The 115,343-nt window shown below is 37.6% G+C and carries 109 protein-coding genes and 1 pseudogene (2 of these 110 only partly in view); 47 read left to right on the forward strand and 63 right to left on the reverse strand.

Annotated elements, in window-relative coordinates; all coding sequences use genetic code 11:
* From pnuC to ABXZ36_RS01265, 3 genes are all read right to left on the reverse strand, one after another.
* Nucleotides 1-467, reverse strand: the 5' portion of a protein-coding gene (gene pnuC, locus ABXZ36_RS01255; protein ID WP_354613636.1) for a nicotinamide riboside transporter PnuC. The gene continues 172 nt to the left of window position 1, outside the view; only the first 467 of its 639 coding nucleotides appear in the window; its start codon is at nt 465-467; its stop codon lies beyond the left edge, outside the window.
* Complete coding sequence (locus ABXZ36_RS01260; RefSeq protein ID WP_354613637.1) at nt 451-711, reverse strand: thiamine-binding protein; 261 nt, start codon at nt 709-711, stop codon at nt 451-453. Before ABXZ36_RS01260 ends, pnuC begins: the two co-directional genes overlap by 17 nt.
* Before the next feature lie 71 nt (nt 712-782).
* On the reverse strand, nt 783-1,421 hold the full coding sequence (locus ABXZ36_RS01265; protein ID WP_354613638.1) for a 4'-phosphopantetheinyl transferase family protein: 639 nt from the start codon (nt 1,419-1,421) through the stop codon (nt 783-785).
* A 171-nt stretch (nt 1,422-1,592) separates the two neighbouring features.
* Here ABXZ36_RS01265 and ahcY point away from each other — a divergent pair, with 171 nt between their 5' ends.
* Together ahcY and ABXZ36_RS01275 are read left to right on the forward strand one after the other, a co-directional pair.
* Complete coding sequence (gene ahcY, locus ABXZ36_RS01270; protein ID WP_354613639.1) at nt 1,593-2,909, forward strand: adenosylhomocysteinase; 1,317 nt, start codon at nt 1,593-1,595, stop codon at nt 2,907-2,909.
* Between the two features lie 117 nt (nt 2,910-3,026).
* Nucleotides 3,027-4,130, forward strand: a complete 1,104-nt coding sequence (locus ABXZ36_RS01275) for an SDR family oxidoreductase (protein WP_354613640.1) — start codon at nt 3,027-3,029, stop codon at nt 4,128-4,130.
* Here ABXZ36_RS01275 and ABXZ36_RS01280 read toward each other — a convergent pair.
* From ABXZ36_RS01280 to ABXZ36_RS01300, 5 genes are all read right to left on the reverse strand, one after another.
* The gene (locus ABXZ36_RS01280; protein ID WP_354613641.1) at nt 4,101-4,340 is read right to left on the reverse strand and encodes a hypothetical protein; all 240 of its coding nucleotides are present in this window, start codon (nt 4,338-4,340) and stop codon (nt 4,101-4,103) included. The genes ABXZ36_RS01275 and ABXZ36_RS01280 overlap by 30 nt on opposite strands.
* Nucleotides 4,330-4,650: a DUF3332 domain-containing protein gene (locus ABXZ36_RS01285; protein ID WP_354613642.1), complete on the reverse strand. Its 321-nt coding sequence runs from the start codon at nt 4,648-4,650 to the stop codon at nt 4,330-4,332. The genes ABXZ36_RS01280 and ABXZ36_RS01285 overlap by 11 nt, the downstream gene beginning before the upstream one ends.
* 220 nt (nt 4,651-4,870) lie before the next feature.
* Nucleotides 4,871-5,131, reverse strand: coding sequence for a 50S ribosomal protein L27 (rpmA, locus tag ABXZ36_RS01290; RefSeq protein ID WP_354613643.1), 261 nt, complete (start codon nt 5,129-5,131; stop codon nt 4,871-4,873).
* Between the two features lie 22 nt (nt 5,132-5,153).
* Nucleotides 5,154-5,681 (reverse strand): 50S ribosomal protein L21, encoded by a 528-nt coding sequence (gene rplU, locus ABXZ36_RS01295; protein WP_354613644.1) that lies wholly within the window; start codon nt 5,679-5,681, stop codon nt 5,154-5,156.
* A gap of 112 nt (nt 5,682-5,793) precedes the next feature.
* Complete coding sequence (locus tag ABXZ36_RS01300; protein ID WP_354613645.1) at nt 5,794-6,234, reverse strand: DUF4199 domain-containing protein; 441 nt, start codon at nt 6,232-6,234, stop codon at nt 5,794-5,796.
* Between the two features lie 179 nt (nt 6,235-6,413).
* Here ABXZ36_RS01300 and ABXZ36_RS01305 point away from each other — a divergent pair, with 179 nt between their 5' ends.
* Together ABXZ36_RS01305 and ABXZ36_RS01310 are read left to right on the forward strand one after the other, a co-directional pair.
* Complete coding sequence (locus ABXZ36_RS01305; RefSeq protein WP_354613646.1) at nt 6,414-7,736, forward strand: M16 family metallopeptidase; 1,323 nt, start codon at nt 6,414-6,416, stop codon at nt 7,734-7,736.
* A gap of 7 nt (nt 7,737-7,743) precedes the next feature.
* On the forward strand, nt 7,744-9,813 hold the full coding sequence (locus ABXZ36_RS01310; RefSeq protein ID WP_354613647.1) for a M16 family metallopeptidase: 2,070 nt from the start codon (nt 7,744-7,746) through the stop codon (nt 9,811-9,813).
* A gap of 37 nt (nt 9,814-9,850) precedes the next feature.
* On the opposite strand, the gene ABXZ36_RS01315 is transcribed toward ABXZ36_RS01310, so the two are convergent.
* Nucleotides 9,851-10,741, reverse strand: a complete 891-nt coding sequence (locus ABXZ36_RS01315) for a DMT family transporter (protein ID WP_354613648.1) — start codon at nt 10,739-10,741, stop codon at nt 9,851-9,853.
* 170 nt (nt 10,742-10,911) lie between these two features.
* On the opposite strand from ABXZ36_RS01315, the gene ABXZ36_RS01320 reads away from it, so the two are divergent.
* Nucleotides 10,912-11,340, forward strand: a complete 429-nt coding sequence (locus ABXZ36_RS01320) for a hypothetical protein (RefSeq protein WP_354613649.1) — start codon at nt 10,912-10,914, stop codon at nt 11,338-11,340.
* Between the two features lie 10 nt (nt 11,341-11,350).
* Here the strand turns inward: ABXZ36_RS01320 and gldD are convergent, their stop codons facing one another.
* Genes gldD through mutY form a run of 4 tightly spaced genes read right to left on the reverse strand, consistent with a single transcriptional unit; the run spans nt 11,351 to nt 14,785 of the window.
* The gene (gene gldD, locus ABXZ36_RS01325) at nt 11,351-11,908 is read right to left on the reverse strand and encodes a gliding motility lipoprotein GldD (RefSeq protein WP_354613650.1); all 558 of its coding nucleotides are present in this window, start codon (nt 11,906-11,908) and stop codon (nt 11,351-11,353) included.
* Nucleotides 11,898-13,226 carry a gliding motility-associated protein GldE gene (locus tag ABXZ36_RS01330; protein WP_354613652.1) on the reverse strand — a complete coding sequence of 443 codons (1,329 nt, stop codon included), beginning with the start codon at nt 13,224-13,226 and terminating at the stop codon, nt 11,898-11,900. Before ABXZ36_RS01330 ends, gldD begins: the two co-directional genes overlap by 11 nt.
* 26 nt (nt 13,227-13,252) lie before the next feature.
* On the reverse strand, nt 13,253-13,723 hold the full coding sequence (locus ABXZ36_RS01335) for a single-stranded DNA-binding protein (RefSeq protein ID WP_354613653.1): 471 nt from the start codon (nt 13,721-13,723) through the stop codon (nt 13,253-13,255).
* Between the two features lie 24 nt (nt 13,724-13,747).
* Nucleotides 13,748-14,785: an A/G-specific adenine glycosylase gene (gene mutY / locus ABXZ36_RS01340; RefSeq protein ID WP_354613654.1), complete on the reverse strand. Its 1,038-nt coding sequence runs from the start codon at nt 14,783-14,785 to the stop codon at nt 13,748-13,750.
* Between the two features lie 127 nt (nt 14,786-14,912).
* Here mutY and ABXZ36_RS01345 point away from each other — a divergent pair, with 127 nt between their 5' ends.
* From ABXZ36_RS01345 to ABXZ36_RS01390, 10 genes are all read left to right on the forward strand, one after another.
* Nucleotides 14,913-15,203 carry an HU family DNA-binding protein gene (locus ABXZ36_RS01345; RefSeq protein ID WP_354613655.1) on the forward strand — a complete coding sequence of 97 codons (291 nt, stop codon included), beginning with the start codon at nt 14,913-14,915 and terminating at the stop codon, nt 15,201-15,203.
* A gap of 269 nt (nt 15,204-15,472) precedes the next feature.
* Nucleotides 15,473-17,020, forward strand: coding sequence for an Rne/Rng family ribonuclease (locus ABXZ36_RS01350; RefSeq protein ID WP_354613656.1), 1,548 nt, complete (start codon nt 15,473-15,475; stop codon nt 17,018-17,020).
* A 161-nt stretch (nt 17,021-17,181) separates the two neighbouring features.
* Nucleotides 17,182-17,571 carry a DUF1697 domain-containing protein gene (locus ABXZ36_RS01355; protein ID WP_354613657.1) on the forward strand — a complete coding sequence of 130 codons (390 nt, stop codon included), beginning with the start codon at nt 17,182-17,184 and terminating at the stop codon, nt 17,569-17,571.
* Nucleotides 17,572-17,673: 102 nt separating this feature from the next.
* Entirely contained in the window at nt 17,674-18,381 is a 708-nt protein-coding gene (locus ABXZ36_RS01360; RefSeq protein WP_354613658.1) for an SIMPL domain-containing protein, read from the forward strand.
* Between the two features lie 32 nt (nt 18,382-18,413).
* Nucleotides 18,414-19,550 carry a ligand-binding sensor domain-containing protein gene (locus tag ABXZ36_RS01365; protein WP_354613659.1) on the forward strand — a complete coding sequence of 379 codons (1,137 nt, stop codon included), beginning with the start codon at nt 18,414-18,416 and terminating at the stop codon, nt 19,548-19,550.
* Between the two features lie 10 nt (nt 19,551-19,560).
* A complete protein-coding gene (locus ABXZ36_RS01370) occupies nt 19,561-20,007 on the forward strand; it encodes a GNAT family N-acetyltransferase (protein WP_354613660.1) in 447 nt (148 codons plus the stop codon).
* A 52-nt stretch (nt 20,008-20,059) separates the two neighbouring features.
* Nucleotides 20,060-20,350 (forward strand): hypothetical protein, encoded by a 291-nt coding sequence (locus ABXZ36_RS01375; protein ID WP_354613661.1) that lies wholly within the window; start codon nt 20,060-20,062, stop codon nt 20,348-20,350.
* Nucleotides 20,351-20,529: 179 nt separating this feature from the next.
* Nucleotides 20,530-20,889 carry a hypothetical protein gene (locus ABXZ36_RS01380; RefSeq protein ID WP_354613662.1) on the forward strand — a complete coding sequence of 120 codons (360 nt, stop codon included), beginning with the start codon at nt 20,530-20,532 and terminating at the stop codon, nt 20,887-20,889.
* A gap of 104 nt (nt 20,890-20,993) precedes the next feature.
* Complete coding sequence (locus tag ABXZ36_RS01385) at nt 20,994-21,404, forward strand: VOC family protein (protein ID WP_354613663.1); 411 nt, start codon at nt 20,994-20,996, stop codon at nt 21,402-21,404.
* A 13-nt stretch (nt 21,405-21,417) separates the two neighbouring features.
* Nucleotides 21,418-21,774: a bleomycin resistance protein gene (locus ABXZ36_RS01390; protein WP_354613664.1), complete on the forward strand. Its 357-nt coding sequence runs from the start codon at nt 21,418-21,420 to the stop codon at nt 21,772-21,774.
* Nucleotides 21,775-21,860: 86 nt separating this feature from the next.
* Here the strand turns inward: ABXZ36_RS01390 and ABXZ36_RS01395 are convergent, their stop codons facing one another.
* Entirely contained in the window at nt 21,861-22,379 is a 519-nt protein-coding gene (locus ABXZ36_RS01395; protein WP_354613665.1) for a DUF4494 domain-containing protein, read from the reverse strand.
* 229 nt (nt 22,380-22,608) lie between these two features.
* On the opposite strand from ABXZ36_RS01395, the gene ABXZ36_RS01400 reads away from it, so the two are divergent.
* A complete protein-coding gene (locus ABXZ36_RS01400) occupies nt 22,609-23,085 on the forward strand; it encodes a regulatory protein RecX (protein ID WP_354613666.1) in 477 nt (158 codons plus the stop codon).
* Nucleotides 23,086-23,141: 56 nt separating this feature from the next.
* On the opposite strand, the gene ABXZ36_RS01405 is transcribed toward ABXZ36_RS01400, so the two are convergent.
* The 7 genes from ABXZ36_RS01405 to bioA all read right to left on the reverse strand — a co-directional run bounded on the left by ABXZ36_RS01405 (nt 23,142) and on the right by bioA (nt 30,591).
* Nucleotides 23,142-23,636 (reverse strand): DUF6646 family protein, encoded by a 495-nt coding sequence (locus ABXZ36_RS01405; protein WP_354613667.1) that lies wholly within the window; start codon nt 23,634-23,636, stop codon nt 23,142-23,144.
* Between the two features lie 68 nt (nt 23,637-23,704).
* A complete protein-coding gene (locus ABXZ36_RS01410) occupies nt 23,705-24,562 on the reverse strand; it encodes a cupin-like domain-containing protein (RefSeq protein ID WP_354613668.1) in 858 nt (285 codons plus the stop codon).
* A 69-nt stretch (nt 24,563-24,631) separates the two neighbouring features.
* Nucleotides 24,632-25,726 carry a biotin synthase BioB gene (bioB, locus tag ABXZ36_RS01415; RefSeq protein WP_354613669.1) on the reverse strand — a complete coding sequence of 365 codons (1,095 nt, stop codon included), beginning with the start codon at nt 25,724-25,726 and terminating at the stop codon, nt 24,632-24,634.
* A gap of 344 nt (nt 25,727-26,070) precedes the next feature.
* Nucleotides 26,071-27,501 carry a flotillin family protein gene (locus ABXZ36_RS01420; protein WP_354613671.1) on the reverse strand — a complete coding sequence of 477 codons (1,431 nt, stop codon included), beginning with the start codon at nt 27,499-27,501 and terminating at the stop codon, nt 26,071-26,073.
* A 3-nt stretch (nt 27,502-27,504) separates the two neighbouring features.
* Complete coding sequence (locus ABXZ36_RS01425) at nt 27,505-28,083, reverse strand: hypothetical protein (protein ID WP_354613672.1); 579 nt, start codon at nt 28,081-28,083, stop codon at nt 27,505-27,507.
* Between the two features lie 70 nt (nt 28,084-28,153).
* Nucleotides 28,154-29,308 carry a beta-ketoacyl synthase N-terminal-like domain-containing protein gene (locus tag ABXZ36_RS01430; protein ID WP_354613673.1) on the reverse strand — a complete coding sequence of 385 codons (1,155 nt, stop codon included), beginning with the start codon at nt 29,306-29,308 and terminating at the stop codon, nt 28,154-28,156.
* A gap of 14 nt (nt 29,309-29,322) precedes the next feature.
* On the reverse strand, nt 29,323-30,591 hold the full coding sequence (gene bioA, locus ABXZ36_RS01435) for an adenosylmethionine--8-amino-7-oxononanoate transaminase (protein WP_354613674.1): 1,269 nt from the start codon (nt 30,589-30,591) through the stop codon (nt 29,323-29,325).
* Between the two features lie 78 nt (nt 30,592-30,669).
* On the opposite strand from bioA, the gene ABXZ36_RS01440 reads away from it, so the two are divergent.
* Nucleotides 30,670-32,148, forward strand: coding sequence for an ArnT family glycosyltransferase (locus ABXZ36_RS01440; RefSeq protein ID WP_354613675.1), 1,479 nt, complete (start codon nt 30,670-30,672; stop codon nt 32,146-32,148).
* Here the strand turns inward: ABXZ36_RS01440 and bioD are convergent.
* Genes bioD through ABXZ36_RS01455 form a run of 3 tightly spaced genes read right to left on the reverse strand, consistent with a single transcriptional unit; the run spans nt 32,140 to nt 34,300 of the window.
* Nucleotides 32,140-32,757 carry a dethiobiotin synthase gene (gene bioD / locus ABXZ36_RS01445; RefSeq protein ID WP_354613676.1) on the reverse strand — a complete coding sequence of 206 codons (618 nt, stop codon included), beginning with the start codon at nt 32,755-32,757 and terminating at the stop codon, nt 32,140-32,142. The genes ABXZ36_RS01440 and bioD overlap by 9 nt on opposite strands.
* A gap of 14 nt (nt 32,758-32,771) precedes the next feature.
* Nucleotides 32,772-33,152, reverse strand: a complete 381-nt coding sequence (locus ABXZ36_RS01450) for a putative signal transducing protein (RefSeq protein WP_354613677.1) — start codon at nt 33,150-33,152, stop codon at nt 32,772-32,774.
* Between the two features lie 8 nt (nt 33,153-33,160).
* Entirely contained in the window at nt 33,161-34,300 is a 1,140-nt protein-coding gene (locus tag ABXZ36_RS01455; protein ID WP_354613678.1) for an aminotransferase class I/II-fold pyridoxal phosphate-dependent enzyme, read from the reverse strand.
* 61 nt (nt 34,301-34,361) lie between these two features.
* Between ABXZ36_RS01455 and ABXZ36_RS01460 the strand changes: the two genes are divergently transcribed.
* Nucleotides 34,362-36,170 carry a M61 family metallopeptidase gene (locus ABXZ36_RS01460; protein ID WP_354613679.1) on the forward strand — a complete coding sequence of 603 codons (1,809 nt, stop codon included), beginning with the start codon at nt 34,362-34,364 and terminating at the stop codon, nt 36,168-36,170.
* Between the two features lie 2 nt (nt 36,171-36,172).
* Nucleotides 36,173-36,706, forward strand: a complete 534-nt coding sequence (locus tag ABXZ36_RS01465) for a GNAT family N-acetyltransferase (protein ID WP_354613680.1) — start codon at nt 36,173-36,175, stop codon at nt 36,704-36,706.
* 60 nt (nt 36,707-36,766) lie between these two features.
* Here the strand turns inward: ABXZ36_RS01465 and ABXZ36_RS01470 are convergent, their stop codons facing one another.
* From ABXZ36_RS01470 to ABXZ36_RS01500, 7 genes are all read right to left on the reverse strand, one after another.
* Nucleotides 36,767-37,048, reverse strand: a complete 282-nt coding sequence (locus ABXZ36_RS01470; protein WP_354613682.1) for a F0F1 ATP synthase subunit delta/epsilon — start codon at nt 37,046-37,048, stop codon at nt 36,767-36,769.
* Nucleotides 37,049-37,128: 80 nt separating this feature from the next.
* On the reverse strand, nt 37,129-38,637 hold the full coding sequence (atpD, locus tag ABXZ36_RS01475) for a F0F1 ATP synthase subunit beta (protein WP_354613683.1): 1,509 nt from the start codon (nt 38,635-38,637) through the stop codon (nt 37,129-37,131).
* A gap of 186 nt (nt 38,638-38,823) precedes the next feature.
* Nucleotides 38,824-40,461, reverse strand: coding sequence for an SGNH/GDSL hydrolase family protein (locus ABXZ36_RS01480; RefSeq protein ID WP_354613684.1), 1,638 nt, complete (start codon nt 40,459-40,461; stop codon nt 38,824-38,826).
* Between the two features lie 10 nt (nt 40,462-40,471).
* Nucleotides 40,472-43,276 carry a TonB-dependent receptor gene (locus tag ABXZ36_RS01485; protein WP_354613685.1) on the reverse strand — a complete coding sequence of 935 codons (2,805 nt, stop codon included), beginning with the start codon at nt 43,274-43,276 and terminating at the stop codon, nt 40,472-40,474.
* A 216-nt stretch (nt 43,277-43,492) separates the two neighbouring features.
* On the reverse strand, nt 43,493-45,340 hold the full coding sequence (gene glmS, locus ABXZ36_RS01490; RefSeq protein WP_354613686.1) for a glutamine--fructose-6-phosphate transaminase (isomerizing): 1,848 nt from the start codon (nt 45,338-45,340) through the stop codon (nt 43,493-43,495).
* A gap of 102 nt (nt 45,341-45,442) precedes the next feature.
* On the reverse strand, nt 45,443-47,308 hold the full coding sequence (locus tag ABXZ36_RS01495; protein WP_354613687.1) for a DUF4270 domain-containing protein: 1,866 nt from the start codon (nt 47,306-47,308) through the stop codon (nt 45,443-45,445).
* Nucleotides 47,309-47,313: 5 nt separating this feature from the next.
* On the reverse strand, nt 47,314-48,123 hold the full coding sequence (locus ABXZ36_RS01500) for a glycogen/starch synthase (RefSeq protein ID WP_354613688.1): 810 nt from the start codon (nt 48,121-48,123) through the stop codon (nt 47,314-47,316).
* Nucleotides 48,124-48,225: 102 nt separating this feature from the next.
* Here ABXZ36_RS01500 and panC point away from each other — a divergent pair, with 102 nt between their 5' ends.
* The 5 genes from panC to radA all read left to right on the forward strand — a co-directional run bounded on the left by panC (nt 48,226) and on the right by radA (nt 53,074).
* On the forward strand, nt 48,226-49,074 hold the full coding sequence (gene panC / locus ABXZ36_RS01505) for a pantoate--beta-alanine ligase (protein WP_354613689.1): 849 nt from the start codon (nt 48,226-48,228) through the stop codon (nt 49,072-49,074).
* A 30-nt stretch (nt 49,075-49,104) separates the two neighbouring features.
* Nucleotides 49,105-49,455 (forward strand): aspartate 1-decarboxylase, encoded by a 351-nt coding sequence (gene panD / locus ABXZ36_RS01510; protein ID WP_354613690.1) that lies wholly within the window; start codon nt 49,105-49,107, stop codon nt 49,453-49,455.
* Nucleotides 49,456-49,458: 3 nt separating this feature from the next.
* A complete protein-coding gene (locus ABXZ36_RS01515) occupies nt 49,459-50,424 on the forward strand; it encodes a lysylphosphatidylglycerol synthase transmembrane domain-containing protein (RefSeq protein ID WP_354613691.1) in 966 nt (321 codons plus the stop codon).
* A 25-nt stretch (nt 50,425-50,449) separates the two neighbouring features.
* Nucleotides 50,450-51,592 (forward strand): alpha/beta hydrolase, encoded by a 1,143-nt coding sequence (locus ABXZ36_RS01520; RefSeq protein ID WP_354613692.1) that lies wholly within the window; start codon nt 50,450-50,452, stop codon nt 51,590-51,592.
* Nucleotides 51,593-51,712: 120 nt separating this feature from the next.
* The gene (radA, locus tag ABXZ36_RS01525) at nt 51,713-53,074 is read left to right on the forward strand and encodes a DNA repair protein RadA (RefSeq protein ID WP_354613693.1); all 1,362 of its coding nucleotides are present in this window, start codon (nt 51,713-51,715) and stop codon (nt 53,072-53,074) included.
* A 113-nt stretch (nt 53,075-53,187) separates the two neighbouring features.
* On the opposite strand, the gene ABXZ36_RS01530 is transcribed toward radA, so the two are convergent.
* Both ABXZ36_RS01530 and ABXZ36_RS01535 read right to left on the reverse strand, forming a co-directional pair.
* Nucleotides 53,188-54,228: an aldo/keto reductase gene (locus ABXZ36_RS01530; RefSeq protein WP_354613694.1), complete on the reverse strand. Its 1,041-nt coding sequence runs from the start codon at nt 54,226-54,228 to the stop codon at nt 53,188-53,190.
* A 37-nt stretch (nt 54,229-54,265) separates the two neighbouring features.
* Nucleotides 54,266-55,042: an exodeoxyribonuclease III gene (locus ABXZ36_RS01535; protein ID WP_354613695.1), complete on the reverse strand. Its 777-nt coding sequence runs from the start codon at nt 55,040-55,042 to the stop codon at nt 54,266-54,268.
* 328 nt (nt 55,043-55,370) lie between these two features.
* Here ABXZ36_RS01535 and ABXZ36_RS01540 point away from each other — a divergent pair, with 328 nt between their 5' ends.
* The gene (locus ABXZ36_RS01540) at nt 55,371-55,883 is read left to right on the forward strand and encodes a DUF3575 domain-containing protein (protein WP_354613696.1); all 513 of its coding nucleotides are present in this window, start codon (nt 55,371-55,373) and stop codon (nt 55,881-55,883) included.
* A complete protein-coding gene (locus ABXZ36_RS01545) occupies nt 55,884-57,959 on the forward strand; it encodes a TonB-dependent receptor family protein (RefSeq protein WP_354613697.1) in 2,076 nt (691 codons plus the stop codon).
* Between the two features lie 6 nt (nt 57,960-57,965).
* Here ABXZ36_RS01545 and ABXZ36_RS01550 read toward each other — a convergent pair whose 3' ends face one another.
* Nucleotides 57,966-59,507: a glycine--tRNA ligase gene (locus ABXZ36_RS01550; RefSeq protein ID WP_354613698.1), complete on the reverse strand. Its 1,542-nt coding sequence runs from the start codon at nt 59,505-59,507 to the stop codon at nt 57,966-57,968.
* A 36-nt stretch (nt 59,508-59,543) separates the two neighbouring features.
* Entirely contained in the window at nt 59,544-60,443 is a 900-nt protein-coding gene (locus tag ABXZ36_RS01555) for a DUF8428 domain-containing protein (protein ID WP_354613699.1), read from the reverse strand.
* A gap of 25 nt (nt 60,444-60,468) precedes the next feature.
* On the opposite strand from ABXZ36_RS01555, the gene ABXZ36_RS01560 reads away from it, so the two are divergent.
* Both ABXZ36_RS01560 and ABXZ36_RS01565 read left to right on the forward strand, forming a co-directional pair.
* Nucleotides 60,469-61,026 carry a ComF family protein gene (locus ABXZ36_RS01560; RefSeq protein WP_354613700.1) on the forward strand — a complete coding sequence of 186 codons (558 nt, stop codon included), beginning with the start codon at nt 60,469-60,471 and terminating at the stop codon, nt 61,024-61,026.
* 239 nt (nt 61,027-61,265) lie between these two features.
* On the forward strand, nt 61,266-62,840 hold the full coding sequence (locus ABXZ36_RS01565; protein WP_354613701.1) for an Ig-like domain-containing domain: 1,575 nt from the start codon (nt 61,266-61,268) through the stop codon (nt 62,838-62,840).
* On the opposite strand, the gene ABXZ36_RS01570 is transcribed toward ABXZ36_RS01565, so the two are convergent.
* Both ABXZ36_RS01570 and ABXZ36_RS01575 read right to left on the reverse strand, forming a co-directional pair.
* Nucleotides 62,824-63,600 (reverse strand): nitrilase family protein, encoded by a 777-nt coding sequence (locus tag ABXZ36_RS01570; RefSeq protein WP_354613702.1) that lies wholly within the window; start codon nt 63,598-63,600, stop codon nt 62,824-62,826. The two genes, ABXZ36_RS01565 and ABXZ36_RS01570, sit on opposite strands and share 17 nt — an antisense overlap.
* 89 nt (nt 63,601-63,689) lie before the next feature.
* Nucleotides 63,690-64,172, reverse strand: coding sequence for an ankyrin repeat domain-containing protein (locus ABXZ36_RS01575; protein WP_354613703.1), 483 nt, complete (start codon nt 64,170-64,172; stop codon nt 63,690-63,692).
* A 329-nt stretch (nt 64,173-64,501) separates the two neighbouring features.
* On the opposite strand from ABXZ36_RS01575, the pseudogene ABXZ36_RS01580 reads away from it, so the two are divergent.
* Nucleotides 64,502-64,894 (forward strand): annotated as a pseudogene (locus tag ABXZ36_RS01580) (endonuclease/exonuclease/phosphatase family protein).
* A gap of 11 nt (nt 64,895-64,905) precedes the next feature.
* A complete protein-coding gene (locus ABXZ36_RS01585) occupies nt 64,906-65,421 on the forward strand; it encodes an endonuclease/exonuclease/phosphatase family protein (RefSeq protein ID WP_354613704.1) in 516 nt (171 codons plus the stop codon).
* Nucleotides 65,422-65,472: 51 nt separating this feature from the next.
* On the opposite strand, the gene ABXZ36_RS01590 is transcribed toward ABXZ36_RS01585, so the two are convergent.
* The 9 genes from ABXZ36_RS01590 to uvrC all read right to left on the reverse strand — a co-directional run bounded on the left by ABXZ36_RS01590 (nt 65,473) and on the right by uvrC (nt 79,787).
* Nucleotides 65,473-65,910 (reverse strand): hypothetical protein, encoded by a 438-nt coding sequence (locus tag ABXZ36_RS01590; RefSeq protein WP_354613705.1) that lies wholly within the window; start codon nt 65,908-65,910, stop codon nt 65,473-65,475.
* 89 nt (nt 65,911-65,999) lie between these two features.
* Nucleotides 66,000-69,254: a TonB-dependent receptor gene (locus ABXZ36_RS01595; protein ID WP_354613706.1), complete on the reverse strand. Its 3,255-nt coding sequence runs from the start codon at nt 69,252-69,254 to the stop codon at nt 66,000-66,002.
* A gap of 167 nt (nt 69,255-69,421) precedes the next feature.
* Nucleotides 69,422-71,068: a glucose-6-phosphate isomerase gene (pgi, locus tag ABXZ36_RS01600; protein WP_354613707.1), complete on the reverse strand. Its 1,647-nt coding sequence runs from the start codon at nt 71,066-71,068 to the stop codon at nt 69,422-69,424.
* 2 nt (nt 71,069-71,070) lie between these two features.
* The gene (locus ABXZ36_RS01605; RefSeq protein ID WP_354613708.1) at nt 71,071-72,342 is read right to left on the reverse strand and encodes a peptidoglycan DD-metalloendopeptidase family protein; all 1,272 of its coding nucleotides are present in this window, start codon (nt 72,340-72,342) and stop codon (nt 71,071-71,073) included.
* Between the two features lie 6 nt (nt 72,343-72,348).
* Nucleotides 72,349-73,311 (reverse strand): tryptophan 2,3-dioxygenase family protein, encoded by a 963-nt coding sequence (locus tag ABXZ36_RS01610; protein ID WP_354613709.1) that lies wholly within the window; start codon nt 73,309-73,311, stop codon nt 72,349-72,351.
* 6 nt (nt 73,312-73,317) lie between these two features.
* Nucleotides 73,318-74,097: a DUF3108 domain-containing protein gene (locus tag ABXZ36_RS01615; RefSeq protein WP_354613710.1), complete on the reverse strand. Its 780-nt coding sequence runs from the start codon at nt 74,095-74,097 to the stop codon at nt 73,318-73,320.
* A gap of 322 nt (nt 74,098-74,419) precedes the next feature.
* Nucleotides 74,420-75,562, reverse strand: coding sequence for a 4-hydroxyphenylpyruvate dioxygenase (gene hppD, locus ABXZ36_RS01620; RefSeq protein ID WP_354613711.1), 1,143 nt, complete (start codon nt 75,560-75,562; stop codon nt 74,420-74,422).
* A 182-nt stretch (nt 75,563-75,744) separates the two neighbouring features.
* Nucleotides 75,745-77,982, reverse strand: coding sequence for a patatin-like phospholipase family protein (locus tag ABXZ36_RS01625; RefSeq protein WP_354613712.1), 2,238 nt, complete (start codon nt 77,980-77,982; stop codon nt 75,745-75,747).
* Nucleotides 77,983-77,999: 17 nt separating this feature from the next.
* Nucleotides 78,000-79,787, reverse strand: coding sequence for an excinuclease ABC subunit UvrC (uvrC, locus tag ABXZ36_RS01630; protein ID WP_354613713.1), 1,788 nt, complete (start codon nt 79,785-79,787; stop codon nt 78,000-78,002).
* 640 nt (nt 79,788-80,427) lie between these two features.
* Between uvrC and ABXZ36_RS01635 the strand changes: the two genes are divergently transcribed.
* Nucleotides 80,428-80,988, forward strand: coding sequence for a 5-formyltetrahydrofolate cyclo-ligase (locus ABXZ36_RS01635; RefSeq protein WP_354613714.1), 561 nt, complete (start codon nt 80,428-80,430; stop codon nt 80,986-80,988).
* Here the strand turns inward: ABXZ36_RS01635 and ABXZ36_RS01640 are convergent.
* From ABXZ36_RS01640 to ABXZ36_RS01680, 9 genes are all read right to left on the reverse strand, one after another.
* Complete coding sequence (locus tag ABXZ36_RS01640; RefSeq protein WP_354613715.1) at nt 80,976-81,611, reverse strand: lipoprotein signal peptidase; 636 nt, start codon at nt 81,609-81,611, stop codon at nt 80,976-80,978. The two genes, ABXZ36_RS01635 and ABXZ36_RS01640, sit on opposite strands and share 13 nt — an antisense overlap.
* Before the next feature lie 35 nt (nt 81,612-81,646).
* Nucleotides 81,647-82,267, reverse strand: coding sequence for a DUF4097 family beta strand repeat-containing protein (locus ABXZ36_RS01645; RefSeq protein WP_354613716.1), 621 nt, complete (start codon nt 82,265-82,267; stop codon nt 81,647-81,649).
* A 36-nt stretch (nt 82,268-82,303) separates the two neighbouring features.
* Nucleotides 82,304-82,687 carry a TraR/DksA family transcriptional regulator gene (locus ABXZ36_RS01650; protein ID WP_354613717.1) on the reverse strand — a complete coding sequence of 128 codons (384 nt, stop codon included), beginning with the start codon at nt 82,685-82,687 and terminating at the stop codon, nt 82,304-82,306.
* 4 nt (nt 82,688-82,691) lie between these two features.
* Complete coding sequence (gene ileS / locus ABXZ36_RS01655; RefSeq protein ID WP_354613718.1) at nt 82,692-86,093, reverse strand: isoleucine--tRNA ligase; 3,402 nt, start codon at nt 86,091-86,093, stop codon at nt 82,692-82,694.
* A 129-nt stretch (nt 86,094-86,222) separates the two neighbouring features.
* Nucleotides 86,223-87,170: a DUF4382 domain-containing protein gene (locus tag ABXZ36_RS01660; protein ID WP_354613719.1), complete on the reverse strand. Its 948-nt coding sequence runs from the start codon at nt 87,168-87,170 to the stop codon at nt 86,223-86,225.
* Nucleotides 87,171-87,681: 511 nt separating this feature from the next.
* Complete coding sequence (locus ABXZ36_RS01665; protein ID WP_354613720.1) at nt 87,682-90,096, reverse strand: TonB-dependent receptor plug domain-containing protein; 2,415 nt, start codon at nt 90,094-90,096, stop codon at nt 87,682-87,684.
* 1 nt (nt 90,097) lies between these two features.
* A complete protein-coding gene (gene recO / locus ABXZ36_RS01670) occupies nt 90,098-90,817 on the reverse strand; it encodes a DNA repair protein RecO (protein WP_354613721.1) in 720 nt (239 codons plus the stop codon).
* Nucleotides 90,818-90,930: 113 nt separating this feature from the next.
* Nucleotides 90,931-92,274, reverse strand: coding sequence for an NADP-specific glutamate dehydrogenase (gene gdhA, locus ABXZ36_RS01675; RefSeq protein WP_354613722.1), 1,344 nt, complete (start codon nt 92,272-92,274; stop codon nt 90,931-90,933).
* Between the two features lie 102 nt (nt 92,275-92,376).
* Nucleotides 92,377-93,531 (reverse strand): cystathionine gamma-synthase, encoded by a 1,155-nt coding sequence (locus ABXZ36_RS01680; RefSeq protein WP_354613723.1) that lies wholly within the window; start codon nt 93,529-93,531, stop codon nt 92,377-92,379.
* Between the two features lie 86 nt (nt 93,532-93,617).
* On the opposite strand from ABXZ36_RS01680, the gene ABXZ36_RS01685 reads away from it, so the two are divergent.
* Nucleotides 93,618-94,373, forward strand: coding sequence for a DUF3298 and DUF4163 domain-containing protein (locus ABXZ36_RS01685; protein ID WP_354613724.1), 756 nt, complete (start codon nt 93,618-93,620; stop codon nt 94,371-94,373).
* A 2-nt stretch (nt 94,374-94,375) separates the two neighbouring features.
* Here ABXZ36_RS01685 and ABXZ36_RS01690 read toward each other — a convergent pair whose 3' ends face one another.
* Nucleotides 94,376-94,831 (reverse strand): DinB family protein, encoded by a 456-nt coding sequence (locus ABXZ36_RS01690; protein WP_354613725.1) that lies wholly within the window; start codon nt 94,829-94,831, stop codon nt 94,376-94,378.
* Nucleotides 94,832-94,916: 85 nt separating this feature from the next.
* Here ABXZ36_RS01690 and ABXZ36_RS01695 point away from each other — a divergent pair, with 85 nt between their 5' ends.
* Nucleotides 94,917-95,273 (forward strand): arsenate reductase family protein, encoded by a 357-nt coding sequence (locus ABXZ36_RS01695; protein ID WP_354613726.1) that lies wholly within the window; start codon nt 94,917-94,919, stop codon nt 95,271-95,273.
* Nucleotides 95,270-96,163, forward strand: coding sequence for a DMT family transporter (locus ABXZ36_RS01700; RefSeq protein ID WP_354613727.1), 894 nt, complete (start codon nt 95,270-95,272; stop codon nt 96,161-96,163). Before ABXZ36_RS01695 ends, ABXZ36_RS01700 begins: the two co-directional genes overlap by 4 nt.
* Here the strand turns inward: ABXZ36_RS01700 and ABXZ36_RS01705 are convergent.
* A complete protein-coding gene (locus ABXZ36_RS01705) occupies nt 96,147-96,623 on the reverse strand; it encodes an acyl-CoA thioesterase (protein ID WP_354613728.1) in 477 nt (158 codons plus the stop codon). The genes ABXZ36_RS01700 and ABXZ36_RS01705 overlap by 17 nt on opposite strands.
* Before the next feature lie 131 nt (nt 96,624-96,754).
* Between ABXZ36_RS01705 and ABXZ36_RS01710 the strand changes: the two genes are divergently transcribed.
* From ABXZ36_RS01710 to ABXZ36_RS01725, 4 genes are all read left to right on the forward strand, one after another.
* Nucleotides 96,755-97,729 (forward strand): NAD(P)H-dependent flavin oxidoreductase, encoded by a 975-nt coding sequence (locus tag ABXZ36_RS01710; protein ID WP_354613729.1) that lies wholly within the window; start codon nt 96,755-96,757, stop codon nt 97,727-97,729.
* A 32-nt stretch (nt 97,730-97,761) separates the two neighbouring features.
* Nucleotides 97,762-98,727: a YheT family hydrolase gene (locus ABXZ36_RS01715; RefSeq protein WP_354613730.1), complete on the forward strand. Its 966-nt coding sequence runs from the start codon at nt 97,762-97,764 to the stop codon at nt 98,725-98,727.
* Nucleotides 98,728-98,770: 43 nt separating this feature from the next.
* Nucleotides 98,771-99,250 (forward strand): c-type cytochrome, encoded by a 480-nt coding sequence (locus ABXZ36_RS01720; protein ID WP_354613731.1) that lies wholly within the window; start codon nt 98,771-98,773, stop codon nt 99,248-99,250.
* An 89-nt stretch (nt 99,251-99,339) separates the two neighbouring features.
* Nucleotides 99,340-99,792, forward strand: a complete 453-nt coding sequence (locus tag ABXZ36_RS01725; protein ID WP_354613732.1) for a tRNA (cytidine(34)-2'-O)-methyltransferase — start codon at nt 99,340-99,342, stop codon at nt 99,790-99,792.
* Nucleotides 99,793-99,828: 36 nt separating this feature from the next.
* Here the strand turns inward: ABXZ36_RS01725 and ABXZ36_RS01730 are convergent, their stop codons facing one another.
* Complete coding sequence (locus ABXZ36_RS01730) at nt 99,829-101,403, reverse strand: SulP family inorganic anion transporter (protein WP_354613733.1); 1,575 nt, start codon at nt 101,401-101,403, stop codon at nt 99,829-99,831.
* 502 nt (nt 101,404-101,905) lie between these two features.
* On the opposite strand from ABXZ36_RS01730, the gene ABXZ36_RS01735 reads away from it, so the two are divergent.
* Entirely contained in the window at nt 101,906-102,907 is a 1,002-nt protein-coding gene (locus ABXZ36_RS01735) for an NAD(P)H-dependent glycerol-3-phosphate dehydrogenase (protein ID WP_354613734.1), read from the forward strand.
* Between the two features lie 48 nt (nt 102,908-102,955).
* On the opposite strand, the gene ABXZ36_RS01740 is transcribed toward ABXZ36_RS01735, so the two are convergent.
* On the reverse strand, nt 102,956-103,270 hold the full coding sequence (locus tag ABXZ36_RS01740) for an antibiotic biosynthesis monooxygenase family protein (protein ID WP_354613735.1): 315 nt from the start codon (nt 103,268-103,270) through the stop codon (nt 102,956-102,958).
* 4 nt (nt 103,271-103,274) lie between these two features.
* The gene (locus ABXZ36_RS01745) at nt 103,275-103,631 is read right to left on the reverse strand and encodes a hypothetical protein (RefSeq protein WP_354613736.1); all 357 of its coding nucleotides are present in this window, start codon (nt 103,629-103,631) and stop codon (nt 103,275-103,277) included.
* A 61-nt stretch (nt 103,632-103,692) separates the two neighbouring features.
* Here ABXZ36_RS01745 and ABXZ36_RS01750 point away from each other — a divergent pair, with 61 nt between their 5' ends.
* Nucleotides 103,693-104,181: a CvpA family protein gene (locus ABXZ36_RS01750; RefSeq protein ID WP_354613737.1), complete on the forward strand. Its 489-nt coding sequence runs from the start codon at nt 103,693-103,695 to the stop codon at nt 104,179-104,181.
* Nucleotides 104,182-104,245: 64 nt separating this feature from the next.
* On the opposite strand, the gene ABXZ36_RS01755 is transcribed toward ABXZ36_RS01750, so the two are convergent.
* Nucleotides 104,246-104,893 carry an SOS response-associated peptidase gene (locus tag ABXZ36_RS01755; RefSeq protein ID WP_354613738.1) on the reverse strand — a complete coding sequence of 216 codons (648 nt, stop codon included), beginning with the start codon at nt 104,891-104,893 and terminating at the stop codon, nt 104,246-104,248.
* A gap of 444 nt (nt 104,894-105,337) precedes the next feature.
* Between ABXZ36_RS01755 and ABXZ36_RS01760 the strand changes: the two genes are divergently transcribed.
* From ABXZ36_RS01760 to ABXZ36_RS01780, 5 genes are all read left to right on the forward strand, one after another.
* Entirely contained in the window at nt 105,338-105,814 is a 477-nt protein-coding gene (locus ABXZ36_RS01760) for a CAP domain-containing protein (protein WP_354613739.1), read from the forward strand.
* 105 nt (nt 105,815-105,919) lie between these two features.
* On the forward strand, nt 105,920-106,459 hold the full coding sequence (locus tag ABXZ36_RS01765) for a 3-hydroxyanthranilate 3,4-dioxygenase (RefSeq protein WP_354613740.1): 540 nt from the start codon (nt 105,920-105,922) through the stop codon (nt 106,457-106,459).
* A gap of 80 nt (nt 106,460-106,539) precedes the next feature.
* A complete protein-coding gene (locus tag ABXZ36_RS01770; protein WP_354613741.1) occupies nt 106,540-108,189 on the forward strand; it encodes a CHASE domain-containing protein in 1,650 nt (549 codons plus the stop codon).
* 93 nt (nt 108,190-108,282) lie between these two features.
* Entirely contained in the window at nt 108,283-109,836 is a 1,554-nt protein-coding gene (gene amaB / locus ABXZ36_RS01775; RefSeq protein WP_354613742.1) for an L-piperidine-6-carboxylate dehydrogenase, read from the forward strand.
* A 431-nt stretch (nt 109,837-110,267) separates the two neighbouring features.
* Complete coding sequence (locus ABXZ36_RS01780; RefSeq protein ID WP_354613743.1) at nt 110,268-110,825, forward strand: hypothetical protein; 558 nt, start codon at nt 110,268-110,270, stop codon at nt 110,823-110,825.
* A 36-nt stretch (nt 110,826-110,861) separates the two neighbouring features.
* On the opposite strand, the gene ABXZ36_RS01785 is transcribed toward ABXZ36_RS01780, so the two are convergent.
* Nucleotides 110,862-111,857, reverse strand: coding sequence for an acyl-ACP desaturase (locus tag ABXZ36_RS01785; RefSeq protein WP_354613744.1), 996 nt, complete (start codon nt 111,855-111,857; stop codon nt 110,862-110,864).
* Between the two features lie 61 nt (nt 111,858-111,918).
* On the reverse strand, nt 111,919-112,644 hold the full coding sequence (locus ABXZ36_RS01790) for a metallophosphoesterase (protein WP_354613745.1): 726 nt from the start codon (nt 112,642-112,644) through the stop codon (nt 111,919-111,921).
* A 199-nt stretch (nt 112,645-112,843) separates the two neighbouring features.
* On the opposite strand from ABXZ36_RS01790, the gene ABXZ36_RS01795 reads away from it, so the two are divergent.
* Complete coding sequence (locus ABXZ36_RS01795; protein WP_354613746.1) at nt 112,844-113,788, forward strand: carbohydrate kinase family protein; 945 nt, start codon at nt 112,844-112,846, stop codon at nt 113,786-113,788.
* Nucleotide 113,789: 1 nt separating this feature from the next.
* Nucleotides 113,790-115,343, forward strand: the 5' portion of a protein-coding gene (locus ABXZ36_RS01800; protein ID WP_354613747.1) for an alpha-amylase family protein. The gene runs 387 nt beyond the window's last position; 1,554 of the gene's 1,941 nt are visible here — the first part of the coding sequence; the start codon lies at nt 113,790-113,792; its stop codon lies beyond the right edge, outside the window.

Below are 115,343 nucleotides of genomic sequence, written 5' to 3' on the forward strand. Positions count from 1 at the left end.
ATCTTTTTCTTGGCCATAAGCCACATCCCTACAAAGAAAACAGCCGTAGTAAAGGAATCTACGTACGAGGTCCAATTATCCAGTTTATCAAAAAACAGATAGACCACAAGTACAAATACAATGGTAGCTACAAATAGGATGGCAGACCATTTCTTTTCCTTAAATGTTGTTGTAGTTATAGGAATAAAATGGGTGGCATCTACCTTTCTGGTCCAAACATACCATCCATAAATACTCATGGCAAAATAATACGCATTAATAAGCATATCCCCCAACAGACCAAAAACCAACAGAATATATACGAAGACCCCTGTACTGACGATTCCTGTTGGGAATACCAAAATATTCTCCCTCATAGAATACCAAACACTGAGAAAACCAAAAAACACCCCAATCATTTCCAAAATGATCAAATGGGTATCGGTTCCTTCATATTGTGCAAAAATCCAATCAAAAATGGGGCTCATACTCGCTTCTATCCGATTTTACGATTTTCATATACAACAAGCCTTTGTCTATCAACTCAAAAGCCTCTTTGATTTCTACTTGCAAAACGTACATCACCTTATCGTAATCCCCATAAATTTGAGTACTCAAAGGATTCTCTAAAATAGTGAGGCCAGAAGCCCTTAATTTTTTTATGAAATTAATAATATGCTCCTCATACGTATCTTGTAAGGGAGATAGGGTAAGCTCAACGGAAATATTCATGAAGTATAATTGTTTTTAAATGTAATGGAAGCGACTAATTTTTTATAAATTTTGGATATGTACATACATTGTCATTCAATTTGCTTTACCGCATACACACAAGTATACTCTTCAAATTCCAAAAAATTGATGTCATAAAATGATTGGTCCCCGTGGTACAATATCTCTGCAGTGGTCTTGGAATCCGCGAAGGAAAAATCCTTTACATCTACATGGTGTAAAAAACTTAACCCATGTTGGGCATAAATTTTATAAAGCGATTCTTTGGCCCCCCAGACAATGGTGAGCTTGCGCACGATGGCATCTGAATTGGCCAAGGTCTTGTACTCCTCCAACGGGGTGAATTTATTGGCAATCCTCAATATTTTGTCCCGTTGCATCTCTATGTCAATACCAACCTCATCAAAATCACCCAAAATAATACCAGTGAACTCGTGGGAATGGGTTATTGAAATATGCCGACCATCCCTTAAATGTGGTTTTCCAGCCTCGTCATAAAACAGGTCGTGATCCGTGTAACCAACAACGGCCAACAAGTGGCGGATGCTCAAAAATCCCCTTCTGTGAAGTTCAGATTTCATCTCATTAAGCCTGTTCTGACAATGTGGGGTCAAGACAATATCTTTGGAAAGCTCATCCTCTGTTTCCTCTAACTTCCAGATATGTACCACAACTCCAGGCCTTACTGTTATAGTTTTGTAAATAGCCATTGGTTTATTTAAGTAATTAGTACCTTTGCGTTCAGAATATAGCGGTAAAAAACGCTACATAACGAAAGTAAAAATAAATTAGTAAAGAAGTAAGCGGTTGGGATATAAATTAACCTTCTACTTTTAGTATCACTGATATTTTATAAAATTATAACAAAAAAAATTGATCACATGAGCACCAAAACAGTTCCTTATGTACCAAATAAGGTAAAAGATATGTCCCTAGCTGATTGGGGTAGGAAAGAAATCATATTGGCCGAAGCAGAAATGCCAGGCCTAATGGCCTTAAGAGAAGAATACCAGGATGAACAACCCTTAAAGGGTGCTCGTATAGCTGGATGTTTGCATATGACCATACAAACGGCAGTACTTATTGAAACCTTGGTTTCCTTAGGAGCAGAAGTAACCTGGAGCTCATGCAACATATTCTCTACCCAAGATCAGGCAGCGGCAGCAATTGCTGAGGCAGGCATCCCTGTTTATGCTTGGAAAGGAATGAATGAAGAAGAATTTGATTGGTGTATTGAACAGACCTTGTTCTTCGGAGAGGACCGTAAGCCATTAAACATGATTTTAGATGACGGTGGTGACCTTACCAATATGGTGTTGGATAAATATCCAGAATTGGCAGCCGGCATCAATGGTCTATCCGAGGAAACAACCACTGGGGTTCACAGACTTTATGAAAGAGTGAAAAATGGCACGTTACCGATGCCTGCGATCAATGTAAACGACTCCGTTACCAAGTCAAAATTTGACAATAAATATGGTTGTAGAGAAAGTGCTGTAGATGCCATCAGAAGGGCTACGGACACTATGCTTGCTGGGAAAAGAGTTGTTGTTGCTGGTTACGGTGATGTTGGTAAAGGAACAGCAGCTTCTTTTAAAGGAGCAGGTTCTATTGTAACAGTAACTGAAATTGATCCTATCTGTGCTCTTCAGGCAGCCATGGATGGATTTGAAGTCAAGAAAATGGAAACTGTTGTTGGTAATGCCGATATTGTAATTACCACTACTGGAAATAAGGACATTATCCAATCACAGCATTTTAAAGCAATGAAGGACAAGGTGATCGTTTGTAATATTGGTCATTTTGATAATGAGATCGATATGGCATGGTTGAACAAAAACTATGGCTATACCAAAGACCAGATCAAACCACAGGTAGATAAATATACTATTGATGGCAAGGACGTGATCCTTTTAGCCGAAGGCCGATTGGTAAATCTTGGATGTGCCACAGGGCACCCAAGTTTTGTGATGAGTAATTCTTTCACGAACCAAACATTGGCACAAATTGAACTTTGGAAACACAAGGACAAGTATGAAAACGATGTGTACATGCTTCCAAAGCATTTGGATGAAAAAGTAGCAAAATTGCATTTAGCACGTTTGGGAGTTGAATTGGAAACATTACGTCCAGAACAAGCAAAATACATTGGGGTTACCGTTGAAGGACCATTTAAACCTGAATATTACAGGTATTAAATTTTATAGTACCTAACAATTAGTATTGTAAGGAATCTAGAACCCTTATCTTATGAAAATTAAGATAAGGGTTCAATTTTTTTTAGTGACCTCCCCAATTAAACTAACCGTGTATTCATGAATATAATTTTAACTGGAGCCACCGGAACCTTAGGTTCTAAAATACTTTTCTCCCTTTTTGAACAGAATTCTAAAAGTATAGAAAAGGTTTATTTGCCTATCCGAAGTAAAAATTCGACCACTCCAGACGAGCGCATCAAAAAAATGCTTCACAGTGAATTTGTTCCCAAGTTTATTCAAAATAATCTATCCAGTATCCTCAAAAAGATAAAAGTGATAGATGCTACATTTCTTTTAGACCCGACAAGCTTCCTAAAAGATCAAAAAATAGATTTTTTCATCCATTCGGCAGGCTTTGTAAATCTATCTACGGACCTAGGTGCAAAAGAGGATATTTTCAGAGAAAATTTTCAATTTACAAAGGATATCTTTAGATCCTATGCGCCCTTCATAGAAAAGTTTGTCTACATAAGTACTGCCTTTGCAGCAGGCGATATTGGAGGGGTTGTTGACAACGACTATTCCAATAAACAAAACGGCAAATACCGCAACCATTATGAAGCATCCAAGCATGCGTCTGAAAAATTTCTATTGGAAGCTGGCAGAGAATACAAGATTCCAGTACAAATCTTAAGACCTAGCGTTTTAGGAGGAAATATTAAAGACCATCCGCACTTTTTTATATCGAAATATATGGTCTTTTATCTATTTGCGAAATTTTTTTACAACAATAGTTCGAAGGATCTTATTAGAATCTCAACTACAGCCACTGCAGGACTTAATATTATCCCAACAGATTATGCTGCACAAGTCATTGTAAAAGCAATGACGAAGGATATAGAGCAGCTTAATATTGTGCATTCTGAAGAAACTAACCTTATGAGGGGTATGTCCAAAATTTTCGATATTGTCGGGTTCAAGAATTTTAGTTTCACCCAAGAAAAAATTAATTCTGTTACTGGTTTTAAATCTGAATCGGAAAAATTCTATTATGAAACCATTGGGGTACATCTAAACCCTTATTTGACCTCTATGCCCAACCAATGGGATACTACCCTATTAGAGAGTATCCTTCCCATCCCAACCTATGATTTAGAAGAATATCTTTCTGAAACAGTAACCTTTGCAAAATCAAAAAAATTTAGAAGTCAACAGTGGTAATAAGCCAATCATTCCGTTCAAATAATAACAATCTGTCTGCTCCTTACTAACGGCCAACCCTTCTTTCTTAGATTGTAAAGGATCTATTTTCACTTCTTCTCCGTTGTGCATGTAGACAATATAAAAACCTTCTTTAAAGGAAGAAAGCTTTATGATTTCCCCACTAGGCTTTAAGGCATTCCAAGATTTTTCGTGTGTGCTATACACCAAATCTGGATTTTTTTCCTTTTTTAGGCCCTTCTAAAACAGTGATCTCCATTCTGTTTTTGGTAGCGATCATTTCAAAAGTATTCCCGTCTCTTTCCACAATCTGAATTTCCGAATCTCCATCTTGCATGGCAATAGGGTTAGAGCCCGACCAAAATTCTATAACGTTGAAAATTATGGCGTCCCCAAAGAAGTAAAGACCATAAACAGGAATGATATTCAAGCCCCAAAAGATAAGATTGTTTACGAATCTACTATCTGAAACACTTTGGTTCCAATCCTTTAAATTATTAAAGGCACTAAAGGAACCCAAAACAACTTGAAAACATCAAGGAAAGGGAAAGGAAACTGCATGCGAGTAATTTTTTCAGCATCTAAAATTTAAAAGTTTAACCTTAAAGCATAAAAGAGACAATAGCCCAAGTTTCTCTTTTCAGGTAAATATTAACCCAAATGAAAAAGATAAATTAAGAGAAACAAAAAAAACCCTCCTTGTTTCCAAAGAGGGTTTTAGATTTTTGAAGAGCTGTTCCTTATGCCTCGAAAGGATCTATAGAAACAAAGGATTTACCTCCTGCTTTCTTTTTAAATTTTACAAGACCATCTACTCTAGCGTGTAGAGTATGATCTTTCCCAGCATAAACATTTTCACCAGGATTATGCTTAGTACCACGTTGTCTTACGATGATATTTCCAGCAATAGCAGCTTGTCCACCAAAAATCTTTACGCCTAAACGTTTTGATTCTGATTCCCTACCGTTTTTGGAACTACCAACACCTTTCTTATGTGCCATGATATTTTGTTTTAATTCTTAACTATTTACTTAAAGCGTCAATCAAATCAGATTTTTTCATAGAAGAAATCCCTTCGATACCTTTTGCTTTGGCCATTTCTTTCAACTCAGCAACTGTATTTTTGCTTAGGTCTTCAGATGGAGCAGCTACTTTTTTCGGAGCTGCAGCAGTTGGTTTAGCTTCTTTTTGAGGAGCTTCTTTCTTTGGAGCTTCTTTCTTGGCTACTTTTGTAGCGCCTGAAGCAACAATACTCTCAATTCTAATCTCTGTCAAATATTGACGGTGACCATTTTTCTTTTTGTAACCTTTACGTCTTTTCTTTTTAAAGACGATTACTTTGTCACCTTTAAGGTGCTTTACGACTTTCGCCTCAACAGCGGCTCCGTCTATAGCTGGGGCGCCAATTGTGATGTCCTTACCATCTTCCAACAAAAGAACGTTATCAAAAGTAACTTTGCTACCTTCTTCGTCTTGCAAGCGGTGAACATACACTTTTTGGTCTTTTGCAACTTTAAATTGCTGCCCTGCTATCTCTACAATTGCGTACATAGCGTGTATATTATTTGTTAATTAAACACTGCCTATTTTATATAGGCGGGTGCAAATATACTGCTAAATTGCTAACTCACAAGTGTTTTTTTTAAATTAACAAGTTTGACTTTTAATTTTTTCTCCTGGTTTTGAACAATTGCATAAAAGTCAATGTCAAAACCAAAGAAGTTGAAAAACCCATAATGGCTACCGTGAAAAATACAATACCGCCTTCTGTCTTATAATCCTTGAACCAAACTTTAGATAATTCCTGTAGGAATCCTGTATCTACTTCTGTGGTATAAAAGGCGAAAAATATCGTAAAAATAAGAGTGGCCATAAATCCCGTAACAATCCCCGCACTAAACCCTTTGACATAATTAAAGGCTTCACCATCCTGCAAACGTAGATATTTAATAGCTTCATAAATCCCAAAGCCTGTGATTACGCCGTTAAAAAGACTATAAAAAACATTGGTGTGTAGACCAAAAAGCGACAATATTAAAAAGTACGCAATCAGGGAACCACTAGTGGCAATTCCAAATCTAATAGGAAGAGCAAATCTCATCATATACTAATAATTTTAATTAAAAGTTTGAAGTTACAGAATATTCGTGATTTCTTCCAAGAAAACTGAATAAAGAATTATTGCTATATTTTATATATTACAGAAAATACTCTTAATGTTTGTAACAAATTCTTAATTTTGCTACTAACACTAAAAAATCGAGAACTTAAACACTGATTACAATGAAAGAAAAGTTTTTATTAGCTGTTTGTGCGTTGCTTACTGCAACACAAATAGGGGCCCAAGAAGTGGCTTATGAAGAATATAACCTGGACAATGGGCTCCATGTTATTTTGCACCAAGATAATACAGCTCCTTTGGTGACCACTTCCGTCATGTACCACGTAGGAGGCAAGGACAGAACAGAGGGAAGAACAGGGTTTGCTCATTTCTTTGAACACCTTTTATTTGAAGGAACGAAAAATATAGAAAGGGGCAAATGGTTCGAAATTGTTTCTTCTAATGGAGGGAGAAACAACGCGAACACCTCACAGGACAGAACCTATTATTATGAGGTATTTCCTTCCAATAATTTAAAACTAGGCCTTTGGTTAGAATCAGAGCGTATGCTACACCCTGTAATTGACCAAAAAGGGATAGATACCCAAAATGAAGTGGTAAAAGAGGAAAAAAGATTACGACAGGACAATGCACCCTACGGCCAAATACTTCCAGTAGTAGGAAAGAGTCTTTTTAAAAATCACCCATATAAAGATCCTAATATTGGCTACATGGAAGATCTTGATGCTGCAACTTTAGAAGATGTTATAGCCTATAATAAAAAATATTACGTGCCCAACAATGCAGTATTGGTTGTTGCGGGTGATATTAACATTGGGGACACCAAAAAAATGATCCAAGATTATTTTGCGCCTATCCCAAAAGGAGCTACCGTTACAAGAAACTACCCATTGGAAGACCCAATTACAAATGAAGTAGAAACTGTGGCCTACGATGCAAACATTCAAATTCCAGCAGCTATTGTGGCTTACAGAACTCCAGGATTTAAAAATCGGGATGCCTATGTGTTGGAAATGATATCTTCTTACTTAAGCGATGGTAAAAGTTCTAAACTATATAAAAAGATGGTAGACGAACAAAAGCAGGCCCTTCAAATCGGCGCTTTCAATATAGGACAGGAAGATTATGGTATGTACCTTATTTTTGGCCTCCCCCTAGGTGATACTAGTTTGGATGTTTTGGTCTCTGAAGCAGAAGAGGAAATCGCAAAAGTAAGAACCGACTTAATTAGCGAAAAAGATTACCAAAAATTACAGAATAAACGTGAAAACAATTTTGTAAATTCTAACTCAAGCGTAGAAGGAATAGCAGGGTCATTGGCTACAAATTACCTTCTTTATGGGGATACTTCTTTAATTAACAAGGAAATTGAGATTTACAGATCTATTACCAGAGAAGAAATGAGGGCTGTTGCAAATAAATATTTAAGCCCTAACCAACGTGTGGTTATAGATTATTTACCTGAAGAAAAACCAGCAAATTAATAAAAAGATGAAAAAAATAATTACAACTCTGGTTTTGGCATTTATGGCCGTAACCACATATGCACAGGTCGATAGAACAAAAATGCCCGAACCGGGACCATCACCTGAAATAAATTTATTAGAACCAACGCGTTTTGAGCTTAAAAATGGTTTAAAAGTACTTGTGGTAGAAAATCACAAACTGCCACGAGTAGCCATTCAATTACGAATAGACAACCCACCTATTGCAGAAGGTGATAAAGCAGGAGTTAGCTCTTTTGTTTCTAGCCTTTTAGGAAACGGGTCCAAAAGCATATCTAAAGATGCCTTTAACGAAGAAGTCGACTTTTTAGGGGCACGCATTAATTTTGGATCCCAAAGTGCCTTTGCTAGTTCTTTATCAAAGTATTTTCCGAGAATATTGGAGTTAATGGCAGATGCCGCTATAAACCCAAATTTCACCCAGGAAGAATTTGACAAGGAAAAAGACAAATTAATCACAGGCTTAAAAACCCAAGAAAAGGATGTTGCTGCTATTGCTGGTAGGGCACAATCCGCCCTTGCATATGGTAAAAAACACCCTTATGGCGAATTTACCTCAGAAGAAACCGTAAACAATGCAACACTTGCTGATGTGAAGCAGTTTTATAGCAGCTACTTTGTTCCTGCTAATGCCTATTTAATCGTAATTGGCGATGTAAATCCTAAGGAAGTTGAAAAATTGGTAAAGAAAAATTTTACCCCTTGGACCAAAGCCACACCTCCTTCTTTTGAATATACAAAACCTCAGGATGCGCTATACACCCAAATTAATTTTGTAGATGTGCCTAATGCAGTTCAATCAGAAATTGCCGTAGAGAGCTTGGTAGACTTAAAAATGAGCAGTCCTGATTATTTGGCCGCATTGGTGACCAACCAGATTTTAGGTGGAGGGGGCGAAGGTCGTCTTTTTCTTAACCTAAGAGAAGATAAAGGCTATACATACGGATCCTATTCTAGATTGGGCAATGACAAATATGCCCCATCCAGATTTATGGCCACTGCAAGTGTTCGTAACGCGGTTACGGACAGTTCAGTCGTAGAACTTCTTAAAGAAATAGACAGAATCATAAAAGAACCCGTAACCGCTGAGGAGCTTGCGAACACCAAAGAAAAATATATTGGTAATTTTATAATGGCCCTAGAAAGACCTGAAACTATAGCAGGTTATGCTTTGAACATTGAAACCGAAGGACTACCCAAAGATTTTTACAAAACCTATTTAGAGCGAATCAACGCTATTACCATTGAAGAGGTACAAGCTGCTGCTAAAAAATATTTTAGCACTGAAAATGCACGAGTAGTAATTGCCGGAAAAGGAAGTGAGGTCCTAGATAATTTAGAGCAGGTAACTTTTAACGGTAAAAAACTTCCTGTTCATTATTTTGATAAGGAAGTCAATAAGGTAGAGAAGCCAAAATATGAGGTAGCCATCCCAGAAGGGACCACAGTGAATACAGTTCTTGAATCCTACATCAAAGCAATTGGTGGTAAATCTAAATTGGAGGGTGTTAATTCATATGCCATGACTGCAGAGGCCGAAATGCAAGGTATGAAACTAGATCTTGAGATGAAAAAAACCTCTAAAGATCAATTTATGCAAGATGTTAAGGTCATGGGAAATTCCATGAGCAAGCAAGTCGTTGATGGTGAAAAAGGATATATGGTAATGCAAGGACAACGTAAAGATTTGAGCGAAGAAGAACTTCAGAAATTGAAAGCCGAATCGTCCCCATTTCCTGAGATGGACTACTTAAACGGTACTGCATCGTTAGAGGGTATTGAAATGGTTGATGGGCAAAAAGCATACAAAATAAAAGTATCCGAAGAAAAAACATCCTTTTACAGCATGGAGACCGGACTTAAAATACAGGATGCGGTAACTGCGGAAGCACAAGGACAAACCATGAGCACCACTTTTGGGTATGGAGATTACAAAGAAGTTTCCGGAATACTGTTCCCATTCCAGTTAATACAAAGTATGGGTCCGCAAAAGATAGATTTTATAGTTAAAGATATCAAAGTGAACGAAGGGGTAACACCTGCTGATTTCCAATAATTGGTGATTAAATTTTGAGAAAGCATCCAAGACTGGTTTACACAGTTTTGGGTGCTTTTCTTTTTTTGTTCACCATCCAAACCCCTAATAAAATAATCAAGGCACCTATTAATTGATACATGTTTAATTTTTCACCATCCCATACACCCCATAAAACCGCCACTAAAGGAAGTACATAGGTCACCGAGGCAGCAAAAACGGGACTTGCTATTCGTATCAATTTATTAAAGAATAGGTTGGCTATTGCAGTACCCACAATACCCAAAATAAAGATATAGGCCATAGGCAAATGCATTGCGTCATTGGACCATACCTCGGTAAAAAATCCGGAATAGATCAAAATAATAAACGCTGGTACAATGACCATGGCAAAACTGCCTGCAGTTACTGCCAACGGACTTAAATGGGAAAGATGCTTCTTAATAATATTGATGTTAAAGGCATATCCCATTGCAGATAACAAAATAAAAATAGCATACCAATAATTCTGATTAGGACTAAACTCCATTCCAGCAGCAATTAAGGCAAACGTTCCCAACAGTCCAATAAAAATTCCTACTACCTGCCTTTTTGTAATAATAGCGCCAAACAAAAGGGTTCCTATTACAGCGGTGTTCAAGGGAACCAGAGAATTAAAAATAGCCGTTACCCCACTATCTATCTCTGTTTGGGCCAAAGCAAACAAAAAAGGAGGAAAAAAAGAACTCAAAAAACCTGCTGCAGCAATCCATTTCCATTCAGATGCCGTAATAACCTTTAAACTTTTAAATCCAATTAGCATTAAAAAGCTCCCAGCGAATACAATCCGCAAACCTCCCACTTGAACAGGACTTAATCCTACCAAGGCCTTTTTTATTAGAATAAAAGAAGATCCCCATATCAGGGACAAGAGTATTAAGTAAAACCATTTTCTGGTCTGTTCGCTCATGCTTTAAAATTTGACTGCAAAATTGAACTATTATCCTAAATAATGAATCACCACCACTACATTATATTTTTTGATGCAACTATGGTGTCATTCCTACTTAAAAAATGATTCTTTTTGGGTAGGCATTAGGGCAGTAAATGTTAATTTTGTTCCATATAAAAACAAAGACAATGAGAGTTTCAGCGATTAGTATAGCATTTATTTTTAGTGTAGTATTCGTTACTTGTAAGGAAGAAAAGAAGGTGCCAACTAAAACTACACAAATGAAAGAGGTCATGGCCGTGCATGACGAGCTTATGCCAAAAATGGGAAAAATTGGGCGTTTGGTTGGTGAATTAAACAAGATAGAAGATTCCACAGAGACTGGACAGGTATACAAAGAGGCAAAAATAGAACTACAAGAAGCGAACAAGGCCATGATGGATTGGATGAAAGAATTGGGTGACCACTTTGACTATGAGGAGATTATGAAGGGCAAAGAGCTCACTGAACAGAAACAAGAATGGCTTAACGAAGAAGAGGAAAAAGTGAAGGTTCTAAAAGAAAAAATAAATGGCAGTATAGAGAGAGCAGAGAAATTGTTGGAAAATAACAAATAATTCTTTTTTTTTAATTCTTCCACCTCATGGTTTCCATTATATGCCGTATGTCCTTTTGCAAATAGACCGCTGCAGGCAAAATAGAATCATAATTGGGTTTGGTATTAAAATAAAGGGAACCCGTTACGAAATGCGATATGCTATCCGTTAAATAAAATTGGGATTGGGATGCGGCGTTTCCCTTAACTTCATAATACATTCCATACACCTTATCCGTATCGTTTGCAAAAGGCTGCTCCAATATATTATCTGCTTTGCCAACATGTTCATAGGAAAACTTTTGCGCATCGGACATCAATTTAGATAAATTGCCCTCTACATTTTTGTAACTGATAAATATGGAGCCTTTCATTTCTGGATAATCTAGAGTGAGGGCACAATCCTCTTTCCTTTCCAATTGAGCTTGTTTACTATGTTCAAATTCATAAACACAGTCCATCTCTAATTTCTTTGAAGCCATTTCGGGATACTCCAATCTTAACATTGCCTTTGGCTTGGGAAGAACATCTTCCTTACAACCAACAAAACATGTCAAAAAAACAATCAAGAAAATAGATTTAAAATTCATGTGGCAACGATATTTTTATTTGTCTTAATCTCTTTTTATCCAAGCTTTCCACTATAAAGGTGTAGCCCTTAAAAAGAATCTTCTCCCCTCTTTTTGGGAAACTCCCTGCAATCTCTAATACAAATCCCGCTATGGTTTCAGATTCCCCTTTGCGTTCCTCAAAATCAATTTCATCTTCAATCTTGGCGACACGGTAGAAATCCTTTAGGGCTGTTTTACCATCAAACAAATAATTAAAATCGTCTAGTTTGGAAAAAACCAAGTCCTCATCATCAAACTCATCAATGATGTCCCCTACAATTTCCTCAATAATATCATCTAAGGTCACAATTCCTGAAGTTCCGCCATATTCATCAACTACAATGGCCAAGTGGTTTTTCATTTCTTGGAACTCCATCAAGAGGTCATCTAGCTTCTTGTTCTCAGGGACAAAATAGGGTTCCCGCACCAAAGTGGACCAATTAAACATTTTACGATCTATGTATGGCAAAAGATCCTTCACATAGAGTACCCCTTTCACATTATCAATATTTTCCTGATATACAGGCACTCTGGAATAACCATTCTTTTTGATCTCTTCCAACACCTCTAAAAACTTCATATCCATATTTAGGGCAAAAATATCTATCCTTGGCAGCATAACCTGCTTTGTATCTGTATTCCCAAAAGAAACTATTCCCTGCAAGATCTTTTGCTCTTCTTTTGTGGTATCGCCTTCAGAAGTTAGTTCCAAAGCCTGGGACAAATGGTCTACACTTAAGTTAGATTTCTGTTTCCCCAATCTACGATGTAGGAATATTGTAGCCGATCTCATGGGCATACTTAATGGGGTTAGAAGAAAATCTAATACCCTTAAGGGATAGGCCATACGGTTAGAAAAGGTTTTCCTATTTCTATTGGCATAAATTTTTGGCAATATTTCCCCGAACATTAAAATGAGGAAGGTTATTACTACCACTTCCAATAAAAAACGAACTGAAATTATACCCAACCATATATAGGTAATATTGGCAAATAAGACATCTCCCATATTACTGAACAACAAAACAATCCCGATATTAATGGTGTTGTTGGCTATAAGTATGGTAGCCAATAATTTTTTGGGGCGTTCCAGCAGTTTAACCACAATATTTCCTTTTGTGGTCTTTTTTTCTATGATCTCGTTGATATCTGTAGGGGAAAGTCCAAATAATGAAACTTCAGCTCCTGAAATTACCGCAGAGCATACTAGTAAGACTATAATAACAATTATTTGAAGCGCAAAAGCACTATCCAAAACTATAAAATTAAGCAGTAAACTAAAGGGGTCTGGATTCAACAGTCAAAATTTAGTGTAAGGTTATTTTAGAATGGCAAATCATCATCCTCTTCTGGCGCACTGGCTTTGGGCATTGCTTTTGGAGCGTTCGAAGTAGGTGTGCTAGTTTGAGAAAGTCCCGAAGAAGGAGCTACAGACGGGGCATTGGATGAACTTTCATTTTTGGTGGTTAAAAAAGTGAATTCCTGAACATGCACTTCTGTGGTATAGCGTGTGGTACCGTCCTCTCCCTGCCACTGGCGGTTTTTTAATCTTCCTTCAACATATATTTTATCACCTTTACTTAAGTATTTCTCACAAATTTCGGCGGCTTTATTTCTCACCACCACATTGTGCCAATCTGTATTGGTCACCTTTTCTCCTGTTTGCTTGTTCGTGTAAGTTTCATTAGTTGCCAAAGGAAAACGTGCAATACTGTTACCCCCTTCAAAATAATGAATTTTAACCTCATCTCCCAGATGCCCAATCAGCATCACCTTGTTTAATGTCCCGCTCATAATTGTAATCTTATATCAAAAATACTAAAATTTAAATGCATTTATAAACTCTGCTATCAAAACAGGCACGGGATATTCCTTTAGCTTGTCAAAACTAACCCCATTTTTGCGCTTCTCCTCACTTTTTACAATCCAAAATTTAGTATGCAAATGCTGGTGAGATAATCTATGGACAATAGTTTTTTCGTTAAATTGATAGATCTCCGAAGCTTCTTTTAGCTCCAATATCGCACCCATAGTTTTTTTTACCTCTTCCAATGAATATTCCTTTTCGGTTTCCAAAAGAGGGAATTCAAATAGATTTTGCCATATCCCTTTACCCCTTCTTTGCCTTATTTCAATATGATTAAATTTATCCAACACCACAAGGTAGTTGAAATAGCGTTCCTTAACCTTCGCCTTTTTCAATTTTACAGGGAATACATTAATTTTTCCTTTTTGCAATGCCACACAACTATCACTCAAGGGACAATGCAGACAGTACGGATTTTTAGGCGCGCACAGCAAGGCTCCAAACTCCATGATACCTTGGTTATAATCCGCAATCTGATTGGCATCCATAACCTTTAATGACAAAGCTTTAAAATACGTAATGCCCTCTGTACTATTAATAGGTAAGTCTATTCCAAAATAACGTGACAGCACCCTATACACATTGCCATCTACTACTGGTTGAGCCTCATTGAAGCAAAAAGAAGCTATGGCACTAGCAGTGTAATCCCCTACTCCCTTTAGCGATAACAACTCCTTGTAGGTATTTGGAAAATTCCCATTGTATTTTTCCGAAACTAATTTAGACGTAGTATGTAAGTTTCTTGCTCGGGAATAATACCCTAGTCCCTGCCATAGTTTTAAGACCTCTTCTTCCGAAGCCTTCGCCAAGTCATGAACGGTAGGAAATTGTTCAACAAACCGCTCATAATAAGGCATGCCTTGGGACACACGTGTCTGTTGCAACATGATTTCTGATAGCCAAATCTTATAGGGATCTTTGGTGTTTCTCCAAGGCAAACTTCGTTTGTTGGCCGAATACCAAAATATAATTTTTTGAGAAAAAGACATTTATAAAAAGCTAAAAAACAAAAGTAAAGGTTTATAGACTTAAAATTAAGTCCTTTAAGATAAAAGATTGAATTTAATTCATATATTTGCAACCCGAAAAAAACACATAGAAAATCTATAATACAAAATGACGAAAGCAGACATTGTAACGAAAATCTCAGAAAAACTGGGCATTGAAAAAGGAGATGTACAGGCTACTGTTGAAACTTTTATGGAAGAGGTAAAGACTTCATTGGAAAATGGAGATAATGTTTACTTAAGAGGTTTTGGTAGTTTCATTATTAAAACAAGAGCAGAAAAGACTGGTAGGAATATTTCTAAAAATACCACCATCAAAATACCTTCGCACAACATTCCTGCATTTAAACCCGCCAAGGTTTTTGTTGAAGGAGTTAAAAGCAACGTAGAAGTTAAATAAAGTACTAACCCTAAAGTAAATTTTTATGCCTAGTGGTAAAAAGAGAAAAAGACATAAGGTAGCGACTCACAAACGCAAAAAGCGTAGGAGAGCTAACCGTCACAAGAAAAAGTAGTTTTAGAACTACTTTTTCTTTTTATTAAGTTCATTGACATAGAAATTCCTTAACGGAATTTCAACGGGTTTTAACAGCCTGTTAGAACTAATGTTTAATCCATTTGTCCCAAACTCGATTTACATCGTAAAGGGATAAGTATAAATTGATTCAGGTGAATAGAGAACTGATCGTAAGATCAAGTCCTGAAGCCGTCGATTTTGCCTTATTAAAGGATGGAAAACTTACAGAACTTCACAAAGAAGAAGAAAGTAACAACTTTACGGTTGGCGATATTTTAATTGCCAAAGTGCGTAAGCCAGTTACTGGATTAAATGCTGCCTTCGTCAACGTTGGATATGAGAAAGATGCCTTTCTACATTACCATGACCTAGGACCACAGCTTTCTACGATGTTGAAATTTGTAAAAAAATTGAGTATGGGAAAATTGAAAGATTTTACCCTGAAAGACTTTCCATTTGATAAAGAGATAGATAAGGATGGTAGCATCAATGATGTTATCAAAGCCAATCAATCTTTATTAGTGCAAATTGTTAAAGAACCCATTTCCACAAAAGGACCTAGAATAAGTTCAGAGCTTTCATTAGCAGGACGTTATTTGGTAATGGTCCCTTTTTCTGACCGAGTCTCCGTTTCACAAAAAATAGAGAGCAAGGAAGAAAAAGAAAGACTTAAAAGGCTCGTTAAAAGCATAAAGCCTAAAGGATTTGGCGTTATTATAAGAACAGTTGCAGAAGGCAAAAAAGTAGCCGAACTGGACAGAGATCTACAGAACTTACTGACCAAATGGACAGTAATGTGCAAAAAGTTGTATAAAGCTCCGCATCCATCCAAAGTACTGGTTGAATTGAACCGTGCATCCTCCATTTTAAGGGATGTATTCAACGATTCCTTTACAGGAATATATGTAGACGATGAAACGCTTTATACCGAAGTAAAAGATTACGTGCAAGAAATTGCACCTGAGAAAGAATCTATTGTAAAGTTGTACGATTCCAATGTTCCAATTTTTGAAAAATTTGGAATAGATCGGCAAATTAAAACATCCTTTGGCCGTACCGCCTCCATGAGTAAGGGTGCGTACTTGATTATAGAACACACCGAAGCACTCCACGTAGTGGATGTAAACAGTGGCAACCGTTCCAACAAAGCAAAAAATCAAGAAGATACAGCCCTGGAAGTAAATTTGTTGGCAGCATCTGAAATTGCAAGACAATTGCGATTGCGGGATATGGGAGGTATTATCGTTGTAGATTTCATCGATATGTCCAAACCTGACCACAGAAGGAAACTTTTTGACCACCTTAGGGATGAGATGAAAGATGACCGCGCCAAACACAAAATCTTGCCCCCGAGCAAGTTTGGACTCATACAAATTACAAGACAACGGGTTAGGCCCGAAATGAACATAAAAACTAGTGAGGAAAATCCAAATGCCCCAGGGCAAGAAGTGGAAGCCCCAATTGTTTTGATCGAAAAAATCAATTCAGACCTAGAAAAATTGTTAAAAGGCCCAGCAAGTGATACCGGGATTACATTAAATATACATCCCTTTATTGCGGCTTACATCACCAAAGGTTTCCCATCTATCCGTTCCAAATGGTTTTTGGAACATAAGAAATGGGTGAAAATACAACCAAGAGATGCGTACACGTATCTCGAATACCGTTTTAAGAATAAAGACGGTAAAACCATATATTAATAAAAAGCGACTCCAGCAACGGGGTCGCTTTTTTTGTTCTTCGCAGCCCCAACCTTTAAATTTAAACACCAAATCCAGGTTACTTCAAATCTTAATTATTTGACCCTTATTATTTATCTTAGGGACTACAGTATCTAAATAAGTAACATCATCGTAAAATTATGAAAACCGAAAAGGAGATTTCAACACATTTAGAAAAAATTTTTTGTTTTCCTATTCCAACCATAATCAGAACACCCGAGGTTATATACAACGTATTAGAACACGAACCCTTTATTTATACAGAACGCACCAAAGAAATCAGATTATATGTTTCCTTTTTGAAGAAAAATAGTGATGCTGATTTGGAGTTTCCATGGATAAGCCCAAATCATTCTTTCAAAATAATTGGCAAAATAGAGCAGACTATTCTAAGTGTATTAGACCTCTCCATATCTAAATCCCCTAAGGCCATGGCATCTTTAGAACTCCATTATGGAAAAGAAATTACCACCCGAAACTGGAATACGATTGAACTCATAGGGCATAAGTTACCAAGACGATCCAACTAAATTAATAATCCATAAAATAAATCCAACATCATTATAGCGATGGTTATATATGTTGTTATCACCTAAAATTCAATATCTTAGAGACACTTAAAAATAGGTTATATGAAAACTGACTGGTTGAAGATAGCTTTAATCTGTATTTCAATAGTAATTGCTGGCTACTTCGTAGGAAACATGCAAAAAACTGGCAAAAAATACGATAGATATGTTCAAGTAAAAGGTCTTTCTGAACAAGAGGTAAACGCCGATCTTGCTGTGTGGCCCATCAATATAACCCTTACTGGAAATGATCTGAAATCCCTTCAAAGTGATATTGAATCTCAAAATAAGGACGTTTATAATTTTTTTATTGCACAAGGATTTAGTCAAAATGAATTGACCAAAGGCAGTACCAATATTAGTGATATACGCGCAGACATTTATAATTCCAATTATCAGAACAACGCTTTTAGATATTTGGCCAAGTCAGAATTCACCGTAAGAACCAAAGATATTGACAAGCTTCAAAAAGCACTTTCCGAGTCATTGGAACTCATGTCTAAAGGGATACTACTTGGATCCAAAAATACCTGGAGGCCCATTGAGTATATTTTTACTGGCCTTAATAAACTAAAACCTTCTATGATAGAGGAAGCAACTAAAAATGCCAGGGAGGTTGCGGAGAAATTTGCACTAGACTCAGATGCCGATGTAGGGGAAATAAGAATGGCCAGCCAAGGTCTTTTTTCCATAACCGACAGGGATGAAAACACCCCTCAGATAAAATTAGTTCGCGTAGTTTCTACTATAGACTTTCATCTGGAAAATTAATGAGGCTGTTAAATAAACATTAACTCCAAAAAATGGATCAAAGAAGGCTCAAAAGAAAGTATCAAGCAGGCACACCAATTTACGTTTTGCTCCTTTTTTTAGTTTTAATCACATCATGTAATGGCCAGTACAAAACCAATGTACCACCAAACATTTCCGAAAGCCATAAGAAAAAATCCAAAACAATCCCCAACAATACATCGGTATCAGAATACCAACTTGCCACACAGAAATATGGAATGCCTTTACTTACCCCTCCAAGGATAAGCGATTTTGTCCGAAGAATATTTCAGGACAACAGTGGAAATCTGTGGTTCGGGACCAATGGCGATGGGGTCATCCGTTATAATGGCGATTCCCTACAATATTTCTCAATTGATGAGGGGTTCGGCGGGGTTGCGGTACGAGGTATTATTGAGGATAAGAAAGGTAATGTTTGGTTTGGGACAGAAAGGGGGATAACCAAATATGACGGAACATCATTTACCAATTTTACAGAGAAAGATGGCCTTATCAATAATGATGTTTGGAGTATGGCAATAGACCGCAAGGGAATCATCTGGATAGGCACCTTGCAAGGTGTAAGTCGGTTTGATGGAGAAGCGTTCACTCCATTTGTCATACCCGAAGCTAAACCGGACTATACCAGAGGGGTTACAAGCTCCAAAATAGTCCATAGTATCATGGAAGACAGCAAGGGAAAAATGTGGTTTGGCACCAATGGAGGTGCCTATAGCTATGATGATAAGTCCTTGACCAATTTTTCGGAGAAGGATGGCTTGTGCAACAATAATGTGAATAGCATTTTAGAGGATAAGGAAGGCAACCTATGGTTTGCTACTACACACAAGGGGATTTGTCGTTTTGATGGAAAATTATTTACCAATATGAGCGACCAGTATGGCCTCAACGGTACAGAGGTATGGCATATTTATCAAGATCATAAAGGTAACATTTGGTTCCCTGTAAAAAGTTTTGGGGTGTATAGATACGATGGTAAATCATTTACCAATTTCCGTGAAAAGGACGGTCTCGCCAGTGATGCCATTCAGAGTATATTTGAAGATAAAGAGGGACGACTTTGGCTAGGAGGTTGGTTGGGACTCAATCGGTACGATGGCACCTCATTTTTCAAAGTTTCCACAATGGATGCTCCTTGGGCTAAATAATTAAGATCATATGAATTATAGAAAAGCAAAAATCAAGGATTTGGATGAATTATCCGTAATGTTCGATGCTTATAGGGTTTTTTATCGCAAGGAGACAGATATTGCAAGTGCTAAAAACTTTCTGACGGAAAGAATTTTAAAAAACGATTCTGAGATTTTTGTTGCGGAAAACTCTGAACACCAATTAGTTGGATTTGTACAGTTATACCCGCTATTCTCCTCTGTTCGCATGAAAAAATTATGGATGTTGAACGATTTATTCGTAAATTATATCTGTCGTAAGAAGGGTATTTCCTTGGGATTGATTGACAAAGCCAAAGAACTTGTTGAAACCTCGCATGCTTGTGGCATGTTTTTAGAAACTGAAAAATCCAATTTAGTGGGCAATAATTTATATCCAAAATCCGGATTTAAATTTAATCAAGACTCCAATTATTATGAATGGTATCGTAAATAACTACGCTACACCCTAAATAATACTTAGGGCTATGGTGCTAAAATAAAGAGTTATGATCATACAACACAAAAGACTTTATATCATCCTGCTTATCGCGGTAAGTATATTGCTTATACCATTACTGGCCATGCAGTTTACGGAGGAGGTCAAATGGACCTTGTCCGATTTTCTAGTGGCAGCGTTCCTCCTTCTGGGTACAGGTTTAATGATTGATCTGGTCCTAAGAAAAGTGACCAAAACAACCTATAGAATTGCACTGTGCACAGCACTTCTGATAAGTCTTTTCCTTATTTGGGCAGAACTCGCCGTTGGTATCTTTGGCACGCCCCTAGCTGGTCAGTAAGCGGGATCAAAACAAATTGAACAATCAGACAAGTACTAGAATGGTATTTTGTTATTAAATTCAAACTAAAAAAACAATAGGGTGTTCTTTTTATTTCTTAATGAACATCCAGTTATTGCACGAAAAGCAATATTGCTAAAAGTAATTTTTCTTGAACGTTTAACTTGTATAGTCAGAATATGAGAAAATACTATATCGGAATAATAGCAAGCCTTGTGACCTTTATCTCTTGTGAACCAAAAGTTATCGCGGATTTTGAAATTACAAATAATTCTGGGTCAAGAATTGATTCACTTAAAATTGGAGGAAAGAAAGCTTACAATACTTCATTTATTTCTATAAGACCAAACGAAAAAGCGCATTACAAAGCTGATATGACCAGCGCTATACAAACTGATAGTTCTTATATTATTTCGTACAAACAAAATAATGAAACCATACTACTGCCATTTCAGTATTTCATAAATAGATACCCAAATAATAAATTGATACTTATAGATATTCAAAAAGATACCTTATCGATGGATATTGAATTCTGAAATTACCGATTCTATCACTTTTTAATATAACGGTTCTTAAAATCAAAAATCCTATCAAAATATTTTTTACCTTTTTGTAGCAAATATTAAAATCATCCAGCATCATGGCCAAGAACAAACATCATATGAAGATTGCAATGGTCAGCGTATTTGTAGCCGATCCCGATAAAGCTTTTAAGTACTACACAGAGGTACTGAGCTTTGAAGAGGTGATGTATTCCCATGAAAGCCATATTGCCATTGTAAAATCCACCTTAGAGCCCAAGGGCATCAATTTACTTTTAGAACCCACAGAGTCTGGAGGTATTGAAGTTGCCAAAACCTATAAGAAAACCCTATACGGTATGGGCATGCCAGTTATCACCTTTAGTACAACTGATATACAAAAAACCGTTGATGAGCTAAAGACCAAAGGCGTTGTCTTTAAAAAAGAACCTGTAAAAACAGGCTATGGCTTTGAAGCTGTTTTTGATGATGCCAATGGAAATTTCATCCAACTAATCCAATTGAATTAAAAAGAAACAAGGTATGCTCACCGATATTCATCCGAAATTACCTATGCGCAATAAAAATGTTACGCGAGAATTCTACGTGATCAAGTTGGGCTTTACCGAATTTGGCAGTTCAGATTATGATGGATATTTAATGCTGCAGAAAGACAATATTCAAATTCATTTCTTTAGGTTTGAGGAGCTCGACCCAAAAGAAAATTATGGTCAGGTTTATATTAGAACGGACCATATCGATCAATTTTACCAATTAATAATAGCTAATAAAACGAGCATACATCCAAATGGACCCTTAGAAACAAAACCTTGGGGACAAAAGGAATTTTCTGTTCTGGACCCCGATAATAATCTTTTAACCTTCGGACAAAACCTATAAAAATAAATAGAAAGGTGCATACATAAATTTAAAATTTATGTATGCACCCTTCTATAATAATAAATCCGACTTTTGTAATCTTGTCGCTATTCTACTTCACTATCCTCTAAAACTTCTTCTTCAGCCGTTTGAGTTTTCTCAATTACCTTAAATTGCTCCAATTGTTCTTCTTCTCCCGTAAAATATGGAAAAACATCCATTATGGGAGATTCCGTGATTGCAGGCACAGTGTAATCCCCTGTAGTACCCTTCATAGCCTCAATGGTATTGTCATAGGCTTCTTTTAGGTCATTAGCCTGTACTAGCATATAGATATTGGTCTTGCGTTCCTTCCCACTGTTTTCATCAAAGGCAATCAAAGCTACCTTAGACTTAAACCAACGGTCGGAGTTTTCCACAGGGTGCACTTCTGAAAAATTGGCGACTTTAATATTGGTAATCAAGAACTCTTCCCTTGTATAGGCAGCCATCTCTTGGTTGATTCTAGTCTCAGCCTCTGTATAGGAAATGGCATCCAACAAGTACGTTTCTGTAGTAACTTTTTGTTCTCCAGTCTCTTGTATTTTTCTGTATTTTACTTTGCACTCATACCAGGTTACGCTCATGTCTTTTTATTTAGGATGCCAAATATAACAGTTAAAAAAGGCTTACTTAGAAATCCTTAAAAGAGATATTCACAAATTGTTCTTTACACTCTTTTTTACATAAGTACAGGATACAGAAACATAAATGAATAAGAAAAATAATTTTTAAAATATTTCTTACTTCCTAAAAATCCTTTGCCATTTCTTCAAATGGACTTAGCTTTGGAACTCTATGCACAATAATGGTTACATGGACTTCTCACGTCCAACCTACACCTTGGAAGAAGCTACCAGAAAATTGGAGGGCTATTGTGCCTATCAAGAGCGCTGCCATAAGGAGTTAGTGCAAAAATTACGCGATATGCGTATGATTCCTGACGCTATAGACCAGATCGTGGTACATCTTATAGATCATAACTTTTTAAACGAAGAGCGCTTCGCTATGAGCTATGCAAGGGGGAAATTTAATATTAAAAAATGGGGCCGTAACAGGATTACCCAAGAACTGAAACAACGGGAGATCTCTAAATACAACATCCAAAAAGCGTTGGCCCAACTGGACACCCACGTCTATGTGGAGACTCTAGATGCCTTAGCCAAAAAAAGATTGGGTACCATTACAGAGAGCAATATCCAGAAAAGAAGAAAAAAACTAGCCGACTACCTCTTGTACCGAGGGTGGGAAAGTCATTTGGTGTACGAAAAAATATCCGAACTCATCAAATAAAAAGCGCTCCCTTTTCTACCAAAAAGAAGCGCTTCACTATTTATAATTTTTATTCCCTATAGGTTAAATGAAGCTCCAATACTGAAGACGAACTGATTGTTCAATTCTTGCGCTGGAGTCAGGTCACTATTGTCATACTTAGCCAAAGGTGCTGCGAATTCCATAAAAATACCAAATCCGTCCGTAAAAAAGTATCGGGTACCCAAGTGACCTCCAAAATTACGAAGGCCCAAGCTCAAACCAGGATAGATATCCATTTGGTTGCCCAATTGGAACACACTCCCCAAATTGGCGTTGAATCTTGCTCGTACATCTACCCTGTCATCAAATTCAGCATTAATGGTTTCCTCTACACCCAAAATATAGGTGGCTGTAAACCCTATTGAAAAATTCTCTCCAAGGCCTGTATCATAAGTGGTAACGATTCCCGCTCCATTATTCTGGAAATTGGCCCCAACTTGAAACTTGGAATCTCCCTTTCCTTCAAAAGCTTGGGCATTGGCGAAAGTTGCTGACAAAACAAACATTACTAAAACTAGTGCTTTTTTCATATAATTCTTTTTAATACTATCAGGTTTTAAAATAAGTTACAAATGTATTTAATTCCTCGAAACTTGCACTATCCCACAAGTTTGTTTGTACGTATTACGGCCCGTTCATTTTTCCAATCGATCCATTCCTGTCCCTTCAACTTACGCATAAACTGGTCATAATACCGCATCACCAAGACGTTGTAAAAAGCGGTTCCCAAATTTTTTGGGTTTCGGGCAATAGCCCGAAGACTCATGGAAAATCCAGGCGTTACATATTTCATATAGTGCCAATATCCTTCTGGCATATACAAAACCTCTCCATGCTGTAATTGTGTCTTATAACCCTTAGCATTTTTTAAGGCTGGCCATTGGTCTAAATCCGGATTAGAGAAATCGATGCTTTCATGGGTGATAAGCGCATGAGGAACCTTGTACAAATACTTGTTCTCAGACTGAGGAAAAAGGATAATTTCTTTCTTTCCCTCAAAATGAAAGTGGAATATATTGGCCAGATCTATGTCGTAATGCATAAAGGTTGAGGAATTCTCTCCTCCAAAAAACAGCATTGGTAAGCCTTTCATCAATCTCAATCCAAAATCGGGGAAAGAAAAGTCGCGCTGCAACTCGGGCACCTCCTTTAATACATTCCATAAAAAGATTCGATACTTGGTGGGTTCAGCTTTGAGAAGGTCAATATAGTCTGCCATTTGCATTTTAGCGTGAGGCTCGTTAAACCCATCCTTATGGTTCACGGGCCTATCGTCGTATAAGGGTACCGTTTTATGACCGGCCACCTGCTTCATATATTCTAGGCTCCATTTAGAATAGGCAGGCCACGCCTCAATGAAGCGCTCTATAACAACAGGCTTTTGGGGTTTAAAATACTTTACTATAAAATCTTCCTTGGTAATAGTCTTTACCCGGGGTATATCCTGTAAATTCAAACGCTACAGATTATCTTAACCTTCTAAATTTAATTACCCAATCCGAATCCTTTAACAGGGATTAGAGGTCTATTCCGAAAGTTTTGCCTTTTGCTTAGCACTTTCGTTACGTTCTATTGTATGTCCTGGTCTGCTCCATTTTGGTTTCTCTCCCAAAGGCTGGAATTTAGAATCTTGTGCCTCAACAGTTTTTGGCTGTGACACTTTTGTAAATGGCTTCTGGGGATTTAAGCCCAAGAGTTTGAACATTTCCATATCCTGGTTAACATCTGGATTAGGGGTGGTCAATAATTTATCTCCTGCAAAAATAGAATTCGCTCCCGCAAAAAAGCACATTGCCTGTCCTTCTCTACTCATCTCCATGCGCCCTGCAGAAAGCCTTACCTGGGTTTCTGGCATTACAATACGCGTGGTTGCCACCATACGAATCATCTCCCAAATAGAAATAGGCTCAATATCTTCCATTGGCGTTCCTTTAACGGCTACCAAAGCATTGATGGGCACCGATTCTGGCTGTGGGTCCAAGGTAGCCAAGGCTACTAGCATTCCCGCCCTATCCTCAATCTTTTCACCCATTCCAATAATTCCGCCACTACAAACGGTCACATTGCTTTTTCTTACATTTCCTATGGTATCCAAACGGTCCTTAAACGCCCGTGTGGAGATTATATCCTTGTAATAATCCTCAGATGTATCCAAATTGTGGTTGTATGCATACAATCCGGCTTCCGCCAAACGCTGTGCCTGGTTTTCAGTTAGCATTCCCAAGGTACAGCACACCTCCATATCCAATTTGTTAATGGTGCGCACCATCTCCAATACATTGTCAAACTCTGGTCCGTCTTTCACGTTACGCCAAGCTGCACCCATACATACCCTAGAACTTCCGGATGATTTGGCACGAAGGGCCTGGGCCTTAACTTGCTGAACAGACATAAGGTCATTACCCTCTAAATTGGTATGGTAACGTGCCGCTTGCGGACAGTACCCACAATCTTCTGGACAACCCCCTGTCTTAATAGACAACAAGGTAGACACCTGTACTGTATTAGGGTCATGTGATTTACGATGCACCGTTGCTGCCTCATACAGCAACTCCATCAATGGCTTATTGTAAATTTCTAGAATGGCCTCTTTGGTCCAGTTGTGCTTTATTTCGCTCATAGATCTATATTGTCTGGGGCTTACCGCTATTTTATCGCTTTCCTGCTAGGTTTCCAATCTTGTCAGATTTTAAAAACGTTGAAGGGTCTAGCAAGGGAAATAGCAGCCGGGCTGTACACTCTATCTTTTCTTTTATCGGTCATCCATCACCTGCAATCCGAAATCCCAAAAGAAAAGGATGTCATTACCATCCCTAAGCCAAAAGTTCAAATTAAAAATCAAAAATAGCCTATTTACAAATCATATCCCAATAAACAAATCTGGAAATATATTGTCCTAAGTTAAAAAAGCCTGTGAAACATCAGGATGCCACAGGCCTTAAAATAGTTAATTACGTATGAAGCTTATTCTTTACCTGTCTTGGTCTCAGACTTTTTAGAGTTCGCTTCTGTGTTTTCTGCCTCTAATTCCTTACCCTTCAAATATTCTGGCAATTGCATCCCCGCCATATTGAACATTTCCTGTAAAGGGGGTACGGATTTGTACATGCCGGAGATAAAATTAGCCGTAGAACCTTTGCCATCCGCAGTTTTAGAACCGGAATCCCAAACGGTCACCTTATCAATTTTAATATTTTTAATGGCTTCGGCCTGTATCCTTACCAATTCGGGCAATTTATCGGCGATCAATAACAATACGGCATCCTTGGGATTGTTGCCTGCTGCCTTTACAATCTCATCCAGTCCCTTTGCCTGCTTGGTTAAAACTTCCAACAACCCTTGTGCTTCCGCTTGGGCTTTGAACAAAATGGCGTCTGCCTCTCCTTTGGCCCTTCTACGGATGCGTTCCGCCTCTGCTTCAGCATCGATCTCCACCTTTTTCTTATCGATCTCTGCAGGAACGATGATATCCGCCATTTGGGAACTGCGCTCCCTATCGGCCCTAGCAAGTTCCGCGTCCTTTTCTGCAGCATAGGATTCCTCCAAGGCTTTTGCTGACTGGACCTTTTCTGCTGCAATGGCCGTGCGTTCTGCCTCCGCCTCTCGTTGACGACGTAGGGAATTCGAATTCGCCTCATTGATTTTTGCAATATTTTCCCCTTCTACGGCTTTAGCATTGGCAGCCGCTACTTGGGTGCGTTCGTCCTGTACTGCGTTAGCCTCTCCAATGGAACCGTCCCTGTTCTTTTCGGCAACAGATTTACGAGCTGCGTTGATGGCATGAGCCGCAGCTTCCTTACCTAAAGCTTCTATATAGCCCGACTCGTCAACAATATCCGTGATGTTTACGTTAATCAGTTTTAGTCCTACTTTCTTCAATTCCGATTCCACACTTTGTGAAATATTGGTGAGGAATTTATCCCTATCGGAGTTTATTTCTTCAATATCCATTGATGCCACTACCAAACGTAGCTGTCCAAAAATAATCTCCTTGGCAAGGTCTTGCACTTCTTGCATCCCTTGTCCCAAAAGTCGTTCTGCAGCATTCTGCATAATCCCTGGCTCTGTAGAAATACCAATGGTAAAACGAGAGGGTACGTTAACCCTGATATTTTGCTTACTCAGTGCATTTACCAAATTCACCTCTATGGAAATAGGCGTAAGGTCTAGAAATTCATAATCTTGAATCACCGGCCAGATAAAAGCCGCCCCACCATGGATACAACGGGCAGAATTACCGGTACCCACCTTACCGTAGACCACTAAAATACGGTCAGACGGACATCTTTTATACCTACGTATAAAGGAAATAATAATAATAAAAAAGAATAGAATGGCAAAGCCGATGGCCAGCAAGGTGGCACTGCCGCCCATTTGTAAGGGTACTGATAGCATTGATTATTTATTTAGGAGTTCAACAATTAATATTCCGTTTTTGGTCACTTCTTTTACTTGCACAACATCTCCCATGACCAGATCCCTGGCCTCTTCGGTAAGGGCATCCAATTCGCGGAGTGTCCCCTGTACTTTTATGCTCACCTTGCCAATAGAAGATCTATTGGAGCCAATGGTGAGGTAGACTTCCCCAACCTGATTTAAGGCATTGCGTAGTTTAAGGGTGCCACTGCTTTGTAATTTGCTCAAATAATAAAACAGGGAAGCCATGGCGAACATCATGATAAGACCGCAAACCAATGAAATAAGTACGGTCATGGTCTTGGACCAGCCCCCTTCAAGGCAGGCAATTCCTGACCATCCAAAAATAGTGAGAAAAGCCACAAAATTTTTTATGGACAAGAATTGGAAACCAATTCCCGTATCACCTTCAATTTCGGCATCCACATCGCCGCCAAATTCATCTGCGTCACTACCGATCATGGTCAGGATCAAAAGGATCATCAAAATAACAGAAGAGATAATTGCTACGGCCCAATAAATTTTTTCGAAGATGGGCAATCCTTCAAACCAAAGTTCCATATGTATTACACGTTTTTGTTAAAGGCTGGTAAGATAGAATATTTTCTTATATTTTTTGAAAAATACTTCCCTACCTTGAAAGAAGAACAGATACAGCATTTCCCCCAAAACCTACGGCATTTACCATGACCTTATTGATTTTTTGGAGAGCAGGCTCTTGATGTAAGTAAGGAACTCCAATATATTTCTGTTTTTGAAACATCAATATGGCCAATTCCATGCTTAACATCCCCGATGCCCCAAACGTATGTCCAATCTTCCATTTATTAGTAGTAAGAAGTGGCTTTTTGTTACGGAAAATTTTCGCAATGGCATTTTTTTCGGATAAATCGCCCTTTATGGTGCCCGGGGCGTGCATCACAATCACATCTACCTCATCAGGATTCGTAGTACCCAAGGCCATATGCATGGAGCGCTGGAAACATTCGGCCTCCGTGGATATGGAAATGTTGTGCTGTAACACTTCCGTGGCGTAGCCTACCCCTTCTATCACTGCCAAGGCATTGTCTTTTCTACCCCTTTCCATACATATCATGGAGGCACCCTCACCCAAGACCATGGTATTCGACTTTTTTTTCAGGTCCAAAGCGCGACAAGGATAGTCCGATTCTTCTCTGGAATAAATTTTTAAAGCCTTCATCTGAGCAATGGTAAAAGGTGTCAAAGGAGCTTCGGATCCCCCTACCATAAACTTATCTGCCATCCCACTCTTAATCCAAGCCATTCCGTTCAATACGGCGTGCAACGCTGTGGAACAGGTAATGGAATGGGATATTTCTGGACCTTTTGTTTGTAGGTCGTGTGCAATCCAAGAAGAAATATTCCCCAATGTAGTCGTTGGCGAGGCCAAAGTGGAGGTCTTATTGGTGCTCAGAAATTCTTTGTGGTATTTTTCAAATAGGGTTGTTGCTCCCCTTGAGGAACCTACATTCACCCCAAAATTATCCCCTGATTTCCACTTGGCCATTTGCATGGCTTTTCGTGAGGCGAACATTGCATAAAGCACACTGTTATCCAGACCTTTATATTTTGAATCAAAGGTTTTAAACTCTTCTATCTCTTCCTTGGCATGGTCAGGAAGTGGAGCAACCCACGCCATGTACTCCCCTATTTTTTTCTCAATCAGATGGTGCTCGTCCTTAAGGTAATTCTCCCAAGACTCTTCCAAGGAAATTCCCAAAGGAGAAATGGAAGCTAAGGCGGTGATCGAAACAAGGTTACTCAAAATAGGTTGAATTTTTAAACGATATCAAAAACACTTTCAATAGCACTGTAAATCTTTTCCAATTGTGCATCGGAGACAATATAAGGAGCCGTGATATAGATAGTACTACCTAAAGGTCTTAAAAAGACACCTCGTTCCATAAAATGTTGCATTAATTTATCGCGAAGATTGCCGTAACGCTCCATCTCTATATTCAGGTCCAAGGCATAAATAATCCCAGTTTGTCGGGTCCTGGCCACTTTGGGATGGTTTTTTATCCGTTTATCAAAAGCTTGGTGCGACTTAATTATTCTCGCTATACTATCCTGTATTTCTTTAGATTGCAACAGTTCCAATCCCGCCAAAGCTGCCGTACATGCCAACGGGTTGGCAGTATAGGTATGACCGTGAAAGAGTCCTTTTGCCATATCATCACTATAAAACGCATTATATACATCTTCTGTACAACTGGTAATGGCCATAGGGATGAGTCCAGCCGTTAAGGCTTTAGACATGCAGATAATATCTGGTTTAGTTTCAATTTGATCCGAAGCAAAATGAGTGCCGGTTTTTCCAAAACCCGTCATAACCTCATCAGCAATAGTTATAACATGATTTTTCTTTAAGATTTTTAAAATTTCCCCAAGCCCTTTTGCGTCGTGCATTTGCATAGCTGCAGCACCTTGAACCAAAGGCTCATAGATAAACCCTGCAATATTTCCTTCCGCGAGGTAGGTTTGCAACAAGAAAAGAATCTCTTGTATATTTTCTTTGCTGGGAGGTGGGATACGTTTTACCTCAATGAAAAAGTCCTCGAAGGGACCGTTATAGACCGATAATCCGGAAACAGACATCGCCCCAAAAGTATCCCCATGAAAGGCATCTTCGAAAGCCAAAAGTACATTCCGCTTCTCACCCTTGTTAAAGTGGTATTGCAACGCCATTTTAATTCCAATCTCCGTAGCTGTGGAGCCATTGTCGGAGAAAAATAACTTTTCTTGATTGTAAGGTAATATTTTTATGAGCTCTTCGGACAACTTCACTGCAGGCTCGTGAGTGAAACCACTAAAAACTACCTGATCCAACTGTTGCATCTGCTGATATACCTTTTCTAAAATATAGTCGTTGCAATGGCCATAGACACTGGTATACCAAGAAGAGATACCATCTATGTATTCCTTTCCATCTTCATCAAACAACAAGGCACCCTTGGCCTTTGTAATCCCCAACATTCTTGGATGCAGCTTATGTTGTGTCAATGGGTGCCACACATGTTTCGCATCTCTTTCCGAAATATTTTTCAATTGTATAAAATTTAAAGAACCAGCTTTTTATCTATCTTGCAAAGATGAGAAATAAACTTAAACCCTTCTGTGTTTACCATGGTATTTGATTTTCGCAAAACGAACTTCTATGGCCTTAAGAGCAGGACTGTTTTTCTCTTCTTATTTCTTTTGGCATTTTTTATTAGAGCCCCTTTTTTCTTTAGGGATTATATAGACAGGGATGAAAGCACATTTATTCTAATGGGGCAGTCATGGGTAGAAGGCCATTTGCCGTATACCGAGCTTTGGGACCTAAAACCGCCTATTACCTTTCTATTCTTTGCTGGTATCATTTATGCCTTTGGTAAAAGTTTTATTGCCATCCGTATATTTGGAACCTTGGTAGTCGCCATTACTTCTTTCTTCACTTTTAAAATTGGCAAGGACGTAGGAGGTAACAAACTTGGAATATGGACCGCTATTGCCTGTACGGTACTTCAAAGCCTATTCGGAAGCCTTCAAGGTGTCATGTCTGAACATCTCAGTGTTGCATTTTTAATGCCCGCTATCTTTATTATCTTAAAATGCAATAAGTACTATTGGTATAGCCTAGCAGGAATTTTAATGGGATTAACGGTTATGACCAAGCTGAACCTTGCTTATGCCATATTGGTCTTAGGCTTATTCCTTCTTTATAGATCATTCGCAGAAAAGAAATTAAAACAGGGCATCCTGAATTTAGTTTTTCTTGCATTGGGGGCTGTTTTTGTGATTCTTCTAACTGTTTTACCCTATTACCAAAATGACCTTACAGCACTTTGGTGGCAATCTGTTATCCTAGCCCCTTTGGAATATGCATCCGCAAATAGAGGCTCTTTATTGGATGTGCTACCCACCTGTTTAATTATTATTGGATTTTTTCTTTGGGCATGGAAAAAGAAATATCTCGATTTTAAAAATCGGAACATTCAGCTTTTGTTCATCATAGTAGTTGGAATCTTGTTCTCTTTTGTGAGAGGAGGAAAAATTAATGGGCACTACTTAATACAAATATATCCAGTGATGTTGCTTTTGGTTGGATTAGTTTTTCGTGCCGTTCCATCCATGAATCGCTTTAAATGGAATCCATATTATGCCCTAATTCTTCTTCTAGTTCCCATAGAGAGCTATCTAGAGTACTACGCTATCATTAAACACAAGGCAGAAAAAGGAACGTTTTTCAATGGAGAAGGCATAGAAGTTCCACAATACATTACAGATAATCATTTGGACACCTCCAACATTTTGTTTTTAGAATATCATATTGGGTATTGGCTACTAGACAAAAAGCCTCTGACCAAGATTTCTACACATCCAAGTAATATCTGTAAAGTGGAAATGTTTCCTTACAGCGGAACAACTAGAAAGACAGCTATGGCAGAAATAAAATTTCTTTTGGAGGAGATACAACCCACTTTGGTAATCACAAGAGATAAGAAAAATTTTTTTGCTAAGGAAAATGTCTCGGAAAATGCGTTTACAAGGAAATACCTAAACCAACATTACCGCATCATTAAGGTCATTGATCATGCTGAGATAAGGCAGCGGTTAAAGTAATTCCAAGTTATCTTTAAAAAGAGTTGCATACTTTTTTATGGTCGCCTTGTCAAAAGATACTTCCTCGTCTATTCTCCCGATTACAGGTACTTGGGTTTTTTTCACTATAATACTTTCTGTGGTGGGGTGCTCCTTACCACTAAAAATAACAGACACATCATACCCTTTCATTTTTAACCAGTTGATGGTCAATAAGGAATGATTGATACTGCCTAAGTAATGTCTACAAACCACTACAACCTGATAGGTTGGCATAATAATATCCAGAATGGTGTCCGATTCATTTAGAGGCACCAATACCCCTCCAGCCCCTTCAATGACCAAATGGTTATTAGTCTTGGGTTCGTAAATTTTATTGAGTTCTATGGTGATCCCATCCAATTCTGCAGCTGCATGTGGGCTCATTGGTGTTTTAAGGGCATAGCTGTTTTTGTGGATCACCGTTTTCTTATTGGAAATCAAAGCAGCAATTTTGTGACTGTCTGTATGATCCAAATCTCCCGCTTGTATGGGTTTCCAATAATCCGCTTCTAAAGCTTCTGTGATTATTGCGGAAGCTATGGTCTTACCCACTTCAGTAGATATTCCTGTTACAAATATTCTTTTCATAAAATAGTGATGTCCTAGGGTTTTGTTATAAAATTACAATGTAAACATTTGTATTTTTTCTTTTCAAAAAATGGAAAAAGTTTATAAAATAAAGTTTTTCTGTTATAATATGTTTCTGATCGTTGAGCCTTACAGTTGGGACAAACTATTAACTCTCCTTGATCATCTGTTGCATAATTCCTGATTTCATTATAAATTTCCAAGGCTTCCTCCTTGTCACTTGAGTAAACCAGAAGTTTTACCCCGCCAATGGCATTACTAATCAATGGATCTGAACTTAACGTATTTTCATCCCTTAAAAAAACCTGAATGCCTTCTGCTTCTAATCGGCCCTTTATAATTTGAACATCCGCAACATATTCAAAGGCCCCAAGCAAATAAAATTCTTGACTCATAGTATTTTTTAAATGAATATAGCCAATAACCGCAATACTTCGGCTATTTCTGTTTTCGTATTATATGCATGCAAACAAAACCTCAATCGCTCCTGCCCTTCCTTAACCGTTGGTGACATAATTGGTTTAACATCGAACCCTTTTTTGTGGAGCTGCAAGGCTATGGCCTTAACCCGATCATTACCAGAAATTACACAACACTGGATGGCCGAATTACTTTCAATAAAATTCAAACCTTGTAATGCCAATTGCTCTCTAAAATAGGTGATATTTTCCTTGAGTCCGTCCAAATTAGTGGTATGGGATAACTCATGATAGGACATTTGTATAGTAGCCAAAGAATGAGGTGGCATCCCCGTGGTATAGATAAAACTACGTGCGAAGTTGACCAAATATTGTTTTAATGTTGTGCTTCCCAAAACCGCTGCCCCATGGCAACCCATCGCCTTTCCAAAGGTGACTATCCTCGCGAATACCTCTTGGTGCAATCCTAATTCTTGTAATAACCCCACGCCAGAACTACCCAATACCCCTACTGCATGAGCTTCATCCACAATTAGTCTACAGCTGTGGTCCTTGCAAAATTCCACAAAAGCTTTTATATCTGGGCTATCCCCATCCATAGAGAAAACGGATTCTGTAATAATATACACTTCACCATAATTTGAGTTGCTTCGGGTGGAATTCAAAAGCCGATAAACATCGGACAGATCATTATGATTAAACTTATAAGCCTTAGCGTTACTCATTGCTAAACCATCCCTTATGGATGCATGGATTAGTTCGTCATATAAAATAACATCCCCTCTTTGTGGTATGGATCCAAACACTCCTAAATTAGCATCATAGCCAGAATTAAAAACGAGTGCAGCAGAACAATCGTGGAAAGAGGCAAGCTTGTTCTCCAAAACCTCGTACAGGAGATTATTACCCGATAACAATCGGGATCCGGTAGCTCCATTAACCTTATAGTTCTTCTCTGCCAATAGAGCAGATGCACCCTCAAAAATATGAGTATCCTTGGCAAATCCCAAATAATCATTAGAGGAAAAATCTATGGGGATATGTGAAATAGTTAATTCCCTCAAGCAATTGTTTTCTGCTCTTTCGGATAGTTTATCACGTAGTTTTTTAGGGAAATGGTCCATAACACAAATGTAGTATATCCTATTTTTAAATGTTATATTCGTGAAGATAAACCATTGAAAAATGAAAAAATTCCTTCCCCTTTTATTCCTTATTTTATTTACTGGCCCCATTGGTGCCCAAACCAACACCTATAGTATTTCATTTGAAAATGCCGTCCACCACGAAGCTGAAATAAAGGCCTCCTTCCCAAACCTAAGCAAGGATACCATTGGGATTCTTATGAGCCGCAGTTCTCCAGGACGATATGCCCTTCATGAATTTGCCAAGAACGTGTACAATTTTAAAGCTAAGGATAGCAAAGGGAATTCCTTAACCATAACCCGTCCCAATCCATATCAATGGAACGTTTCAGGACATGACGGTACGATAAACATAAGCTATACTCTATTTGCGAATCGCGGAGACGGAACCTATTCACAGATCGATGAAACTCATGCACATCTGAATATTCCAGCAACTTTTATGTTTGTCCCGGAATTAATTGATCGGAACATTACGGTAGACTTTAAGGTTAGGGAAGATTTAAATTGGAAGGTAGCCACCCAATTGGCCAAAGTATCTGGAAATATGTATTCCGCTCCCAATTTGCACTATTTTATGGACAGCCCTACCGAAATTAGCAATTATAGTTTACGAGAATTTGAAGTGGGATCAAACAACAAGAAACAAACCGTTCAATTTGTCCTACACCACAACGGAACAGAGACAGAATTTGACATCTATTGGGAAAAGGTCAAAAAGATAGTTTTGGCTGAAAAAGACGTTTTCGGGGAGTTGGCAAATTATGATTTTGGCACCTATACCTTCTTGGCCTGTTATGTCCCGAATGCCTCAGGTGATGGCATGGAGCACAGGAATTCAACCATATTAACCGATAGAGAAGGTTTGGCAGAAGGAGGGATGGAAGGAAATATTGGAACGGTATCCCACGAATATTTCCATTCTTGGAATGTGGAGCGAATACGTCCAAAAACTTTGGAACCTTTCAATTTTAGCGAAGCAAATATGAGCGGAGAATTATGGTTTGCAGAGGGTTTTACCAGTTATTACACCAATCTTATACTTTGTAGGGCGGGTATCATTACACCAAACGAGTATGTAGAAGGATTATCCGGTACTTTTAATTATGTATGGAATTCTCCTGCTCGGCAATTTTTTAGTCCAATAGAAATGAGCTACCAAGCGCCATTTGTGGATGCTGCTACATCAGTTGATCCTGTGAATAGAGATAATACCTTTATATCCTATTATTCCTATGGTAGTGTTTTGGGCCTAGCTTTAGATCTGTCCTTACGCCAAAAAAATCTTAATTTGGATGATTACATGAAATTGGTATGGGAAACCTATGGCAAAAACGAATCCCCTTATACAGTTGAAGATTTACATAAAAGCTTGAATACGTATGCAGGAACTGATTTTGGTGACAAATTCTTCATCAATTACATTTACAAAAGTGAAATGCCCGATTATGCCCCTCTTTTTAAATTTGTGGGAGTAGATCTCAAGCAGGATGCCGCAAAACCTTTTTTTGGCGCTTCAGTTTCCATAAAAAATGATGGTACAGGGCTTATTGAAAGCAATACAACAATTAGTGGACCAGCTTATATGGCCGGTTTGGAAAATGGCGACGTCATTACCTCAATAAATAACACCCCTTTTAAGAAAGAACAAAAATTTACTGATTTTATGAATCAGTTTAAAGTGGGCGATATGCTGCAGATAACTTTCAAAAGATTCGGTATTGAAAAATCCACGAGTTTAATTTTACAGTCAGACCACTCCTACAGCATACACCTATTCGAAAAAGAAGGTATAAAACCATCAAAAGATGTATTGACAAAAAGAATGGGTTGGCTAAAAACTGAATAGCAATGAGCATTAAGTATTGCACGGTTACAAGCAAAGAAGAATTGGAGCAGATTCTTACCTTACAACAGGCCAATCTATGGACCAATGTTAACCTTGAGGAAAAAGAAAAGGATGGGTTCGTAACTGTTGAGCATAACTTTGATATCCTCCAGCAAATGAATAAGGTTTACCCACATATCATTGCCAAAGATGGAGCTAACGTTGTTGGTTATGCCCTTTGCATGCATCCTATGTTTGCAGATAAGATTGATATTTTAAAACCGATGTTCACAGAAATTGATGCTGTGGTTCCCAAAGACGAAAAATACATGGCCATGGGGCAGATCTGTGTGGGCAAAAACTATAGGAACCAAGGGATTTTTAGGGGATTATACAACACCATGAAACAACATGTGCAACCAGATTTTGACAGTATAATAACGGAGGTCGATGCCAAAAACACACGTTCCCTTCTAGCTCATTACGCAGTTGGTTTCAAAGAATTAAAAACCTATTTTTCAGACGGTAGGGATTGGATTTTAATCAGTTTAAAATAGTTGTAATTAAAAAAGCCAAACTATAAAGTTTGGCTTTTTTAATACAGTAAGTATGTCTGGTTAATCAGCCAACACTATAATTTTATTATCTCTCATTTCAATAGTACCGCTGGCAATGGCTAATACAGTTTCGCCGTCCGCACCTTTTGAAAATTTATCTCTATTCAATTTTTCCACCACCACATTAGTGCCCTTAAATTTCACATTGCCTTCCTGTAGTAAGGAAACAACGGCAGCATGGTTTTCCAAAAGTTGGAATTCACCGTTTACCCCAGGAACAGTAACCGAGGTAACTTCTCCCGCAAATAATGTAGCTTCTGGTGATACAATTTCTAAGTACATATTGTTTAGTTGTTGGTTGCTAGTCTAGGTTAAACGCTTTTAGTTTGCCTAAAGCCCATCAACAGTCGACTATCAACTATTTATACTTCAGCCAACATTTTCTCTCCAGCCTCGATAGCCTCTTCAATGGTTCCTTTAAGGTTAAAGGCAGATTCTGGTAAGTGATCTAATTCACCATCCATGATCATGTTAAAACCTTTAATTGTTTCCTTAATATCTACCAATACTCCTGGGATACCTGTAAACTGTTCAGCTACGTGGAAAGGTTGAGACAAGAAACGTTGAACACGTCTAGCTCTACCTACCGCCTGCTTATCCTCTTCTGATAATTCCTCCATACCAAGGATGGCAATAATATCTTGAAGTTCTTTGTAACGCTGTAACAACTCTTTTACGCGTTGTGCACATGCGTAGTGTTCTTTTCCTAAGATTTCAGCTGTAAGAATTCTTGAAGTAGAATCCAAAGGATCTACTGCAGGATAAATACCTAACTCTGCAATCTTACGAGACAATACCGTTGTAGCATCCAAGTGGGCAAACGTTGTTGCTGGTGCAGGATCCGTTAAATCATCTGCAGGTACGTACACCGCTTGTACAGAAGTAATGGAACCTCTTTTAGTTGATGTAATACGCTCTTGCATAGCACCCATCTCAGTTGCCAAAGTTGGTTGGTAACCTACCGCAGAAGGCATACGACCCAGAAGTGCCGATACCTCTGAACCTGCTTGTGTAAATCGGAAAATATTATCAACGAAGAATAAAACGTCCTTTCCTTGACCTTCACCTGCTCCATCACGGAAATATTCAGCAATAGTAAGACCTGAAAGTGCCACACGAGCACGTGCCCCCGGAGGTTCATTCATTTGTCCGAAAACAAATGTAGCTTTGGATTCTTTCATGATTTTTTTATCCACTTTGGATAAATCCCATCCCCCTTCTTCCATAGAATGCAAGAAAGCGTCTCCATATTTTATAATACCTGATTCTAACATCTCACGCAACAAATCGTTTCCTTCACGGGTACGTTCTCCAACGCCCGCAAATACAGAAAGACCACCGTGCCCTTTTGCGATGTTATTAATCAATTCCTGAATCAATACTGTCTTACCAACACCTGCTCCTCCAAACAAACCAATTTTACCACCCTTTGCATAAGGCTCGATCAAATCGATTACTTTGATACCTGTGAACAATACTTCCGAAGAGGTGGACAAGTCTTCAAATTTTGGCGCTTCACGGTGAATTGGCAAACCATGCTTACCTGTTTTAGGCAAATTCCCTAAACCATCAATAGCATCACCTATAACGTTGAATAAACGGCCGTATACATCATCTCCAATTGGCATTTGAATAGCACTACCTGTGGCTTCAACATCAACTCCCCTACTTAATCCATCTGATGAATCCATGGCAATGGTTCTTACAGTATTCTCTCCAATATGAGATTGTACTTCAAGGACCAATTTAGAACCATCTTTCCTGTTGATTTCAAGAGAATCGTAAATTCTTGGAAGGTTTGCTCCGGATTGGAATTCTACATCGACCACTGGTCCTATGATTTGAGAAACTTTACCTGTAACTTTTGACATTGTCTATCTGTTTATAAATACCTGCGAAAAGTTGTCAACTTTCAATAAACTGACAAATCTTCCAACTTGTTTTTCAGGCTGCAAAGATATGTTTTTCCATTTTAAATTGAAATTGTTTTTTTAATTTTTATGCGTACAAAAAAAGCGCCCATTTCTGGGCGCTTTGAATATTTTGAATTTGAAATATTATCGAAGACCTGGAGAGTAGTTGGTTGGATATGCTCCCGGATCAACTAACGAACCTGAGGCTTCAAAATTAGAACCATAGGTAGCATCAATCGCCTTCATAAACTCGTTTACCAATAATGTATACCCCCTAGCTGTAGGATGCACACCGTCTAAAGAAAATGCCCCACCAGTGACCAAGTTTTCGGTAAATGTAAATTTACCACTAGTAATCCCCCTTGTAGCCAAGCGATTTAAAATCTCATTGGCATCTACAAATGCTAAACCTGCTTGGTTTGCAGTGGCAGCTATTGTAGCGTTAAATGTACTAGTTGCGCTTGCTATTGCTGCTTGCTCAATAGGCAATAACACCCATTTATCTGCCAAGGGCAGTGACACCCCTTCAACTGAAAATTGTCCAGCTAAAGCAGCCGACAAACCTTGAGACATTAAAAATTCAACCGAACTTGCATTAACTGTTCCAATAATAGAAGAACTAGGCAGAACGAATAAATCACCAGCGGTTGCTTGTCTTGCCTGTCCGTAGATAACTCCAAATAGATTTGCAACTAAAGGCGCTGCTTGTGCCGGCAAACCAAATGATTGTACGAAAGCAGGAAAAGTTGGACTTCCATTTAAAACATCTCTAATTTGAGTTGATAAATTTACTAGAGATTCGTCTTTAACCACAACTGCACTAGCTGCTGTTTGAGAAAAGACAATGCTACGTTCCGGAACTTGTAAAAAAGCAAACACCTGATTCAACTGCCCAAAAACACCATTTAAAGTGGGAATAAGCGGTCCGAAAGAAGGATTTAAGGGGCTTAAAGGATTGTAAGGAACCGTAGTAAAATGAGGTATGCTAGTAACATTAGGAATATTTGCCACAACACCCTGTGCGCCGCCAGCAGTTAGTGAGGCCACTAATGCTGCATACGTTTGATTAAAGCCAACTCCCGGAGGTCCGTCGACCGGAGTAATTGGATCTGAACCATCTCCTCCAGAAAGAGCGTATCCTAAAACATCATTATTGCCGATCCAAAGAGAAAAGAATGTTGGTGCTTGTGCCATAGCATCTGCGATAACACTGGCATTTGGAGTAGATGCCATCCTTACAAAATAAGGATTGGCTTGCCGTGGGTTCAATGATAAGCCTGCAATATTTCCATATCCCGGTGCCAATAGATGATAACTTTTGGCGCCTGGCACTCCCATATTATTAAAGGGCCCAGTTGGATTATTAATAGCCAAATCTGTGGTAATGGTTACTGGACCAATAAGAGACTCTAACGATACCGGACCAGCACCACCAAAGACCAAGCGAGGTTGCAAAATTCTACTACCTTGAAGAGCAATACCTCCAAAATTATCATTCATCAAGGGTTGGGTAAACGTACCTCCACCTACCAAAGCAAATTTTTGTGATAATAAATTGGGAAGTGAATTTTGTTGGGATGCAATAAACAGCGCATTATCTGTAAAACCCGCTGTTAACGAATTCCCTAACGCAACATAATTTGAGAAATTAGCAGATCCTGCGATAAGAGCGGGTCGTTCAGCTGCAGCTTCTACAGGGTTAATATCAACATCTTCAATATCATTACATGAAACCAAAAAGGTTGCTGCCGATGCTAATAATATGTATTTTATATTTTTCATTGTATGTTTCTTATAAGTTATTTATTGTCCATGATACGTAATACATAGATCCTATAAATCCTGTTCCAACAGCTGTAAAATACTCATCACCTAAAATGTTTGTACCCCCTACTTTAAATATTGATTTTAAACTTGGAACGGTATAATTGATTTGCGCATCAACGTTATGGAATTGAGGCACTACTCCTTGAGCAAATGTTGCCTCCCAAAAATAATCATCACTAAACCTGTAAGAAACATTAAAGCCAAAATTCTTAAACAATTCTGCATTTCCGAAAGAAGCTTTGAATTTATGCTCAGGAGTATTAAAGTTCAGCTGTAAATCAGGATTTGCCTCTCTATCAAAATCTAGTTTTGTATAGGTATAATTACCCTCTAAATCATAATTCCCAAGTACTTTTATGCTCAATCCCAAAGACGCACCATATGAATTTACGTCAGCATCAGAATTTGTATAGGTGCTATAGGGTTGAAAATCACCGTTTGCAATAGCCGCTACAGAAAATGATCCGTCACCAACCGTTCCGTAATAAGGGGCAATTACCACTTCTTGAGAAATGAAGTCCTTATAACTATTATAGTAAGTGCTAAAATCAACTACCAATCTCTTTATTTTTCCTCTGTAACCTACTTCAAATGAAGCTACTTGTTCTGGTTTTACTATATCTGGGTTTGCTATTTCTAAGTCAGCAGGGTTTCCGGTTTCACCCAATCTATTTACTGAACTTAAAGAATAAGAATTTTCGTAAGCTGCTCTACCTGTTTGCGTAATAGTTCCTGGTTGCCCTAAAAGTTGACCTCCAGCACTTGTTTGGAAATCTCTAGTATACCTATCTAAGTTATCTGGAGATGAACCTACCAAAATAGCTCTCCCTGCATCTAACCCAATAAAAAGATCTTGAGTGGTAGGGTTTCTAAACCCTGTTTGAGCGGATGCCCTTATATTATGATTTCTATTTAATGTAAAACCAGCTGATATTCTTGGAGAGAAGAAACCATCAAAAAATTCAGATTTATCATAACGGACAGATCCAGTCAATTTTAAACTTTTCTCACCAGCCAATGGCAGTTCCTTTTGAACCTGTGAATAAATCCCAAATTCTGAATAATTAATAGGTCCGTCAGCATCGGTGTAAATAGTACCTGATGAATTTAATTCGTATTCCCTAAAGGAACCACCAACTTGAATATCTGCAAAATCGATTAAGTGACTAAAATTATAATTAGCGTCTGCGTGGTAATATTTAGAAGCATCTTGAAATTTAGACCCAGTAGTTAAATCCGGATTGTTGATGCTTCTATTAAAGGCTGCTTCAAACTCAGGAGTTCCTGGAAGAAAACGTCCAGATTCTGCTTGTGCCCTCGCCGCCGCATGAGCAGATTCATCAGTAGCTCCAGCTAGAGTCGCTTGAAGGTAAGCACCAGTATATTGGCCAAACCAAGTAGAATCGTCTTTCCATGCTCTGTTGACATTAATTCCCGTAAAAACCATATCATAGGAGTCACCAGATTTATCCCCAACTAAATAGCCACGAACAAAGAAATTATCATTTCTAATCTCTAGTTTGTGCTGCTCTTGAAAGAAACCATTAATATTATATCTGTTAGTACCCTGATAAATAGTATTACCAGTACCCACTTTACCTACATAGGATATTTCTAAACTATTATCTTCAATAGGTCTATAATATAAACCCCAATCTGCTTTAATGCTTTCTGCGTTATAATTGGTAAGGTCACCTTCATTATATCCAGTTCTACTCACCTCTACTGATGGAATTAAAGCATTCGCACCTGCAGGAATAAGACCTAGACTTTCTAGCCTTAGTGCCACATCTTTAATATCTACCGCATAATCATCACCATACACATTGACACCATCATAGTTTAAATCATTAGCTCGGGTTCTCCCGGTAGTTATAAAATTATTTTCATCTTTTCCTTCTGTATTATTTGCTGCCCAATCGGTTCCCTTTAAATACCCAAAGTTCACTTTAGCCGCGAACTTATCTGAAAATTTGTGTGCTGCTCTTATACCGAAATCGGTATACGCGTTATCCCCTGCAGCTTTTTGTGAAGTTATACCTCTTTTTATAGACACACTAATCCCTTCATAATCAAAAGGACTTTTGCTACGCATAAAAAGTATACCGTTAAAGGCATTCGCCCCGTATAGTGCAGAAGACGCTCCAGGAAGTAATTCCACGCTTTGAACGTCTGTTTCCACCATACCAACGAGATTACCAATAGGGAAGTTTAAAGCTGGTGCGGAGTTATCCATACCGTCTACCAATTGCATAAAACGGGTATTGGCAAATGAAGCAAAACCTCTTGTATTCACTGATTTAAAAGTTAAACTGTTGGTGTTTACATCAACTCCTTTTAAGTTTTCCAACCCACCATAGAAATCTGCGGCCGTCGTACTTTTTATGTCTTCAAGCCCAAAACGTTCCACGGTAACAGGGGATTCAAAAATACGTTCCGGGGTTCTAGAGGCCGAAATGACCACCTCATCCAACATGGTCTGCTCTTCATTTAGAGTTACAGCAACAGTTTGATTGTTTTGGGTAATTCTTGATGTTACAGAAACGAATCCAATACTGGTAATGCTCAGTGTAAAGGGTGGATTTTCAGTAGTGCTTAAGGTAAAAAGGCCATCAAAATCACTTACCGTACCAATTGCCTTGCCTTGTATTACAATACTTGCACCAGGTATTGGTTCATTATTTTGATCTACAACTTTACCTTTAACGGTTGTTTGGGCGAACGAAGTCAGTCCCAACAACAAAAAGGACATAAGTACAAATGTTCTCATTCTAAATTTGAGTTTAGTTAATTTAATAGGCAATATATATATATTTTTGATTCGGTGTTAAGAAATCCAGAAAAATTATGCATGCATAGTATTAATTTAACAATACACCACCTCCAAAACTATTGTATTCTCAAAATAAAGTTAAAAAGATCCCTTAATTACTATCTTGTTTAAGATGGTAATTAAGGGATCTTTTTAACTTTATTTTGTTGTGAATTACTCCACCGTAACGGATTTAGCCAAATTACGAGGTTGATCCACATTACATCCTCTCATTACCGCTATATGATATGACAATAGCTGCAAAGGTATTGTTGTCAATAATGGTGTAAGGCTTTCTAAAGTGTCAGGCACTTCAATTATGTAATCTGCCAGATCTCTAACCGTCTCATCGCCTTCTGTTACCACAGCAATGATTTTACCTTTTCTGGATTTAATTTCCTGTATGTTACTCACCACCTTATCGTAATGACCTCTATTGGTAGCAATAACCACTACAGGCATATGCTCGTCAATAAGGGCTATAGGCCCATGCTTCATTTCTGCAGCGGGATACCCCTCTGCGTGTATATAGCTAATTTCTTTAAGTTTTAAGGCTCCTTCAAGCGCAACTGGGAAATTGTAACCACGACCCAAATACAAACAATTGGTTGAGTCTTTATATACCTCAGCAATTTTTTCAACCACTGTATTGGATTGTAAAGCCCTTTCCACTTTTGCTGGAATGTTCTCCAATTCTGCTAAATACTCATGGAATTTAGTTTCAGAGAATACCCCTTTTTCCTTCGCCAATTTTAAGGCTAACAGCGTAAGTACTGTGATTTGGGTTGTGAATGCCTTAGTAGAGGCTACCCCTATTTCAGGACCGGCATGTGTATAAGCACCAGCATTGGTTTCCCTTGCTATGGAAGACCCAACAACATTACAAACCCCAAAAACAAACGCTCCCTTTTCTTTTGCTAATTTAATTGCCGCAAGGGTATCTGCTGTCTCCCCTGATTGGGAAATAGCGATCAACACATCCTTGTCGGTTATAACCGGATTCCTATATCGGAATTCGGAGGCGTATTCTACCTCCACTGGAATTCTTGCCAAATCCTCAAAAATATATTCCGCAACAAGACCTGCATGCCATGAGGTACCACAGGCTACGATGATGATACGATTGGCATTGAGGAATTTTTCTATATTTTGATCAATCCCCGCCATTTTAATAATCCCTTGGCTGGCTAGCAACCTACCGCGATAGGTATCTAGGATTGCCCTAGGTTGTTCGTAAATTTCTTTTAACATAAAATGATCATACCCACCCTTTTCAATCTCCTCAATATTTAATTGAAGCTCTAGAATTTTTGGATAGGCCACAGCATCATTCTTAATTTTTCTTAATTTAATTTCTTTGCCCAACCTAATAATTGCCATTTCTTCATCTTCAAGATAAATAGCATTATTAGTAAACTCAATAAAGGGAGAGGCATCCGAAGCAATAAAAAACTCATTGTCTCCAACTCCAATAGCAAGCGGACTACCTAATTTTGCCACAACGATCTCGTCAGGCTTGTTTTTATCAAATACAGCAATGGCATAAGCACCCACCACCTGATTTAAAGCAATCTGCACTGCCTTTCCAAGCTTAACGTTTTCTTGCTTTTTAACTTCTTCAATAAGGTTGATCAATACTTCCGTATCCGTTTCTGAACTAAAAGTGTATCCCCTTTTTATCAACTCCTTTTTTATAGAATCGTAATTTTCAATAATTCCATTGTGGATGATTACCAAGTTACCAGAGTTAGAATAATGTGGATGAGAATTTACATCATTTGGAACACCATGGGTGGCCCATCTAGTATGGCCTATTCCTAATGATCCTTTCAAGGAAATTTCTGATTCGGCCCTATTTTTTAAATCTTCAACCTTTCCTTTTGTTTTGCATAAGTTTATATCTGTGCCATCATAAAGTGCTACTCCAGCACTATCATATCCTCTATACTCAAGACGCTGTAACCCTTTTATTATGATGGGATAAGCATCCCTATGTCCTATATAACCTACTATTCCACACATGATTTTTCTATTTGGAGTGTAAATTTACGTTTGATACTGTAAACTCTAACAAGATTCAGTTGTAAAACGTATTATTCCTTTAAATGGTCTATAACAACCCTTTTAATTTATTTTGGTATAAAAAATCTCTAGTTTCAGTTTTTTATCTTCATTTCCATTAGCAACCGAACTACCAAACAAAACAGTACCCAACGGATTTACGGTAGCCATCACCGGCTGAATGCCTATATTATTGTCCTTTAACAGGGAATTAAAAACATTTGGCACTCTTATATCGGAGGTCAACGAAACTGCTAAAGTGGCATTATCAGTATCTCTAATGATCAAATTGTTGATATATTCCGTAATACGAATTGTATATTTCACACCTTTGCCATTACTCCCCTTTTCCAAAATACCATCATAATTTAAATACGTGCCCAAGGCGGTAGCAGAAGTTGACGTTTCTATTTGTGCATTATATAAAGGCGCGCCTGTTTCTTGATTAAAGAGATATAATCTAGGGGGCTCAACAACGTTTCCGGCCGCATCTAGCGTATTCCTGTCAACATAAAAAACTAGATTAGCCTCATTAATTACCCAATTATTGGCCTTTATTTGATTGATCATTTCCCTTCCATTAATCTCGTCAAACAATTTAATTTCCGCATAAGATCCTGCACCACCCTTAATATAGATATTGGAAGCATTAGCTCCAGAATCTAATTTGCTCATTATATCTGTTGGATAAGCTTCATTAACAAAGGTGTTCACTGCATTACCAATAATGGGAGATGTAATACCTCCCGCTAAAAGATTTAAAACATAATTTTTATTTATCTGAACTATGGTGTCGTCCGTAGGGTCGTCTGCAGTACCATTGGTATCCAAACTATCGTGATCGTAATTAATTGTAATATTAGCTTTGGTCAAATCCAACAACATCAGAATATTATCTACTGCAGGATCTAACGACAGGTGAATTCCTCTAAAAAAATCACTGAAATTTCCTTGGTTTAATAATTCTGAATCGCCTTCCTTATCTAAAATGTTTCGCTGAAAAAAATCAAGGTCCAATGGCACCCTTATCCCAGGAGCAAGTCTTGTATCAACTTGTTCAGATTCATCTAATTCGGTTGTCTCTGGATCGTCCTCCTTAAAAAATATGATTTCCCTATCATCAATAGTAACTTGTTGCTCAAATAAAACGTCCGAAACATATGAAGGTGAAAATTGTTGTGAAGAATAATATTCCTGGGCTTGTTGAAAGTTAGTGTTTGGATCCAGGTCTCTTAAAAAATAAGTAGAACGTTCAACTTTTAACTTGAAAGGATTATTTCTATTACCAAAAATACTATCAAGCTCGAATTTTTTTGAAAATGCTCCTGAAACAGTACTGTCATCTGCTGCGTCATTTATTCCATCGCCATCGGTATCCACGTTTAAAGGATCAGAACCTGCTACTCTTTCTTCATTGTCTGTTAGACCGTCTCCATCAGAATCACTGTTAGGATCAGTGGGGTCAACGTCAAATTCATCATCTACCCCATCACCGTCAGCATCCCTAAAATTGGCACCTTTAACAAGGTATGGGATATATAAGTATACTTCCTTCACCGTTTCGTTTTCAGGTATAGTGGCAATTACATTGTCTGTTGCGGCATTATTTTCTGTGGTTTGAGAATAGACACCAAATAAGGGATTTGTACCACCCGATAATCTAACTTGGGAAGTAATGGATGCCTCTGTTCTTCCGTAAATAGGATCATTGAAAATTCCCAATTGATATATAGGCAATTTGTTAGTTTGTACAGCTTCTATTTTCTTATTGTAGGCAAAAACATCAAATAAGGCGCTCTCATTTTCAAAGGGCTCCCCACCTATTACTCCTTGCCCAATGGTGGTAATGTCCTCTTCGCACGAAACAAAGGCCATTACGAACATTGCCCCCGCAAAAGCAGAAAAAATTATCTTTTTAAAAAATACCATGGAAATTATTTTAAGACTTCGTTGTTATAAAAATTTGCATAAGCCTCTTCAAACTCTTGAATAGGCACATAAGATAATACAGGCTTTTCCAATTGGCCAATGTACTCCTGCAATTCTTGGGGCACATCTTCGGAGGCCAAAATAATTGCATCAGAATAATCTACAGCTACTTTTAACAAATTATTATAATTGGGTGAGGCCAAAGGTTTTATACTATCTTCAGAAACCCCATCAAATGCGATTTTTTTGATCATATTCTTGTCCAATTCCTCTTCAAACCCTTTCTTATATACCGAAGTCACTATCTTGCTTTCAGCAAACAATGGTTCATCAGCATAATATTTTTTAAGATACAAAGGAAGTAAGGAAGCCATCCATCCATGAACATGGATAATGTCAGGAGACCAATTTAATTTTTTAACCGTTTCAACTACCCCTTTTGCAAAGAAAATTGCACGCTCATCATTATCTACAAAAAGTTTGCCATTTTCATCTGTAAACGTAGCCTTACGCTTAAAATATTCTTCATTATCTATGAAATATACCTGAATTCGCTCCCTTGGGATAGAGGCTACCTTTATAATCAACGGCATATCCATATCATTAATGACCAAGTTCATCCCCGATAAACGTATGACCTCATGCAATTGGTGCCTCCGTTCATTAATGTTTCCGAACCTTGGCATAAAAATCCTAATCTGGCCGCCATTGCTGTTAACCATCCTAGGGGTTTCATAAGACATTAAGGAAACTTCGTTCTCTGGTAGATAGGGCACTAATTCTGAAGATACAAACAATATCTTTTTACCATTCATAAAAGCAATATTTTATTTATCGTGTAAGCCTAACTGCAAAATTACAAAAATTATGCAGATTAGCTGTAATTATATAAGTTTGCTAGCTTTTAAACTTAAACCATGTTGGTATTTCAAACCAAAAACGAACTTAAAACATACCTTACTATCAGCAATAGTAATGCCAAAAAAATAGGTATGGTACCCACTATGGGTGCATTGCACTTGGGACACGCCTCACTTGTGGAGAAGGCGATATCAGAAAATGACCTAACCGTAGTGAGTATTTTTGTAAATCCTACCCAATTCAATAATCAGGAAGATCTTTTAAAATACCCCTCAACTTTTGAAAAAGATTCACAACTTTTAAAAAGCATATCTAAGGATATTATCATTTTTGCACCATCGGTCTCAGAAATGTACTCTGATCATGTTGCTTCAAAGAAATACGATTTCCAAGGATTGGACAAGGTTATGGAAGGTGCTTTTAGGGAAGGTCATTTTGACGGCGTGGGTACTATTGTAGAATCTCTGTTGTTAACCGCGTCACCGGACAGGGCTTATTTCGGAGAAAAAGATTTTCAACAACTTCAAATCATCAAAAAATTGGTCCGTCTACAGAACATACCCGTAGCTATTATTGGCTGTCCTATTTTAAGGGAATCCAATGGTTTAGCTATGAGTTCTAGAAACGAAAGGCTGTCCAAGGAATTAAGAAAAGAAGCGGGTTTTATTTACGAAACCCTAAAGCAAATAAGTGAGAAATTCTCTGAACAAAGTGTGTTAGCTATTATGGAATGGGCTAAAGACCAGTTCCATTTTCACCCTAATTTGCAATTAGAATATCTACAAATTGCCGAAGAGGATACCTTAAAGCCTATAAACATTAAAAGGAAAAATAAAAAATATAGAGCCTTTATTGCAGTTTTTGCCAATGGCGTGCGACTAATAGACAATATCGCTTTAAATTAATTAACTTTGCAGCCTAATTATGTTTGCCCCATGCAAGTAGAAGTAGTAAAATCTAAAATTCACCGAGTAAAAGTTACTGGTGCGGACCTTAATTATATAGGTAGCATAACTATTGATGAAGATCTAATGGATGCCGCGAATATGATCAGAGGTGAAAAAATACAAATCGTCAACAACAACAATGGTGAGCGATTGGAAACCTATGCCATTCCAGGACCAAGAGGATCTGGAGAGCTTACCCTAAACGGCGCTGCAGCCCGAAAGGTCGCCGTTGGTGATGTACTCATCCTTATTGCTTATGGAAGATTGGATATAGAAGATGCTAAAAAATTCAATCCTGCCCTGGTGTTCCCAAATGAGGAAACTAATTTGTTGACCTAGATTTTGAAAAATTCCTTAAAGAACAAGTTAAAGACACTACTCCCAATTGCCTTGGGAGTGTTTTTGGTATGGTATTCCTATTATAACACATCCCCCGATGATAGGGAGCAAATATGGTTTTACATTAAAGAAGCAGATATTTTTTGGGTTAGTTTGTCAGTTTTGCTAGGTATTTTAAGTCATATTTCTAGGGCTATCCGTTGGAATTTTCTTTTACAACCATTGGGTTATAAACCCAAGGTGAGTAATAATGCCCTAATTATTTTAATGGCCTATTTTACCAATTTGGGTATCCCAAGATCTGGCGAAATATTACGAGCAACCGCATTAACCACCTACGAAAAGGTCCCTTTCGAAAAAGGCTTTGGCACCATCGTTACTGAAAGAGTGGTAGACTTATTCATGCTCTTAGCAGTTGTAATTACTGCACTTTTTTTACAGACAGATGTCATTTTAAATATATTTCAACAAAGGGGTTTTAATCTGACCAGCCTACTGGCACTTTTAAGCATTGGTATCTTTGGAATAGCCTTATTTCTGCTGTTTATAAAGAAATCAAAATTTCAGTTGGCTCAAAAGATCAAAAGGTTTGTGAAGGGTCTCGTGGAAGGGGTCCTGAGTATCTTTAAAATGAAGTACAAATGGGCATTTATATTTCACACCTTATTTATATGGGCCGCCTACGTAGGAATGTTTTGGGTAATTAAATTTACGGTGCCTGAAACCATAGAGTTAACATTAAGCCAGCTTTTGGTTGCTTTTACGGCTGGTGCATTTGCTATGTCTGCCACAAATGGAGGAGTTGGATTATATCCCATTGCAGTGAGTTCGTCTTTGGCTGTTTTTGGGATTAGTGAAGTTTCTGGTGATGCTTTTGGATGGATCATGTGGATATCCCAAACCATGATGGTCGTAATCTTTGGGGCAATATCTTTTCTTGTCTTACCGTTATTGAACAGAAACCAATAGCTTCCTATTGTTTAAATTCAATTTTATGAAACGGTTAACCGCAGTTTTTCTATTGTTCCTATGTTTTGGTGTCAACGCCCAAATTACCCAAGAAATTTTTGAATCTTATAAACTTCAAGAAAAAAGGGATGTGAGATATTACATCCCAGAAAACTACACCGCTGAAAAAAAATACCCGCTAATAGTTGTTTTGGACGCAGAATACCTCTTTGACAACGTTGTTGCCAATGCCAAATTCTACAGTAAATTCAGTGGAATGCCAGAATCTATTATCGTAGGTGTTGAGCAAAGCAAAAACGGACTGCGTTTTAATGATTGTGGGTTCGATGAAGCATCTGGCTTACCAACAGACGAAGGAAAATCTTTTTTTGAATTTTTAGGCATGGAATTAATCCCCTATTTGGATTCCAATTACAGCACGGCTCCCTTTAAAATGTTTGTCGGATATGATATTACGGCTAATTTTGGAAACTTTTATCTCTTTAAAGACGAATCCCTTTTTAATGCCTATATCAGCATATCGCCAACCTTGGCTCCGGAAATGGAAAATCGACTCCCGGATAGATTAGGTGCAATCGACAAAAAAATATTTTATAGCCTGATTGTTGAAGGCGAAAATACCACTGACAAAAATAGAATTTTGGCCATGGACAAAGCCATTAAAAACCTAAATAAGGAATCACTTCACTATTTCTTAGACATTTATGAAAATGCAGATCATATTTCTGTAGCCACTTATGGTATAGGCAAGGCATTAGATAACATATTCAATATGTTCAAACCTATAAACAAAAAGGAATACAAAGAAAAAATATTGACATCCGAAGAACCAGTCTTTAAATATCTAGAGGATAAGTATACCATGATTGCAGATTTATTCGGATTTAAAAAATCCGTGGAGCTCAATGACGTTATGGCTATCTATGCCGCGTGCAGAAAAAAGGAGGATTTGGAATCCCTAAAAAATCTCGCAGATCTTTGTCAGAAAGAATTTCCAGGGACTATGCTAGGTTTTTATTTCGAAGGGGAATACTATGAGCAATTGGGGGAACCAAAAAAAGCACTTCGTACGTTCGAAAAGGCCTTTGGTATGGAAGAAATAGATTTTCTAACCAAGGATATGGCACTGGAGAAAATGAATGCCTTAAAAGCGGATTTTGGGTATTAACCTTAAATGATTAACGGTTGACGGTAAAAACATTAGACAATGGTACCACAAACAGCCTAAAAAACAATCCTTCTATTTTCAAAGTTCTTAGTACCTTTAACCGGAATCTAATACCGAGGAATGGCCAAAACAAAAACAGCTTTTTTTTGTCAAAATTGCGGAACACAATATGCTAAATGGGTAGGACAATGTTCAGGATGTAAGGAATGGAATACCATTGTAGAAGAAGTAGTTCAAAAAGAGGAAAAATCGAGCTGGAAAAGTCCAACTAATACTGCAAAAAAAGTTTCGAAACCACTTCGGGTCAATGAAATAAATACAGAGAAGGAGCTTCGGTTAGATACCTACGACCTTGAATTTAATCGTGTACTTGGAGGCGGTATTGTTCCGGGTTCGCTTATCCTTTTAGGCGGTGAACCTGGTATTGGAAAAAGCACACTGCTACTTCAGATTGCCTTAAAATTGCCCTACAAAACACTTTATGTTTCTGGTGAAGAAAGCCAGAAACAGATAAAAATGCGGGCGGATCGCATTCATCCCAATAGCGAAACCTGCTATATTCTAACAGAAACCAAAACCCAGAATATTTTTCAACAAATTGAAGCTACAGAACCTGACATTGTGGTAATAGATTCCATACAGACGCTTCATTCTGATTATATCGAATCTGCAGCAGGCAGTATTTCCCAAATTAGGGAATGTACCGCTGAACTGATAAAATTTGCCAAAGAGACCAATACTCCCGTCATCTTAATAGGACATATTACAAAAGATGGCACCATTGCTGGACCCAAAATATTGGAACATATGGTAGATACCGTTCTACAATTTGAAGGGGATCGTAATTATATCTACCGAATCCTTAGGGCACTAAAAAACAGATTTGGATCTACAGCAGAACTAGGGATTTATGAAATGCAGGGCAGTGGGTTACGGGAAGTGAATAACCCGTCGGAAATATTAATATCCAAGAATGACGAAGGCCTAAGTGGAACTGCCATAGCTTCAACTATAGAAGGTATGAGGCCCTTGATGATAGAAATACAGGCTTTGGTCAGTACGGCAGTATATGGTACACCACAACGCTCCACAACAGGCTACAATGCCAAACGCTTGAATATGTTATTGGCTGTATTGGAAAAAAGAGCGGGCTTCAAATTGGGAGCTAAAGATGTGTTTTTAAACATCACTGGGGGGATCTCAGTAGACGATCCTGCCATTGACTTGGCGGTGGTGGCAGCCATCCTTTCTAGCAACGAGGATATTCCCATTGATAAGGGCATTTGTTTTGCTGCGGAAATAGGTCTGGCTGGGGAAATTAGACCAGTACAACGGGTAGAACAGCGTATTTTAGAAGCAGAAAAATTGGGGTTTACTGCTATTTACGTCTCCAAAAACAACAAGATTACCCTCAAAAATACAAAAATAACAATTATGCTTGTCGCCAAAATAGAAGATATAGCAGCAAGCTTATTCGATTAATTCTTATTCCTATTTACTCTCATATAAACCAAAATAATAATGATCACCAAGAGGATGAGAACCATTTGTCCTGTACCTATGGCTAAAAACTGTATTCTCTGCGCTGATACCATTTATGGTGCGGGATTAGGAATCTGATTGTGGATGGACTCTATTCCTTGCATTATCTCTTCGGAAAGTTGCACATCTATACTTGCAATATTTTCTTCCAACTGCCTCATGGAAGTTGCTCCAATAATATTGCTTTTTACAAAAGGTTTTGTATTCACAAAAGCCAAAGCCATTTGAGTCAAAGAAAGGTTGTGATCCTGAGCTAATTTATGGTACATTTCGGTTGCTTTGACCGCGGTGTCCCCACTGTACCTGTTGTAATTTGGGAAAAGGGTTATTCTAGCATTATCAGGGTTTCTCCCACCTAAATACTTACCACTGAGCACTCCAAAACCTAAGGGAGAGTATGGTATTAATCCAATGTCTTCTCTCATGGAAATTTCGGACATTCCTATTTCATAGGTCCTGTTCAATAAACTATAAGGATTTTGAACGGTAATCATTCTTGGCAAACTAGCGTGTACCTTGCTTTCCTCCAAAAAACGCATGGTTCCCCATGGTGTTTCATTGGAGAGTCCGACATGTCTAATTTTACCCTCCTGTATTAAATCTCTCAAGGTTTCTAGCACTTGATGAATATTATCTTGCCAATGATCCGTTATATCATGGGTATAGCCCCTTTGCCCAAAAAAGTTTGTTTTACGTTCCGGCCAGTGCAATTGGTATAGATCGATATAATCCGTCTGCAATCTTTTCAAACTTCCTTCTACCGACTCTATGATGGAAGACTTGTCAAAGCCTGTTGTTCTGATAAATTTTGTAAACTCAGCCTTCCCTGCAATTTTGGAAGCCAATATGACCTTATCTCTGTTTCCTGTTTTTTTAAACCAGTTTCCTATAATTTTTTCGGTGTCCGCATACCGTTCTTTAGCTGCTGGAATGGGATATAATTCGGCCGTGTCAAAAAAAGTAACCCCCTTTTCCAATGCATAATCCATTTGTTCATGGCCCTCTGCTTCTGTATTCTGCTTTCCCCAGGTCATAGTACCCAGGCAAATTTTACTTACTTCTATATTGGTATGGGGAAGTGTAGTATATTCCATAAAAATTAAATCTCAATTATTAAAAGTATAAATGTGTTTACCCTTGCTTAGTTGGCTCCAATTCCAATAAAATGGGACAATGATCACTATGCTTGGCCTCCTTTAAGATCACAGATCGCTTTAAACGATTCAACAGTGGCTCGCTGACCATTCCGTAATCCAATCGCCAACCTTTGTTATTGGCTCTGGCATTAGCCCTATAGGTCCACCACGTATAATTATCGGGTTCCTTATTAAAATGTCTGAAACTGTCAATAAAACCGTTCTCTATAAAATCACCAATCCATTCCCGTTCTACAGGTAAAAATCCTGAAACATTCTTATTCCTTACCGGGTCATGGATATCTATTGCCTCGTGACATATATTATAATCTCCACATATAACAAGATGTGGACGTTCTTTCTTTAAATTGCTGATGTACCCCTGAAAATCGGCCATATACTTCAACTTGTGCTCTACTCTAGCAATATTAGTCCCTGAAGGCAGGTATAAACTCATTACAGAAACTCCATTAAAATCGGCCCTAATATTTCTGCCTTCAAAATCCATATAATCTATACCAGTACCAAAAACAACGTTGTCCGGTTTTTGCTTGGATAAAATAGCAACCCCACTATATCCTTTTTTTTGGGCGCTGTACCAATAATGATATGGATATCCCGCAGCTTCAAAAACCTCTAGGTCCAACTGCTCTTCGTTGGCCTTTATCTCCTGAAGACAAACCACATCTGGATCAACAGCTTGTAACCAATCCAAAAAACCTTTTTTTAGGGCTGCACGTATCCCATTCACATTGTATGAAACTATTTTCAAATCGTTGTATATTTAAAAGGAAGGCGGTCAAATCAATAAATACCTATTCCCCATAGAATTAATTAGAGACTAAAAATAGACAATGTTTGGAACAAGGGAAAGACAGGATTTTTATTTGTTCTGCTTTTAACTTTTATTTTGGATATTCACTTAAAAGATTTCATGATAGCGGGTTTGAACTCCAAAATATCTTTGTACTAGAAGTGCTCTTTTCTTTGTTCACAAACAATTATCAGTTATAAAATAAAGTCTTTACTTCCTTTTTTTTAGAAGTAAATAGTCCATAATTTAAATCATGCTTATCTTTCCACAAAAATTAACCAACAACGTGAAAAAACTGCTTGCCTTTTTATTGATTTCGTCAATCGCAGCAACCGGCTGGTCGCAGGACATGCCAAATGACGAACAAACTACTAATGAATTAAAGCTAAATACCTTTAATCTAATTGCGTTTAACTTCGTAGATGTCTCTTATGAGAATTTGTTGAACAAAGAGTCATCCTTAGGTATTAGTATTCTATTTAATTTAAGAGAAGACAATGATATACTAGATTACTTCAGAAATTTCTCTATCACCCCATACTATAGGCAATACTTTTCTAAACAATATGCTAAAGGATTTTTTGCAGAAGGTTTTGGAATGTTGAATTCAGGGAAAAGATTTGATGATTCAGATAACTATACTGATTTTGCTTTGGGAATCTCCGTGGGCGGTAAATTTGTAACACAAAAGGGTTTTGTTGTAGAAATTTATTCTGGTTTAGGAAGAAACCTATTAGAGGATGAATTTGCACCAGAAGTTGTTACTAGAGGAGGAATATCAATGGGATATCGTTTTTAAATGAATTATAAAGTAATTGTTTTAAGTTTTCTTTTTGGATTCCAAGCCATAGGTCAAGAAGTAAAGAAAGATAGTATTACACAACTAGAAGAGGTTATCCTATCAGTAAAAAAGATAGCAAATCCGGTCATAGGTATTACTACCACAGACGTTATTGGAGCCACAACCTTCGAAAATTATAGCCCTTTGGATATAGCTTCTTCCATAAATCAGGTTTCTGGGGTTTATTTATTGTCCGGAGCCCTAAATACCAATAGGATCACCATAAGGGGAATTGGAGCTAGAACACCTTTTGGGACGGATAAATTACGTCTTTACTACAACGAAATTCCAATTACCAATGGTGCAGGATTCTCAACTATAGAAGCATTCGATATCGAAAATTTAGGCTCTATTGAAGTCATCAAAGGCCCTAAAGGCAGTGCTTATGGTTCTAATTTAGGAGGCGCCATATTATTACAATCTAGAACCCAAAAGAGGGACGGCTCCGTCTTCACCAACAATTTCACAGTAGGTTCCTATGAACTCTTAAAAAATAATTTGGATTTTTCCCACCGAGACGGCGACATCGACCTAAGTCTAAAATATGGCCATGTGGAAACCGATGGGTATAGGGAAAATAGTCGTTTTGAAAGGGATGCGCTCCTTTTGAACACCTCCTATGAAATAAATGCCCAAAATAAAATTGAACTCTTGGTTAATTTTATTGATTATTCAGCACAAATTCCAAGTTCCATTAGTAGGTCAGCTTTTGATGAAGACCCCACCCAAGCTGCCTTTACCTGGGCACAATCCAAGGGTTTTGAAGCCAATAAATATACTTTATTGGGATTGACCTATAGCCACGCATTTTCTAAAAAACTAGAAAATGCAACCAGTATTTTTTATAGCTATTTGGATCATTATGAACCAAGGCCTTTTAACATTCTAGACGAGTACACTAATGGATTTGGATTTAGAACAAACTTTACGGGTAATTTTACCATCCCACTAGGGAAGACTTTTTATTCCTTTGGTTCCGAATTGTACAAGGACGAGTATCACTGGGCAACCTTTGATAATCTATACCAAGATAATAATGGAAATGGCAGCTTAAAAGGCGACCGAATAAGCAATAACAGGGAATTTAGAAGACAATTGAACGTTTTTGGTTCTGTTACCTTGCCATTGTCTTCTAGACTACTTATACAAGCCGGCTTTAACATCAACAACACCTCTTATAATTTTCAGGACATCTTTAATACCGCAGAAAATAACAAAAGCGCAGAAAGAGACTTTAAGACCATATTCTTGCCCAACTTAGATCTAAGCTATGCCTTTTCAGAAAATCATTTATTATACGCCAATATCAGCAAAGGATTCTCTAACCCAAGTCTTGAGGAAACTTTGACCCCAGGAGGAATCATCAATCCAGATATTGCACAAGAGACCGGAATCAATTATGAGCTGGGCACCAATTTGTTATTAGTGAACAAAAGACTTCAACTAAAGGTCGCCATCTATCAAATGGATATTAAAAATCTGTTGGTGGCACAAAGGGTCGGCGATGATCAATTTATTGGTAAAAATGCTGGAAGAACCAAACACCAAGGCTTGGAACTCGATATCAATTACAGGTTCAAAATTACATCAAATCTGGCTTTGAGTCCTTTTTTTAGTTATACGCTCAATAATCACAAGTTTAAGGAGTTTGTAGACGGGGATAACAATTATTCTGGCAATCCTCTGACAGGAGTGCCAAAAAACAAAATAAATTCTGGGGTACAGTTAAAACATTCCTCTGGATTTTACTGGAACACAACATTACAGTTTATAGATGAAATTCCACTTAACGATGCCACCACATTGTACAGTGAAGCCTTTACCCTTTTAAATACTCGAATGGGTTATTCAAAAGAAATTTCTAGGAATTTTATTTTTGGAATTGATTTTGGAATGAATAATATTGGAAATATACAATATGCACAATCGGTTTTGATTAATGCGGTTGGATTTGGCGGGGCAGCGCCTCGATACTACTACCCCGGCAATGCCAGAAATTATTATGGTAGCTTACAGCTAAGTTATAAGTTGTAAGCGGTATTACATTTTTTTGAGCCAATTCTTCATATCTACCTCTTTGGAAATAATTGTTTTTAGATCAGAAATGGAAACTCTTTGCTGTTCCATGGTATCCCTATGGCGAATGGTAACGGTTTTGTCTTCTAAAGTTTGGTGGTCTACTGTAATACAAAACGGAGTCCCCACGGCATCCTGCCTTCTGTAACGGCGACCAACAGCATCCTTTTCGTCATAAATTACTTTAAAGTCCCACTTGAGATCTTCAATGATCTCATGGGCTATTTCGGGAAGGCCATCCTTTTTAACCAATGGCAATACCGCCGCCTTTGTAGGAGCCAATACCGCTGGTATTTTCAATACCGTTCTAGAAGTTCCGTTTTCCAATTCCTCCTCTTGTAGGGAATTGGCAAATACGGCCAAGAACATTCTATCCACTCCTATGGATGTCTCTACAACATACGGCACATAACTTTCGTTCAATTCCGGATCAAAATATTGAAGCTTTTTACCCGAAAATTTCTCGTGGCTACTTAAATCAAAATCAGTTCGGGAATGAATTCCTTCTAATTCTTTAAACCCAAAAGGGAATTTAAATTCTATATCGGCAGCAGCATCAGCGTAATGTGCCAACTTATCATGATCATGGAACCGATAGTTATCCTGTCCCAATCCTAAAGAATAATGCCATTTAATACGAGTTTCTTTCCATTGTTCGTACCACTCTTTCTGTGTTCCAGGACGTACAAAAAACTGAAGCTCCATTTGTTCAAATTCGCGTTGACGGAAAATAAACTGTCTCGCTACAATTTCATTCCTAAAGGCTTTTCCTATTTGGGCGATTCCAAAAGGAATTTTCATACGTCCACTTTTTTGAACGTTCAAAAAGTTAACAAATATCCCTTGAGCTGTTTCAGGACGCAAGTACAAATCCATTGCACTTTCGGCAGAAGCACCTATTTTGGTGCCGAACATAAGGTTAAATTGCTTTACCTCTGTCCAATTTTTTGAGCCGGATAACGGACAAACAATTTCTAATTCCTCTATTAGGTTTTTCACGTCTTCCAAATCTTCGGCTTCCAAAGATGTGCCCATACGTTTTAAAATGGAGCTCGCTTTTTCCTGATATTCCACAACACGTGGGTTGGTAGCCAAAAATTGTTCCTTATCGAAAGCATCTCCAAACCTTTTAGCCGCTTTCTCAACTTCCTTGTCAATTTTAGCCTCAATTTTCGCAACATGGTCTTCTATGAGAACATCTGCCCTATATCTTTTCTTGGAATCTTTATTATCAATAAGGGGGTCATTAAAGGCATCCACATGGCCTGAAGCCTTCCAAATTGTTGGGTGCATTAATATGGCAGAGTCTATACCCACGATATTCTCATTCATCTGCACCATAGCTTTCCACCAGTACTCTTTTATGTTATTTTTTAACTCCACCCCGTTCTGAGCATAGTCATAAACGGCACTGAGGCCATCATAAATTTCACTGGATTGAAAAACATACCCATACTCCTTGGCATGGGATATCACTTTCTTAAAATCGTCTTCTTGCTTTGCCATGACGCAAAAATAGAATTTTAGCCTTAAAAGAAGTATTTATTTTAGCTGAAATTCTGCGGTGGATAGTAATTTTTCATCCTCAAAAACATTGAGAATATAGTTGCCATCCTGCAAAGAGCCTTCAGGGATGGTAATAAAGTCACAAACACTAAATTCTTCTCCCATAAAAATAAGCTCAACCCTTTTACTATACGTATTACCATTTACAGAAATAGTATTGGCATTATCTTCAATGATCTGCATATTTGGACCTAAGAACTGAAAGTACAGAACACGTTCTTCTTTGGTAGTATTTGGGTTGCCAACGATCGTGACACAACCTCTTAACTTTGCAATAGTGGAGGCTTTGGTTGTTTTTATAGGTTTACTTCCAGTACGCATTCTAAAACCGCTACCTTCAGCATTGGTAAGCTTTAAATAGTTTTTAATTCTCAATTGTTGGTTAAGTTCCTTATTCTTTTTCCTTAATAAGGCCTCTTGTTCTGCCAACGTACTGCTCTTTCCGCGTAATTCTTCTATTTTTTTTCTAGTATCGTCGTACTTATCAGAAAGTAGCATATTGTTATACTTCAAGAAATTATTCTTCAACTTTAAACTGTCATGCTTGGCTTCTAGTTTTCGCAATTCCTTTTTGTACTCCTTCAATTTGGCGACAGAGAAATTAAGACGTCCAACAGAATCTAACAATTGTTGTACTTTAAATCTGGAATCCTGTAATTCTATTTCATTCACTTCATTTAAGGCAGAAAGTCGGTCTACTTCCGTTCTCATCAAAGTAAGATCCTTTACTAACAATCCTTTTTCCTGCTCTAAAAAATCTATCTGACCTCTAGATTGGGCATAACTAAAATAAAACGCTATCAATACACCAATAATAACGGCGACCAATGCGGCTAGGATTATTTTATAGTTAAATTTATTATCTTGAACATTCATCGATTAAAGTAGGTTTCATTAAGATTTGAGGTATTCCAAGCTTTCAAATATAGTAAATGATATCATCAACATCCTAGTCCCACAGGTGTGTTTTGGATGTATGACACCTTTGGGTAAAGGTGAACGATTATTATGCACCTTTTGTCGGAATCAGTTACCACTCACCGAGTACAATTTTATCGATGAAAACCCAATTGACCGTATTTTTTATGGAATTGTACCTATTGAAAAGGCAAATTCCCTCCTTTTTTTTACCCCAGACGGCATCGTAAAAAACATAATTCACCATCTCAAACACAAAAACCAACAAGAGATAGGCCACTTTCTTGGCGACTGGTTTGGTCATGACATTAACGAGAAAAATCTTACTTTTCATATAGATTATGTTATTCCCGTGCCCTTACATAAAAAAAAATTAAAAAAAAGAGGGTATAACCAAGTGACTACTTTTGGTCAAAAATTAGCTGAACATCTAGATGCCGCCTTTGTAGATCACATCCTTATAAAAACAGCAAACACTAAAACGCAGACCAAAAAAATCGTCTTTTTAGATGGCAAAGCAACCAAGACCTCTACAAAGTAACAGATCTATCATTTCTACAAAATAAAAATGTGCTTCTTATAGATGATGTGATAACAACAGGAGCTACCTTACTCGCTTGTTCTGTTGCACTAAAAGAGGTCTTAGGTATTAAAATTTATATTGCTACCATGGCGGTGGTTCCATAATTTTTAAATGCTACAAATTAGTTGTTTCTTTGCGTGTATTCTATGGCCCGAGCTATGATTAAACGAATTTTTTGTTCCCTTTTTATTATGTTAATGATACTTGCCCTAGCACAGTGTGGCAAAAGGGGAACACTAACAGGAGGTGAAAAAGATATTACTCCCCCTAAATTACTCAGGGCAGAACCTGAGAATATGACTGTAAACTTTAAAGAAAAAAAGATTCGTCTTTATTTTGACGAGTATATAAAATTAAAAGATGTTCAAAAACAGCTGATTGTTTCCCCTCCCTTAAAATACAACCCTCTAATTACTCCCCAAGGATCTGCTAGCAAATTCATAGATATTACTATAAAAGATACTTTAAAGGAAAACACCACCTATACCCTAAATTTTGGGCAGAGTATCACAGATAATAACGAGGGTAACCCAAATAGCTTCTTAAGTTATGTCTTTTCCACAGGAAGCTACATAGACTCCCTATCGGTTTCAGGTGCGGTAAGGGATGCTTTTAATAAAAAAGTAGATCAATTTGTGAGTGTGATGCTCTATGAACTGGACAGCACTTATACGGACTCAACCATTTACAAAAGACCTCCAAACTACATAACCAACACCTTAGATAGCGCAACTACTTTTAAATTAAGTTATTTGAAAGAAGGAAAATACGCCCTATTTGCATTGAAAGATGAAGGAAAAAATAATCTATTGGACCAAAAAGTAGATAAAATAGCATTTGTAACAGATACTATAACATTACCAACGGATACCACTTATCTCCTTACCCTTTTCAAAGAAATCCCGGATTACCGAGCTGCAGTTCCCAGTTATGCAGCTCAAAACAAAATAATGTTCGGGTATCAGGGCGAAGCAAAGCATATGGTGATTGAGCCATTAACGAAATTACCTGACTCTATAAAAACCAAAGTTTTAAAAGAAACAGGAAAGGACACCTTAAATTACTGGTTTATACCTTTTGAAACCGATTCCATTGTTTTTGAGGTGACCAATGAAAAATGGAAGGTAAAGGACACTTTTACTGTAAAGAGCCGCAAACTTGCTTCTGACAGCTTGGTCTTAACTCCCAACCAAAAAGGCAACTTGGCCTTTGAAGAACCATTCTATGTTGGGGCCAATATACCAATTATTCAAATTGATTCTTCTAAAATTGCTTTGATGAACAAGGATTCTATTCCGGTTAAATTCATCTCAAAATTAGATAGTGTCGAAAATAGGGTGACCTTAGATTTTGACTTAGAACCCAATGAAAAATACACCATGGATATACTACCAGGGGCCATTGTAGATTTTTTTGGCAATGCTAATGACACTATAGCCTATAGACTATCAACCAATGGCTATGCCGATTATGGAAATCTTGGATTAAAACTAGTTGGAAATCCAACCTATCCCTTGATTGTACAATTAACAGATGAATCGGGTAAAACAAAACGGGAAATCTACGCTACAGAGCCAAAAGACTTTCAATTCAACAACCTGAAGCCATCCAAATATATGATTCGTGTAATTTATGACACAAACAGTAATGGAAAATGGGATACAGGGAGTTACCTACAGAAAATAGGTCCCGAAAAAGTGATCTATTATCCCTCTATTATTGAGGTAAGGGCAAATTGGGAGTTAGTGGAATCCTTTAATCTTTTAGACTAAACTGGTCCCGATCTTGTAAAAATTTCAGATTGTACCTAGTTTCATCAAGATGTGCCTTGTTCAAGGTGGTGTACAGAATAGTATCCTCTTCTGAAAAAGCCAAGTTTTTACCAAGAGCATCATATACCGCAGAATGGCCAGTGTATTCATAACCCCCGTCATCACTACCAATTCTATTTACCCCTATACAATACGCCATATTTTCAATAGCGCGAGCAGCTAAAAGGGTGTCCCAGGCATAAATACGTGTTTTGGGCCAGTTAGCTACATAAAGCAATACATCATAATCCTCTGTATTCCTTGCCCAAACTGGAAAACGGAGATCATAACAGATTAAGGGACATATTTGGAATCCCATGTATTCTAGTACTAGTCTTTGCTTTCCTTGCTTATAAACTTTTGATTCTCCTGCCAAGGTAAAGGTATGCCGCTTATCATATTGATGGTATGTCCCATTGGGTTCCACAAAGAAGAGACGGTTGTAATAAACCCCATTGTCATAAAAGGGAATACTTCCTGTGAGGGCTTTCTGTTCTTGCTTGGCAATATGTAACATCCATTCTAAGGTCTTATGTCCCTCCGTATTGTCCATATGATTGGGGGTCATTGTAAATCCTGAATGGAACATTTCTGGCAAGACAATAAGATCTACATCTTTAGGAATACTCTTTATTTTTTCATAAAAAGCATCCCTGTTAGCCTGGGGATTCTCCCAAAACAAAGAAGTCTGTATTAATGCTACCTTTAATTCTGTGGTCATATTAATGAAATTCTACATCAAAAATAATATTAATATTTTGGGTGTTCCAATATATTAGAACATCGCTACTCAGGAATTGGGATATTCCTCTACCTTTTAGCTGCTAGCAAATCCATTAAAAGCGAATTACCCTGCATTTTTGCATGGTCATAGGCCGTATGTCCCCTTGTATCCTTGGTGGCAACTTCCGCTCCTTTGGTTAACAACATTTGGGCAATTTCTGTCCTATTAAACGTGGCTGCATAAATTAAACAGGTGGCTCCCATACTATTAGTCGTATTCACATTAGCCCCCTTTTCTATAAGTCTTTTGGCTATTCCAGTAAAGCCCTTAAAACAAACGCCCATTAAGGCTGTATTCCCCGAACTGTCTACTCCATTTATATCAGCGCCCCTGTCTAATAAAAAATTTGCAACATCACCATGTTCGTAATAAGTCGCCAAAATTAACGGAGTAGAACCTCTTTGGTCCTTGCTGTTTATCAATGTGGGATCCTTAGTAATCAATTCCTCAATTATTCTAAGGTCTCCGTTTCGAATGGAAGAGTAAAACTTTTCTGCGATTTCTTTCATTGTAATAAAATTAAAAACCCAATATATGTATTCTATTAATGACGTTGGTTTTAATGATGTTTAATTAATCTTAGATAAATAAAGAGGCAAAAATTACTTAAATACTTTCTCCCTTTAATAATTAAACCATAGTAAAACATTATGAGTTCATAGGAGTATCCTATTGAGTGAATTAAATAGATTTTATTTTATTAAAGTTATGCGATTTTACTAATGAAGTATATTTCCCTACTTTTTTATTTATGTATTATTCCCTTCTCACTCTGGAAAAAGACACCTATATTATAATAATTATCGCCTTTTAAAACGTAGAAAATATATTCGACGCCATTAATGACCCCAATACCTTTGATGATGATCGGACCCCTAAAAGAAAAGATAAATGGACCACCGATAGATAGCATTAAAAAATTGAAAATATCTCGAAGGTTCTATCTGAAATTGGTAACGATGTTACTGCCAACTCGCCGGATATTATTGGTCTTTGATAAATTGAAAACAAACAAGTCCTTGAAGACCTTGTAGCCCACCCTAATTTACAGAATAAGGGATATAAGATTATCCAATTTGATTCTCCCAATGAAAGAGGCGTTGATGTGGCTCTCTTATATAGGCAGAGCGCCTTTATAACTTCTTCGACTACTAGTAGGCCTTTATTGTTATTCAATGAGGAGGGAGAAAGGGATTATACAAGGGATCAATTGGTGGTTCAGAGTTTTTAGATTCGGAAAAAATGTATCTGATAGTCAACCACTGGCCTTCTCGCGGTGGTGGTGAAGCTAGGAGTAAACCCAATAGAATAGCCGCGGCTCAACTCAATAGACGAATCATAGATTCTATCCTTCACATAGATAGTACTGCCAAAATACTAAGCATGGGCGATTTTAACGATGACCCTGCGGACACCAGTATAAAAAAAACTCTAAAAATAGGAGTGTTAAGGGCACGAGATATGCCTGGAGTAATGTACAATCCTATGGAAAAGTTACATAAAAAAGGACTTGGATCATTGGCTTATAGAGATCGCTGGAATATTTTTGATCAAATTTTGTTTACTCACAACCTATTAAATGAAGGTGCATATACCTTTCAATATTGGAAAGCGAGCATTTACAATCCTACCTATGTAAGTACCCAAACTGGCCCCTATAAGGGATATCTATTCCATACTTATTCAGGTGGAAATTACACGGCTGGATATAGCGACCACTTTCCGGTATATCTTTTTCTGATTAAAAGGGCAAAGTAATTAAATATTTAGATATTAGCAAAAGGGATCTATTTTAATCTTGGCAGAAGCTTATAGCCACTGTCCCCATGGAATCCTGCTAAGGATTAGCACTAATCCAAGTCCATAAAAGATAGAGATGGTCTTAAATTTCCTTTTAGCCTCCATCACTTTTTTATGTTTGGACCAACCTATAGTAATGAGCACCACGGCAATGATATTTATAAATGGGTGTTCTACCGCTAGTAAACGAGCTGCAGGATTTAAGCCCCCCATGCCTACTTCCCTTATGGCTTTTAAGCCATTTGCTGATACAAAGTAAAGGATCACTCCCACCAAGACTTGAATATGCGTAAGAATCAGCGCAAATAGGCTAATTCGGAAGTCTTTTTCCAAATTGAATATTCTATTACTAAAGAATCCTGTTATAGCATTGACCACCGCAAGGATTAAAATAACCAAAACGATGTAGGCCAAATAAGAGTGCAAACTTTGTATAATTTCGTACATAAGATAAATTTTAAAACCCCTAAAGTACTAATTTTTGGGCATAAAAAAACCCCGCGTAAGAGCGGGGTTTTAATTTTTAATTGTATTCGTTAATTAAATAAATATCTTACACCTACTTGTAATCTCCATGTATCTCCGATACCACTTGAAGGCCTGTTTGTTACTGTTGGTAGATCTGTGGTTCCTGGCACAGTATTAACTCTGTAAATAGGTTCATTTTGAGCATTTCTACCTCTATAGTTCAATAGATTGTTTTGGAATGCAAATTGAGGAACACCCCAATCAGAATTCAACAGATTTCCAACATTTAAAAAGTCAAGTGATAATTGAATTTTATTCTTATTATCCTTAGTCAAGTTAAGGTCTTCTGTGATTCTTAAATCATATCTGTTTAACCAAGGATTTTTAGCTCCATTTCTTACAGACACTTGACCCCTGTTCGCACTTAGATATTCATCCTGATCAATATACCTGTTTAAAGCATTGATTTGAGCTTGTTCAGTGATCGTTGCACCGTTCAAAGTAAACTCTTGAAAATTTAACTCAGAGGCATCATTAGGTATATATATCAATCTATTTGAGTTATCCCCAAAATTTCCTGAATACGTATAGCTATATCTTCCATTTTCACCCCCCTGCCAGAATAAGGCAATCGTCGTGTTATCCGTTTTATAATTCAAATTCGCAATGAATCTGTTCGGCTGATCAAAGGAAGCAAAACTTAATTCTGGATTATTCCTGTCTTCTTGTACCGTTGCAGTCCAAAGTGACCCTGCTTGCGATCCCCCTGAAGCATCCAAGTCACGAGTTCTGGACGCGGTATAAGCAACCATCGCATAGAAACCATTATCAAACTGCTTCTGTAACTGGGCGGTAAAAGAATAATAATCTGCTTTCTCTTTCGCGTTTGTCAATAAAAACACATTTCTAAAATCCGCATCATTAGAATATCCTCCATCCCAATAAGGGCGTTGATCTGGGCCGCTCAGCGTTCCATCAGCATCTCTTAAAATAGGATTATAAACTATAGGAGTTGAAATGTCCTTTGAATAAATAAAATCGAACGTTCCTGTAACTCCCCATGGCAGTTGATGATCTACCCCAATATTGGTACGCCATACTTGTGGAAGTTTAAATTCCCTATCAGTAAGGTTTAATTCATTGGAAAGAGTCTGTCCTGGATTTGCTGGGTTTCCAAAAGTAACATCTGGATTAAATACATAATTAGGTCCAAAAGCAGTTTCAACATCTGCCCCTTCATATCCAATACCACCTCTTACAACACCTGAACCATTCACCTGGTTACTCAACCAAACAAACGGTATTCTACCAGAGAAAACACCTGTTCCACCCCTAACTTGGGTTTTACCCTCACCATCTACATCCCAATTAGCACCAACCCTTGGTGACCATAATGGCCTTACTTTAGGAAATTGACTTACGTCTGGCGAAAAAGAATTACCATCACCATCAACAAATGTCTTGTCTAAAGTATCCAATAATTCATTTCGTGGAATATCTGTTGCATAGAAAGGAAAATCGATTCTAAGCCCTCCTGTTAATTTCAGGTTATCCGTAACTTGGAACTCATCTTGAAAATAAACTCCAAATTGTCCAAAGTCGGTTTGATCCACTGGAGGAGTTGTAGAACCGTCTAATGCAAAGCTTTTTGCAAATGCATCTGGGTAAGCTCCAGGTGTCTGATTAATAACAGTCTCTACGAAACTATCATAGCTAGTAAACCTGTAAAAACCATTAAAAGTAGGGTTAAAGGCATTCTTAAAGGTCATGTATTCAAAATTGGCTCCTAACGTGTAGGTATGCTTCCCTTTATAAATTGAGAAGTTGTCCGTAATATTAAATACATTGTTTTCCAATAGATTCCCCACAGTAAACAATTCATTTCCCAAAGCAGTATAGTACAATAAATTACCGGAAGCATCTGGCTCCAACACCTCTATAAATGGAAATGCCTGACCGCCAGGAATTCCCCTTTTAGGATCTTTAATCGCAGTGTACCCTATATTCAATTGGTTGGACATATTGTCTGCAACCTTAGAGTTCCATTCACCAACTACAGATTCAACCAATCTATCATTGGTATAATTTGCATTGGCAAAAGTAATGGCTTCTATGCCAGATCTATTCGTGTTACGGTATCTAGTAGATAAAAATCTGTTTGAATTTCCGTTAATGCTAACGTCCTCTAGCGATTTGTAACGATTATATCTTAAACTAAACTTATTATTTTGATTTAGGTTATAATCTAATCTTACGTTAAACCTTGTTTGTTCAGATGCAAAAGGGTAGTTTTCGTAAGAACCGGTATTGTACCCATAAAGACTGGACATTTGCTCTTGAATAAAATCAAGATCAGATGCTGGCACTCTTGAAATTGTTAAACCGTCTGGTGCAAGACCCGGTCTAGCAGCCTGTCTTGTAAAGCCAGGAACGGCTTCTTCTTCCTCTTCATAACTAACGAAGAAAAACAATTTATTTTTTAGGATAGGTCCTCCTAAACTGATCCCTTTAATCTCATTTTTAGAATCTCCTCTATTTAATCTCAAATCCCTAAGCTTATCACCTACCATTTGATCGTTCCTTAAATAGTAATATATAGATCCTTTGAAATCATTGGTACCGGACTTCGTAATAGCATTAACAGAAGCTCCTGTAAAACCAGCTAATCTTACATCAAATGGAGCAAGATTTACTTGAACTTCTTCAATAGCATCCAATGAAATTGGATTAGCTCCTGCGAATTGACCAGAACCAAGACCGAAGTTGTTGTTGTAAATGTTTCCATCAATGGTGTAGTTGTTAAACCTACTTGAAGTACCAGCAAAAGAAGTTCCATTAGATTGAGGAGTCAACCTTGTAAAGTCATTAATACTCCTACTAATTGTAGGCAAAGCATCAATTTTATCTCTAGATAGGTTTATAGAAGCACCAGTCCTGTCTGGGTCTATAATTCCACCTCTAGTTGAAGTAACCACAACTTCTTGAAGCTCAAGCCCTTCTTTCATGGTGACTTTCAGATCATAACTTTGTCCTAAACCTAAATTAATTCCATTATAGGTTTGTGCTTCAAAGCCTACATAACTTACAACAACAGTGTATGGACCGCCAACGCGAATGTTGGGAAGATAAAACCTTCCTTCTTCATTAGCTATAGCGCCATAAACTGTTCCTGAAGGTGTGTGGGTTGCAACCACGTTGGCACCAAATAATGGCTGCCCAGCATCGTCTTCTACGTAACCCTGTATTTTAGAAGTCGTTACCCCTTGTGCAAATAAGACTGCCGTAAATAAAAATGCGGCAAGTACGAAGTACATTTTTTTCATTCTTTCAAATGTTGTTTTAGTTTGTAATTAATGCTGCAAAAATGAAAATTATTTCACATAAGAGCATTTTCTTAACGTTAAATTAGATGGGGCAAATTTAACACAATATTTACATAACAACATTCATGAAATAAGAAGTTATTCTATAAGTTATTAAGAATTAGGAGTTAATAAGCTCCACTCTTAAAATAATGCAAAAGCTGCAACGTAGATGCGTCATGATTGGCGATTTCCGAATTTTCGATATCTTTTAGTATCGTAGACGCTAGTTGTTTGCCCAATTCTACGCCCCATTGATCATAACTAAATATATTCCAAACTACCCCTTGAACAAAAATCTTGTGCTCATAGAGGGCTATCAAAGCTCCGAAGCTTTTTGGGGTCAACTTATTTATCAAAATTGTGGTTGTAGGCTTATTGCCTTCAAATACCTTGAAAGGTAACAACGTTTCCAATTCCGTTTTGGACATATTCTTGCCCTCCAATTCATGGCGCACTTCTTCTTTGGTCTTTCCATTCATCAAAGCCTCTGTTTGGGCGAAGAAATTGGCCATCAATTTATTGTGATGGTCGGTATCCCCGTGCAAAGATTCCTTGAATCCAATAAAATCTGCCGGGATCAATTTAGTACCTTGGTGGATCAATTGAAAGAAGGCGTGCTGCGAGTTGGTTCCGGGTTCTCCCCAAATAATGGTTCCCGTCTCATAGGAAACACGATTCCCACTTCTGTCCACACTTTTACCGTTGCTTTCCATAATCCCCTGCTGTAGATAGGCTGAAAATCGGCTCAAATACTGCGAATAGGGTATAATGACTTCGGTTTCGGCACCATAAAAATTATTGTACCACACACTCAACATAGCTAAAACCACCGGCATGTTCTCTTCAAAATCCGCGGTTCTGAAATGTTCATCCATCTCATTGGCTCCTATTAATAGTGCATCAAAATTTTCATACCCAACGGCCAATGCAATAGATAATCCAACAGCACTCCAAAGTGAAAATCTACCTCCTACCCAATCCCACATAGGGAACACATTTTCATCCAAAATCCCAAACTCTTCAATTTTTGCCGTATTAGTAGATACTGCAGCAAAGTGTTTGGCAACATCTTTTTGACTAGCATGTTTTAAAAACCATTTTTTTATAGTGGTCGCATTACTTAAGGTCTCTTGAGTAGTAAAAGTTTTGGATACCACAACGAACAACGTTGTTTCTGGATCCAATCCTTTCAAAGTTTCATAAATATGGTCCCCGTCCACATTGCTTACAAAATGCATCTTTAAATGATTGCCATAGAATTTTAAAGCTTCGGTCACCATGGCGGGACCCAAGTCCGATCCTCCGATACCTATGTTCACAACATCGGTAAAAGCTTTTCCGGTAAATCCTTTCTTATGTCCAGATATAATGGCTTCTGTAAACGTTTTAATCTTTTCCTTAACGGCATAGACCTCGGGCATCACATTCTCCCCATCTACCCTGATGTCATCCCTTTTTTTAGCCCTTAGTGCTGTATGGAGTACTGCCCGGCCTTCTGTTTCATTGATGATATCCCCATCAAAGTATTTTTTGATGGCATCTTTCAAGCCCACTTCTCCCGCTAGGTCCATCAATAGTTCCTTAGTTTCAGAAGTAATATTATTTTTAGAATAGTCCACAAAAAAACCTTGACTCTGCAAGGTGAATTTTTTCGCCCTGTCCGGGTCAGATGCAAATAGATTTTTTAACTGAGTATTTTCAATATTCTTATGATGGTCTCCCAATGCCTTCCATGCTTTTGCACTTGTGGGATTTATTTTTTTTAATGCCATTTTTATTGGTTCTCGGTTAATAGTTCTTCTTCTGGTATTTGCATAAATTCAATACAATCCAATTGATCTTTCAATGGGGAAATAAAAGCAAAATAATCAGACTTTAACGCATCGGTCAATGGCTCCGCAGTTGGCAGCTCCTCCCTCAAAGGATCTACTTGGCGCCCGTTTTTCCAAAAGCGATAACACACATGAGGCCCACCAGTATTGCCCGTCATGCCAATCCAGCCTATAACATCCCCTTGTTTAACATATTGACCTTTACGAACATTCTGGTTTTTCATGTGCAAGTATTGGGTACTATAAGTGCTGTTATGCTTCACCTTTACATATTTCCCATTGCCCCCCCTTCTAGTAGATTCTTCTACGGTACCATTTGCAGTGGCCAAAATAGGAGTGCCAATCGGAGCAGCGTAATCTGTTCCTTTATGAGGTCTTACCTTATACCCATAGTAGGCTATTCTCCTGTTTAGGTTATATCTGGAAGAAATTCGACTGAATTCAACAGGGGCTTTTAAAAATGCCCTTCTCAAATTTTTTGCCTGCTCATCATAATAATCCTTAACCCTGTTTATAGTATCGGTTTCATATCCAAAAGAGTATATTGTTTTGCCATTGTGCTCAAAATATGCAGCCTCAATGGGTTCCGCTCCAGCGTAAATGGAATCATTAATATATTTTTCCTTATAGATTACCTTGAATTTATCTCCCTTTTGGAGCCTAAAAAAATCAATGGTCCATGCATATATTTGTGACAGGTTATTGGTAATATTATAATCTATGCCCTGCTCCAAAATAGCTTCGGATAAGGAGGAGGTAATTACTCCTGAGGCCTCCCTTTCTACATATTTTATCTTGTTGCGTTTATTATAAGCAGTGACCGAATCCCTTAAATCTATAACTGTGTAATTAATAAGATCGTTCTGATATATAAAGACTTGAGCTTTTTCTAACGTATCCTTTGATTTTAAAATAAGATAGGGCTTCCCGACCACAATCTTTCGGACATCAAAAGTATCCCTGAACTCTTCTGAAATTTTATGTATTTTTGGGTATTCTACCTTGTTGCGAAGCATTAATTCTCCAAAACTATCTCCATTTCTTACCGTATCTTGAAGTACCGTAAATTCATCCAGATTAAACCCAAACTGCTTTGTGACAATAGGCTTTTTAATGGTGACAACTTCGGCGATTTCCTTATCCGAAGAAGCTGAATCCTTGCAGGACGCTACCATTACTAAGCAACAAAGAAGTAATCCAAAAAATAATTTCATGTTCTCCTATTTTTTAAGCGGGTTAAATATATGGTCCACCCACTGTTTTCCCCAGTTATTTAACTCTTCTTTAGAATAAATTTCAGGAAAAAATATTACTTTTTGAAAACTAGGTGGCAAATACTCTTTCCAATTGGTCCCCCCAGTAGCATCAACGGCTCCATTTTCTCTATCCAAATAGCGGTAAGCAGAACCCATGTGCATCAATGGCCAATTAACATTTGCATTCATATCCAACGCCTTTAGCGCTTCTTTCAACGTCTTATTACTCCTTGCCTCCTCGGTTAAATTTTGATATTTTTCATAAATCGTAATACCTCTAACGTCGTTGGCTATTCTAATAAGCCTAGGTGTATATCTATATTCAAATTGCTTGAGGGTCAGTGTCTTTTCTCCTGTCACCAAATCAGTTGCTCCTTTTTTCCAATATATATGTTCGTAAAGCTCATCTATGCCATTTGCCACGGAGAAATCATTCCTTTCAGAATGGTGCACTAAATTCTCTAAAGGAGTAGCGTAAAGCTCAATCATCCTATACTGTGCAGATTGGAAGCCACTTGCTGGCAATAAGGCCATGCGGTACTGAAGAAACTGCTCCCGTTCCATACCTTTAATCATAATCCCAAAAGAGGAAATAAGAGCCTTGTAATAGCTGTTGATCCTAGTGACCTTCTCCAAAAAGAAATTTACTTCTTGGGATTTATCATCTACTATCTGCTTTTGTTCGTGGAGTATGAGTTTAAAATAAAGTTCAGTAATCTGGTGGTACATGATAAAAATTTCCTCATCTGGAAAATGGGTCCGAGGAACTTGCAAGCTAAGTAAGGTATCCAAATGAATATAATCCCAGTAGGTAAGATAGCGTTGATAGAGTAAGCCATCCAGGTAAGAGCTTAAATCCTGGCCAGAATCCTTATATTTTTCTTCAAGTTTTAATATTTGGGATTCTATTTGCTCTTTTTTCTTCATTAGATACTAATCCATTATAATTTTGAATTGGTTTTTTAAACCGTTATAGCCATCCAAATCAGCCTTAACAGAACCCACTGCCAAATCTGCTTTGATCCTGATCGGAATTTTATTTTGGTCATTGGAAACCCATAGTGCCAAACTTTCCTGTTCTTTAAAAACTCTACCCGACTGAACGTATGGTCTAAATTTTAAGCATTCTACTTTACCATACTTTGTTTTCAAAACTTCAATACCAAGGTATTTAAGTTTGAATTTGAAAACACCGTCATCATCGTACAACATATTTAAATCTATGGATTTACCTACCTCCAAATCCTCAATCGCATAATTGTTCCTCAGAAAATAAAAGGCAGATATCAAATCTTGGATATCCTCTTTGACGGTAAAATTAAACTTTTTATTGTTTTTTTTATCGTTTAACTCTGCTGATTGAATCCTATGATCAAAATTGATCTCAATATCTTTGGTATACCCTCCTTCATCAATCTTTCTAACAAACTTATATGGTTTCCCATCTTCCATTCCAAAGTAACTTTCATAGGTGTCATCTACCTTAAAAAATATACTGGCCAATCCGGTTGTTTTCCCATTACCGACCACGTGGTATACAGGAACCCCCTTCATGGTATCCGATTTAACCTGTAAGGTGGCATAACTAGCGTTAAAAATGCCATAATGAATGCGAAATCTAAGCCATTCGCCGACATTGAAGGCCGAATGATCCTCTTGGGCGCCCAAGGAGTAGGTTATAAGCCCTATAAGCACAAAACAAATGTTTCTCATTTTCTTATGTTAAGGTAAAAATAGTAAAAACAAGTCTATCCTATTTTTGATTTTTTAGTTTATTAAACAAATTTTGTTCCAAACTATTACGCACAAAAAAAAGCCCAGCTTTAAAACTGGGCTTTTCCTAAATAACCAACCAAACTTTAAATTATGAAAAACCAATACTTAAAGTTGTAAGGGAACCACCCCTTACTTGAGGACAAAGTTAAATTATAACTCTTGTTAATAAATCCACTTTAACGGACTTTAACTTTACCTTTAACAGTTGTTTATATATTCTGAATCAATTTTAGGAAATCATTAAGAAATATATGTTTTCCTAAAGGGTTCCTCTTGACTCTTGCTCTCTTTCTATTGCCTCAAAAAGCGCTTTGAAATTACCTTTCCCAAAAGATTTTGCCCCCTTGCGCTGGATGATCTCAATAAACATTGTGGGGCGGTCTAAAATTGGCTTCGTAAATATTTGAAGTAAATACCCTTCTTCATCCCTATCTATTAAAATACCCAGTTCTGATAAAGGCTCTAAATCTTCATCTATTTCACCTACTCGGTCCAATACGTCTTCATAGTAAGATGCTGGAACGGTTAAAAACTCTACACCTCTATTCTTTAATGCCGTAACCGTCTCAATAATATTATCAGTGGCCATTGCCATATGCTGCACTCCGGCACCATTATAAAACTCTATATATTCCTCTATCTGAGATTTTTTCTTTCCTTCTGCTGGCTCGTTGATAGGAAATTTAATCCTTCCGTTACCGTTGCTCATCACCTTACTCATTAGGGCAGTATATTCTGTAGAAATATCTTTATCATCAAAAGAGACCAATTGCGCAAAGCCCATTACCTTTTCATAGAACTGGCACCATTTATTCATCTCGTTCCAACCTACATTTCCAACCATGTGGTCAATAAATTTAAGGCCTACGTCAGTTGGTCTATACACTGGATTCCAAGCTCTAAATCCTGGCATAAACACACCCTTATATTCGCCTCTTTCTACGAAGAGATGCACTGTCTCCCCATAGGTATGAATCCCAGATACCACGACCTTTCCCTTTGCATCTTCCATTGTCTTGGGCTGTAAATAACTCTGAGCTCCTCTTTTTGTGGTTTCTTGGTAACTCTTAGTAGCATCATCTACCCAAAGGGCAATAGCTTTAACACCATCACCATGGGAATCTATATGCTTATTAATATCTCCTCCAGATTTTAAAGGGGAAGTTAAAACTAGTTTTATTTTATCCTGCTGTAACACATAGGAAACCCTGTCCTTAAGCCCTGTTTCGAGTCCGGCATAAGCCAAAGGCTGAAACCCCCATGCAGACATGTAATAATGTGCTGCTTGCTTTGCGTTGCCCACGTAAAGTTCAACGTAATCTGTACCTAAAAGCGGTAAAAAATCTTCCGCTGAAGGGTTTTCTATTGGTAATTGAAATGAAGTCTTATCTAATTGTGCCATAATAGGTGATTGAATATATTAATTAAAAAAAGTATTGATAAAATAATGTAATAACAACTATTTCAACAGTTATCACATTGCCTGGAGATGGGCAGTAATATCAATTCTATATTGAAGCATATTTAATACTTTTATGAATTGCAAATATCGTAAAAAACAATGACTTTTTTTGATAATTTCACTTAAAACCAATACCCAATACTAAAAAACAAATTGCCTATTCTCACTTCGGGAGACCAAGAATACAATACCTGGACGGGACCAATGAAAGATTCCCATCCATACCCCAAGGCATAACCAGAATAATCTGGCTTTTTAAACCAATTACCCGTTCTAAAAATATCATCATCTACCCTAGCGAAATTAGCAGCTAATAGAACATGGTTCTTTGGAAGAAATTCATAATCGATCCTACCATGTGCCTTTACAAAACTATTCCCCACCAAGCTCAAAAAATCATATCCCAAAAAGGGAATAAAATTATTGATTAAATTGGTGCCGAAGCCTCCAAGCACAAAATCAAAAGTAGTCACTTCTGACCTACCCAATTTAAAGCCCCCTTCTGTTTCTAAGTTTACAGATAGTCTATTGGATATGGGAAAGGCTCCTCCCATTCTAGCCTTAGCAATAGAGAATTCGCTAAAATTATTATTGAAATCTGTTGAATATAAATACAGGTGAAAATCTCCATCAAAAAATAGGCCTCTGGTCGGGAAGTATTTATCATCATAGGTATCCAAGGTCAACTGACCATAAGTACTTATATAATTACTTTTATCAAAAAAAATCCTATTGGAAGAAGTTTCATCTATAAGGGTTTCTCCTACAGTCTTTGTGCTGTATTTTAGAAACTTATGTTCTACCCCTAGGCTAAGGGCGAACTCTTCTGCCCAAACAGTCTGCACATACACCTGATTTGTCAAATCGGCTACATCTAAATTAATGGTATTCACATTGCTGATATCGGTGGTGTTGAAATTGGAGGCAATCACACTAGTTCCTATCCCATGATCAAAATCACTATATCTGGAGTTAACCCCAAAACTCCAATAAAACCCTTTATCCACGTAATATTGAAAATTGTATCGAAGCTTATCCCCTAAAATAAAATCAAAGGAAAAGACATCATCATCCATCAATAAATTTTTTTTGGTAAGATTTATCAAGGCAGCACTTTTGTACAAATCGTTGTAGTGGAGCCCCATGCGAAGAAAGGTCTTGTTTGGGTTTTCCCTTAGATTAACAATTAAATCGACCGCATCGGGTCCATCTGGCACCAATTCATATCTTATAGATTGAAAATTCCCAGTTGCCGCCAGATTATTAATCCCTTGTTGTAATTTCTCAAAGGACATCTCTGTCTCAAAATTTAGTCGTAATTTTCCTTTGATATACCCTCTTGTGTAATCGTTGTTCCCTTTTAAAATAAGTTGGTTGATGATTATGGAGTCTTTAATCGAAACTCTTTTTTTTGTAGTCTGAGGCCTGTTTTGTCTAATGGCCAGCTCCTTTAATTCCGTATATTTTTCATTGGCCGCTACTTCTCCGCTGCGGACAATGTTCTTGCCCATATCAAAGGCAATTACGGAGTATTTCTCAATATTCGGCTGTATATAAATATCAGTTTCTATGGATTTTTTTACCATATCCCGAACCGTCCTATAATTATTGATCTGTAATAACACCTCAGTTGCTGACATAAGAGATTCTCGGTTAGATAAACCGTGCTGAACATCTACTCCAATGAGAACATCAGCGCCCATATTCTCCACCTCTTTAATGGGGTAGTTATTTACCACACCCCCATCTATTAATATGGCCCCATCTATTTCGGAAGGCTCAAAAAGGGAAGGGAACGTGCCACTAGCAAGAATTGCTTCTGGAAGGTAACCATGCGTCAATAATACTTCTTCTCCCGTCTCTACGTTTGTAGCTATGCACAAAAAAGGGATGGGCAACTTATCAAAATCCCTAATATCCTTTACGTGGTATAAAAGCCTAACAAGTTCATTATATATTTTTTGGCCTCCAGATAGGGCTTGAGGAAATGATATTTTAAAATTATTGAATGGAAGAGTCAATGCATATCGTTCAGAATCTTCCTTTTCATAAAACGTTTTGGCACTTCGAGGGAGATTATCCTGAATTAAATTAGCAAAATCTGTTTTCTGAAAAATAGAATCGAGTTCCATAGCCGAATAGCCCGAGGCATATAAAGCCCCTATAATCGCTCCCATACTTGTGCCTCCTATATAATCTATTTTTACCCCAGACTCCTCAATGACCTTAAGCGCACCAATATGGGCTAGTCCCTTGGCACCCCCTCCGCTGAGCACAAGTCCAACCTTCACCTCTTTTTCTTGAGAAAAAAGCGTTCCAAAGGAAAAAAAGATTAGGCAAAAGAGAACTGAATTTTTCATAACGTCAAGTTAAGGCTTTAATGAAATGTTTCATAAATTTTCTTCGCCTTAGCTGTTCCTACTGTTTTGGCCAAATCCTCAATCGATGCTTCTTTAATGCGCTTAACCGACTTAAATGTTTTTAGCAAATCTTGGGCTGTTTTTTCGCCAATTCCTTCAATCTCCTCCAATTCAGAGTTAATGGCCCCCTTACTTCTTTTATTTCTATGAAATGTAATGCCGAAACGGTGTGCCTCGTTACGCAACTGTTGGATGATTTTTAAAGATTCGGATTTTTTATCCAAATACAACGGGACTGAATCCCCTGGAAAATATATCTCCTCTAGCCGCTTTGCTATTCCAATGATGGCTATTTTACCTCTAAGCCCTAAAAGGTCCAAGCTCTTTAAGGCTGATGACAATTGTCCCTTCCCTCCATCTATTACTATTAGTTGTGGCAAAGGCTCCGCTTCATTTAACAGTCTTTTGTACCTCCTAAATACAACCTCCTCCATGGAGGCAAAATCATCTGGACCCTCTACGGTTTTAATATTATAATGACGATACTCCTTTTTTGAAGGCTTTCCATCCTTAAAAACTACACAAGCAGCCACAGGATTGGAACCTTGTATGTTAGAGTTATCAAAACATTCTATATGCCTAGGTTCTTCAGATAACCTCAAATCTTTTTGCATTTGAGCCATAATCCTGTTGGCATGTCTATTGGGATCTATGATCTTCTCCTGGTTAAATCTTTCCTGCCTAAAGTATTTTGCATTGCGTTCCGATAGCTCTAAAATTTTCTTTTTATCTCCCATTTTTGGAACCGTAATTTTTAAATCAGGCTCGGATGTCACCTCAAAGGGAACATACAGTTCTCTTGAGAAAGAATTGAACCGTTGCCTAATTTCAACGATAGCCAAAGCCAAAAGGTCCTGATCCTCCTCGTCCAATTTTTTCTTTATTTCCAAGGTATGGGAACGAACAATAGATCCGTGAGATATTTGTAAAAAGTTAACATAGGCATACTGTTCATCAGAAACAATAGAAAATACATCTACATTATTAATAGTTGGATTTACTATGGTGGACTTCACCTCATAATTCTCCAGAACATCAATCTTGTCTTTTATAAGTTGAGCCTCTTCGAAACGCATCTCCTCTGCATAGGTCTTCATTTGATTTTTAAAATATTGAAGGGACGACTTAAAGTTTCCTTTTATGATTTCCCTTATGTCCTGTATTTCTTGATGGTACTCTTCCTGTGTCTGATAACCTTCACAAGGTCCTTTGCAATTACCTAAGTGATATTCTAGGCAAACTTTATATTTTCCTGCATCTATTTTTTCACTAGAAAGATCATAATTACAAGTACGTAAAGGATAGACACTCTTTATTAGCTCCAATAAAGTCCTTACGGTCTTCATACTGGTATAAGGTCCAAAATACTCTGAACCATCCTTGATGTGCCTACGTGTGGGAAATATTCTTGGGAATCTCTCATTTTTTATACAAATCCAAGGATAGGTCTTGTCATCTTTCAGCAGCACGTTATAGCGCGGTTGATACTTTTTAATCAGATTGTTTTCTAATAAAAGAGCATCGGACTCTGTTGCAACCACGATATGTTTAATGTCCCTAATCTTTTTTACCAATACCCTTGTTTTCCCTACGTCATGGGTTTTGGAGAAGTAGGAGGACACCCTTTTCTTTAAATCCTTTGCCTTTCCTACATAAATAATTTTTTCATTGACGTCGTAGAATTGGTATACTCCTGGACTAGAGGGCAGGGTTGAAAGTTGAACTTTTATTGGTATATCCGACATAGGTTTTGACCTTAAAATTCATGTAGATCTCTACAAAGATAAACTACTACAATAGAATTAAAATACTTCAGGTTTTTATCTTTTTAACCGGATACCTCAAAAGTTCTAATGAGGAAAATAGGAACTCCGTTGAGGCATTAAAAACTGATGGTAGAAAGATCGTATAGGCCTTATATCTATATATTTCGCATTTTTGAAGATGTTATCTTATTAATAATAACACTTATTAACATTTTATATGTAATTTTCGGAGAATAAAGACTATTTTTATTAAGGAAATAAAAAATCATGTTATCATTTTGTTTAACTTTGTTCAACAATCTCTTTGGTAAAGTTATAGATAAAGTGCTGATTTTGTATAAATTACACTCTATAATGTAAATTAAATTGATAAACAAATGTTAAGACTATTGTAAAAAAAGTGTATTTCATCGTAAAAAAATGCATTTCATGGATGATATTAGGAATTTTTAGTTATTTTTAGCCTGAACAAAATGTATATTAATGGAAAACTACATTATCACTCTCGGGACTTATCTAATATTAATGTTATTTTTTAAAATCTATTTTGCCGTAGCGAGCAAAGAGTAGGTTACTTTTAATTTAACTATTTTGCACGTTCTTAAATCAATTACTTCAAATGTTGAAAAAAGAATTGCGGTTAAAAAATCTCTCCCTTAGAAATTCTATCACCCCTAAACATCTTTCAGAACAAAGTTTACAAGTAGCCAATAACCTTCTCAAACTACCCATCTGGAATTTTTCTTATTACCACTTATTCCTTTCGATTACCGAAAAGAATGAGGTAGACACTAGTTATATACTCTCTATCCTACAAGGAAAGGACAAAAATATTGTACTTCCAAAAATGGCTGATGATCAAAAACTGATGCATTTTCTACTTACAGACAATACCATCATTAAACCTAACAAATGGGGCGTTCCAGAACCCTTGGATGGTCTTGAAGTGCCCGTTACTAAAATAGAATTGGCGTTTCTGCCTTTACTAGCTTTTGATAACAAGGGTAACAGGGTTGGCTACGGAAAAGGCTTTTATGATATATTTTTAAAGGAATGTAGTCCTGAAGTAGTTAAAATTGGCCTTTCCCTTCTAGAAGCAGAAAATAATATAGATGATGTAGCTGCCAACGACGTACCCATGGATTATTGTATTACCCCAAACAAGGTTTATTCCTTCTGAGATTCTTCTTCCCGTTTATTAAATGCTTTTTTATTGAAGAAAATCAAAATACCAACACCAGTACTAATAGTTGTATCAGCAATATTAAAAACTGGTTCAAAAAATCGAAAGTTATTCCCCCCAATGACAGGGATCCAATTGGGCCATGTAGTGTCTATCATTGGGAAATAAAGCATATCTACAACCTTACCGTGAAAAATACTTCCATAAGGGTCCTGGGCAAACAAAGAAGCTACCTGGTTAAAACTGTCATCAAAAATAACTCCATAAAAAACGGAATCTATAATATTACCAAGGGCACCTGCAAATATAAGAGAAACAGCTACGATCAATGTTTTTGAAGCCTTCTTTTGTACGGTATCATACAACCAATATCCAATTCCTATAATCGCAAAAAGCCTAAAAATAGTTAATATTAACTTTCCCAATTCATCTGTGATGGGAAAAATGTCACTCAATTTAGTACCCCAAGCAGCTCCTTCATTTTCGATAAATAATATTTTGAACCAATTAAAAACAGTTACAGATTCTCCCAAAACAAAATGGGTCTTTATGTAAATTTTACTCAATTGGTCTACAAATAGAATCACCGCTACTAGCAGTATAGACTTCTTTAAATTCATTCTGTGGCTTATAGGTTGCGTCAAAAATAGACATATTATTTGGTTTTCTTGAGATGGATATCTCCTGTAACGGTATGTAATCTGAAATTATCATTTCCGGTAGGAATAGATTCTTCTATAATCTTGCCATAAGTAGTTGATGCCGAAATTGTTGCCTTGTTGCTAGATACTAATATGTCGCCACTTTGGGTCTTTACCATACATTTTTCTCCAACATTAATCAGCTCACACCTCCCATCACTCAAGGTAATATCCAAACTGCGGTAACGTCCACTAGCGGTAACATTGCAATTTGTTCCGTACACCTTGGCATTGATATAGTTGGGTAATTTAATATTTAAGGCAATGGAAACTACTTTATGGGCACTTAACTTATCATTAGGAACAATGAAATTAGGTTGGAAACCGGCACTAACAAAAATAGTAGCTCCCTCTTGTTTCACATTCACTAATAAATTGGGATTGTATTCTCCATCCATAAAAGCATCCACAATGAGGTTTGTGGAATTTGAGGTATCCAAAATCACTTCAAAACAATTTTCTGCGTCTATTTGGATGAAGGAAGTTTTTGGATCAATAATGGTCTTTTTCACCGTCTTCTGAGCCTTTACAAAACAGCATGAAAATAACAAAATAACAACAAGTAAATTTCTCATAATGGTATAAAAAAACGCCTAAAAAGGCGTTTTTATTTAGCTCTGCATATTTTTTGCTTCTATACTCAAAGTGGCATGTGGCACCAGTTTTAGACGCTCCTTATTAATGAGCTTTCCTGTAACCCTGCATATACCATAGGTCTTGTTTTCAATACGCTGTAAGGCATTCTTTAGATCCCTAATGAATTTCTCCTGACGGATTGCCAATTGGGTGTTCGCCTCTTTGCTCATTGTTTCAGAACCTTCCTCAAAAGCCTTGAAGGTTGGCGAGGTATCATCTGTGCCGTTATTGCCATCATTCATATATGAACTCTTAAGCAATTCCAAGTGGCTTTTTGCTTTTTTCATTTTTTCATCAATCAATACTCTGAACTCTTCTAGGTCCTTATCTGAGTATCTTACTTTTAAATCTTCTGCCATTGTTTTAATGTTTTTGGATAAACAATTTGGTATTCACTTGATCAAAGGTGATGTCGGTTCCACTTTCTAATTTCTCTTCAAAAATTAGCTCTGCAGTCAACGTTTCGGTTTTAATATATTCTATATTACTTGCAACGGCCAATTCTACACATCCGTCCTTCAATAATTTCACGTCAATTTTATCAGTTACCTCATATCCTGAATCCTTTCTCAAATTTTGGATACGGTTTACCAATTCCCTAGCTATTCCTTCTTTCCTCAGCGTTTCGTTGATGGTAACATCCAAGGCCACTGTTAACGACCCTGAGCTGGCCACCAGCCAACCTGCTATGTCTTGGGAAGAAATCTCTACATCTTGTAACTGTAAAATAAGGTTTTTATTTTCAATCTGTAAGGATATTTCGCCCTCTTGCTCTATTTTCTGGATATCCTCCTGTCCTAATTGGGCCACAGCACTTACAATTGCCTTCATATCCTTGCCAAACTTTGGCCCCAAGGTTTTAAAATTAGGTTTTATCTGTTTTACCAAAACCCCAGATGCATCGTCCAATAATTCAATTTCCTTTACATTCACCTCCGATTTGATAAGATCGGCAACCGCCTCAATCTCTGCTCTTTGACGATCATCTAATACGGGAATCATGATTTTTTGTAAAGGCTGACGCACTTTTATTTTTTCCTTTTGACGTATGGAAAGCACCAAAGATGAAATGGTCTGTGCCTTTGCCATCTTGCTTTCCAATTCCGGGTTTATCATTGTCGCATTAAATGTAGGAAAATTCGCTAAATGAACACTTTCAAAACGTTCTTTCTTGGTAACTGACGTTAAATCTTTATAAAGTTGGTCCATAAAAAATGGGGCCACTGGTGCCGACAATTTAGCTACGGTCACCAAACAGGTATACAACGTTTGGTAAGCCGAAATTTTGTCTTGCTGGTAATCACCCTTCCAAAAACGTCTTCTACTCAAACGCACATACCAATTACTCAGGTTCTCTTGTACATATTCCGAAATGGCCCTAGTGGCTCGCGTCGGTTCATATTCCGAATAAGCCTCATCCACCTTTTTAATGAGTGAATGTAGTTCGGATAAGATCCATTGGTCTATTTCGGGACGTTCCTTTAATGGAATATCTGCTTCCGCATACTTAAATTCATCTATATTGGTGTACAGCGCAAAAAAGGAATAGGTATTATACAACGTACCGAAAAACTTACGCTTAACCTCAGCAATACCTTCAATATCAAATTTTAAGTTGTCCCAAGGGTTTGCATTGGAGATCATATACCAGCGAGTGGCATCTGCTCCATACTCTTGCATAGTTTTAAAAGGGTCTGCCGCATTCCCCAAACGTTTGGACATCTTTTTACCTTCTTTATCCAAAACTAAGCCGTTAGAGACTACATTTTTATAGGCAACAGAATCAAATACCATAGTGGCTATAGCGTGTAGGGTATAAAACCAACCACGGGTCTGATCTACTCCTTCCGCGATGAAATCTGCCGGAAAAGTCTTTCCTTCGTCTATTAAGTCTTTGTTTTCAAATGGATAATGCCACTGTGCATAAGGCATGGAACCACTATCAAACCAAACATCAATGAGGTCGTTCTCCCTTCTCATAGGCTTCCCAGATTTGGAAACCAAGGTTATCTGATCTACGATATTTTTATGTAAATCTATCTTATCATAATTCTCTTCCGACATATCCCCGGTAACAAAATCGGCAAATATGTCCTTCTCTAAAACACCAGCCAAAACTGCCTTGGCCATTTCCGACTTCAATTCTGCCACAGAGCCTATGATGATCTCTTCCTTTCCATCTTCTGTTCTCCAGATAGGCAAAGGTATTCCCCAATACCGGGAACGGGAAAGATTCCAATCATTGGCATTGGCCAACCAATTTCCAAACCTACCTTCCCCAGTAGCTTTTGGCTTCCAGTTTATGGTCTGGTTGAGGCTAAACATTCTATCTTTAATGTCGGTCACTTTAATAAACCAAGAATCCATTGGGTAATATAATATAGGCTTATCAGTACGCCAGCAGTTAGGATAACTATGGACATACTTTTCTACCTTAAAGGCCTTATTTTCTTCTTTTAATTTAATGGCAAGTTCTACATCCACAGATTTCTCTGGGGCCTCTCCTTCGTTATAATATTCGTTCTTCACATATTTACCTGCAAATTCCCCCAATTCTGCACGGAACTTTCCTTGTAAATCAACTAAAGGAACTGGATTGTCATTTTCATCCAATACGAGCATTGGAGGGATTTCTGGTGTTGCCTGTTTAGCCACCAAAGCATCATCTGCCCCAAAAGTAGGAGCGGTATGCACTATCCCAGTACCATCTTCTGTGGTCACAAAATCTCCAGTGATTACCCTGTACGCATTCTCTGGATTTTGATAAGGTTGGGCATACGGTAATAATTGCTCATATCTAATTCCTACCAGATCTTTCCCCATATAGGAACCTTGAACTAAAAACGGAATTTTCTTATCTTCTTGTTTGTAATTGGCCCAATCCTCTAAAGTTTCTACTTCTTCAAATTTACCTGTAAACTGTTTGGCAACCAATGATTTTGCCAACACCACATTGGAGGGTTCATAAGTGTACTGGTTGTAGGTTTTTACCACAACGTATTCAATCTTAGGACCAACGGTTAAAGCGGTGTTAGATGGCAATGTCCATGGGGTTGTTGTCCATGCCAAGAAAAAGAGCTCTCCTTCAATACCTTTCATGGAAGTGGGAAGTGAATCTTTTAAAACTTTAAATTGAGCAGTTACCGTAGTATCCGTAACATCTTGGTAGGTGCCAGGTTGGTTCAACTCATGGGAACTTAAGCCTGTTCCCGCTTTTGGTGAATATGGCTGAATGGTATATCCTTTGTAAATAAGGCCCTTATCGTAGATTTGCTTAAGTAACCACCATACGGTCTCCATATATTTGGATTTGTAGGTGATATATGGGTCTTCCATATCTACCCAATACCCTACTTTTTCCGTCATATTGTTCCATACATCTGTATAGCGCATCACCGCTTTTTTACACGCTGCATTGTAATCTTCCACGGAAATTTTGGTGCCAATATCCTCTTTGGTAATTCCCAATTGTTTCTCCACACCTAGTTCAATAGGAAGACCATGGGTGTCCCATCCTGCTTTGCGCTTTACTTGGAAACCTTTCATAGTCTTGTACCTAGGGAATATATCCTTGATTGTACGGGCCATAACATGGTGAATACCGGGCATTCCATTTGCAGATGGTGGACCTTCATAAAAGACATAGCTATCCTTACCCTCCCTACTAGTTACACTTTTTTCAAAAATCTGATGTTCTTTCCAATAGTGTAATATCTCCTCGGCAACTTTTGGTAAATCTAACCCTTTGTATTCTGCAAACTTCATAATAACAGCTTCTATTGCATTATTTTAAGTTTGCAAAACTAGTGATTTTTCACTAGAATACTTTCTGTTGAAAAACAAAAAAAGGCCCTTGATTAAGGGGCCTTTAACTAAGATGAAATATTTACTTTATTATTTACTTCCAGTAATGGTCACATTTGCACTTATTTGCAGCGAGGAGGCTACACTAAGGGCTCCTAAATTTAAACCTGTAGTAGATTCCGCATTCAACATAGAACTAAAAAAGAATTTATTGTTATCCTCTGTATAAGAAGCAAAAACCAACTCATATTCCCCTTCTTTCAAAAAGCTCAAGTTATAAGATTTGTTTAAACCACTTACCTCCGAACTAGTCACTGCATTTGCAAAAGTGACCTTACTTACACCACTACCTTTTGTTTCAGCATCTGCATTAAAGGTTCCTTTTTCATAAGCGTAAACAATGATCTTATCTGACGTGTTGTTTGCGTCATTTGCCGTTCCCGAAATCTTACCCGACAAATCCTCATTTACTACTCTGATACCTGCCGAAAACTCGCTCATTGTAACAAAATTAAAATCATTGGAAAGTGTGTTCTGATCTTCCTTAACCGTTTTTCTAAGGTCAAAATCGATTACTACTTGGTTGACTGATTTTGCCAAAACCTCAAATTTATCTTGAATAGCTATTTTGTTGGAAGAAGCAACCAAGGCATCTTTTGTCCCATCAGCCATTTGAACATAACACCCTGGAGCATTCCCGTTCACATCCTTTTCAAAATCCACTTCAAATTCTATATTTGAGTAAGAACCTGCCTTTAAGTCCAAATTACCCAAGGTTTCTGTCTTACCATTAACCAAGGCAGCCAAGTTGACCGTTGTAGCGGTAAAAGCTTCCAATGCCTTATCATCTACCTTAACATTCGTGATCGTCACTACTACTGCCTCCACGTTAGCATTGTCAATTGGGGCATCTGTAACTTTAAAAGTGGTGTCATATGATTCCGCCTCCATTCCGGAGTCATCGTTGTTGTCGTTACATGATATGAAAGCGAAAAAAGATATTAAAATAATTCCTGCGTTTTTTAAATAATTCTTCATAAGATTTGAAATTTGTTCGTTTGGGTATATAACAAGTGAAGCCTGCTTTACCCTAACCCGAAAATGTTAAAATCCTATTAAAGAAATCCAATTTTTGCCTACTTTATTGATGTACAGATAATTATAATTACTATTAAATGTTTTTGTTTTTCATTCTTTAGTTTTATCATATGTATTATACATATGAATCTAAGCACCAATAGTGTAAAAAGGTGTTTTAAAGCGTCTTTATCTTTCTAATCATAGAGGCTACCTTGATTTCTTGCAGGGGAATAGTAGACAAAACTGAAGAAGCTAAGAAACAGGTAGAAAAAGCGATGGATGAGATGAGGACACCGTGGAAAAGGCTGGCGAATATGTAATTGATAAAAAAGAAGGCGTAGGTAACTTCAGGGTATAAGCCAGAGAGAAGAGTGATGATGCTATCAAGGAAGCAGGGAAAAACACGAAAAAGGTTACAGATAAGCCTATCTATGAAACCAAAAAATAGTTGCGGAAAGTAAAGAGACCATTAAAAATGATATCCCAATCCCAAAATTAAATTCGTGCCTGCTGCGGTAATTCCTGAAGAGTAGGGACGGTATCTCTGATTGGTAATATTCTCCAAACTAGCCGTTAATTTTAGGCTGTTGCTTAATTCATATTGTGAACGAAAATTTAATGTGTGCCAAGATGGAGAATAGGGGTTACCATTGGTATCTAGTTCATATATATAATCCTTGCTCATTTCCGAGGCTGCTAAATTAGCATTGGAAATCTCCCCATTATAGGCGAGAAATATATCAGCCTTAAATCTTTGATTCTTCCAAATAATATGCACATCACCAAAGGTTGGGGCAACATGCCTTCCAGGTGAATCTGTACCATCTTCCTCCTCTTCAATACCCTCTGTTATAGTAAGATTAGATTGGAAGGATAGATTTTCTGTTACATAAGCCTCCATTTCAATTTCAAATCCATAAACATATGCCTTGGCGGCATTCTGTATAGCTTGTACATTACTAAGTTCGCCATTATATTCTATTTGATTCCGGCCATTAAACTGAAAATCGCGTCTTACCAAAGCATCAACAAGATACGTATAGAAAGTAGCTCCTTTCAAAACTAACTTGTCCTTAAAGTTTTTCCGAATCCCCACTTCCATATTATAGGCATATTCTGGTTGTAAATCGGGGTTTGGCACTACTACCGAACCAGGTTCAGAATCAAAAATCTTTCCAATATCATCTATATTGGGTGCTCTAAATCCTGTAGATCCGTTCCAAGTAATTTGCAGGTCTGGTTTGGGCAACCAGCTAAACCCCAGACTTCCAGTTAAGGCACCTGTGCTCAAATTAGCCTGCTGGAAAGGAAAACTATAATACGTGGTGTCAAAGTCTGCATTAATCCACACATGACTATAACGCATACCCGTGAGGATGGTCATATTGGGTTTCAATTTATATTCCACATTGAAATAGCCCGCCAAGGTTTGCCAAGTAGATCCGTCTGGATAACGAGAGGCAGAACCGGAAATCTCATTGGTTTGAATATCCTTTTGACTACCTTCTGAAGTGATTTTATTGAAAATATATTCTCCCCCATAATACAGGCGAAAATCCCCCATGCGCTTATTTTCAAAATCTATATTGGAAGAAAGGGCATCCACTTTTTCTGCCGTAGAATACAAAATAGGATTCTGAAAGCCTCTATCATTTCGACTTTCCTCAAAATGCTGGTAGGCATTCGTAATCTTTAATCCATCGTAAAATTTACCTTTACCTCTTTGTTCTGCCTGAATATTAGCCATAAACCATTTTTGGGGGCCGTAGTACCATTCTGCAGATCGTAAGCCATCCCCAGCCCTGTTAGGCCTTATCAATCTGTCATATCTGGAATAATCGGAAGTCTCTGAGTAATACAGACCCATATCTAGGTCCCAAAAATTAGTGGGTTTATAGGCAATCTTTTGCATCACGTTGATCTGGTCATAACCAGAAGAAACTTGTTTTCTTGGATTGGGATTATCCACCAATTGATCCCCGTTAACGGAGGGGATCACGAACGTATTTCTCAAATAAGATTCAGGACCATTCCTCCCCATTTTTAAATCACCAAAATCGGAAAAAGAAATACTGGTCAACAAGCCCCATTTCCTCTTCCCATAATTTAGATCGGCATGCCAAGTATTTTCATTATTGGCTGAGGAGTATCTATAATCCATATTCCCAGTAATACGTTGGCTATCCCCTACCGCCAAATGTGGAGTTTGCGTATAAAAATTCATTACACCCCCAATGGCATCACTACCGTATATCACGGATCCTGGCCCAAAGATTACTTCGGTATTTTTTATGGTAAACGGGTCTATAGAAATAATGTTTTGAATATTGCCCCCCCGAAAAATAGCATTGTTCATACGAATACCATCTACCGTAATTAAGAGTCGATTTGTAGCAAACCCCCTTATCATAGGACTACCTCCACCTAATTGGCTTTTCTGCACAAATATCTTCCCACTATTTTGCAACAGATCCGCAGAGGTTTGAGGCGATGTAAATGCGATGGTCTTGGCGTCTATAGACGTAATTTTTTGAGGAACATCTTTCCGCTGTTGCTCCCATTTGGAGATGGACATGACCACCTCATCCAATTGCTCGGCATTCATGGTTAAATACACCTTGTGATTCCCCCTTTTTGAAAGCAAAGCATTGGAAGTCTTTTTAATTTGATATCCGATATGCTTAAAAATGATGCGCTCATTCAAAGTAAAAATTCCCAAGTCTGCCTTTCCGTAGAGATCCGAAATTACCGTTTTACTTTTATCGAGGTTATAAATGGCTACATTGGGAATGGGCTCTTTACTATCAGCATCCAAAATAATAAATTCTTGGGCCGAAGCCATCTGAAAAATTACTAAGCAAACAAGGAAAATTATTTTGCGCATACTAACTGAAAACTTCATTTAAAACCGCTAGAGATTTTGGTTTTCGAAATCCCTGTAAGTGTAATTCATAATATAAAATCAGCGATTTTAGCAATTCTTGCCGGTTCACCTTTTTCATTTTTACAGAATGTAACTCATCAAATTTTATGCCCAAAAACGTTTTAAAGAAAATTAAGTTTTCCCCATATAACATGGGGTGCAATGTAGGGCTCTGTCCAAACTCTCCAGCAACCAAATCAAAATAGGGGGCGTCTGTTGTATCCAGCTGCGGGAAAAAGCCAAAATACTTGGTCAATCGCAATAAAAAATGCAAGTGAAAATTAGAGATCTCATGGTGTGTATCTAACCACTGCAACGATGCCTCTATAAATTGGAACAGTTCCTGGTTTTCCTCTTCCTCAAAAATACTATTAGCCAGCATTTCTGCTAAAAATAGGGTCATGGCATTTTTTGTTATGTTGGTATGTAAGGATTCGTAGTGGTAATTTACCCGAACCTCCCTGATACTTTCCATGGTTCCCTTGTTTTTGTGGTAAGCTACCACTTCCAATTGCATCAAAGGCTGAAAATAAGCCGATTTCATTTTCCCCTTTTTAGATGCCAAAATCCCTTTTAGCAGATATGTTTTTAAGCCACTTTGCTCCGTAAATGCTTTTACGATAAGACTGGTATCACCGTATTTAAGCCCTGAAAGAACTATAGCCTTAGTTGTTATTTGCATTGAAAGTGTTTAGGAATTTCAAAGATAGGAGGTTCGCACTATATAAAATAAGACAAAAACAAAAAGGCTTTCCAAAACAACTGGAAAGCCTTTTATATTATCAAAAGATGTCTTTAAATAACACCTTGGGCAAGCATAGCATCCGCAACCTTCACAAAGCCAGCAATATTTGCTCCCTTTACATAATTACAATATCCATCCTCATCCTTACCATATTGTATACAAGAATCGTGGATATCCTCCATAATTCCTTTTAATCTGTCGTCAACCTCTGCTCTTGTCCAGCTTATCCTCAATGAGTTTTGTGACATTTCCAAACCAGAAGTCGCAACACCTCCGGCATTAGAAGCTTTTCCTGGTGCGAACAATATTTTGGCATCATGGAACTCGTAGATCGCTTCTGGCATAGAAGGCATATTGGCTCCTTCAGCAACACAAATACATCCGTTCTTGATAAGTGTTTTAGCTTCCTCTCCATTCAATTCATTTTGAGTAGCACATGGAAGAGCAACATCACAAGCAACACCCCAAGGTCTTTCCCCTTTATGGAAAGTAGCAGATTTATATTTTTCAACGTACTCGGAAATTCGACCTCTTTTGTTATTTTTCAAATCCATAACAAATGCCAATTTCTCTTCGTTAATACCATCCTTGTCATGAATAAAGCCTTCAGAATCTGATAAGGTAAGGACCTTGGCTCCTAATTGCAATGCCTTTTCAGCAGCGAATTGAGCTACGTTTCCAGAACCTGAGATCACAACATTCTTCCCTGAAAAATCTTTCCCTTGCGTCTGCATCATACTTTGTGCAAAATACACTGTACCGTATCCAGTAGCTTCAGGACGAATTAAGGAACCACCCCAAGAAAGGCCTTTTCCTGTAAGTACTCCAGTAAACTCATTTCTTATCTTCTTGTACATGCCGAATAAGAAACCTATTTCCCTGGCACCTACTCCTATATCTCCAGCAGGAACGTCAGTGTTTGGGCCAATATGTCTGCATAATTCAGTCATAAAAGCATGGCAAAAACGCATTACTTCGTCGTCTGACTTTCCTTTAGGATCAAAATCAGAACCTCCTTTACCACCACCCATAGGCAAGGTGGTTAAACTATTTTTAAATACTTGCTCGAAAGCCAAGAATTTAAGGATACTTGCATTTACTGTTGGGTGAAAACGCAAACCACCTTTGTATGGTCCAATGGCAGAGTTCATTTGAACCCTATATCCCCTGTTTACATGAATCTCTCCATTATCATCTACCCAAGAAACTCTGAAAGAAATTAATCTCTCTGGTTCTACCATCCTTAAAAGGATATTCTTCCCGTTGTAGATATCGTGTTTTGCTATATAAGGTATTACGGTTTCAGCTACTTCATGAACTGCCTGAATGAATTCTGGCTCGTGTCCATTTCGAGTTGTTACCTCGTCCATAAACGCTTTAATCTTTGCTTCCATAAAAACTTGATTATTATTAATCTTGATGAATTAAAAATATACGGGCAAAATTATAGTATTCCAACAATTTAGAGCCTATTTTTTTAAAAATTTGACAAAAAATTATCCAATAGCCTGTTCTAAATCGGCTATAAGATCGTTTTCGTCTTCAATACCAACGCTTAAGCGAATCAAGGCATCTACAACCCCATGTTTTTCGCGTTCTTCTTTTGGGATACTTGCGTGCGTCATACTAGCCGGGTGTCCCGCTAAGCTTTCAACTCCACCTAAAGATTCGGCCAAAGTGAATAATTTTAATTTTTCTACGATAGCTATGGCATCTTTATAATTAGCCCCTTTGGAGACAAAAGAAATCATCCCTCCAAAATCTTTCATTTGGCTTTTAGCAATATGATGGTTTGGGTGATCCTCAAAACCAGGCCAATACACCTTTTCAATTTTTGGATGGTTCTTCAGATATTGGGCAATGGCCCTACCATTCTCACAATGGCGTTGCATTCTAATATGTAACGTTTTTATCCCTCTTAATACCAAAAAACTATCCATGGGTCCGCAAACCGCCCCACTGGCGTTTTGAATAAAGTACAACTGATCTGCTAATTCTTTATCCTTTACCACTAAGGCCCCGACTACCACATCGCTGTGGCCTCCCAAATATTTTGTGGCAGAATGCATAACGATGTCGGCCCCTAAGTCCAACGGTAGTTGTAAATAAGGCGTGGCAAACGTATTGTCTACAGCCAAAAGAATATTGTGCTTTTTGGCCAATTTTGAAACCGAAGCAATGTCAATAACATTCATCATGGGATTCGTGGGTGTTTCCACCCAAATGAGTTTTGTTTTCTCAGTAATATAATCAGAAATTTTTTCCGCATTTTGCATACCTATAAAATGAAAGGTAATCCCAAATTTTTCAAAAATCTTTTTGAACAACCTATAACTACCCCCGTAAAGATCGTTGGTGGATACAACCTCATCTCCCGGAGACAATAATTTTATAACAGCATCTATAGCAGCTAATCCACTACCAAATGCCAAACCGTAATTTCCATTTTCTATACTCGCTAAGGAATTTTCCAATGCGGTCCTAGTAGGATTTGCACTTCGGGAATATTCGAATCCCTGATGCCCACCGGGTGTGGTTTGTGCATAGGTAGACGTTTGATATATTGGAGGCATTACAGCACCGTAAGCCTTGTCTGGGTGTTGCCCACCATGAATGGTTTTACTATTGAATCTTAAGTCTTTATTGCTCACATTAAAATTTTCTACTACAAATGTATTGTTATCTTTTGATGAATGCAATGAAGCAGTACATTTGTAACCCAATCAACCTCAATTCTATGAAGCACCTTTTGTCTTTTTTAATAGTACTTATTCTGACCTTTGCCAGCTGTGAAAAAGAAGATAAAATAGCTTTTGAACCAATTGTATATTTAGGTGATCAATGCACTAATTGTACAAGTGTAAAAATAAGCATTCCCAATGCCCTGGAAGATTCAAAGATCTCAAAGACTATAAACAATTCTCTAAAAGAAGAAATCATCTATTTGTTGACCTTTGAAGATGGCATTAACGTTACCACAATTGAAGAAGCAATCAGCTCTTTCAAGAATGGGTATACAATACAAAAAAACAAGTTCCCAGATGAATCTATAGGTTGGGAGGTTAAGATTGATGGAGAGGTTGCTTATGAGGATGAGAATATAGTAACCATTCAATTAAAGACCTATATTTTTACCGGTGGCGCACACGGGTATACGCCCACTCGCTTTCTAAACTTTGACAAAAAGAAAGGTTTGGAATTAGAAAATTGGGAGTTATTTAAAGATCTTGACACCTTCATACACTTTGCCGAAACCAAATTTAGAATCCAGGAACATGTGCCTTTAGAAAAATCGATTAACAGTACAGGTTTTATGTTTGATGATAACAGGTTTTACCTTTCTGAGAATATAGGATTTACCAAGGAAGGTATGAAGCTTTTTTATGACCAATATGAAGTGGCTTCTTATGCGGACGGCCCCATTGTATTAAACTTGCCCTACAATGAGGTCCAGGATTATTTGGCGTTTAAACTAAAAAAAAATGACAATTAATTTTAAACTGCCCTTTTTAAAGCTAGAATAGCACCTAAGTGTAATCCTTCATGAAACATGTTGAACGCTATGGAATCTTCTACTTTATTCAAGGTGACATTCACACTTGTGGTATAACTGTTAAATTCGATGAATAGACCATTCTCATAGTCTTCTTTGAGCCATTCTATAGTAGAAAATAAAAGTGCTTCCAACTTTTTTATCTCTTCATCTGATACTTCTCCTTTAGGAAATGTCCCTTTTTTGTAAGCTTCGACCATTTCATCATCAACCCTCATTTGAAGATTACTCATTTTATAAACCAATAATTGTTGGGTGACCACTACGTGGGCAATGTTCCACCAAATGTTATTGTTGAAGCCTTCCGGAATTTTGAAAAGTTTCTCCCTTGGTGTTTCTGTGAGAAATTTGTACAATATTTTTCTATTCTGAAGTGTAATATCTAGTAAGTATTCCAATGTTTTGATTTTTTTATAAAAATAGTACAATCCATTTGAATTGGGTTTCTTTGTGTTGAATTTACCTTAAAATTTGGTTTTGGTCATGACAAAAAAAATATATCATTTAAGCACCTGTGATACCTGCAAGAGAATATTGAAAGAGTTGCAACCTCTTGATGATGTAGTTCTACAAGACATAAAAACAGTTGCGATTACCACCGAACAATTGGAAAAAATGAAATTTTTGTCTGGCAGTTACGAAAGTCTGTTTAGCAAAAGGGCGAGGATGTATAAGGAAAGAGACTTGGGCAGTAAAGATTTAAAGGAAGAAGATTTAAAGGCATTGATATTAGAACATTACACCTTTTTAAAACGGCCAGTGATCCTGATAGACAATAAAATCTTTATTGGCAATAGCAAGAAAGAAATGACGGCTGCTAAAGAAGCCCTGCACTCTTGAGCAAAAGAACCCTAGCCATCCTAGCAGCTATTGGGGCTACCATAATATATGGTATTAACCATACTTTAGCCAAAGGAGTAATGCCGACGCATGTAAAACCATTTGGGTTTATTTTCATTAGGGTAACAGGAGCCGCCATACTTTTTTGGGGCATATCTTTTTTTGGTCCCAAAGAAAAAATAGAACGCAGGGATTGGCTTCGGGTGTTGGTCTGTGCTATCTTGGGAATGGTTATTAATATGTTGGCCTTTTTTAAGGGATTGGACTTGTCCACCCCCATCAATAGTGCCGTATTGGTCACCATAACCCCAATCATAGTAGTGGTGTTATCCGCACTTCTTATAAAAGAAAAAATTACCTTATTAAAAGGATCTGGGGTGTTCCTAGGATTTATAGGAGCCTTAGCACTTGTCCTTTTTGGTGGGGAAATACGGCAAGACGCACCCAATATTCCCCTAGGAAATGCTCTTTTTATCCTTAATGCCACTAGTTACGGCGCCTATTTGATTGTTGCCAAAAGCCTGATTGAAAGATATCACCCCTTTACCATAATGAAATGGCTGTTCACCATTGCAGTGATAATAAACCTTCCCATAACATATTCCGAGTTTAGTGAAATCCAATGGTCCCAAATGCCACCGAACGTGTATGGTGTTATCGCCTTTGTAGTAATCGGCACCACTTTTCTTACCTATTTATTCAATATATATGCATTAACCCAATTAAAGGCCTCTACCTTAGGGGCCTTTGTTTACATACAACCACTGATAGGAATTCTTTTTGCATTGACTACAGGGAAGGATTACCTCACCTTGATCAAAATACTAGCCATAGGCTTGGTCTTAGTAGGAGTATATTTGGCCACAAAAAAACCTAAACCAAGTCCATAGGTTTTTTAGCAAATTTGCGAGTATCTTCTTTGGTTAAGATTCGGAATACGGGTGACTTTTCTATTGCATTGAAGTTATTCAAAAACTCATTGCTTAGACCCGTTAATGACCTAGTATTCATATCTATCCAAGCTCCCATCATTTCACAATGCGCAAAATTTTTTCCCTCCCCATCATAAAAGTTGTGGTGAAATTCGAAGAACATGCCGTCTTCACTCATACCCACCAATTCAAACGATACCTTTACTGGCTTACCAAGAAATACCTCTTTAAAATAGTACATGTGTTCATAGAAAACTACGGGTCCAATATGGTGGTCGGCCATCGATTTTTGATTGAAGACAAGTTCATTAAGAAAGGCAATACGGGTATGGCCCATATAATTTACATAGGCCGTATTTCCCAAATGCCTGTTCGCATCAACATCGCCCCACCGAATTTCAAACTCTTTTAAATACATTATTTAGAATATTTTTTTGCTATGCATGCATAATAATTGTAAAAATACCATAGTTTTGAGATGGAGAGCTACTCTAAAATAAAAAAAACAACAATTATACTTACATTTAAGATTCTATAAACAGATTAGACATGAATTCAAAAGCTCCATTCGTTAAGGATCTTGCACTACCAGTTATTGCCGCTCCAATGTTTTTAATATCAGGACCAGAATTGGTTATCGAATGCTGTAAAAATGGCATTGTGGGTACTTTTCCCGCTCTTAACCAACGGACCAGTGAAGGTTTTGAGGAATGGCTGATTCAAATAAAGACTGCCCTAGAGAAATTTGAAAAAGAAACTGGTAAAAAGCCTGCTCCCTTTGGAGTGAATCTTATTGTACACCAAACCAATCCAAGATTACAAGCAGATCTAATGCTATGCATTAAACACAAAGTGCCCCTAATTATTACCTCCCTTGGAGCAGTATCCAAAGTGGTGGATGCCATCCATGGATATGGCGGGCTCGTATTTCACGATGTAATTAAAAAAAGACATGCAGAGAAAGCTGCAGAAGCAGGCGTTGACGGGCTAATCCTTGTCGCCGCAGGAGCAGGAGGGCATGCGGGTACCATCAACCCCATGACCTTAGTAGCAGAAATTAAACGCTTCTATCACAAGACAGTTATCCTTTCTGGCTGCATCAGTACAGGGCGGGATATTGCCTCCGCTATGCAAATGGGGGCTGATTTGGCCTACATGGGCACCCGTTTTATCAATACCACAGAGAGTATGGCTAATGATAATTATCGAAAAATGATAGAAGATTCTACTGCTAGTGATGTTATATACACTGCAGCTATATCTGGGGTCCACGCCAATTTTCTTGGGGATAGCTTAAAGGCCGCTGGCATTACAGCAGAAGATCTAAAAAAAGATACCAAGGTCGATTTTGGCAAGGAAATGGATACAGAAGCCAAAGCTTGGAAGACCATTTGGTCAGCAGGACAAGGTGTAGCCACAATAGACGACACCATTTCGGTTGAGGAACTAGTAAACAGACTAAAAACAGAATTTACATTGGCTATAAAGGAACAAATAAAACTATTGGAAGTTTATCCTAAATAACCTATACATCACTATCAATCTAAGGTAGAACAATGCCCATAATCACCTCAAAATATCAGCCTCCCTTTATATTTAAAAATGGAGATTTAGCTACCATTTATGCTGGAATGCTCCGCAAAATTGACCTTATTGTTCAGCAAAGGGAACGAATTTCCTTGTCTGATGGAGATTTTTTAGATTTAGATTGGAGTTTTTCCATCAGAAAAACCAACAAGGTTGCTATTCTACTTCACGGATTGGAAGGAAATGCCCAAAGGCCCTATATTACGGGAAGTGCTAAAGCTTTAAATAATGACGGCTTTGATGTATGTGCCGTAAATTACAGAGGTTGCAGTGGGGAGACCAACCGTTTATTTAGATCGTACCATTCTGGCGCTACTGAGGACTTAGAAGCTGTGGTTCAACATGTGATCTCCAAGCAAATCTACGAGGCTATTGTATTGAAGGGATTTAGCTTAGGGGGCAACTTAGCCTTGCGGTATTTAGGAGAAAAAGGCCGAGATCTACCAAAGGAGCTAAAAGCTACTATTGCTGTTTCTGTCCCTTGCGACCTGCACAGTTCCTTAAAGGAATTATTAAAGCCTAGGAATTTCCTTTATGCCAAGCGCTTTAAAAAACACTTGATTGAAAAGTTGCTATTAAAACAAGAATTATTTCCTAAAAAGATTACTGCCTACAATATTCAAAATATCAGAACCCTAAAAGATTTTGACGACATTTATACCAGTAAGGCCCACGGGTTTAAAGATGCTCTTGACTATTATAAAAAATGTAGCTGTCTACCGTTGTTAGATAATATCGCTATCCCATCCTTATTGATCAATGCTCAAAATGATTCTTTCTTAGGACCTGAATGCTATCCCACTGGGGAAGCACAAAAAAATCAAAATCTTTTCCTAGAAATGCCAAAATTTGGAGGTCATGTAGGCTTCTACGCTCCCGATAATTTAACCTACACAGAAAAAAGAACTACAATTTTCTTGGAAGAAGTACTTTAACGGTCCTATTTATTATATTAGTGGTTATAAATAAGATTCTGAAATGAAAAAATTACTCGCAATTTTAGCTCTTGGCGCCATCATGGTTGGTTGTGGCGAAAAGAAAGATGAAAAAAAGGAAGGTTTTGAAATGAACCGTACCAAAAAAGAAGTGAAAGCGGCAGATTCTGAAGAAGGTGTTCCCGTTGATTTGAGTAACAAAGGTGTAGGTCCTATAAAATCTATGTCCTTTGATGATACAGTTGATGCTGATCTTGCGGCAATAGGAGAAGCAAAATACAGTGCCATTTGTACTAGTTGTCATATGGCAGAACAACGAATGATTGGGCCTGCCCTTAAAGACATTTATGATCGTAGAAGTCCGGAATGGGTAATGAACATGATTCTCAACCCTGAGGGAATGCTTAAAGAAGATCCTATTGCCAAAGCATTATTAAAAGAATATAACAATGCACAAATGATGAACCAAAATCTTTCTAAGGAAGATGCACGTGCAGTGGCTGAATACTTACGTACCCTGTAATTAGGATTATAGTAAAATTTTGGGTGCGCTTATCTTGAACATGTTTAGAGATAAGCGCACTTTTATATTTATAATTAAGAAACGAGATTATGGGGTTTAACATTGTGCTTCTAGAACCAGAAATACCAAACAATACGGGTAATATAGGCAGGTTAAGCCTCGCATCTGGATCTCACCTTCACTTGGTAAAACCCTTTGGATTTGAATTGGATGACAAACGAGTGAAAAGAGCTGGATTAGATTATTGGCAATACCTCACTCTCACCATTTACCAGAATGCAGAAGAATTCTTTGAAATACACAAAAATAAAAAAATGGCCTTTTTATCCAGTCACGGAACAAAAGACCATTGGGACATAGATTTTATAGATGAGATGTTTCTCGTCTTTGGAAAAGAATCCGCAGGCATATCCAAAGATATCCTAGAAACCAATGCGCACCAATTATTTAAAATTCCCATCTACAATGAGCATATCCGAAGTCTAAATTTGGCCAATGCTGTAGGGATTGTGGTATATGAAGGTCTTAGATGTCTTAGATAGGTTCTTTATCTTATAATTCCTTTTGTTTAAAATACTCTATTTTCCCACAGCAACCTTATAGGTTGGATCTTCCAAAACATTTACTTCTATTATGGCATCTGCATTTGCTAATAGCCGTTTACAATCCTTACTCAGATGCTTTAAATGAACCTTTTTGCCTACTTTAGCATAGCGTTCGGTAATTTTATTTAAGGCTTCAATACCAGACATATCCGCCACCCTACTCTCCTGAAAATCAATGATAACATCAGATGGATCATTAATAATATCAAATTTTTCACCGAAGGCAGAGGTAGATCCAAAAAATAGTGGGCCATATATTTCGTAGATTTTCACCCCGTTTTCATCAATGCTTTTACGTGCTCTAATACGTTTTGCGTTTTCCCAAGAATAGGCAAGTGCCGAAATGATAACTCCTAAAAGGACGGCAATAGCCAAATTATGGGTAACTGCAGTTATTAATGTCACCAATACCATAACCACTACGTCTGAGGTTGGCATTTTTTTGAAGGTCTTAAAACTCGCCCATTCAAAGGTGCCTATCGCCACCATAAACATTAGCCCCACCAATGCAGCCATTGGCAAACGTTCTATGACACTTGATCCAAACATAATAAACACCAACAACATAATGGCTGCTGTAATCCCGGATAAACGAGCTCTTGCCCCAGCAGATGTGTTGATTAAACTTTGGCCTATCATTGCACAACCACCCATTCCCGATAGGAAGCCTGAAAATATATTGGCTGTTCCCTGAGCAATACATTCCTTGTTTCCACTTCCCCGTGTATCGGTAATTTCATCAATAATATTTAGGGTCAAAAGACTTTCAATTAATCCTACGCCTGCTACAATTGCAGCGTAAGGAAATATGATTTTAAAAGTTTCCAAGGATAAAGGGATATTTGGAATCGACAAAGGAGGAAACCCACCTTTAATACTTTCTCCTGCCGCAATAGTATCGGCTACTGTCCGAGTGTCTACCCCAAAACCAATGACAATGGCAGAAACTACAACGATTGCCAATAGGGAAGATGGAATAGCTTTGGTGATCTTTGGGAAACCCCAAATAATAACCATAGTCAAAATGGTTAGCCCGAGCATGGTCCAAAATGCAGAACCTGATAAAAGGTCTGTAGTTCCCTTCTCATAAAAGTTAGGAAACTGTGCCATAAATATAATAATGGCCAACCCATTTACAAATCCGAACATCACGGGATGGGGCACCAATCTAATAAACTTCCCCAATTTCAATACCCCAGCCAATATCTGCAATAACCCGGCAATTATTACGGTAGCGAAAACATAATTCAATATTGTTTCAGGGGTTATGTCAGGAAAATTATCCTTCAACTCTAGAATAAGACCTATAAAAATTACAGCAACAGCCCCTGTCGCCCCAGATATCATGCCAGGTCTACCACCTAAAATGGAGGTAATCAAGGCAACTACAAAAGCAGCATAAAGTCCCGTTAAAGGAGAAAATCCAGGTATCAAGGCAAAGGCAATTGCTTCTGGAACAAGGGCAAAAGCCACGGTAATTCCCGATAATATTTCTGTCCTGTAATTAACCTTCTGTGAAAAATCAAATAGATTTAAATACTTCTTCATTAGATTTTGAATAAATAATTTATGACGACTGGCCAGCTATTCTGGGAATATCCCGCTTTGAAATTGTCAAATAAAAAACGATCCCGATAATTTCCATGCGATATCGTAATTAATAAAGCCGGCAAAAATACCAATTTTACTCGGTTAAAGCCATTATTGAGCAATTAATAGCCAGATTTTAGACGTATTTGTGAAATGATGAGGAATAGTAAACACATTTTGCACATCCCTTAAGCTTTACCCATAATGAATTTGCTATTACTACTTTATAACCATGGGCAATAGACCTTTTGGGGTACAAAAATAAGATTTAACTACATTACCATACTTATTTTTTTCTTTAGATTTGTTTGCTATTTTGAGTGCCCGAACTCCCTGTTTACAATTTTATTTTTGTATTTTTTCAGTACTCATTTCTTGGTAAGACGCATAACTATCTGTTTTTTAGCGGTTAAGGTGATACTCAGTTTTTTAAGTACATTTGGACAGAATAATTTTTTCAATGAAAAAAAATTTACAATTTGCTGTGTTGGGAGGTGGTAGTTGGGCTACTGCTATTGTTAAAATGTTAACCGAAAATTTAGACCAGGTCTTTTGGTATATGCGTAATGAAGATGCCATAAACCACATAAAGATCCAAAAGCATAATCCCAATTACTTAAGCTCAGTGGAGTTTAATATAGACAAGCTAAATCTAACCAGTTCTATTAATACTGCTGTTGAAAATTCAGATGTCTTAATCTTTGCAATTCCTTCTGCATTTTTAAATACAGAGCTATCACACTTAACTGCATCATTAAAAGACAAGATCATCTTTTCAGCAATTAAAGGAATTGTACCAGAAACAGGAATGATTGTTGGCGAGCACTTTCACGAAAAATATGACATCCCGTTTGAAAATATTGGAGTTATCACTGGACCTTGCCATGCCGAAGAAGTGGCATTAGAACGTTTATCATATCTCACCATTGCATGTGCGGACAAATCAAAGGCTCAACTGCTGGCGAAGAATTTAAGTAGTGAATACATAAAGACCAAAATCTCAGACGATATCATTGGCACGGAGTATGCAGCAATGCTTAAGAATATTTATGCCATCGCAGCAGGTATGGCCCACGGCTTAGGGTACGGAGATAACTTTCAGAGTGTATTAATGAGCAATGCCATAAGAGAGATGAAACGCTTTATAAAACGTGTTCACCATATGAAGCGCAATATTAATAATTCGGCATATTTAGGTGATCTTTTGGTTACAGGTTATTCAGTTTTTAGTCGTAACCGTATGTTCGGTAATATGATAGGCAAGGGGTATACCGTAAAAAGTGCCATGATGGAAATGAGTATGGTTGCGGAAGGATATTATGCCACAAAAAGTGCTTATCAAATAAATCAAAAGCACAAAAAGAAATCAAAGACACCAATTATGAATGCGGTTTATGAAATTCTCTACGAGAATAAGAATGCCAAACTAGTTTTCCAAAAGCTGACGGATAAATTGGATTAACCAACCAAGTGATCACAGTTGAAAATTAAATTCACAAAAGGATTAAAATTAATTTTCCTTACTGAAGCTATACTCCCGTTCAACCAAACATATTCGAACTTTATAGGAGCCGTACCAATCTGAAATGCCTTTTTTTTGGGCCAATATATGTTCTGTTTGCTGCTTCCAATCCGCGATTGCCTGTAAGTTTTTCCAATAACTCACCGTAATCCCAATATTATCCCGGGCACTTTCTATCCCAAGATATCCCGGTTGCTGTTTAGCCATTTCCTCCATCAAATTAGCCATTGAAGCGTACCCATTGTCTCCAACTGTTCTCGTAGAGGTGAAAATAACCGCATAGTATGGAGTATCAAGATGCATAAACTCAGTTGATATATTCCTTCTCCACAAAATAGCCAACTAGGGCCTCTTTCATTAAGATCGATTGCTCTCCCGACTTCAGGGTAGGTAGTTCTTCTTTTATGGTATAATGTGGCCAACCTTCTTCATCAAAAAAATGAAACTCGTAGTAGCCATAGGGCTCTAAAAGCCTACAAATGGCGATGTGCATTAGGTTCACTTTTTCATCCTTCTTGAACTCCCTATGCAATTGCCCTAATTCCTGAACGCCTACCAAATAAATTATAGCATCTAGCTCCAAAGGATCTCCATCTGCAAATTGGGCGGATAACTTGGTTACCAACACATCCCATCGTTCTTTTAATTCAATATCTCTAGCCATGACTTTTAAAGTAGCCCCAAAGGTACAAATCAAAATTCTATATTTGTGAAAACACAGTTATATGAGTTTTTTGGATATTGTTTTAGGCATCTTATTGCTTTTTGGGCTTTTAAAAGGGTTAAAAAATGGACTTCTAATAGAAATAGCCTCCCTTATTGCCCTAATAGCAGGTCTTTATGGTGCGATTCACTTCTCCTATATTGTTGGAAACTATCTTTCTGGGCATTTAGATTGGGATGAAAATTACATGAATCTTACAGCCTTTATCATCACCTTTATAATTATTATACTCTTGGTATCCCTTGTAGGCAGGCTACTTACCAAAGTAATTGATTTTGCCATGCTTGGACTTTTAAATAGAATTGCTGGAGGTGTTTTTGGCATGTTAAAAGTAGCCGTAATTTTGGGTGCATTTTTAATATTTTTCCATGACTCCGTTTTTAAATTCGGTATCGTAAACGAAGAAACCATTGAAAAATCTGTCCTCTATGATCCCATAAAAGAAATTGGAGCTTTTGTTTTTAGTAAGGTCTTACGACAAGAAAAATAATTATTGTTCCAGAAGGGCACATTACCATATAAAAGCGATTATTAGGCAGTATCACTATGTAAGATTAGATATGGCTATAAACCAACTCTTCGTAAACTAGCTCCTCAGAGACATCAGGCACATTCCCCATGTATTCCTTTCCTCTTAACCTTCCAACTGTGTAGGCTTCCAGTTTATTTTCAGGAAAGGCAGAAATCATCTTTTCTAACTGTTGTTTATCCAAATCATCATGAACGGGTTTTAACCATTCATTCTCTAATTCTGAATGTAAAATGACTGGCATTCTCGCTCCATTTAGTTTTGGATTGTTATGGATTTTAGACATCATAGAATTACCAGTTGTGGTTACAATAGAAAATGTATTTAGCCAGGTTTTTGTGTTGGCTTCATACCAATCACTCCACAATCCGGCTAATGCCATAGGACTATGATCTTTCTTTTCTATATAAAAAGGATAGGTTTTTCCATTAAAATGATGGTGTTCGTAAAAACCATCTATATAAATAATACAACGACTATTTTTCGCAGCCTCCCTAAACGATGGTTTTTCAAAGATGGTTTCTCCCCTTGCATTTAGGTTACTGTTCCATACTTTTTTTAGTTGATCCTTATTTTTTACCCAATGCGGTACTAAGCCCCAAGAAGATACTTCAGGATAAACAGGGGAGCGGTCCGTATAAATAAGAATTAGGATGGTTAAAACCAGACGCATGGTTCAAGGGAAGATCTGTTAATAGAATCAATTCCTCTTGAATTTCTTCCATAGCCTTTTGATCTCCACTTCTTTTGGCGCGGCTGAGTTGGGCTTCTAAACTGGCTTTAATATCGTAGCACATGATAATTAGTCTTAAAATATTCCTTAAATCGCAATTATTTAAAGTTATCGATTTTAAAGGAATCAATAAAATAATATTCATTTCCAGTTTTCTGTTCCACCGAATCGAAATAGATCATCCCTTATCCACATAAATGTAAGAACTCTATTACAATACTCTAAAACATGACACATTTCAGCGAAATATAAAGTCAGTTTATCCTATTTTACCTAAAAATGTAGTACTATTACATAGCAGTTGATCCCAAATCAACAGAACTAGAAGATCCCCCTTCCTCCCTACTTAGTACTTGAACATACCTACTTGCGATAGAACACTTTATGAAAACAAGGTTACACTTGGCTGCAGTGGTTTTTTTCGTTTTGTTGGTTTCATCTTGTAGCAAGGAATCCATTGACGATAGTTCCATTCCAAAAGCCGAAAATGCGGTTAGCGTAGAGCAAGAACTACTGGTCATGCTCAATGATTACAGAACTTCTTTGGGTTACTCCAGCCTTAATTTTAGTACCGTGGCCTATAATTATGCCAATGATCATACAGATTATATGATCGCTATGGGCACCATCAACCATGACAATTTTAGTGCAAGGGCCTCTAAAATATCAACTGAGGTGAATGCTTCAATAGTGGCCGAAAATGTGGCTAAAGATTATACCTCCGCAAAAAAAGCCTTTGATGAATGGATGGCTAGTGCAGGACATAGAAAAAATATAGAAGGAGATTTTTCGCATACTGCAGTGAGCGTAAAAAAAGATAAGGCTGGTAATTTTTATTACACCCAGTTGTTCTACAAGTAGTCTTCTTTAAAAGCCATTTACTTTTCTTAAATTAGCGTTAGATTTATTTGGTATCCAAACCATGGAATGCTCAATAGGCAACTGAACAATTACAAAATTAAGAGTATGGCAATTCAGAAACCATTCAATTTAAACAAATGGATAGAGGAGAATAGGGATTCTTTAAAGCCACCCGTGGGCAATAAAAATCTCTACAAGGATGCAGGCGACTATATTGTAATGATCGTAGCAGGACCAAATGCAAGAAAAGATTACCATTATAATGAAACCGAAGAGCTTTTTTACCAATTAGAAGGTGCTATTGAAGTTCATATCCAAGAAGACGGAAAGAAAAAGACCATGATATTGGGTCCAGGAGATATATACCTACATCCCGCTAAAGTACCTCATTCCCCAGTTCGTGAAAAAGGGTCAATAGGCTTGGTCATAGAACGTAAAAGATCTGAACTAAATATAAAAGACGGACTACTATGGTTTTGCGATAATTGCAATCATAAACTATACGAAGTATATTTCCCATTAAACAACATTGAAAAAGATTTCCTTGGGCATTTTAAAACGTTTTATAACTCCAAAGAACTCAGGACTTGTGACAATTGTGGAACGGTAATGCCTTTGGATGAACGATATACCGTCAAAGATTAACCTTGTCAAAAGATATTACCCCTTGTGAGAAAAATCTTCATTATATTTGATTTGTAACTTTATAATGAGCAAATTATCTAATGTTTGGAAAGGAAAAATTCAAATATCTTATCATTATATTTTTAGGGGGTTTAGCTTCCTGCTACCTATTCTATTCTGCCAACCAAAGACAGGTCACCCAAAATAATTTTATCATCAATAACGCCATCACAAGGGCTAACCTTAAATTCAACAAGGAATTGGGTAAGGCGAACATTGTTATGGAATCCATGGCCTTTTTTTTCAAATACAATGATAGCGTGTCCCTTGAATTATTTGAAGAATTCACTAATCCCTTTATCATTGGTTTACCTGGCATTAAGGCCTTGGAATGGGCTCCCCGTATTGCAGATGAAAATAAGTTACTTTTTGAAGACTCTCTAAAACGGGTATTTGATAGTACTATACGAATCTCTAAAGTAGATTCTATTTCAGGATTAGGACTGGTAGATAAAAAGAAATACTACTTTCCAGTTGAATTTACCAATCCTGTTTCTCATTTGAAAAACGTAATAGGGGTAGATCTTTCTTCGGATTCAAGAAACAACTTTACTTTAGCCTTGGCCAATAGGACCAAAAACATTGTTTTTTCACAACCTATTAAATTAATAACAGCAGAAAAAGAAGATCATTATGGCTTTTTAGTGCTAAAGGCTGTTTATGGCTCCAAAGAGAATGAGGTTGTAGGTTATGTGTTAGGAGTATATGACATGACGGAATATATCGCTAAAATTTTGGACACTGAATTAAAAGTTTTAGACATAGTTATAGTGGATGAAGACCAAAACAAGGCTCCCTTATTTTCTAGTTTCGATCAGAGTAAAGCTTTAGATCTCACTACAACTTTGCAAAAAAAAGCATTGAACGTGGCTAACAGAAAATGGCATGTTCAATACTTCGCAAAAGACCTTTATGCGACCTTTCCACATACAATAGAATCCTATTTCTTATTACTCTTTGGCTTTGTAATTACCTCCCTGATAGGATTTATCGTCTTTAGAAATGACAACTACCAACATACCTTGGAAAATAGGGTGAGTCTACGAACAAAGGAACTAGAGAATTCGAACAAAGAAAAACTAAACTTACTTCAGGAAATTCATCATCGTGTAAAGAATAATTTACAGATGACTTCGAGTCTCATAAATATCCAAAAACGGAAATTGACGAATAAGGAGGCTATTACAGCCTTGGAAGATAGCCAGTCCAGAATCATGGCCATCGCCTTGACCCATCAAAAAATATATCAAGATGATAATTCTAAAACCGTAAATCTTAAGGACTATTTATCAGACCTCATGGTGTACCAAAGGAAATTATTACCTACAGTAAATTACACTATAACTTGTCCTGAAATTCATTTAAATCTTGATGTGGCCGTGCCTATAGGATTAATTCTTTCTGAGTTGGTGACCAATGCTCTGAAACATGCCTTTGAAATATCCTCGGATGATAATCAATTACATATTCTAGTCACCCAAGAAGAGAGCGGGGCGCGTTTAATACTCATTAGACTGACTGATAATGGAAAAGGATTACCTAAGGATTTTGACCCAGAAAAGACAAAGGGAATAGGTTTTAGAATAATTAACTCCCTTTGCAAACAAATTTCGGCTCAAATGAACTATACCAGTGACGAAAACGGGACAACTTTTATCCTTTCGGTAAAAAATCTTGAAAATATTATTTAAATTCCCTGAAATCAATTTTCCATTCCCTTTCAAACTAATGTTAATTGCATAACTTTGTAAGAATCTAACATTTATTATATAAAAAGTTATAAAATGTCAAAAATAGCTACAACGTTCGGAATCCATGATGCTTTAAAACAACTAGGAATCCAAGATATAAATCCGGGCACCTCCACAGGGTCTAATAATTTTTCATCTGGTGATATCCTTGATTCTAATTCTCCTGTTGATGGGGCTTTGATTGCTAAGGTAAAAACAACTTCCAAAGAAGATTATGATAAGGTAATGGAGGCCGCCACCTCTGCCTTTAAAACATGGAAAACCATGCCCGCTCCACAAAGAGGAGAAATTGTACGTCAGTTTGGAGACAAACTAAGAGAGCTGAAAGAGCCCCTTGGAAAATTGGTGTCCTATGAAATGGGTAAATCCTATCAGGAAGGCTTGGGAGAAGTTCAAGAAATGATAGATATCTGTGATTTCGCAGTTGGACTGTCTAGACAACTACATGGCCTTACCATGCATTCTGAGCGTCCAGGACATCGTATGTACGAGCAGTACCACCCACTTGGGGTAGTAGGTATTATCTCTGCCTTTAACTTTCCAGTAGCGGTGTGGGCATGGAATACTGCCTTAGCTTGGGTTTCTGGGGATGTATGTATATGGAAACCATCCGAAAAGACGCCTTTATGTGGAATTGCATGTCAAAATATTGCAGCCTCTGTATTAAAACAAAACAATTTACCAGAAGGGATATCCTGTTTGATCAATGGCGACCACCGCGTTGGAGAATTCATGACCAAAGACTCTAGGATTCCATTGATTTCTGCCACAGGATCTATCCGAATGGGTAAAATTGTAGCCCAGGCAGTAGCAGCAAGATTAGGTAAGTCGTTATTGGAATTAGGCGGAAATAATGCCATTATCGTTACTCCCGATGCAGATTTGAAAATGACCGTTATAGGTGCAGTTTTTGGTGCAGTTGGTACAGCAGGACAACGTTGTACCTCCACCCGTAGGTTAATTGTACATGAATCCATGTATGATAAGGTTAAGGACGCCATTGTAGCCGCCTATAACCAATTGCGCATTGGAAATCCATTAGACGAGAAAAATCATGTAGGGCCTATTATTGATACCGATGCCGTAAAAATGTACCAAAACGCTCTTAAAAGAGTTGTTGAAGAAGGTGGCAAAATGCTTGTTGAAGGCGGTGTCCTGGAAGGTGAAGGGTATGAAAGTGGCTGTTATGTAAAGCCCGCCATAGCAGAAGCCGATAATTCCTTTGAAATTGTACAGCATGAAACCTTTGCGCCCATCCTTTATCTATTAAAATATTCTGGTGATGTTGAGAACGCACTTGCTATCCAAAATGGGGTGGTACAGGGACTTTCTTCAGCCATCATGACCAATAACCTTAGAGAGGCTGAAAGATTTCTATCCGTAAATGGTAGTGATTGCGGTATAGCCAATGTAAATATAGGAACTTCAGGAGCCGAAATAGGAGGTGCCTTTGGAGGTGAAAAAGAAACTGGAGGCGGAAGAGAATCTGGTTCCGATGCTTGGAAAATCTATATGCGAAGACAAACCAATACAATCAACTATACGACCGAGCTACCTTTGGCCCAGGGTATAAAGTTTGATCTATAGGTAAGAACTTTATTACACCCTTTAAAACCCACTTTACTTTCTGTTTATAAACAGAAAGTAAAGTGGGTTTTTCAATACAACTATTTTTAAATTAATTTTATCCAGACCTTATTGATATTTAAAACTCCTCTTATTCCATAATTTTATGGACATTGAAACTGGGTCATAATCTGGAAGAATTTAGTATAATAGAAAAGCTACAACACTGATAGTTCTTATACTTTTCCTAAAAATCAGTGCTCATGATGTCCTAACTAGCCATCACTTCCCTCTTAAGTAACTGAAGCAGAATGATAACCACTATTATTTTAACATTCTTTGCGTTTTTTTTATAAATTAGGTTACACAACCGGTTTACCGCTTTAAATGACCAGAGCAATGAATGATTGCGCATTTCTTACGCTAATAAATAACTACGTAAACTATATATTATGAATTTTGAACACATGAAACTTATAAGTTGGCTATTACTAGCCCTATTTGGAATCATTTGCACCGTCACAGGTTTCCTATGGGGTAAGAGCGCTACCAATACCTCTTTAAATACTGCTGAGTTAAAAGTACTACATGAAAGCAATACCAAATTGGTAGCTGATTTAGACGCCTGCAACCAAAAATTAGCATCCCAAACAACAAAAGACAAGACCAGTGAATTAAAAAAGAATCCAGTTTCTGTAGATGCCCAAACTTATTTTAATTCCGATTTGGCCAAACAGGCGTTAGGGGAAAAAATTAAACTTAATGATTTAAAAATTATTGAAGGGATTGGTCCAAAAATTGAAAAGCTATTCCACAATTTTGAGATTAAATCATGGGAAGACCTCTCCGAAGTATCTGTAAAGAAATGCCAGGACGTGTTGGATTCTGGGGGGGATCGCTATCGCATTCACAATCCTGGATCTTGGCCCATGCAAGCTAAAATGGCAGACGAAGGCAGATGGAAAGCCTTGGCCAGGTGGCAAGAAGAGCATAAAGCAGGAAAACTATAAAACAAAAAAAACCGGTTCAATAAGAACCGGTTTTTTTTAAAATCTTCCGTTAGCCTCAACCCATTTGAAATGGTATTGATCCTCTGGGAATTTCATACGCTCAGAAATACGTTCCAATCTAGCCGGTAATTTCATTAAATAATCACGGGCTTTTTCAGCATCATCAGTCAAACTTCTGATCTTGTCTAACTCCCAATACGCATTTAACTTTTTAAGGATTTCTACATAATCATGGGCCGTATAAACACCCAATCGCTGAGCACAGTTGGAGAAATTTTCAAATGCCGTTCCAATATTGCCGCCAGACTCCCTTAAGAAATGTGCCGGCATCACAATTTTCTTCTTCATCATATCGGCAAAGGCCAACATCATTTGGCTGGGATCATGATCAAAAATAGTCTTTACAAATTCCCTATAGGCAAGATGGTGTCGCATTTCATCTCCTGCAATAATTGTACACATCTTTCCCAACAAAAGATTGCCCTTTTTCTTGGCCATTTGTCCTACCCTTTTATGTGAAATATTAGTGGCAAGCTCTTGAAAACTAGTATAAACAAAGTTTTTATATGGGTCACGGTCAGTGCCAATATCAAAGCCATCTGCAATAAGGTGTTGGGTGGTAATCTCAACTTCCTTCATATTCACCCTTCCAGATAGATAAAGATACTTATTAAGAACATCACCATGTCTGTTTTCCTCAGCGGTCCAATGACGGACCCATTTGGACCACCCATTTTTGTTTTCTCCGTGTTGGTCTATTCCTTCCACATCCATCAACCAAGACTCATATGTGGGAAGGGCTTCCTCGGTAATTGTATCTGCAACCATAGTCACCCAAAAGTCATAGCCTAATTCCTTTGCTTCTTCCCTTATTTGGGTAACATCGTCCAAGAATTTGTCACTCTGGTTATCCGGCAAGAAATCTGTTGGCTGCCATATCTCATCAATGGGGATAAGGTAAGAATCTATAAACGAATCTACCTTGCTTTCTATGGCCCTCATCACCTCTATTCTTATGTTTTTTGCGGACATATACTGTTTTTTACAAATATCCCTAATATTATTGAAAAAGTCTTACAAAAGGGCGTAAATTTTAGTTCCTCCCGCTCTCTTCCGGATAAAAAGTAAAAACTGGATCACTCTGCCAAAATTCCTTTGTATCTACATCCATAATGGACAAGGGGCCCTTAAATGCCGCTCCTGTATCCAAGTTCCAAATATTGGCAGCCTTGTGAGGCAAAGTCTTCCCAATTCTGGTTACTGGGGTATGCCCGATAAAAATTTCACTATAATGGGTAAGACGTTTAGGATAAAGAATGTTTTCCCTAGTCAAATTTGGATCGATGGATAAAGCCAACTCCCAAAGGGTTCTGTCCCAGTAAAAGGTCTTGGTGAAATACTCATGTTCAATGCCATTTAAATTAGTGAATCCCGCATGTAAGAATAATTGGTTTTTGGGATTTAAATGATAATTATCCAAATTCCTATAAAAGTCCATATGCACATCTTTGATACTATCCCCTACTAGGGCATAAGATTGTGTTGTAGACCGCCCACCATGTTGAAACCACAAAGGATTATCACGTCCTTGACTCAACCATTCCAAACATAATTCGTCGTGATTTCCCCTTAAAAATGTGCATTGATGGGTATTCTTTAGTTCCATTAAAAAATTAATGGTTTCCACTGCTTGGCTCCATCCATCAATATAATCCCCTAAAAAAATCAAATGATCATCTTGGGTAACCTTCGCTCTTTTCAAAACCTGGTCTAGTGCCTTTAATCCAGAATGGATATCTCCAATAACAAGTGTTCTCATACTACAAAAATCGCAAATACAATATTGATAAAAGCAAAAATTAAGCTAAAATGACCTACATCTATGAAGTGTATGTAAACGAAACACCCCTTTAGATAAAAACATAACATCTAAAAGGGATATTCACTAATTTAAGCTTGAAATTTTGAATACGTAAGTATTTCCATTTACTTTGAGAATCATAAACCATCAATCAGTTATGAATAAGGTATATTGCATAGGAGAGTTGTTGATAGATTTTGTAGCAGAAAAGCAGGGTAGCGATCTATCTAAAGCAACAAATTTCACTAAAAAGGCAGGAGGTGCACCTGCTAATGTTGCATGTGCCATTTCGAAACTTGGAGGAGAAAGTTTCTTCATTGGCTGTGTGGGCAAAGATCCTTTCGGGACGTTCCTTTTGACAATTTTAGAAGAACATGGTGTGGACATATCAATGGCCCAACGCTCTTCCACATTTACAACATTGGCGTTTGTTTCTTTGGCAGAAGATGGCGAAAGAGATTTTGTTTTCAGCAGAGGTGCAGATAAAGAATTACAATACAATTCAGAATACAGAAATAAATTTAAGGGCAATATTCTTCATCTAGGGGCTGCAACTGCCTTGTTAGGTGGAAGTCTTGAAGATGCCTATAAACATTATTTTTTTGATGCTCTTTCCCAAGGTGCATTTATTTGTTTTGACCCGAACTTTAGAGGAGATCTTTGGAAGGGAAAAGAGAATCTTTTTATAGAAAAATGCCTGCCCTATATTGAAAAATCTGATTTATGTAAATTTAGTATGGAAGAAGCTCAATTACTTTCTGGAAAAGAAGATTTAAATGAGGCTTGTGATTTTTTGCATAACGTTGGAGCCAAAGTAATTACTATAACCCTGGGCGGTGATGGCACGTTATTGAGCACTTCCAAATCTAAAAAGAATATTCCAAGCATCAAGGTAAGCCCAGTGGATACTACAGGAGCTGGAGATGCCTTTATTGGTTGCCTATTGCAGCAAATTTCGGCCTTAGCGGATTTCAAAACTATTTTTAATGACGAATCGATCTTGACTAACATGGTCTTAATGGCCAATAAGGCGGGAGCCATTACCACAACCAATTATGGCGCCATTGAATCTTTACCTAACTTGAACCAACTGCAGCATTAAAATGAACCAATTATCACTTCATCAATTATTGGCCAAGGACCAATTAAAAAAAAAGAAATCTACTGGCCTAAATGAATTGTTTGAGCTGCGATTATCCACAAATATAACCTTGATTAAGAACCTCTTTTTTTCCCTATATCCAGAAACAGAATACGCTGGAAGTTTTGAAAAATTAGTTTCCCTGTTGCCGAAATTGTATCAAGAAAGACCAGATGAATTACAAAAGATTGACCTAGTAAGATTACAACAAGGGAATTGGTACCAATCCGAACAAATGTTGGGAATGCAATTGTACGTGGACCATTTTAACAAAGACATTAAAGGCCTTTCAGAAAAGCTGGGATATTTTGAAAATCTTGGGGTAAATTTCCTTCATTTAATGCCAATTACCAAACGTCCAAAAGAAGAAAATGACGGAGGTTATGCCGTTAATAGCTATCATGAGGTAGACGAAAAATATGGTACCAAAGAAGATCTTTTAGCTCTGACAAAGAAGCTTAGGTCTAAAAATATATACCTGATGTTGGACTTTGTGGTGAACCACACTTCCGATGAATTTGAGTGGGCCAAAAAGGCCATGAACGGAGATCTAAAATATCAGGATTATTATTACACCTATCCTGATCGCACCCTTCCTGATCAATTTGAACAATCCCTCCCTGAGGTTTTCCCCGAGACCAACCCTGGCAACTTTACCTATAACCATGAAATGCAAAGATGGGTAATGACCGTTTTTAATTCCTATCAATGGGATCTTAATTATTCCAATCCAGAAGTATTTATGGAAATGTTGGGCAACCTCATGAAATTAACAAATATGGGAGTGGATGTTGTCCGATTCGATGCACTAGCCTTTCTGTGGAAAAAAATAGGTACCGATTCTCAGAATTTACCAGAGGCCCATCAATTGATCAGTCTTTTCCGCATGTGCCTTCAGACCATAGCACCAGGGGTCATATTATTGGCGGAGGCCATCACAGCCCCCACCCAGATCATCAAATATTTTGGGGAGGGCGATATGAAGGGAAATGAATGTGAAGTAGCCTATAACGCCACTTTAATGGCACTACTTTGGAATTCAATTGCGACCAAAAAAACGGTATTATTGAATAAGAGCCTGCTGCATCTGCCAACAAAGCCGAGGGAAGCTACTTGGATCAATTATATTCGGTGCCATGATGATATCGGGCTAGGATTTGATGATAATGATATTTACAGTATAGGGTGGGATGCAAAGGAACACAAAGCGTTTTTACTTGATTACTATTGCCAGAAGCTGGATTGGTCTCCTGCAAAAGGATTGATGTTCATGTACAATCCAAAAAATGGCGATGGAAGAATTACAGGCAGTGCAGCTTCATTATTGGGTCTAGAAAAAGGTTTGGAGAACAAGGATAAAAAGCTTATCTCCCAAGCCTTGATAAAAATTATTACCATGCACAGTGTTATTTTATCTTATGGAGGCATGCCATTGATATATGCAGGAGATGAAATTGGCACCCTCAATGACTACAGTTACCAATCAGAAAATGGTAAAAGAGACGATGGTCGATGG

This window comes from Sediminicola arcticus (assembly GCF_040566695.1).
Lineage (GTDB): Bacteria > Bacteroidota > Bacteroidia > Flavobacteriales > Flavobacteriaceae > Sediminicola > Sediminicola arcticus.

Bases quoted from the DNA above. Each gene is read 5' to 3' on its own strand.
- ABXZ36_RS01260 (WP_354613637.1), bottom strand. From the start codon at position 711: ATGAATATTTCCGTTGAGCTTACCCTATCTCCCTTACAAGATACGTAT.
- ABXZ36_RS01265 (WP_354613638.1), bottom strand. From the start codon at position 1,421: ATGGCTATTTACAAAACTATAACAGTAAGGCCTGGAGTTGTGGTACAT.
- ahcY (WP_354613639.1), top strand. From the start codon at position 1,593: ATGAGCACCAAAACAGTTCCTTATGTACCAAATAAGGTAAAAGATATG.
- ABXZ36_RS01275 (WP_354613640.1), top strand. From the start codon at position 3,027: ATGAATATAATTTTAACTGGAGCCACCGGAACCTTAGGTTCTAAAATA.
- rpmA (WP_354613643.1), bottom strand. From the start codon at position 5,131: ATGGCACATAAGAAAGGTGTTGGTAGTTCCAAAAACGGTAGGGAATCA.
- rplU (WP_354613644.1), bottom strand. From the start codon at position 5,681: ATGTACGCAATTGTAGAGATAGCAGGGCAGCAATTTAAAGTTGCAAAA.
- ABXZ36_RS01300 (WP_354613645.1), bottom strand. From the start codon at position 6,234: ATGATGAGATTTGCTCTTCCTATTAGATTTGGAATTGCCACTAGTGGT.
- ABXZ36_RS01305 (WP_354613646.1), top strand. From the start codon at position 6,414: ATGAAAGAAAAGTTTTTATTAGCTGTTTGTGCGTTGCTTACTGCAACA.
- ABXZ36_RS01310 (WP_354613647.1), top strand. From the start codon at position 7,744: ATGAAAAAAATAATTACAACTCTGGTTTTGGCATTTATGGCCGTAACC.
- ABXZ36_RS01315 (WP_354613648.1), bottom strand. From the start codon at position 10,741: ATGAGCGAACAGACCAGAAAATGGTTTTACTTAATACTCTTGTCCCTG.
- ABXZ36_RS01320 (WP_354613649.1), top strand. From the start codon at position 10,912: ATGAGAGTTTCAGCGATTAGTATAGCATTTATTTTTAGTGTAGTATTC.
- gldD (WP_354613650.1), bottom strand. From the start codon at position 11,908: ATGAATTTTAAATCTATTTTCTTGATTGTTTTTTTGACATGTTTTGTT.
- ABXZ36_RS01335 (WP_354613653.1), bottom strand. From the start codon at position 13,723: ATGAGCGGGACATTAAACAAGGTGATGCTGATTGGGCATCTGGGAGAT.
- mutY (WP_354613654.1), bottom strand. From the start codon at position 14,785: ATGTCTTTTTCTCAAAAAATTATATTTTGGTATTCGGCCAACAAACGA.
- ABXZ36_RS01345 (WP_354613655.1), top strand. From the start codon at position 14,913: ATGACGAAAGCAGACATTGTAACGAAAATCTCAGAAAAACTGGGCATT.
- ABXZ36_RS01355 (WP_354613657.1), top strand. From the start codon at position 17,182: ATGAAAACCGAAAAGGAGATTTCAACACATTTAGAAAAAATTTTTTGT.
- ABXZ36_RS01360 (WP_354613658.1), top strand. From the start codon at position 17,674: ATGAAAACTGACTGGTTGAAGATAGCTTTAATCTGTATTTCAATAGTA.
- ABXZ36_RS01365 (WP_354613659.1), top strand. From the start codon at position 18,414: ATGGATCAAAGAAGGCTCAAAAGAAAGTATCAAGCAGGCACACCAATT.
- ABXZ36_RS01370 (WP_354613660.1), top strand. From the start codon at position 19,561: ATGAATTATAGAAAAGCAAAAATCAAGGATTTGGATGAATTATCCGTA.
- ABXZ36_RS01375 (WP_354613661.1), top strand. From the start codon at position 20,060: ATGATCATACAACACAAAAGACTTTATATCATCCTGCTTATCGCGGTA.
- ABXZ36_RS01380 (WP_354613662.1), top strand. From the start codon at position 20,530: ATGAGAAAATACTATATCGGAATAATAGCAAGCCTTGTGACCTTTATC.
- ABXZ36_RS01385 (WP_354613663.1), top strand. From the start codon at position 20,994: ATGGCCAAGAACAAACATCATATGAAGATTGCAATGGTCAGCGTATTT.
- ABXZ36_RS01390 (WP_354613664.1), top strand. From the start codon at position 21,418: ATGCTCACCGATATTCATCCGAAATTACCTATGCGCAATAAAAATGTT.
- ABXZ36_RS01395 (WP_354613665.1), bottom strand. From the start codon at position 22,379: ATGAGCGTAACCTGGTATGAGTGCAAAGTAAAATACAGAAAAATACAA.
- ABXZ36_RS01400 (WP_354613666.1), top strand. From the start codon at position 22,609: ATGGACTTCTCACGTCCAACCTACACCTTGGAAGAAGCTACCAGAAAA.
- ABXZ36_RS01405 (WP_354613667.1), bottom strand. From the start codon at position 23,636: ATGAAAAAAGCACTAGTTTTAGTAATGTTTGTTTTGTCAGCAACTTTC.
- bioB (WP_354613669.1), bottom strand. From the start codon at position 25,726: ATGAGCGAAATAAAGCACAACTGGACCAAAGAGGCCATTCTAGAAATT.
- ABXZ36_RS01420 (WP_354613671.1), bottom strand. From the start codon at position 27,501: ATGCTATCAGTACCCTTACAAATGGGCGGCAGTGCCACCTTGCTGGCC.
- ABXZ36_RS01425 (WP_354613672.1), bottom strand. From the start codon at position 28,083: ATGGAACTTTGGTTTGAAGGATTGCCCATCTTCGAAAAAATTTATTGG.
- ABXZ36_RS01440 (WP_354613675.1), top strand. From the start codon at position 30,670: ATGGTATTTGATTTTCGCAAAACGAACTTCTATGGCCTTAAGAGCAGG.
- bioD (WP_354613676.1), bottom strand. From the start codon at position 32,757: ATGAAAAGAATATTTGTAACAGGAATATCTACTGAAGTGGGTAAGACC.
- ABXZ36_RS01450 (WP_354613677.1), bottom strand. From the start codon at position 33,152: ATGAGTCAAGAATTTTATTTGCTTGGGGCCTTTGAATATGTTGCGGAT.
- ABXZ36_RS01455 (WP_354613678.1), bottom strand. From the start codon at position 34,300: ATGGACCATTTCCCTAAAAAACTACGTGATAAACTATCCGAAAGAGCA.
- ABXZ36_RS01460 (WP_354613679.1), top strand. From the start codon at position 34,362: ATGAAAAAATTCCTTCCCCTTTTATTCCTTATTTTATTTACTGGCCCC.
- ABXZ36_RS01465 (WP_354613680.1), top strand. From the start codon at position 36,173: ATGAGCATTAAGTATTGCACGGTTACAAGCAAAGAAGAATTGGAGCAG.
- ABXZ36_RS01470 (WP_354613682.1), bottom strand. From the start codon at position 37,048: ATGTACTTAGAAATTGTATCACCAGAAGCTACATTATTTGCGGGAGAA.
- atpD (WP_354613683.1), bottom strand. From the start codon at position 38,637: ATGTCAAAAGTTACAGGTAAAGTTTCTCAAATCATAGGACCAGTGGTC.
- ABXZ36_RS01480 (WP_354613684.1), bottom strand. From the start codon at position 40,461: ATGAAAAATATAAAATACATATTATTAGCATCGGCAGCAACCTTTTTG.
- ABXZ36_RS01485 (WP_354613685.1), bottom strand. From the start codon at position 43,276: ATGAGAACATTTGTACTTATGTCCTTTTTGTTGTTGGGACTGACTTCG.
- glmS (WP_354613686.1), bottom strand. From the start codon at position 45,340: ATGTGTGGAATAGTAGGTTATATAGGACATAGGGATGCTTATCCCATC.
- ABXZ36_RS01495 (WP_354613687.1), bottom strand. From the start codon at position 47,308: ATGGTATTTTTTAAAAAGATAATTTTTTCTGCTTTTGCGGGGGCAATG.
- ABXZ36_RS01500 (WP_354613688.1), bottom strand. From the start codon at position 48,123: ATGAATGGTAAAAAGATATTGTTTGTATCTTCAGAATTAGTGCCCTAT.
- panC (WP_354613689.1), top strand. From the start codon at position 48,226: ATGTTGGTATTTCAAACCAAAAACGAACTTAAAACATACCTTACTATC.
- panD (WP_354613690.1), top strand. From the start codon at position 49,105: ATGCAAGTAGAAGTAGTAAAATCTAAAATTCACCGAGTAAAAGTTACT.
- ABXZ36_RS01520 (WP_354613692.1), top strand. From the start codon at position 50,450: ATGAAACGGTTAACCGCAGTTTTTCTATTGTTCCTATGTTTTGGTGTC.
- radA (WP_354613693.1), top strand. From the start codon at position 51,713: ATGGCCAAAACAAAAACAGCTTTTTTTTGTCAAAATTGCGGAACACAA.
- ABXZ36_RS01530 (WP_354613694.1), bottom strand. From the start codon at position 54,228: ATGGAATATACTACACTTCCCCATACCAATATAGAAGTAAGTAAAATT.
- ABXZ36_RS01545 (WP_354613697.1), top strand. From the start codon at position 55,884: ATGAATTATAAAGTAATTGTTTTAAGTTTTCTTTTTGGATTCCAAGCC.
- ABXZ36_RS01550 (WP_354613698.1), bottom strand. From the start codon at position 59,507: ATGGCAAAGCAAGAAGACGATTTTAAGAAAGTGATATCCCATGCCAAG.
- ABXZ36_RS01555 (WP_354613699.1), bottom strand. From the start codon at position 60,443: ATGAATGTTCAAGATAATAAATTTAACTATAAAATAATCCTAGCCGCA.
- ABXZ36_RS01565 (WP_354613701.1), top strand. From the start codon at position 61,266: ATGATACTTGCCCTAGCACAGTGTGGCAAAAGGGGAACACTAACAGGA.
- ABXZ36_RS01570 (WP_354613702.1), bottom strand. From the start codon at position 63,600: ATGACCACAGAATTAAAGGTAGCATTAATACAGACTTCTTTGTTTTGG.
- ABXZ36_RS01575 (WP_354613703.1), bottom strand. From the start codon at position 64,172: ATGAAAGAAATCGCAGAAAAGTTTTACTCTTCCATTCGAAACGGAGAC.
- ABXZ36_RS01585 (WP_354613704.1), top strand. From the start codon at position 64,906: ATGTATCTGATAGTCAACCACTGGCCTTCTCGCGGTGGTGGTGAAGCT.
- ABXZ36_RS01590 (WP_354613705.1), bottom strand. From the start codon at position 65,910: ATGTACGAAATTATACAAAGTTTGCACTCTTATTTGGCCTACATCGTT.
- ABXZ36_RS01595 (WP_354613706.1), bottom strand. From the start codon at position 69,254: ATGAAAAAAATGTACTTCGTACTTGCCGCATTTTTATTTACGGCAGTC.
- pgi (WP_354613707.1), bottom strand. From the start codon at position 71,068: ATGGCATTAAAAAAAATAAATCCCACAAGTGCAAAAGCATGGAAGGCA.
- ABXZ36_RS01605 (WP_354613708.1), bottom strand. From the start codon at position 72,342: ATGAAATTATTTTTTGGATTACTTCTTTGTTGCTTAGTAATGGTAGCG.
- ABXZ36_RS01610 (WP_354613709.1), bottom strand. From the start codon at position 73,311: ATGAAGAAAAAAGAGCAAATAGAATCCCAAATATTAAAACTTGAAGAA.
- ABXZ36_RS01615 (WP_354613710.1), bottom strand. From the start codon at position 74,097: ATGAGAAACATTTGTTTTGTGCTTATAGGGCTTATAACCTACTCCTTG.
- hppD (WP_354613711.1), bottom strand. From the start codon at position 75,562: ATGGCACAATTAGATAAGACTTCATTTCAATTACCAATAGAAAACCCT.
- ABXZ36_RS01625 (WP_354613712.1), bottom strand. From the start codon at position 77,982: ATGAAAAATTCAGTTCTCTTTTGCCTAATCTTTTTTTCCTTTGGAACG.
- uvrC (WP_354613713.1), bottom strand. From the start codon at position 79,787: ATGTCGGATATACCAATAAAAGTTCAACTTTCAACCCTGCCCTCTAGT.
- ABXZ36_RS01635 (WP_354613714.1), top strand. From the start codon at position 80,428: ATGTTGAAAAAAGAATTGCGGTTAAAAAATCTCTCCCTTAGAAATTCT.
- ABXZ36_RS01640 (WP_354613715.1), bottom strand. From the start codon at position 81,611: ATGAATTTAAAGAAGTCTATACTGCTAGTAGCGGTGATTCTATTTGTA.
- ABXZ36_RS01645 (WP_354613716.1), bottom strand. From the start codon at position 82,267: ATGAGAAATTTACTTGTTGTTATTTTGTTATTTTCATGCTGTTTTGTA.
- ABXZ36_RS01650 (WP_354613717.1), bottom strand. From the start codon at position 82,687: ATGGCAGAAGATTTAAAAGTAAGATACTCAGATAAGGACCTAGAAGAG.
- ileS (WP_354613718.1), bottom strand. From the start codon at position 86,093: ATGAAGTTTGCAGAATACAAAGGGTTAGATTTACCAAAAGTTGCCGAG.
- ABXZ36_RS01660 (WP_354613719.1), bottom strand. From the start codon at position 87,170: ATGAAGAATTATTTAAAAAACGCAGGAATTATTTTAATATCTTTTTTC.
- ABXZ36_RS01665 (WP_354613720.1), bottom strand. From the start codon at position 90,096: ATGCGCAAAATAATTTTCCTTGTTTGCTTAGTAATTTTTCAGATGGCT.
- recO (WP_354613721.1), bottom strand. From the start codon at position 90,817: ATGCAAATAACAACTAAGGCTATAGTTCTTTCAGGGCTTAAATACGGT.
- gdhA (WP_354613722.1), bottom strand. From the start codon at position 92,274: ATGGAAGCAAAGATTAAAGCGTTTATGGACGAGGTAACAACTCGAAAT.
- ABXZ36_RS01685 (WP_354613724.1), top strand. From the start codon at position 93,618: ATGAAGCACCTTTTGTCTTTTTTAATAGTACTTATTCTGACCTTTGCC.
- ABXZ36_RS01695 (WP_354613726.1), top strand. From the start codon at position 94,917: ATGACAAAAAAAATATATCATTTAAGCACCTGTGATACCTGCAAGAGA.
- ABXZ36_RS01705 (WP_354613728.1), bottom strand. From the start codon at position 96,623: ATGTATTTAAAAGAGTTTGAAATTCGGTGGGGCGATGTTGATGCGAAC.
- ABXZ36_RS01710 (WP_354613729.1), top strand. From the start codon at position 96,755: ATGAATTCAAAAGCTCCATTCGTTAAGGATCTTGCACTACCAGTTATT.
- ABXZ36_RS01715 (WP_354613730.1), top strand. From the start codon at position 97,762: ATGCCCATAATCACCTCAAAATATCAGCCTCCCTTTATATTTAAAAAT.
- ABXZ36_RS01720 (WP_354613731.1), top strand. From the start codon at position 98,771: ATGAAAAAATTACTCGCAATTTTAGCTCTTGGCGCCATCATGGTTGGT.
- ABXZ36_RS01725 (WP_354613732.1), top strand. From the start codon at position 99,340: ATGGGGTTTAACATTGTGCTTCTAGAACCAGAAATACCAAACAATACG.
- ABXZ36_RS01730 (WP_354613733.1), bottom strand. From the start codon at position 101,403: ATGAAGAAGTATTTAAATCTATTTGATTTTTCACAGAAGGTTAATTAC.
- ABXZ36_RS01735 (WP_354613734.1), top strand. From the start codon at position 101,906: ATGAAAAAAAATTTACAATTTGCTGTGTTGGGAGGTGGTAGTTGGGCT.
- ABXZ36_RS01740 (WP_354613735.1), bottom strand. From the start codon at position 103,270: ATGCATCTTGATACTCCATACTATGCGGTTATTTTCACCTCTACGAGA.
- ABXZ36_RS01745 (WP_354613736.1), bottom strand. From the start codon at position 103,631: ATGGCTAGAGATATTGAATTAAAAGAACGATGGGATGTGTTGGTAACC.
- ABXZ36_RS01750 (WP_354613737.1), top strand. From the start codon at position 103,693: ATGAGTTTTTTGGATATTGTTTTAGGCATCTTATTGCTTTTTGGGCTT.
- ABXZ36_RS01755 (WP_354613738.1), bottom strand. From the start codon at position 104,893: ATGCGTCTGGTTTTAACCATCCTAATTCTTATTTATACGGACCGCTCC.
- ABXZ36_RS01760 (WP_354613739.1), top strand. From the start codon at position 105,338: ATGAAAACAAGGTTACACTTGGCTGCAGTGGTTTTTTTCGTTTTGTTG.
- ABXZ36_RS01765 (WP_354613740.1), top strand. From the start codon at position 105,920: ATGGCAATTCAGAAACCATTCAATTTAAACAAATGGATAGAGGAGAAT.
- ABXZ36_RS01770 (WP_354613741.1), top strand. From the start codon at position 106,540: ATGTTTGGAAAGGAAAAATTCAAATATCTTATCATTATATTTTTAGGG.
- amaB (WP_354613742.1), top strand. From the start codon at position 108,283: ATGTCAAAAATAGCTACAACGTTCGGAATCCATGATGCTTTAAAACAA.
- ABXZ36_RS01780 (WP_354613743.1), top strand. From the start codon at position 110,268: ATGAATTTTGAACACATGAAACTTATAAGTTGGCTATTACTAGCCCTA.
- ABXZ36_RS01785 (WP_354613744.1), bottom strand. From the start codon at position 111,857: ATGTCCGCAAAAAACATAAGAATAGAGGTGATGAGGGCCATAGAAAGC.
- ABXZ36_RS01790 (WP_354613745.1), bottom strand. From the start codon at position 112,644: ATGAGAACACTTGTTATTGGAGATATCCATTCTGGATTAAAGGCACTA.
- ABXZ36_RS01795 (WP_354613746.1), top strand. From the start codon at position 112,844: ATGAATAAGGTATATTGCATAGGAGAGTTGTTGATAGATTTTGTAGCA.